Origin of the sequence: Streptomyces incarnatus, from assembly GCF_001027185.1 — a bacterium.
Taxonomy (GTDB): domain Bacteria; phylum Actinomycetota; class Actinomycetes; order Streptomycetales; family Streptomycetaceae; genus Streptomyces; species Streptomyces puniciscabiei.
Genome location: NZ_CP011497.1, coordinates 706962 through 819288, shown reverse-complemented (window position 1 = coordinate 819288; position 112327 = coordinate 706962). Strand labels below are relative to the sequence as shown.

The window sequence follows — 112327 nt, the reverse complement described above, 5'->3', positions numbered from 1 at the left end:
CCCTGCGCGGAGCGGGCTTCGTCCCGCGCACGGAGGGCGAGGACCGGCACTCCCAGGACGCGTCGTGAAACTCTCCACCCGCATCGCGCTCGCGGTCGGCGCGAGTGTGCCCCTGCTGGTCCTCGCCTCCGGCTGGCTCCTGGTGCACCTGGTCACCGGCGACCTGCGCGCACACCAGGACGATCAGCTGCGTGCCCGCGCGACGGTCGTCGCCAAGAACGCCAAGTCCTACCTGGACGTCGCCGGGACCGACCACCCGCTCCTGGAACAGGTCCGGCGGCGGCGACTGGTCAACTCCGCGCGGGACGTGGGCGTCCGGCTGACCATACCGGGGGGCACGATCTCGGCGGGCCCGCAGCCCGACCCGTTCCCCACGCTGCCCCGCAGTGCCCCGGACCCGGTCACCGTGACCTGTGACGGCAGGGACTGGGTGGTCCTGTCGCTGCGCGTCGGCGCCGCGAAGGAGGGCACCACGCCGAATCTGTGGCTGCTGTCACCGGACACCACCGAGGACGAGCTGTCACTGGTCCGCCGACGTGTGCTGACCGGGGCGTTGCTGGCGGCGCCACTGGCCGGGGTCACCGCCTGGGCCATCGCCGCCCGGGCGGTTCTTCCGCTGCGGCGGCTGCAGCGGCGTACCAGCGGTCTCGACCCCCGGACGAACTCCACGCGCCTGGAACACACGCCGTCCCGTGTCGCCGAGGTCGACGACCTGGCGTGGACGGTGCAGACCGTGCTCGCCCGCTACGACGAACAGGTCGCACGCACAGGGGAAGCACTGGCCACCGCTCGCGCGTTCGCCGCGACCGCCTCCCACGAGTTGCGTACCCCCCTGATGAGCATGCGCGCCAACCTCGACATCCTCACCGACCATCCCGATCTCGACCCCGAGGAGCGGGTGGAGGTGCTCGGGGATCTCGGGCGCGAGCACGCCCGGCTGCTCGGGCTGCTGGTGATGCTGAAGGCACTCGCGCAGGGTGATCTGATCGAGGCGGACGCCTTCACGTCGCTGGATCTCGCGGAGCTCGTGGACGCGGCGGTCCGCGACCTGCGGCGTACACACCCCGACGCCGACGTTTCCGTGCATGCCGCCGCGGAGGTGCGCGTGCACGGCTGGGAGCAGGGCCTGCGCTCGGCGGTGGACAACCTGCTTGTCAATGCCTGGACCCACGCCCGTGCCGAAGACGGCGTCGCCCACATCGAAGTGACCCTGCGCTCGTCCAGCGATCCGCACCAGCCGGCCGCGGTGCTCACCGTGGACGACCACGGACCTGGCATCCCTCCCGAACGCCACGAGGAGATCTTCCAGCGATTCCGCCGGGGCCCGGACAGCCCCGGCTCCGGTCTCGGCCTGACCTTGGTCGCCCAGCAGGTCGCCCTGCACCGGGGCCGGATCACCGTGCAGGACCGTCCTGACCGCCGCCCGGGCACACGCTTCGAGGTACGGCTGCCGGCCGCCACCGTCCGGGACGTGGAGCACACCCTGCCACTACTGCACCGGGACTGGCTGACCAGTACTGCCGGCGATCCTCCGGATCCCGTTCGGACGGCCCCTGACAGGGCTTCGCCCGGCATCCCGCGACGATGAGGCCGTTGACATCATCACTGCCACGGACCGCGGAGTTCGGTCTCCTGCCGGCATCTCACCGCGATGGTTCCGAGGGCAGGCCATCAACAGCCGCGGCTGCTCCGAGTACGAGAAGAGGAGGTTCTTCGTCTGCTGGTGGTACACGCCTCACCCGCTTCTGACCTTCGGCAACGGACGAAATCGCCCGCTGCGGAGCCGAATTGGTGCGCACCTGGTCCGGATCTCGGTATGTGGTGCCAGCGGGGGAGCGGCCGAAGGCTGGGAGTGGATGTGGCTTGCGGACCGGTACTCGCCCGCCGGGCCGCGCCTTAGACTGCGACCGCTCCGAAATCTGACGATCTTTTGGAGGGTGTGCAGGATGAACCGAGCTCTCATGACCGCATTGGCGGCAGCAGCGTTGGTCGTGTCCGGGGGGAGCACCACCGCCTCCGCTTCCGATGCCCCACCGCGAACCACGCACGGTCCCTGCCAGTACACCCAGACCCCGGACGAGCCGGCGGCGCGGCCGGTTCCGCTGCCGCCCGACCCGCGGCACACCCCCAGTCACGGCACGGTCGATATGGCTGTCCCGACCAGCCAGGGCCCGCTCCCGCTGCGTCTGGACCGGGCGAAGGCGCCGTGCACGGTCCAGAGCTTCGTGCACCTGGCGCGGCACCGGTTCTACGACCGTACGGTGTGCCATCGGCTGACGGCGTATCCGACGCTGAAGGTCCTGCAGTGTGGCGACCCGACCGGCACCGGCGAGGGCGGGCCGGGGTACGAGTACAAGGACGAGCTGCCGGTGGACCTGCCGCCGGCACCGAGCGATCCGACCGGCGTCCGTCGCCTTTACGGGCGCGGTGTGCTGGCGATGGCCAACGCCGGGCCGAACACGAACGGTTCCCAGTTCTTCGTCGTCTACGGCGACTCCGCGCTGCGACCGAACTACACGGTGTTCGGCACGGTCGGTGCCGCCGGCCTGAGGACCCTCGACAAGATCGCTGCTGGCGGAATCGAGCCAACTTCGCAGGACCCGGCGCCTGTCGACGGCACGCCCGTGCTGCGGACCGAACTGCTCAGCGTCCGCCCGTCCTGCCGGCCCTGATGAACTGCGGTGCGGTCACCATGGGTCCAGCTACGTCCCTGGTCTCACGGTGATCTGACGCCTCAAAGGGGCCTGATGCGTGGTGTTCGACGCGCTCTTGCTGTGCTCGGGCTCGCCGTGCCCGAGGTCTTTGCGTGATGGCGATTGGTCCGGTTCGCCTGTGACATGACGACGTCCGGGCCGGCGGGTCGTACCGGCCTCGTGCGGTCTCGTGGCTCATTGCCGAACCGTTGGCCCCTGCGGGACGTGGTTCGCGCGTCCGGCCCGCCACCAGCCGGGTGCCACATCCTTCTGCGTTCCACCCCGCGAACGGCACTTCGCCAGCCGTTGATCTCGAAGTCGCTCACCAGCCGAGCGCGTCGTCGTCCGCCCGCGCATCCCGGCTTGGCGCGGCCGGGCGCACGACGTGGCAGGTGAAGCCGAGTCGGGTCAGCGCCCGGCGCATCTCGGCCACCGTGAAGTCACGGCGGTTCTGTCTGATGATCACTTCCCCGACCTGCACGCGCATGGCTGCCTTCACGAAGTGGAGGGGAACGCCGGGGACGAGGACCGGGTGACGGCGGTCGGGCGGGGCCGGTACGACGGGCAGGGCGTGAGAGCGAGCGGCACGGGTTGCGGAATGACTGTTCCCATCTCTACAAGTCGCAGGAGTGGAGCAGCGGCAGCGTGATGCCGTCCGGCGCTGGATCGCCGGCCCTGGCTGCGCTGTCGTATCCGTTCTGCATGGGGCCTGCCGGGGGCGGTGCGCTGCGTACGGTCAGCGGGCGATGGAGATCGCGAAGGGTGTGAATCCGGTGGACCGGATGACGTGCGGGACGAAGAGGATCGCGGCCTCGGTGGCGCGGGCGGTCTGGATTCCGCCGAGGTCGGTGATCCAGTCCTTGTGCCAGCCGAGGTCGGTGAGCAGTTCGCGAACGGTCTGCTTGGCCTGCGGGTCGTCGCCGGAGAGGAACGCGGTCGGTGTCCGGGTGAGCGTGGCCGGCGCGGTCATCACCGGGAAGAGCATGGTGTTGAGGGTCTTGACGACGCGGGTTTCGGGGAGGGCGTCCTGGAGTTGCTCGGCAAGGCTTGAGCCGGGGTGGAGCAGGTCGGCGGGCAGTCCGTCCGGTCCGTCGGTGGTGGCGTTGGAGACGTCGACGAGGATCTTGCCGCGCAGTTCCTCCCGTAGGGCGCCGAGCCGGTCCAGGGAGCCGGCTCCCGGGGTGGCGTTGATGACGATCCGGGCTGTGCGGGCAGCGTCGGCGGCGGCGCCCGGCGTACGGTCCGCGACGGTCACCTCGTGCCCTGCCCGGGTGAGGGCTGTGGCCAGGTTGCCGCCGACGCGGCCGTTTCCGAGTACTGCGATCGAGGTCATGGTGATGGGGTCCTTTTCGTGGGTGCGGGTGGTGGTGCGCGGTCAGCGTGAGAGCGTGGCGACGGCCTGGGCGTGGACGCCGGGGGCGGCGGCCAGGAGGCTTTCGCTCTGTGGGGTCCAGGGGCGGCCCTCGGCGTCGGAGATCTGTCCGCCGGCCTCGGTGACGAGCAGTGCCCCGGGCAGCAGGTCCGCGCGTGCGCCGGCGAACTGCCAGAAGGCGTCGATGCGGCCGGCGGCCACGTTCAGCAGGTGCAGCGTCGCGGGCACGACGGTGCGCACGACGAGCGCGTCGAAGAGCATGGCGGTGATCGAGGAGCCGACGCGCCGCACGACCTTCTCGTCCTCGTCCGGCCGGGCCTGGCTGGTGGCCACGATGCTCAGGCCGAGGTCCGTGCTCGGGGAGACGTGCAGCGGCCGGCCGTCGAGGTGGGCGCCCGCGCCGGTGAGCGCGGTGTAGGTCTCGCCGGTCAACGGCAGGTGGACCGCGGTGAGCACGGGCTGGTTGTCGCGCACGAGGGTGGTGGTCACCGCCCACTCCGGCAGGGCGTGCAGGTGGTTGACGTTGCCTTCGGCCGGATCCACGACCCACCATTCGCCGGGCGGCAGCGCCCCGCCGGCGAGCTCGTCCCCCACCCAGCCGGCGTCCGGGCGCAGGCTCGTGAGACGGGGGCGCAGGATGTCGAGGGCCGTGTCGTCGTTGGCGGCGAGGGCGCGCATCAGCTCTTCGCGGGTCTGGTAGCGGACCACCTCGCCGAAGCGCTCGCGCAGCGCCGAACCGGCCGCACGCACGGCGATCGCGGTCTGGGCGAGCAGGTCGGCGTCGGAGGCGGCGTCAGTGGTCTGAAGCGTTTCGGACATGGTGAACTCCCTTGTGAGTAGGAGGAGATGAGGGCGTTCGAGCCGGACTGTGCGCTCGGTTCAGCGCTCTGGTCTCGAAGCTATACAGCCCCTTGATTAACTTCAAATGCATGTAAAGCACGGCTAGGATTACTCGCATGCAATTGGATTTGAACCTGCTGGCCGCGCTCGACGCGCTGCTGGAGGAGGGCAGTGTCGCCGGGGCGGCCGCGCGCATGCATGTCACCGCCCCCGCGATGAGCCGGAGCCTGGGCCGGATCCGTCGCACGACCGGGGATCAGATCCTGGTGCGCACCGGCCGCACGATGACCCCGACGCCGTACGCGATCGCCGTCCGGGAACAGGTGCACGAGCTGCTGCAGCAGGTCCAGGGGGTGCTGGCACCGAGCCGTCAACTCGATCTGGCCACGCTGGAGCGCACCTTCACACTCCGCTGGCACGATTCCCTGGTCGCCTTGGGCGGCCCCGCACTGCTCTCGGCCGTGCGTGAAGAGGCGCCGGGCGTGCGGTTGCGCTTTGTCGCGGAATCGAGCATCGACACCCCCGAGTTGCGGCGTGGAGAGGTCGACCTGGAGGCGAACGCCAACCGGCCGAGCGCACCGGACATTTGTGCCGAGAAGGTGGGCGAGACCCGCCTCGTCATCGTGGTGAGGCAGGGGCACCCGCTCACTCGTGTCAGGACCGTCACCGCGAAGCGGTACGCCGCCGCTGAGCACGTCACCGTCTCGCGACGCGGAAACCTCAGCAATGCCCTCGACGACGCCCTCGCGCGGCTCGGCCTCACCCGCCGCGTGGTGGCGACCACGCCCACGGAAGCTGCCGCGCTGGAGTTCGCGCGCTGCTCCGATCTCCTGATCAGCGTCCCTGAGGCCACCGCGCGGTCCGCGGTCGCCGACCTCGGCCTGGTCGTGCTCCCCCTCCCGCTCGAACTGCCGTCGGCACCGATATACCTGTCATGGCATCAGCGCTACGACACCGACCACGCCCACGCCTGGCTGCGCGGGCTGGCGCGAACCGCGCTGGCCATGGGCGGAGCCTCGTCGTAGCCGGCGCTGTCCGGCTGCTTCACCCATACGTCCAGGCGACCACCTCGATGCCGCACGGTCGGCCGCTGTCCGGACCCGATCACAACCCCCGGCGGTAGGTGTAGACGACCGAGCTGAACGGAACCGCGAAGCCCGAGCTTGCCGAGAAGGCAGGGCGCGACCGCTTGACGGGCTCCTGGCCGCCTGCCCCCTGCTGCGCCGGCCGTTGGGGTAGCCGGAGCGACGCCCGCGGCTCACGATCGCTGACCTGTTTGCCCTGCTCAGTCAGTCGGTCGGAGACAAGCCGCTTCAGGAGGCCGTCGCGGGAACGAGGAGTGTGACGCCGGGAACGTGTTCCCAGGTGTGCGGGGCGGGCAGGACGAACAGGGGCCGGTGGATGAACCGGTGGTCGCTGTTGCGCAGGATGTAGCGCAGGCTCTCGTCCCTGGGGCTGGTCGCCGCGCCTAACAACGAGATGTGACGAGGCGTCCGCCGATCTGTGCAAGCGCTGACGGGTCGTTTCGAAACATCGCGCTGCATCGGGGGTCCGGCGCGCGGAGGCCGGCGTCGGGGTGTGGAGTTCCCCGATGAACCCGCAAGTGGCGCTGCCGGATCGTCAGGGCCGGACCGGGAGGTTGGCCTCCCATCCGGCGAGGAACCGTTCGAGTCCCAGTTCGAACCCGCGATCGGCCCTGTCGGCAGCGTGGGGAAGCTCGGCATCACGAATGACCCGGGCGAGGTGGCTGCAGGCCCTGGAGGAGGAGGGCGATCAGGCGTCGGGGGTCGTAGCGGGGGTCGTCGTCGCGCCTGATGCAGAGGTTGCCGATGCCGCGCATCAGCTCGTACGGCTGCGTACCGGGCCTGATGTCGCCTGCCTCGACCGCAGCGTCGAGCAGTTGGGCGCAGACGGGCAGGAGGCGGTCGAGGAAGTAGGCGTGCAGCGCGGCGAAGCGGTCGTTGTCGGACTGCAGGGCATCGGCTAGTCCGTGCTTGGTGACGAGGAAGTCGACGAAGAGGTCGATCCACTGGCGCAATGCGTCGAGCGGGGAGCCGGCGCTGGCCAGCAGGTTCGGGCCGGCTTCGGCGCACGCCTCGATCTGGTGGCGGTAGACGGCTGTGACGAGGTCCGCCCGGGTCGGGAAGTGGCGGTAGATCGTGGCCATTCCGACGCCCGCTCGGGCCGCGATCTGGCGGATCGGCGCGTCGACGCCGGAGGTGACGAACACCTCGGCGGCGGCAGCGAGCACCGTCTGCCGGTTGCGCTGGGCGTCGGCCCGCTTGCCTCGTGACGGCGACTGCCCTGCGGGGCTGTCGGTGGTCATCGCCTACTCCTCCACACCGATTGACAAAACGGAGCAGCGCTCCGGATACTAAACGGAACAACGTTCCGTTTCAGCTTAGCCGAAGCGGGGCGCCACTGACCGCCTTGTCCGTCGCCGGTTGCTGGAGACCGGCGGGCGGCAGGTGCCACCGAAAGGGAATCCACATCGTGAGTACAGCCCCCACCACCCGTGCCGACGCCTTGGCCGCGCCCGCCCCGGTCCTGTCCTTCAGCCCCGTAGTCCTCCCCGTGCCCGGACGTCCCGTAGACCTCCAGGTGCGCGTCTCAGCGCCCGCGACCGGAACCGGTCTCCCCGTCATCCTCCTCTCCCACGGTCACGGTCCCTCGAACAACCTCTCCTCGCTCAATGGCTATGCGCCGCTCGCCAACTTCTGGGCCGCTCACGGATTCGTCGTCGTCCAGCCCACCCACCTCACCTCCAGGACCCTGAGCCACCTGGTCGCCGACGCACCCGGCGCACCCGACTTCTGGCGATCCCGCGCCGAAGACATGACCCACATCCTCGACCGGCTCGACATCATCGAGCGCACCGTGCCGCAGCTCGCGGGACGGATGGACCGCGCCAAGATCGCTCTCGTCGGACACTCGCTCGGCGGCTTCACCGCCGCCCTCTTGCTGGGCGCCGGGATCAAGGACCCCGACACCGGGAACGTGGTGCACCTGGTCGAGTCCCGGATCAAGGCCGGCGTACTGCTCGCCGCGCCCGGCAGGGGCGGTGACGCCCTCAACGGTCCCATGGCCGAGCAGTGGCCGATCATCGGCGCCGTCGACTTCTCCACCATGACCGCACCGGCGCTGGTCGTCGCCGGCGACAAGGACGACCCCCGGCACTTCACGGACATGGGACCGGACTGGCACGCCGACCCCTACACCCTCGCCCCCGGACCCAAGACCCTGTTCACGATGTTCGACGCGGAGCACGGACTGGGCGGGATCGCCGGATACGACGCCGCGGAGACCACCGACGAGAACCCCGAACGAGTCGCCGCCCTCGCCCGGCTCACCGCGGCCTACCTCCACACCCAGCTTCACCCCGGCGCCCCCACCTGGCAGGCCGCGTGCGAGGCACTGACGACCGGCCTCAACCCCATAGGACGAGTGCAATCCAAGTAACCCCCGCGGTCAGGCAGTTCTCCCTACGTCCAGCGATGCCGGAGTATTGCCGCTGAACCCCGGCCGACCGGGTTCCCTTCTTCAGGAAGCCGGTGTCGTCGATGATGAGCACCGCATGGGGTCAGCATTTCGTCCGGCCGGAGCGGCCTTCAGACGCCCGCACGTGGGAAACGCGGGCGCCCTCGGAGGTGTCCGTGTGGCGGCATCCGATGGCCTGGCCGCCACAGATGCTCTTTGCGGGGCGGGCGGCGAGATCGTCTCCAACCTGCCTGACGAGCAGGCCGGATACTCCCAGGTCAGCGCGCCCTTCCGCGTGGTTTCAACGGCACCGGCGGCAGTTCGGGTGCTGGCAGCGGAGCTCCGTCGTACCCCTTCACCTCGCCGAATCGGGCCCCCTTCATCCAGTCCTCGCGAGCCTGTACGACCTCCTCCTGGGTGCGGGCGACGAAGTTCCACCACATGATCAACTCCTCCGCGAACGGCTCGCCGCCCAGCAGCATGATTCCGGCGTCCGACTCGGCGCGCAGCGGGAGTTCGGAGCGGCCGCAGCCGAGGTAGAGCAGGGAACCGGGCAGCACCGGTACGCCGTCCACACGCACCTCGCCCGACATGGCAAGGACGCCGTACTCGAAGTCGGGATCCAGCGGCAGCCGTACGTCGGCGCCCCGGGTGAGGGCGAGGTCGGCGCCGGTGATCGGGGTGTACGTCGTACCGGGGGAGATGGTGCCGTCGAGGCTGCCCAGGATCACCGTGGCGGTCAGGCCGGGCGCGGTGACCGTGGGCAGGTCCGGGTGGTACTCGAAGTGCGGTGCGGTGTGGCGGTGTTCGTCGGGCAGCGCCACCCACAGCTGCGCGCCGTGCAGGAACCGGGCGTGCGGGCGCGGGCTCTCCTCGGAGTGGCTGATGCCGCGGCCGGAGGTCATCAGGCCCAGCTGCCTGGGCCTGATCGTCCGCAGGCTGCCCGTCGAGTCGCGGTGCAGCACCTCGCCCTCGTGCAGCCAGCTGACCGTCTGCAGCCCGATGTGCGGATGCGGCGGGACCTGCATGCCGGGCTCGTCGGCGATGTCGTCCGGCCCGTAGTGGTCGACGAAGGCCCACGCGCCGATCATGCGACGGCCGAGGTTCGGCAGCAGCCGGCGCACCTCGGTCGACTCGCCCAGCCGGACCTGACGGGGGCTCAGCAGCTCGCGGACGGGCTCGGCCACGACGAATCCGCGGCCGCCGCAGACGCTGGGCACGGGCGCGCGGTCAAGATTGCTCATGGCGCCCAACCTAGCGGGGCGGGCGTCGTACCGGTGAGTGCGGAAACACGCAATTTCCTTGGTCAAGCCAGTCAACTGACTTACGTCCGGGTCCGGACCTCACGGTTGCGGCGCGCTCGGTGACGGCGCGGCCGTGGACCAAGACGGCAGCCACGCGCGACCCCGTCTCCGCGCCCGCGCCCACGCCCGCGCCCGTGCCGGCGACGGCCAGGGCGGCCGTGCTTACGGCCGAAGCCCCCAGGACGGCCCTCGGCCTGCGGGCACGGCCAGGGCGTGATGCACGGTGTGCGGACACGGGTTCCTTCGCTCGTTCGGGGTCGGGCATTTCGTCTGTGTGGAGGGCTCCGCCCCGACAGACGTCCGGCCCCGGCCGAGGTTGCAGGCGACGACCGACCCATTTTCCGCACCCGCCGGCGCCCGGTGGCACACGCGTACCTGGTCATCTCCGGGCGACTGGGTGGGACATCTGGTACGCCAGCCTGCGGTCGGCGCCCTCCCCGAGCGTCGTGAGGGCCTCGTCCAACTCCATGAACCACTGCCAGACCGCCCGCCCGTCGGCGCCGGTCAGTCGTGCCACCACCAGGTCCTCCAGCTCCGGCACGCGTCTGTTCTTCCAGATCTTGTCGGCCAGGCTCACCAGCAGGTCCTCCACGCCGATCCCGGGAGCCGTCCAGGCCGCGTGGGTACCGGCGAACCGGGCGAGCCGGTCCGGTACGCCGTGTGTGAGCAGCAACTGCCGCCCCGTTTCCTCGTGTTCGGCTCCGGGGCCGGACAGCTCGGCCGGGTGCACCGACTTTCCGATGTCGTGCGTCGCGGCACCGAACAGCACCGCCTCCGCGTCGAATTCCAGCTGGGGGCAGTGCCGTTGGACCCATGTCACCAGTTCTGCCGCCACGTCGTGCACCGCCCTCAGGTGCGCCACCAGGCGGGGTGGGGCGGAGACCGCTGCGAGCAGCGCGACGGCGCGGTCGGGAAGCGGCCGCAGGGGCGGGCCGCCGGTGTCGCCCGTCGCGATCAACGCGGTGCCGGTGGCTGTCACGTTGTCAGAGTAGGGGCCGCCGGGGTAGTTGGGGCTTCGGGGGCGAAAGATGCTGTTCGGGCCAGCGGGGCCAGCGGGGGCACTGGGGCAGCCTGCCAAAGGCGCGCTCAGCCGAATGGCAATGCCTGGGCGCCGGGCCGACCATGGAGCCATGGGGTACGGCCGCCGCCGTACTGCCGGCGGTGTCCGAGGCCGCCGGGGGACCGGGGGCCGGCCCCGGCCGTGGTCAGCGGCCGGAAGGGAGGACACCGTCATGCTGGAAGTGAAGACGGTAGAGAAGCCGGACGAGCGGCGCGACTTCCCCCGCGGCCACCTCGAAGCCCTTCACCTGACCGGGCTGGACTTCGCCGTGGCCACCTTCGAACCCGGTTGGCGCTGGACGGAGTCCGTGGGACCGATCGCGGGCACCGAGAGCTGCATGGTCCACCACAACGGCTATGTCCTGCAGGGGCGGATGCACATCCGTATGGACGACGGCGGCGAGGCCGAGGTCGGTCCGGGTGACGTGTTCGTGTGCCCGGCCGGCCATGACGCCTGGGTGGTGGGCGACGAGCAGGTCGTGGTCTTCGACTTCGCCGGGACCATGGCCAAGGAGTACGCGAAGGGCTGACCGGCGGGTACGGCGGTCCGCCCGCCCACAGGACCGGGTCGCACCCCGTGCGGCCCGGTCGGCATATCAGCGGCCGGAGGCCCCACCGGGTCTGTCAGCCCCCGCATCCCGGCCACCGTCCCCCAGCCGTCGCCCGCGGCGTCTCCGTCCCCTGTCGATGAGCCAATCGCCCGTCATGCCTCCGTCCCCTGTCGATGAGCCGATCGCCCGTGGCGTCTCCGTCCTCTGTCGATGAGCCGATGGCCCGTGGCGTCTCCGTCCTCTGTCGATGAGCCGATGGCCCGTGGCGTCTCCGTCCCCTGTCGATGAGCCGATCGCCCGTGGCGTCTCCGTCCCCTGTCGATGAGCCGATCGCCCGTGGCGTCTCCGTCGCCCGTCGATGAGCCGATCGCCCGTCACACCTCCGTCTGCCCGTCGATCAGCCGTCCGGTTCGCACCTCCCGTCGCTCGTCGTCGAGCCGTCGCCGCTCACACCGCGTCCCCCATCGATGAGCTCTCGCCCGTCACCCCCGTCACCCGTCGAACGCCACCGCCCCCTCCTCCGCGAAGGCGACCGTGTCAGGGTGGCCGAACAGGCCCGGCAGGCCGCCGGTGTGGACGAACACCGTCTTCTCGCCCGGCCGGACGTCACCGTCGCGGACGGCCGCCCGGAGCCCGGCCAGGGCCCGGCCCGTGTAGATCGGGTCGAGCACCAGGCCCTCGGTGCGGGCGGCGAGCCGGAAGGCCTGCGCAACCGGCTCGGTCAGCGTCGCGTACCCGCTGCCCACCTGGTCCCGGCGGACCCGCAGCCCCTCGGGCGTGACCTCCGCCGCCGCGAGCGGTGCCGTGAACTCGGCGACCGCCGCGGCCGGGTCGGCCAGCGCGCCCACGTCGACGCCGAGCACCGCACCGGCGCCCAGGGCCGCGACCAGGCCGGCCATGGTGCCGCCCGAGCCGAGCGCGACCACGACCGTGCGCAGCCCAGGCACCTGCTGGGCCAGCTCCTCGCCGCAGCGCACATACCCCCGGGCGCCCAGCGCACTCGATCCTCCGAAAGGGATCAGCGCGGGCCGCGCCCCGCCCGTCCGCAGCCGTGCGCACGCCGCGGCCGCCGCGGCGTCCAGCCCGGCCTGGTCCACTTCGCCCGCCCAGACGAGCCGCGCCCCGAACAGCCCGTCCAGCGCGAGGTTCCCGGACCGGGAAGCGCCCGGTGCGCCGCGCAGGACGAGGACGGCGGACAGGCCCAGCCGGGCGGCCGCGGCGGCGGTCAGCCGGGCGTGGTTGCTCTGCGGGGCGCCCGTGGTCACGAGCGTGTCCGCGCCCTCGGCGAGGGCCGCGCCCACCGTCCACTCCAGTTTGCGGATCTTGTTTCCGCCGCCGCCGAGACCGGTCAGGTCGTCCCGCTTGATCCACAGGTCCCCGGGCCCGAGCCCGAGCGCCGCGGCGAGCCGGGGCGCCGGTTCGACGGGGGTGGGGAAGGTGCCGAGCGGTACGGGGGAGTGGCTCATGGCGTACGCCCTTCGGTGCGGAGCAGCAACTGCGGATCGGTGCCGACCGGGTGCCGATCGCCGTCGTTCGCGACCAGTCGATCACACCGGCAGCAGCCGGGCGATCAGTGCGCTGAGCTGACGGGCCGTACGGCACTCGTGCATCTCGACCAGCTCGGCGTAGGCGAGCGCGGCCGAGTCGCCGGTGCCCCACCGGTCGCGCGGCTCGGGGTTCAGCCAGTACACGCGTCGCGCCCGCCCGGCGACCTCGCGTACGGCGGCCAGGTTCGGGTCGCTCATGTTCGTCCGGGCGTCGCCGAGGACGAACACGGTCGTGCGCGGGCCCACCGCGGCGCCGTACCGCGCGGTGAACTCGCCGAGGGCCACGCCGTAGTCGCTGCTGCCGTGCCAGCCGGTGAGCGTGGCCTCGGCGTGGATGCGGGCGCCGAGGCCGTCGGGGTCGGCGCGGCCGTGGCCGAGCAGTCCGGTCACCTCGTCGAGCCGGTTGACGAAGGCGAACACGCGGACCTTGCTGAACTGGTCGTGCAGCGCCTGCACCAGCAGCATCGTGAAGTCGGAGAAGCCGGACACCGACCCGGACACGTCGCACAGGAGCACCAGTTCGGGGCGGACCGGGCGGCGCCGGCGCAGCACCGGCCGCATCGGCACCCCACCCGTGGACAGCGAGGAGCGCAGGGTGCGGCGCAGGTCGATCGTGCCGCGCGCGGCCCGGCGGCGGCGTGCGGCGAGCCGGGTGGCCAGCTTGCGTGCGAGCGGCTGGACCGCCCGGCGCAGCTCGGCCAGTTGGTCCCGGTTCGCGGACAGGAAGTCCACCCGGTCCGCGGTCGGCACGACACCGCGCCGGGCGATCTCGTCCCGCCCGCGCCGCTCGGCGACCCGGCGCCGCGCCTCCGCCCCGACCATCCGCCGGAACTCCTCGATACGGCGCCGGATCTCGTCGTCCAGCAGGCGGTCCGCGAAGCCGGCCCCGGTCCTGGCGCCGGTCCCCTCCCGGCCCCGTACGTCCGCCCGCACCCGGGCCAACAGGGTCTGCGGCCGCAGCCGGTCCAGCGTCTGGTACGCCGACCAGCCGTCGGAGCCGGGTGAACTGCCGTAGCCGCCCATGCCGTCGACCGCCTCGGCCGCCAACTGAGCCATCAGGGACTGGTCGTTGGTGGCCAGCGCCTCGGTCAGCCGGTCGCGCAGCTCGTCCCGGTCGGCGCCGCCGGGGCGGTGCAGGCCGCCGACCGTGCGCGGGAAGTACAGGTCGAAGACCGGGTCGAACACCGCGCGCTGACCGGGTCCGTGCAGCAGTGTCGCGGCCAGCCCCTCGCGCAGCCGTTCCCGGTCCGTGAGCCCCAGCGCCTCGACCGCGCGGGCCGCGTCCACGGTCTCGCCGGTGCCGATCCGCACGCCGTGCGCGCGCAGCGCCCCGACCAGCCCGGTGATCCGGTCGGCGACCGCGGTCACAGCGCGTCCAGGTCGAGCTTCGCCGCCGCCTTCTGGATGTCGTCCTGATGCTTGAGGATCACCCCGAGGCTGTCCCTTACGACCGTCTCGTCCAGGGTGTCGGCGCCCAGCGCCAGCAGGGTGCGCGCCCAGTCGATGGTCTCCGCGACGGACGGCACCTTGCGCAGGTCCATCGCGCGCAGCGCCCCGACCACCCGGACCACCGACTCGGTGAGCGCCGCGGTCAGGCCCGGCACCTTCAGCCGTACGATCCGCCGTTCCAGCTCCTCCTCGGGGAAGCCGATGTGCAGGAACAGGCAGCGGCGGCGCAGGGCCTCGGACAGCTCCCGGCCGGCGTTGGAGGTGAGGACGACGAACGGGCGGCGGGTCGCGGTGACCGTGCCGAGCTCCGGGACCGTGATCTGGAAGTCGCTGAGCACCTCCAGCAGCAGCCCCTCCATCTCGACGTCGGCCTTGTCCGTCTCGTCGATCAGCAGCACCGTCGGCTCCGCACCGCGGATGGCGGTGAGCAGCGGGCGGGGAAGCAGGAACTCCTCGCTGAAGATGTCGGTGCGGGTCTCGTCCCAGCTCTCGTCGCGGCCGGCGCTGATCCGCAGCAGCTGCTTGGCGTGGTTCCACTCGTACAGCGCCCGTGACTCGTCCACGCCCTCGTAGCACTGCAGCCGGACCAGCCGGGCCCCGGCCACCTGGGCGACCGCCTTGGCCAGCTCGGTCTTGCCGACCCCTGCCGGGCCCTCCACCAGCAGCGGCTTGCCCAGCCGGTCGGCGAGGAACACGGTCGTGGCGACGGCGGGCGAGGCGAGGTAGCCGGTCTCGGCGAGGCGGGCGGAGACGTCGTCGACGGACGTGAACAACGGGGCCTCCGGCGGGTCGGTAGCAGGGTCCGGCCTCCTATCTAAGCGCTTGTTCAGTCCTCCTGTCACGTGGATCGGGCCGGTACGGCCGTCCCGCCGAGCGATATACACCGATCGGTTTCCATTCGTCCGCGCCTGACGCTAACCTCGCTGCATGACCTCCCCGGACAAGGTGTCCCCGCGCGACCGGCTGCTCGACGCGGCCGCCCGGCTCTCCTACCGCGAGGGCGTCTCCGTCGGCATCGAGGCGCTGTGCCGCGAGGCGGGCGTCTCCAAGCGTTCGATGTACCAGCTCTTCGACAGCAAGGACGCGATGCTGGCGGCGAGCCTGGAGCGGCGCATCCCCTGGTACGACACCCAGCTCACCCACCCCGATCCGGAGGCCGCCACCCCGCGCGAGCGCATCCTGTACGTCTTCGAACGCCTTGAGCAGGCCTCCGTGGCCGCCGACTACCACGGCTGCCCCTATCTGGCCGTCCTGGTGGAGCTGAAGAACCCCGAGCACCCGGCGGCCGAGGTCGCCCGGCGTGTCAAGGAGCGGCTGGCCGGGACCTTCCGCGCCGAGGCGGAGCGCGGCGGCGCCCGTGACCCCGAACTGCTCGCCCGCCAGCTCCTCCTGGTCTTCGACGGCGCCAGCGCGCGGGCCGGTGCCGGAGTGGAACGCCTGGACGACGGACTGACGACGGCCACGGTGACCACGCTGCTGGACGCGGCGGGGGTGCACTAGGCGGGATTCGCCGGATCAGCTCAGCAGGATCACTTCCAGCGTGCGCGGACCGTGCACGCCCTCCACCCGGTCCAGCTCGATGTCGCTGGTGGCCGACGGGCCGGAGATCCAGGTCAACGGGCGGGCGGGGTCCAGGCGTTCGAAGGCCTGCGGGACCGAGGAGACCACCTGGTCCGGCACCCGGACGACACAGATGTGGTGGTCGGGGATGAGCGAGATACGGCGCCGGCCCTGGTCGGGGGAGCCGTCCAGGACGATCGTGCCGGTCTCGGCGATCGCCACGGCACAGCCCGTCACCACACTGCCCACCCGGTCCAGCCGCTGCGCTGTGCTCGCCGCCCGGTCGTGGATCCGTACCGGGTCGGCGGCGGCCAGCCACGCCGGTGGCAGCCCCGGCGGCACCAGCACCTCCTCCGACCCCCGTCGGGCCAGCAGCCGCATGACGAGATACGGCATCTCCTCGTCGGTGGCGCGGTGCACGACCGCCCGGTAGTCCGCCAGGTTCTCCGCCAGCAGCTCCACCGTCTGTTCGGTCGTACGGCCGCCGTGCTCACGCAGATAGTCCCGGCCCACGGCCTCCTCGTACGGCCGCTCGTCCGGCGTCACCTCGGCGAGCGCGCGCCGCACCCGGCCCAGGATCCGTTCCCTGCTGCTCACTTGGCGTCCTTTCCACCACGGGTGCGCTGCCACCAGTCCCGGAACGGTTCCGCCGGTACGGCGGGCAGGTCCCGGGTGCCGCTCCACGCCCTGCCCGGGCCCGGCAGGGTACGGGGGTGCAGCCGGCGGGTGCGGGAGGCCAGGCGCTGGCCGGTGCGCAGGGCGCCCGGGTGGGTGAACGCCCAGCGTGCCGCGCGCATGGCCGCTCGCTCGGCGGCATGCCCTTTGGCCGGTTTCAGCACCACCTTGTCGCCCTGCCGGACCGCCGGACCGCCCTCCACCACCCGCTCCCGCAGATGCACCAGCACCTCGGGGATGTCGATGGCCACCGGGCAGACCTCGTAGCAGGCGCCGCACAGCGACGAGGCGTACGGCAGGGAGGCGTCGATCTCGCTCGCGGTGCCCCGGAGCTGGGGGCTGAGGATCGCGCCGATCGGACCCGGATAGACCGAGCCGTAGGCGTGTCCGCCCGCCCGCTCGTACACCGGGCACACATTCAGGCAGGCGGAGCAGCGGATGCAGCGCAGGGCCTGGCGGCCGACTTTGTCGGCGAGGGTGTCGGTGCGGCCGTTGTCGAGCAGGACGAGGTGGAAGGTGCTCGGTCCGTCGCCGTCCGTGGTGCCGGTCCACATCGACGTGTAGGGGTTCATGCGCTCGGCGGTGGAGGAGCGGGGCAGGGTCTGCAGGAAGACCTCCAGGTCCCGCCAGGTGGGGACGACTTTCTCGATGCCGACGACCGAGATGAGTGTCTCCGGCAGGGTCAGGCACATCCGGCCGTTGCCCTCGGACTCCACGACGACGAGCGTGCCGGTCTCGGCGACCATGAAGTTGGCGCCGGAGATGCCGACCTTGGCGCGCAGGAACTTCTCCCGCAGGTGCAGCCGCGCGGCCTCGGCGAGCTCGGCCGGAGCGTCGGTCAGGTCCTCGGGGGCCGGGCGGCCCCACGCGGCCATCTCGGAGCGGAAGATGTCCCGGATCTCACCCCGGTTGCGGTGGATGGCCGGCACCAGGATGTGCGAGGGCCGGTCCTTGCCCAGCTGCACGATCAGCTCGGCGAGGTCGGTCTCGTAGGCGCGGATGCCCTCCTTCTCCAGGGCTTCGTTGAGCCCGATCTCCTGCGTCGCCATCGACTTGACCTTGACGACCTCCGACTCGCCGGTCTCCTTGACGAGTTCGGCGACGATCCGGTTGGCCTCCTCGGCGTCGGCGGCCCAGTGGACCGTACCGCCGGCCGCCGTGACCGACTCCTCCAACCGCACCAGGTATCGGTCGAGGTGGCGCAGGGTGTGGTCCTTGATCCGGCGGCCCGCCTCGCGCAGTGCCGCCCAGTCCTCCAACTCGGCCACCGCGCGGGCCCGTTTGGCGCGGATGGTGTGGGTCGCGTGCCGCAGATTGCCCCGCAGGGTCGCGTTGCCCAGGGCGTCGTGAGCCGCCCGGGGAAAGGCCGGCATGCCGACGAACGTTCCGCTCATGCCGCCGGTTCCTCCTCCGTGCTCGCCAGGATCTCCGCGATGTGCACCGGCCGCATGCCCACCTGCAGGCGGCTCATGGTGCCGCCGATGTGCATCAGACACGAGTTGTCCGCCGCGCACAGCACCTGTGCCCCGGTCGACTCGGCGTTGCGCACCTTGTCCGTGCCCATCGCCGCCGACACCCCGGCGTTCTTCACCGCGAACGTGCCACCGAAGCCGCAGCACTCCTCGGCACCCGGCAGCTCCACCAGCTCCAGGCCCTTGACGGCCTGCAGCAGTCGGTGCGGCCGGTCGCCGAGCCCGAGGCCGCGCAGGCCGTGGCAGGTCGGGTGATAGGTGACCTTGTGCGGGTAGTAGGCGCCGACGTCCGTCACCCCCAGCACGTCCACCAGGAACTCGGTCAGCTCGTACGTCTTCGGCACCACCGGCGCCAGCGTCCGCGCCAGCGAGTCCCCGCGGCCCTCGGCACGCGCCCGCTCGCCCATCCGCGGATACAGCTCCCGCACCATCGCCCCGCAGGACCCGGAGGGAGTGACGATCGCGTCGTACTCGCGGAAGACATCGGAGAAGTGCCGGGCCAGCGGCTCTGCCTCGTGTCGGTAACCGGTGTTGTAGTGCGCCTGCCCGCAACATGTCTGGCCCATCGGGAAGTCGACGTCGACACCCAGTCTGGTCAGCAGCTTCACCACGGCACGGCCGGTGTCCGGATAGAGCGTGTCGTTGACACAGGTCAGGAACAGGGCGACACGCATCGCGGCTCCTCGCGGTCGGTCATCGGACGAGTGCAGGGTAGTCGGCGAATATCGCCGAAGGGAGACCGCCGCTCACCGTGCGGCGAGCCGTGCCTCGGCCTCCCGCCAGCGGGCGCCGTCGCCGCGGGGCGTGTACCGGGTCAGCGGCTGGGTGCGGGTGAGCAGCCGGCGCATCGCGGCCAGGTCGCCGACGAGCCCGTGGGCACGGGCCTGGACCAGGACGTTGCCGAGGGCCGCCGCCTCCGTCGCGCCGGCCACCACCGGCAGCCCGCAGGCGTCGGCGGTCAGCTGGCACAGCAGCGCGTTGCGGGTGCCGCCCCCGACGACGTACACCACGTCCACCGGATGGTCGGCCAGCCGCTGTGCGTCCTCGACGGCCCGTCGGTGGGCGAGGGCCAGCGAGTCCAGGATGCACCGGGTGACCTCGGCCCGCGTCCCCGGCACCGGCTGCCCGGACGCCCGGCAGGCCTCGGCGATCCGCTCCGGCATCCGCCCTGGCGCCAGGAACCTCCCGTCCCCGGCGTCCACCACCGAGCGCAGTGCGGGCACACCACCGGCCTCGCGCAACAGCGCACCCAAGTCCGAATCGCCCCAGGCCCGTTGGCACTCCTGGAGCAGCCACAGTCCCATGATGTTGCGCAGATACCGGACCGTGCCGTCGAGCCCCAGCTCGTTGGTGAAGTTCGCGGTCCGGCTCTCCTCGGTGAGCACCGGAGCGGTCAGTTCCAGTCCCGCCAGCGACCAGGTACCGGTGCAGATGTAGGCGAAGGACTCACCGGCCGCCGGGACGGCGGCCACCGCGGAGGCGGTGTCGTGCGAGCCGACGGCCGTCACCGGCACGGGACCGGTCAGCCCGGTCTCCTCCAGCACCTCAGGCCCCAGCAGCCCGGCCGGATCGCCGGGCTGCCGCAGCGGCGCGAACAGGCCGAGGTCGATACCGAGCCGCTCGGCGACGCCGTACGCCCACGTCCGCGTCCGCGGATCGACGAGCTGGGTGGTGGACGCGTTGGTCAGCTCGGTGCCCTGCTCGCCGGTCAGCCAGTACGACACCAGGTCCGGGACGAGCAACAACCGCTCGGCGCGGCTGAGTTGCCGCTGCTCGCGGGCCGCCGTCAGCTGGTACAGGGTGTTGAAGGGCGCGTACTGGATGCCCGTCGCCGCGTACAGCTCGGCGGCCGGCACGGTCGCCCACACCTGCTCCGGCACGCCCTCGGTGCGGGCGTCGCGATAGTGCACCGGGTTGCCCAGCAGGGCGCCGTCTCCGTCGAGCAGGCCGTAGTCAACGGCCCAGCCGTCGATGCCGACGGAATCCACCCGGCCCGCCGCCCGCAGCCCGTCCAGGACCCCGCCGTACAGCGCGAGGATGTCCCAGCGCAGCCCCTCCGCGAGGCGCACCGGCCGGTTGCGGAACCGGTGCGCCTCACTCAGCTCCAGCGCGTCCGGGCCGACCCGGCCGACCATCACCCGCCCGCTGGAGGCGCCGAGGTCGACCGCGGCGTACGCCTTCACGCGCCCGCTCACCGCAGGAACGCGGCCGCGACACCCGCGTCCACGGGGATGTGCAGGCCGGTGGTGTGGGTGAGATCGCCGCCGGTCAGCGCGAAGACGGCGTTCGCGACGTGCTCCGGCAGCACCTCCCGCTTGAGGAGGGTCCGCTGGGCGTAGAACTCGCCCAGCTTCTCCTCCGGCACCCCGTACACCGCGGCCCGCCGCGCGCCCCAACCGCCCGCGAAGATCCCGGAACCGCGCACCACACCGTCCGGGTTGACCCCGTTGACGCGGATGCCGTGCTCGCCCAACTCGGCGGCCAGCAGCCGTACTTGATGGGCCTGGTCGGCCTTGGTCGCGGAGTAGGCGATGTTGTTCGGCCCGGCGAAGACGGCGTTCTTGGACGCGATGTACACGATGTCACCGCCCAGCCCCTGCGCGATCATCACCCGCGCCGCCTCCCGCGAGACGAGGAAGGAACCGCGGGCCATGATGTCGTGCTGCAGGTCCCAGTCGCGCGCCGACGTCTCCAGCAGCGGCTTGGAGATGGAGATCCCGGCGTTGTTGACGACCAGGTCGACGCCGCCGAAGGCGAGCACGGCCGCCCTGAAGGCAGCGGCGATCTGCTCCTCGTCCGTCACGTCCACCGTGACGGCGACGGCTTTGTCGGACCCGCCCAGCTCCTCGGCGACCGTGGCGGCGTTGCCCCCGTCGAGATCCGCGACGACGACGCACGCCCCTTCGGCCGCCAGCCGGTGCGCGATCGCGCGTCCGATCCCGCTGCCCGCTCCGGTGACCAGGGCGACTCGGGTGGCCAGCGGCTTCGGCTGCGGCATCCGCCGGAGCTTGGCCTCCTCCAGCGCCCAGTACTCGATGCGGAACTTCTCCGACTCCTCGATCGGCGCGTACGCCGACACCGCCTCCGCGCCGCGCATCACCTGGATGGCGTTGACGTAGAACTCGCCGGCCACACGAGCGGTCTGCTTGTCCTTGCCGAAGCTGAACATGCCCACACCGGGGACGAGCACGATGGCCGGGTCGGCGCCGCGCATGGCGGGGGAACCGGCCGTCGCGTGCCGCTGGTAGTAGGCGGCGTACTCCTCCCGGTAGGCGGCGTGCAGCTCCCTGAGCCGGGCGACGGCCTCCTCCAGCGGCGCGGTCGGCGGCAGGTCCAGCACCAGCGGCCGTACCTTCGTGCGCAGGAAGTGGTCGGGGCAGGAGGTGCCGAGCGCGGCCAGCCGGGGGTGCTCGGCGCGGGCCAGGAAGTCCAGCACGGCGTCGGAGTCGTCGAAGTGCCCGACCTGCGCCTTGTCCTGCGAGGCGAGCGCCCGCACGTACGGCGCGAGCGCCGCGGCCCGCGCCCGGCGCTCGGCCTCGGGAAGCGCCTCGTACCCCTCGATCACGGGCCCGAAGGGCTCGGCCTTCCCCCGCTGGGCCAGGAAGGCCTCGGCGGTGCGGATGATGTGCAGCGAGTTGCGCTCGCACTCCTCGGAACTGTCGCCCCAGGCGGTGATGCCGTGCCCGCCCAGGACGCAGCCGATGGCCCGCGGGTTGGCGGCCTTGACGGCCGCGATGTCCAGCCCGAGCTGGAACCCGGGCCGCCGCCACGGCACCCACACCACCGTGTCCCCGAAGCACTCGGCGGTCAGCTTCTCCCCGTCGGCCGCGCAGGCGAGCGCGATCCCGGAGTCCGGGTGCAGGTGGTCGACGTGGGGGGCGTCGACCAGCCCGTGCATCGCGGTGTCGATGGACGGCGCGGCCCCGCCCTTGCCGTGCAGGCAGTAGTCGAAGGCGGCGACCATCTCGTCCTCGCGCTCGATCCCGGGATAGACGTCCCGCAGCGCCCGCAACCGGTCCAGCCGCAACACGGCGAGCCCCGATTCGGTCAGCGTTCCGAGATCCCCGCCCGATCCCTTGACCCACATCAGCTCGACGTCCCCGCCGGTCACTGGATCGGTGTCGGTGCCCTTGGCGGACGCGTTGCCGCCGGCGTAGTTGGTGTTGCGGGGATCGGAGCCGAGCCGGTGGGAGCGGGCGAGGAGGGCGGCGGCTTCGGGGTGGGTGGACATGAACTTCGGGTCCTATCTGAAAGAGGGTGAGGAGATTCCCTTAGGGGCGCGGGGCTGTATCGATGTGCGGCTCCGCCGCGTGGGCGCGAGCAACCACGACGGACCCGCACTCCGCGACGAAACAGATCAGGGCAGACGCTCACGCCCCCCAACCGGCCTGCTGTCCCCCAACCCGCTCAGCAGCGATCTTCTCGGCCCACCCGGACCGGGCGTACGCAGCGACGGGGTCAGGGTCCAACCCCATCTCCTCACGAACCTCACCGAGCAGCGGCCGCACATCCGTGTTGTACGCGTCCATCAGCACCGCATGGGCGCCCAGCACATCCCCCGCAGCCTGAGCCGCGGCCAACGCCGGCCGGTCGACGAGCAGCGCCTTTGCCGTGGCCTCCTGCACGTTCATCACCGACCGGATGATCGCCGGAATCTTCGCCTCGATGTTGTGGCACTGGTCGAGCATGAACGCCACGTCCGGCCCGAACCCGCCCCCGCGCACGACCTCGTACATGATCCGGAACAGCTGGAAGGGATCGGCCGCCCCCACCATCAGGTCGTCGTCGGCGTAGAAGCGGGAGTTGAAGTCGAACCCGCCGAGCCTCCCCTCCCGCAGCAGTGTCGCCACGATGAACTCGATGTTGGTCCCCGGCGCGTGATGCCCGGTGTCGACCACGACCTGCGCCTTCGGGCCCAGCTTCAGGCAGTGCGCGTAGGCCGTCCCCCAGTCCGGGACATCGGTCGTGTAGAAGGCCGGCTCGAAGAACTTGTACTCCAGCAGCATCCGCTGCCCGTCACCGAGCCGCTCGTAGACCTCGGCCAGCCCTTCCGCCAGCCGGTCCTGCCGCGCCCGCACATCGTCCTGCCCGGGGTAGTTCGTCCCGTCCGCGAACCACAGCTTCAGGTCCCTCGACCCCGTCGCGTCCATGATGTCGACGCACTCCAGCAGGTGATCGAGGGCCTTGCGCCGCACCGCCGCATCGGGATGGCAGATGCTGCCCAGCTTGTAGTCGTCGTCCTGGAAGGTGTTGGAGTTGATCGCGCCGAGCCGCAGCCCCCGGTCCTCGGCGAACTTGGCGAGTGCGCCGTAGTCCTCGACCGCGTCCCACGGAATGTGGAGCGCGACGGTCGGCGCGACGCCGGTGAACTCGTGCACCCTGGCCGCGTCCTCGAGCTTCTCCCGCGGCGTCCGGGGCACCCCGGCCTGCGCGAACACCTTGAAGCGCGTCCCCGAGTTCCCGTACGCCCACGACGGCGTCTCGACGGCCTGGGTCTTGAGCGCGGCCTTCACCGCGGCGAGGTCGGTCACTTCGGGCTCCTGTGGCATCGGGCTTGACAGGCCTTGCTGGAAAGGCCTGCTGGAAAGGGCTTGCTAAAGGCCTTGCTTGAACGGCTCTGTGAAACGATTCAACACGGGAAGCTATGAGCCCTCCAAAGGCGTGTCAAGCCCTGCGGCCGGGCTCGTTTTCCGTGACCTGGGTGTGACCTTCGGCTATCGAAATTTTTTCGAGCGAGAGCCATTGACGTGACATGTCTGCCATGCCTAACGTCCCGGCCATCCAGTTGAAACCTTTCACGACGCTGCGACGGCCCTACCCGCCGACGTCGTCGAGGAGCCACCCATGACCCACCCGTCCGACACGGGACCGGCCCCGGTGCTGGCGCTGAGGGACGTCGCCAAGTCCTTCGGTGCCGTACGCGCCCTGCGGGGCGTCTCCCTCGAGCTGTTCGCCGGTGAGGTCCACGCCCTCGCCGGTGAGAACGGCGCGGGCAAGTCGACCCTGATCAAGACGCTTGCCGGGGTGCACCGTCCGGATGCCGGCCAGGTGCTGCTCGACGGCGAGCCCGTCCAGTTCCACGGGCCCGGAGACGCCCGCGACGCCGGGATCGCCGTGATCTACCAGGAGCCCACGCTCTTTCCCGATCTGTCGATCGCCGAGAACATCTTCATGGGCCGCCGGCCCCGGCGCGCGCTCGGCCGTATCGACCACAAGGCCACCCGCGAGGCCACCGCCGCCCTGATGAAGCGGCTCGGTGTCGGCCTCGACCCCGACCGCCCGGCACGCGGTCTGTCCATCGCCGACCAGCAGATCGTCGAGATCGCCAAGGCGCTGTCCTTCGACGCCCGGGTCCTGATCATGGACGAGCCCACCGCGGCCCTCACCGGCGGCGAGGTCGCCCGGCTCTTCGGTGTCGTGCGCACCCTGCGCGAACAGGGCGCGGCGGTGCTGTTCATCTCCCACCGGCTGGAAGAGATCTTCGAGATCTGCCAGAAGGTGACCACCCTGCGCGACGGCGCCTGGATCGCCTGCGAGCCGCTGGCCGGGATGACCGAGGACGACCTGGTCCGCCGGATGATCGGCCGTGACCTCGACGAGCTCTACCCGAAGCAGGAGGTGCAGCCGGGCGAGGTGGCCCTGAGGGTGCGCCGGCTGACCCGCGAGGGCGTCTTCACCGACGTCTCCTTCGAGGTGCGCCGCGGTGAGATCGTCGGGCTCGCCGGGCTGGTCGGCGCCGGCCGTACCGAGGTCGCCCGCGCGGTGTTCGGCGTCGACCGCTGGGACGCCGGGGAGGTCGAGGTCGACGGCCGGAAGCTGACCAACGGCGCGCCGTCCACCGCGATGGCCGCCGGGCTCGCCCTCGTCCCCGAGGACCGGCGCGCCCAGGGCCTGGTGATGGGCATGTCCATCGAGCGGAACATCGGCCTGACCGGGCTGCGGACGACCGTGCGGGCGGGGCTGGTGGACCGGGGTGCCGAGCGCAGCCGGTCGCTGGACTGGGCGGTGAGGCTCCAGGTGAAGTACGCCCGGATCGCCGACGTCGTCTCCACGCTCTCCGGCGGCAACCAGCAGAAGGTCGTCCTCGCCAAGTGGCTGGCCACCGACCCCAAGGTGCTGATCGTCGACGAACCCACCCGGGGCATCGACGTCGGCACCAAGGCCGAGGTGCACCGGCTGCTGTCCCAGCTCGCCGCCGACGGGGTGGCGGTGCTGATGATCTCCTCCGACCTGCCGGAGATCCTCGGCATGGCCGACCGGGTGCTGGTGATGCACGAGGGCCGGCTCACCGCCGAGATCCCCCGCTCCGACGCCACCGAGGAAACCGTGATGGCCGCAGCCACCGGGAGGGCCGCATGAGCGACGCACGCACCGAAACGGCCCGCGCGCGGCGCGGTCGCCCGGGTGCCGGGACAGGGCACGGGCGGGCCGCCGGGCCGCAGACGACGGCGATGGCCGCAGCCGCCGGGAGGGCCGCCGCATGACGGTCACCAGCCCGCACGAGACCCCCGTGGCCGAGACGCCACCCTCCAGCGGCACCCGGCTGGTCGACCGTGTCTTCAGGATGCGGGAACTCGCCATCCTGGTCGTCTTCCTGGTGATGATCGCGGTCACGCAGGCGGGCAACAGCGAGTTCCTGTCCGAGCAGGGCATCAAGGACCTGCTGCTGAACGCGACCATCCTGGTCCTGGTCGCCACCGGCCAGTCGCTGGTGGTCATCACCCGCAACGTCGACCTCTCCGTCGGCTCCACCCTCGGCATCAGCGCCTTCGCCACCGGCACCTATCTGCACGGCGGCGGCGACCCGGCCGTAGCGATCGTCCTCGCGGTGCTGCTCGGCATCGGCTTCGGCCTGGTGAACGGCCTGCTGGTGAGCCTCGGTCAGGTGCCCGCCCTGGTGGTCACCCTGGGCACGCTGTACATCGTCCGCGGCATCGACTCCATCTGGGTCGGCTCCCGCCAGATCACCGCGGCCGACCTCCCCGGGGGCTTCGTCGACTTCGGCTCCGGCGGCGTCCGGGCCGTGCCGTACCTGGCGCTCATCGCCCTCGCCGTGCTGGTCGCCACCGCCTACTACCTCAAGCACTTCGGCAGCGGCCGCGAACTGTACGCCCTCGGCTCCAACCCGGAGGCCGCCCGCCTCGCCGGCATCCCCGTCCGGCGCCGCATCCTCCTCGCCTACACCTTCTGCGGCGCCCTCGCCGGCCTCGCCGGGGCCATGTACCTGGCCCGGTTCGGCAACGTCGACTCCGGCACCGGAAGCGGCTACGAACTCACCGTCGTCAGCGCGGTCGTCGTCGGCGGGGTCGTCTTCACCGGCGGCTCCGGCAGCGTGTACGGCGCGGCCCTCGGCGCCCTGCTGCTGACCTCCATCAACAGCGTGCTGCCGGCGCTCGGGGTCAGCTCGGTCTGGGTGCTCGCCATCAACGGCGTCCTGCTGCTCCTCGCCATCGCCGTCGACCGGATCGTGGCCCTGCGGGTGGCGGCCGCCCTGAAGAAGAAGCCGGCTTCCGCGACGTCCGCCGTACAGAAGGGGGAGGCTCGTGCCTGAGTCCCTGACCCGTGCCGTCCGCTGGGACACGGTCGTCGGCGCCCTGCTGATCGTCCTGCTCCTGCTCTCCTTCTCCTTCGTCGACGGCTTCGGCAACGCCCTGAACCTGTCGTTCCTGATCGGGAACACCCTGCCCATCGCGCTGATCGCGCTGCCGATGACCCTGCTGGTCGTCTCCGGCGAGATCGACCTGTCGGTGGCCTCCACGGCCGGGCTGTCCGGCGCGGTGATGGGCAAGCTGTGGAACGACGGCATGGCCATCGAGACGATCATCCCGCTGTGCCTGCTGCTCGGTGTGGTGTGCGGGCTGGTCAACGGGCTGCTGGTGACCCGGCTCGGACTGCCGTCCCTCGCCGTCACCATCGGCACCCTCGCCGCCTACCGGGGCATCGCCCAGATCGTCCTCGGCTCCGACGCGGTCACCGACTTCCCGACCCAGTACCTCGACTTCGCCGCCGGACGGCTCGGGAACTCCTTCCTCCCCCAGGCCTTCCTGCCCTTCCTGGTGCTGCTCGCCATCGCCGTCGTCGTCCTGCACGCCACCCCGTTCGGGCGGTCGCTGTTCGCGATCGGCGCCGGCGAGGAGGCCGCCCGGTTCGCCGGCATCCGGGTCAAGCGGGCCAGGCTCTGGCTGTTCGCCGCCACCGGGTTCATGGCCTCCCTGACCGGCGTCTTCTGGGCCCTGCACTACGCCAGCGCCCGCTACGACAACGCGACGGGACTCGAACTGTCCGTGGTGGCCGCGGTGTTGCTCGGCGGCATCGACTTCGACGGCGGCAAAGGGACGCTGGGCGGGGCCGTCGCCGGGGTGTTCCTGCTCGGCGCGCTGCAGAACGTGATGAGTCTGCTGAACGTCTCCGCCCAGTCGCAGATCGTCGTCACCGGCGTCCTGCTCGTCGTCTCGGTGCTCGGCCCCCGGGTCGCCCGTCAGATCTCCGTCGCGAGGGCGGGCCGCAGAGCCGCCGCCTCGGCCACGACGTCGTCAGTCCGCTCACCCTCGTAAAGGACCTTCACCATGCGCAAGTCATCCCTCCGCCGTGCCTGCGCCGCCCTCGCCGCCGGTACCTCCCTCGCGCTCGCCCTCACCGCCTGTGGCGGCACCACCAAGAACGACGTCAAGAGCGACAGCGGCTCGGGCGCGGCGGCCGGCAAGGCCGATCCCAACGCGGCCACCAAGAAGGGCCTGACCGTCGGCTTCCTGCCCAAGCAGGTCAACAACCCCTACTTCACCTCGGCCGACAAGGGCGGCGAGAAGGCGCTCACCGAACTGGGCTCGACGTACAAGGAGGTCGGCCCGTCCAGCGCGACCGACACCGCCGGCCAGGTCTCCTACGTCAACACGCTCACCCAGCAGCAGGTGAACGCGATGGCCGTCTCCGCGCAGGACCCCGGCGCCCTGTGCACCGCGCTGAAGCAGGCCATGAAGAACGGCGTCAAGGTCGTCACCTACGACTCCGACACCACCGCCGACTGCCGCAACGCCTTCGTCTCGCAGGCGAGCGCCGAGGACCTGGGCCGTACCGAGGTGCAGCTGCTGGCCCGGCAGATCAACTACTCGGGCCGGATCGCGATCCTGTCGGCCGCCCAGACCGCGACCAACCAGAACACCTGGATCGACTACATGAAGAAGGAGCTGGCGGACCCGAAGTACAAGAACGTCAAGCTGGTCAAGGTCGCCTACGGCAACGACGACGCCCAGCAGTCCTTCCAGCAGACCCAGGGCCTGCTCCAGCAGTACCCGGACCTGAAGGGGATCATCTCCCCGACCACCGTCGGCATCAAGGCGGCCGCCCAGTACCTGTCCGGCTCCAAGTACAAGGGCAAGGTCAAGCTGACCGGCCTCGGCACCCCGAACGACATGCGCACGTACGTCAAGAACGGCACGGTCGACGCCTTCGAGCTGTGGGACCCCGCGAAGCTCGGCGACCTGGCCGCCCGCACCGCCGTCGCGCTGGCCTCCGGGCAGATCACCGGCAAGGAGGGCGAGACCTTCAAGGCCGGCGGCACGACGTACACCATCGGCAAGGACGGCGTGATCAACCTCGGCAAGCCGACCGTCTTCGACGCCAAGAACATCGACGACTTCGACTTCTGACCCGGGAGCGGTACTTCATGCAGCGCGTGTGTTTCCTGCTCAAGGTCCGTGCGGACCGGATCGCCGAGTACCGCGAACGTCACGCCGCCGTGTGGCCGGAGATGCTCCGGGCGCTCTCCGCCACCGGCTGGCACAACTACTCCCTCTTCCTGCGCGACGACGGCCTGCTCGTCGGCTACCTGGAGACCGAGGACTTCGACGCCGCCCGGGCCGGCATGGAGGCCACCGAGGTCAACGCCCGCTGGCAGGCGGAGATGGCTCCCTTCTTCGAGTCCCTCGACGCGTCCCGCCCCGACGAGGCGATGAAGCCGCTCACCGAGGTCTTCCACCTCGCCTGACGTCCCCTGCCCGACGTTCCCGGACCTCCTGGAGCCGCTCATGAAACGACCTACCGTGCTCGCGTCGGCCGCACTGGCCGCCGTGGCGACGCCGGGCCTCGCACGGGCCGCCGGTCCCGGCCCCTCCGTCACCAGGAAGGACACGACCACACTCGACCCCCGGGCCGTCTACTTCGTCTCCTACGACGGCCTGGTCAACACCAACTCGTTCCAGAAGAACGGCCTGCTGACGTACAACGGCCACCAGTACGCCGCCTGGTACACCGCCACCGGCCACGCGGTCGTCGCCCGCCGCGTGGCCGGAGCCGGCAGCTGGTCGGCGGTCACCCTCCCGCACGTCCTGAAGACCAGCGACTCCCACAACGTCATCTCCATGGGCGTCTCGAAGGTGGACGGCCGCCTTCACCTCACCATGGACTCCCACAGCGACGGCTTCTTCTACGTGAAGTCCGTCGCCGGACTCCTCGACAACCCTTCCGCCCCGTCCTGGAGTTCATCCGTCTTCGGCACCGTCCAGACCTCCCTCGACGGCCTCGCGCTCACCTCGCAGTTCACCTACCCGCAGTTCGTCTCCACGCCGGAGGGCAGGCTGCAGCTCAGCTATCGGGCCGGTATCTCCGGCAACGGCCGCAACGCCCTTGCCGAGTACGACGGTTCGGCCTGGAAGGCGCTGGGGGAGTGGTCCGGCTCCACGGGGACGTACACCAGCTCGCACGGCTCCAGCACCGCCCGCAACATGTACCTGCACGGCATCGACTACGACGTGAACGGCCGGCTGCACACCTTCTTCACCTGGCGCGAGCAGAACGCCGACGTGATGTGCAGCGGCGGCGGCATCACCAACCACGACACCGGCTACGTCTACTCCACCGACCGCGGCCGCACCTGGCGCAACGACGCGGGCGCACCGGTCGCCACGACCGGCACCGCCGACACGGTGGCCGTCACCGACGCCGGCCTGGTCGTCGACCCCCTGGGCCCCGACCACTCCCTGATGAACCAGGAGAGCCAGTGGACCGACTCCACCGGCCTCCCGCACGCGATCATCAGCTATGTCCCCGGCCGCTTCGGCCAGTGCACCACCGACCACGTCGCCGACCGCACCGCCGGCGGCCGCGCGTTCCACCTCCGCAAGAACTCCTCCGGCACCTGGACCAAGACCGAGATCCCGGTCCCCCTGAACTCCAGCCGGCGCACCAAGCTGATCCTGGACACGTACGACAACGCGTACGCGGTCCTCCCCTACGGCCGCATCGCCGGCGCCTCCAGGTCCTCCGGCCACACCGACTGGACACTGCTCTTCGACGGCAGCGGTCTGGACGCCTTCGGCGAGGTCGTGATCGACGAGACGCGGGTGCGGTCCGACAACGTCCTGTCGTTCATGTACCAGGAGAAGTCCAGCGGTACGACGCCCTCGGCGCTGCACGTCGTGGAGTTCTCCCTGCCCGCCTGAGCGGGCCGTCATCGGCGGCGGTGACGGTAATGTGAGGATCCGCCCGCCGCCCCTCGTCATCCCTGGAGGTCTGAAAGCCGATGGCCCAGTCGGTGGGTATCAAGGACGTCGCCCGCGCCGCCGGCGTCTCCGTGGGCACCGTGTCGAACGTGATCAACCGCCCGGACACGGTCGCCTCCGAGACCCGCGCCCGGGTGCAGTCCGCCATCGAGCGGCTCGGCTACGTCCGCAGCGAGTCCGCCCGTCAGCTGCGCGCGGGCCGCAGCCGGATCATGGGCCTGCTCGTGCTCGACATGGGCAACCCGTTCTTCGTGGACGTGGCGCGGGGCGCCGAGCGGGCGGCCCGCGAGGCGGGGCTCGGCGTGATGGTGTGCAACAGCGCCCAGAACGCCGCCGAGGAGGCCGACTACCTGGCGCTGTTCGCCGAGCAGCGGGTGCGGGGCGTGCTGCTGACCCCGGCCGACGCCACCGGCCGGAACATCGCGGCCTTCCGCCGGCACGGCATCCCGTTCGTGCTGGTCGACCGGGTCGCCGAGGGCACCACCGAGTGCTCGGTCTCGGTGGACGACGTCGCGGGCGGGGCGCTCGCGGTCCGGCACCTGGTGGACGCCGGGCACCGCTCCATCGCCTACGTCAGCGGACCGCCCGGGCTCAACCAGGTCCGCGACCGCCGCACCGGCGCCCTGAACGCGCTCGCGGAGGCCGGGCTCGGCCCCGAGGCACTGCGCGAGCTGCCCACCGAACGCCTCGACGTGGCCGCCGGCCGCGACGCGGGCGCCCGCCTGCTGGGCCTCGCCGAGCGCCCCACCGCCGTGTTCTGCGCCAACGACCTGCTGGCCCTCGGCGTCCTGCAGGCCATGTACGCGGCCGGGGTCACCGTCCCGGAGGACCTCGCGATCGTCGGCTACGACGACATCGAGTTCGCGGCGGCGGCCGCCGTACCGCTGACCTCCGTACGGCAGCCCGCCGTCACCATGGGCGCCCTCGCCGCCGAGCTGCTGCTGGAGGAGACGGAGGAGGGCGAGGGCGGCCGGACCCACGAGCACCGCCGGGTGGTGCTCCAGCCGGAGCTGGTGGTGCGCCGTTCCAGCCTGAGGGCCCGCTGACCGGGGCTGACCGGAGGTTCAGTGACAATCCATGATCCACGGGCTCGGCGCGGGCCCGGTCATGTGCTGAACTGGGACCCGTCCGTACCGTCCGTCCCGGGAGACCCGTTGAGCCTCAGCTACCGCCAGCCCGGCGTCATCCTCACCGACCGCCGCTTCACCGTGCCCCTCGACCACGCCGCCCCGGACGGCGAGACGATCGAGCTGTACGCCCGTGAGGTGGTCGCGAGCGACAAGGCCGGGCAGGAGCTGCCGTGGCTGCTGTACCTCCAGGGCGGTCCCGGCTTCGGGGCGAATCGTTTCGTCGGGCGTCAGGCCTGGCTCGACCGGGCGCTGAAGGACTACCGCGTCCTGCTGCTCGACCAGCGCGGCACCGGCAGCTCCACCCCGGCCTCCCGGCAGACGCTCCCGCTCCGCGGCGGCCCCGCCGAGCAGGCCGACTACCTCACCCGTTTCCGGGCCGACTCCATCGTCCGGGACTGCGAGGCCATCCGCCCCGAGGTCACCGGCGGCGCCCCCTGGACCGTGCTCGGCCAGAGCTTCGGCGGCTTCTGCGCGGTGTCGTACCTCTCCCTCGCGCCCGAGGGGCTGGACACCGCCGTCATCACCGGCGGCCTGCCCTCCCTCGACGCCCACGCCGACGACGTCTACCGCGCGGCCTACCCGCGCATCGAACGCAAGGTCACCGCGCACTACGCCCGCTACCCGCAGGACGTCGAGCGGGCCCGCCGTATCGCCGACCACCTCCTCACCCACGACGTGACCCTGCCGAACGGCTACCGGTTCACGGCCGAGGCCTTCCAGTCCCTCGGCCTGATGCTCGGCACGAGCGACGGCAGCCACCGGCTGCACCACCTCCTGGCGGACGCCTTCGTCCGCACACCCGGGGGCCTCGACCTCTCGGACGCCTTCCAGGAACAGGCCCAGTCCCTGCTGTCTCACGCGGCCCACCCCCTCTACGCCCTCGTCCACGAGTCGATCTACGGCCAGGACGCCCGCCCCACTGCCTGGGCCGCCGAACGGATCCGCGCCGAGTTCCCCCAGTTCGACGCGGCCAAGGCGCTGGTCGGCGACACCCCGGTGCTGTTCACCGGCGAGACGATCCACCCCTGGATGTTCGAGGCGGACCCGGCCCTGCGCCCGCTGCGCGAGACCGCCGACCTGCTCGCCGCCCGCACCGACTGGCAGCCCCTCTACGACCCCGCCCGCCTCGCCGCCAACGAGGTCCCGGTCGTGGCCGCCGTCTACCACGACGACATGTACGTCGACACCGCACACTCCCTGCGCACCGCCCGCACGATCCGCGGCCTGCGCACCTGGGTCACCGACGAGTTCGAACACGACGGCCTGCGCACGGGCGCGCCGCGGGTACTGGACCGGTTGCTGGCGATGGCACGGGGCGAGGTCTGAAAGCGCCGAGCAAGGGCAGCGCCCCAAGGGGCGCGGGGCTGTTGTCGACATGCGGCTACCGCCGCGCGGGCCCGCGCGGGCGCGACCAGCCACAACGGCGCCGCAGCCGCCAGACGACAGACGACGGCAGACGACAAGGCGACCCGGCACCGCGCGGAGCCCTGGTCTGCGGCCCGCTGCGCGAGCGCCAGCAGCGGGCGAGCGCGGCCGTCGTCGGCGTCGGCACCGTGGAGTTCCTCGGCCACCGGGACGGGGTGGTCAAGTACGGGCTCGCGCTGCGCCGGGACATCGCCGCCGCGATCCGCCGGCACCGCCCGGAGCTGGTCATCACCCTGAACCACCGGGACACCTGGGGCGGTGTCGCCTGGAACACCCCCGACCACGTCGCCGGGGGCCGGGCCACCCTGGACGCGGCCGCCGACGCCGGGAACCGCTGGATCTTCCCGGAACTCACCGAAGGGGGACTCGAACCCTGGAACGGCGTGCGCTGGGTCGCCGTCGCCGTCGCCGGTTCCGGGCCGGTGCCTCCCGCACCGCCCGCGGCCGCTTCCTCACTCCGGTGAGCTGACCGGGCAGGTCTCCGGCGCGCTCGTCGCGTGGGCCGGGCAGGTCTCCGGCGCGCCCGGTCCGTGTGCCGCCGGACCGGTCCCGGCCGGTGCCGGGGCTTCCGCCCGTGCCGCCCGCCGTGCCAGTCCCAGCCGCAGCCCCTCCGGCATCACCGTCAGCCGTTCGGTCACGGCCAGCCGGTAGGCCGGGTCGGCCAGCAGCTCGTAGCGGCGCAGCAGGAGACCGAGGACCAGGGTCGCCTCGTGCAGGGCGAACTGGCGGCCGATGCAGGCCCGCGCGCCGGTGCCGAAGGGTTTGAAGGTGTGCGGGGGACGGGACCGTACGGCCGCCGGCTCGAAGCGGTCCGGGTCGAAGCGCTCGGCGTCCTCGCCCCAGACCTCGGGGTCGCGGTGCAGCATCGGGGTCAGTACCAGCGCCCACGCGCCCCGGAGCATCGGGTGGTCGCCGGCGAGCACGGTGTCCTGGCGGGCCTCGCGAGCGAAGGCCGGGGCCGTCGGCCACAGGCGTAGGGACTCGTCCAGCACCCGGCGGACGTATCGCAGCTTGGCCACCTGGTCGTAGCCGGGCCGCTCGGTGTCGCCCCACACGCTGTCCACCTCGGCGCGGGCCCGGGCGGCGATCCCGGGGTGCCGGGCGAGGTAGTACAGGGCGAAGGAGAGCGCGCCCGAGGTGGTCTCGTGGCCCGCGACCAGGAAGGTGATGACCTGCTTGCGGACGTTCTCCGCCGACAGCTTCTCGCCGGTTTCGGGGTGCCCCGTCTCCAGCATCCGGTCCAGCAGGTCGCCGTCCCCGCGGCCCGACCGGCGCCGCTGTGCGACCAGCTCGTCGACCGTCCGGTTCAGGTGGGCCATGTCGGCCGCGTTGCGCCGGGCGGCGGCGCGCAGCAGCAGCGGGGCCAGCGGCGCGGGCACGCTGTTGAGGCGCTGGGCGTAGGTGAGCGTGCCGACCATCGCGGTGACGAAGGGGTGCGGGCGGCCCCGCTCGAAGGAGCCGAAGTCGTGCCCGAACCCGGTCCGCGCGATGGTCTCCAGGGTCAGCTTGGTCATGTCCCCGGGCACGTCCACCGTGCGCCCGGCCGCCGCCTCACGGTCCCAGTGAGCCGTCAGGCGCTCCGCGACCGCCAGCATCATCTGGTGGTAGCCCTCCATGGCCTCCCGGCTGAAGCCGGGCGCCAGGACGTCGTGCGCCAGCTGCCAGTTGGGCTCGTGGTTGTAGGCGGTGAACAGGCCGTCCCCGGCGACGGGCCGCAGATTGGCCACGCCGAGACCGACGTGCTTGGCGAACCGGGACTCGTCGGCCAGGTCGGCGGCGAGCCGCGCGCCCCACACGAACACGAACTCCTTGCCGAACGCCCGCCGCCGGAAGACCGGCCCCAGATCGCGTGCGAACCGCATGGAGTCCTGCACCGGCTTGCGCCGGTCGACGCCGAGCACATCGCCGAGCAGCGGCACCCGGCGCGGCGGGTGCGGGATGCGGTGCAGCTCGGGCCAGCCCAGTTCGGCGCTCCGGAACCCCGTCGGCAGCCCCGTGCCCCTCGTCTCCGTCGTCCCCGTCGACTCCGCCATGACGCCGATCTCCCTTGATCCAGCTGCGACGCGCGTGTTGTACGTGGGTTCAATAACCGCTTTCAGTCTGGGCCGCTTGTTGAACCCGCGTCAAGTAAAGTGACGCCATGCCCGCGAACCAGGGGGAGCGCGCCAGGCGCAGGCTCAGCACCGAGGAACGCCGTGAGCAGTTGCTGGCGGTCGGCGCGAAGCTGTTCTCGGAGAGCCCCTACGACGACGTGTGGATCGAGCAGGTCGCCGAGATCGCCGGGGTCTCCCGCGGGCTGCTGTACCACTACTTCCCGACCAAGCGGGACTTCTTCGCGGCGGTCGTGGAGCGCGAGAGCGAGCGGATGCTGCGCATGACGGCGGCCGTGCCGGGGGTGCCGGTGCGCGAGCAGCTCACCGCCGGCCTCGACACCTACCTGGGGTACGTCCAGGCCCACGCCCACGGCTTCCGTGCCTTCCACCGCGCCGACGCGGCCGGTGACCAGGCCGTACGCCGGGTCTACCAGCGGGCCCTGGCCGCCCAGGAGCAGCAGATACTGGCCGCGCTCGCCGCCGACCCCGAGTTCGGGCCCGTCTTCGAGAGCGCCCCGCAGGTCCGTCTGGCCGTGCGCGGCTGGCTCGCCTTCACCACCGCTGTGTGCCTGGAGTGGCTGCGCGACGGCGAGTTGACCCGCGAGCAGGTGCGCGACCTGTGCGCGCGGGCGCTGTTGGGCGTCATCGCCTGACCCCTGCCCGCCCCCCGTCCGATCCTCTCCGCCGGTGGGGTGCGGTTGGCGTGCGCCCCGATCTTCGATAGATTAGGCAAGCCTTACCTAAGGAGGTCTCGGATGGGTGACACGCAGGACTGGACGGCCGCACCCGGCGCGGCGGAGCGGGCGCGGTCGGTGCTGGCCGCCGCCTGGTCGTGCGCGGTGACCGCGGACGGCGCCCGGGAGGAGTACGTCGGCGCCCACACCGTCACCGACGACGGCGCCGTACGGCTGACGGTGCCCGACGACAGCGCCCTGCTCACCGCGGCCATCTGCGCCCCACGCCAGGAGCCCTCCGCCGTGCTGGAGTTCGCCGACGTGGCCCCCGTACCGATGCGGGGCCGGATCCGGGCCCGGCTCCATCTCGCCGGCTGGTTCGCACCCGACCGCGGCACCCTGCTGTTCCGGCCCACGCGCGTGGTGCTGCGGCGGTCCTCCGGGGCCGTGGTGGTCGACCTCGGCGAGTACGCCGCCGCCCGGCCCGACCCGCTCGCCGGGGCCGAGGCCCGGCTCCTGACCCATCTCGCCGACGCCCACCCGGACGCCGTCGAGCGGCTGACCCGTCTGGTGCGCCCGGAGAGCCTGCACGCCGCGACCCGCGTGCTGCCGCTCGCCGTCGACCGGCACGGACTGACCCTGCGCATCGAGCGCACCCGCGCCCACGGCGACGTACGGCTGCCCTTCCACACGCCCGCCGACGACGTCGCCCAGCTCACCGAGCGCATGCACGCCCTGCTGGCCCAGGCCACCGCCGCCGCCTGCCCCCGCGCCCTACAGGGGCAGCGCGCAGACGGCGACCGGTGAGACGAACGGCTCGCCCGCCGACCGGAGTTCACCGCTGTCCGCGTCGACGTGGAAGACGGTGACCGTGCCCGAGCGCTGGTTCGCCGCGAACAGCAGCCCGCCGTCCGGCGACAGGGCGATCTGCCGCGGGAAGTCCCCGCCCACCGGCACCGTGCCCAGCAGCCGCAGCCGGGCGCCGTCGGCCTCGACCGCGTACCGCGCGAGGCTGTTGTGCCCCCGGTTGGCCAGGAACGCGTACCCGCCGTTCGCCGTCACCACGAACTGCGCCGGGTAGTTGGTGCCGCCGTCCGAGCCGGTGGACTGCGGCTCGCCGATCGTCAGCCGGCCGGAGTCGGGCTCGTAGCCGCAGACGGTGACCGTGTCGTCCACCTCGTTGGCCAGATAGGCGTACCGGCCGCCCGGATGGAAGGTCAGATGGCGCGGCCCGGCACCGGGCCGGGTGTGCGCCTGCGCCACCTCCGTCAGCGTGCCCCTCGCCCGGTCGAGGCGGTAGCTGTAGACGGTGTCGGTGCCGAGGTCGACCGCGAGGACGTGGCCGCCGTCGGGGCTGGTGATGAACTGGTGTGCGTGCGGCCCCTGTTGACCCGGGCCCGGCGGTGGGGTGGTGTGCGTGACCAGGTCGGTGCGCTCGCCCAGGGCGCCCGAGGCGTCGATGGGATGCACGGCGACACTGCCCGAACCGTAGTCGGCGCTCAGCAGCCAGCGTCCGGAGGGATGCACCGAGAGATGACACGGGCCCGCCCCGCCCGTGCCGCGGGTGTCGAGGACCCGCCGGTCGGCGAGGCGTACGGCCGTCACGCCGCCGTCCTGGCGTTCGTCCACCGCGTACAGCGTGCGGCCGTCCGGGTGCACGGCGAGGTACGACGGGTCGGGCACGCCGGTGAGCGTGCCGGAGCCGGTGATACGGCCGGTCGCCGGGTCGTAGGTGGCCAGTGCGATGCCGGTGCCGCCGCCGTCGACCGAGGTGTAGGTGCCCACGTACAGCGGACGCGGCGCGGACGGCCCGCGAGGCGGTGCGGCGGCCCCGGGCTCGACCGCCGCGGCCGGGGTGCCGGCCGGCGGGGCCGCCGGGGACGGCACCGCGACCACGGCCGCCGTGCCCGCCACGGCGCCGACGAACCGGCGCCTGGTCCAGCGCCCGCTCCCCGGCCCTTCCTCCGTGTCCATGCCGCACCTCAGGTCGTCGGTCGCCCCGGTCGTGACAGCCACCTTGGCCTGCACCCGTCAGCAAGCGCAAGTGCGGCAACGGGCGTTGCGTCACGTGCAACCGTCGGCCCCGACTGTTCCCGGTGGGGTCACACCGGGAGCGGTCCGGCTACCACTCCCCGTCCTCGACCGGCTTGCCCGGCGCGTCCTTCAGCGGGGTCACCTGACCGGCGGACGGCGCCTGCCACGGGTCCAGGTCGTCCCCGAGCCACTCGCCGACCGGCTTGACCGCCTCCAGGGTGTCCGTGGGGGCCAGATCCTGGGCATCGGCGTCGTAGTAGTCGTACCAGGGCAGGCCCGCGCGCGTGTACGCCGCCCGGTCCACCGGCGACGGCGGCGGCGCCTCGCCGGTGATGCGGCGCCACTCCGGCGGCGTGACCAGGTGCACGAACACCCGGCCGGCCGGTTCCTCGGACCAGTCGGTGAGCGGGCGGTCGTCCCGGTAGACCTCCTGGCGCATCGAGCCGCCGACGCCGAGCCCCATGGCGGCGCCCCGGGGAGCCCCACCCGGGGCCGGGGGAGGCGGCATCGCCCCGGGCGCGGACGCCGTCATCGGCATCGGCGCGCCGTACCCGCCCGTCGGACCGGCGGCCAGGGCCCTGCGCCGCGCCTCCTCCCGCTCGCGCTCACGGCGGCGCCACTCGGACAGGAGCGGCTCCCGCAGCGGGAACGACTGCAGCTGCACGCCGCCCCACACCTCCTCGCCGGTGACCTGTCCCTCCACCGTCGCGCCGAGGCCGAGCGGCACGGCCACGAACTGGCGGACCGTCCCCTTGCCGGAGTTGATGCCGTCCAGCCACGGTTGCCGGGGCAATACCAGGTAGTTCTGCGGCTCCCGGGCGAGACGGCCGCTCCAGGGCCGGCCGGACACCGCGCACACCTTGCCGGCCCCGACCTGCAGCGCCGCCGGCTCCCGGGTGCCGGAGAAGCTCAGCCACATCGCCTCGCGCAGATACACCGGCAGCATCACGCCACCGCGCGCCCGCCACGCGGCCGGGACCGTGTCCGGGTGGTCCGCGACCCGCCGGACCGGGAACTCGCCCAGCCCGGGCGGCAGCGGATGCGTGCCCGTCTCCGGCAGCCGCAGCGTGCGGATGAACCGCACCGCCACCCCGCCCGGCAACCGCAGCGTGTTCCCGTCGATCCGCACCCCGGAACCGGCCATCCGGTCGCCCCCTCGCACTCCGTGCCGGCCGCCCGGCACCCTTCGCGCCGAGCCCTGCCCGGCCCCTCCTCACCAAGAACGCTCGCCGAACCCCGCACGGTTCCGCCACAGCTCCTCCTGCACCCCGAGCCGTTCGCGCAGCCGGGTCATCCGGGGCAGCTTCGCCCGCTGCCGGCGCGAGACCCGGTCCAGCTCCTCGAACAGGCGGCGGGTGCGGTGCTCGGTGTTGAGCTCGTCGATGATCCGGGTCGTCTCGGTCAGCACGGCCCCGAACAGCTGCCAGTTCGCCCACTCCTCGTCCTGGCCGATCTCCTCGCGGAGCAGCTCGGCCAGCCGGTCCCGGGTGCCGGCCGCCGTGTGCAGCTCGGCGGACAGCCGGGCCTCCGCCGACTCGGCGTTCTCGCTCAGATGCGTGGTGACCAGCACCGCGAAGCTGACCACCGCGTCGGCGATCTCCGACAGCAGCTGTTCCACGGTCGCCCCGACGCGGGGCGGGAACAGCTCCTCGGCCCCCCGCGCCTTGGCCAGGTCGGTGAAGGTACGCGCCAGCACCCGCAGCACCACCGTGCAGATCTCCAGCGTGTCCAGACCGGTGCGCAGCACCACCCGGTGGAGCAGCCCCTCCTTGACCCGCGGATTGAGCCGCAGGCTGTCCTCGGCCTGCCTGAGCGACGCGTCCACCTGACTGATGTGCTGGTCCAGCTGCCGGGCCTCGTGCAACCGCTCGGCCGCCCGCTCCCAGGAGATCCGGCCGGCGGCCTCCTCGCCCATCCGCAGCATCAACTGCCGCACCCGCCGTGCCTGGTCCTCGATCGAGCGGCCCGCCTCGTCCACCCACACCGGGGGCGGGAGCAGCAGATTGCAGGCCGTGCCGACGACCGCGCCGATCAGCGTCTCCACGATGCGCGCCCAGGCGGTGAACCCGACGGTGGTGACCCCGAGGACCAGCATCGCGCTGATCGCCACCTCGGCCACGTACTCGTCGACCCGCACCAGGTGCCCGACGGTCAGCGAGGCCACGATCAGCAGCGCGAGGCTCCACCAGGTCAGCCCCACGAGCCCGCTGAAGGCGATCGCGACCAGGACGCCGGCCACCACCGAGTTCACCCGGCGGATGCCGTTGGTGAGGGTGGCGTAGAAGGTCACCTGGACGACCAGCAGCGCCGTCAGCGGCGCGGTCAGCGGGGCCGGCTCGGGGCTCAGCCGGAGGGCGATGACGTAGGCGATCGTCGCGGCCGTGGCCGACCGCAGCGTCTGGACGACCACCGGCTCCCGGCGGCGCGCCACCAGGCTCCGCAGTCCCGTGGTCCACTTCCGTACGTCGTGCATCCCTTGGCCTGTTCCCATTCCTCGGGCCGATCGAACGTGCCGCGATCACGGACCACACCTGTCCTCATGGGGAGCACCTCGGTTCACCCGGCCGACGCCCTGCACGGGGATCCGGCGAGCGGGCCGGAGCAGGTCCTCGGCGCCGTGGCCGACGCCTACGCGCGGCCCGCCGACGCCGCCGGGACCGGCTGCCCCTGCCGCCGTGCACGCCTGAGCCATCGCCGTCGCCACCGGTCAGAACCGGCCACTCGCACCGGCGCCGGCGGCGGGCCGGCAGTCCGGGGACGTGACAGGTGCGATACGACATGGGATCACCCTCATGGCCCTGCTCACCGGGCGACTGCCCGAGACCCGGCCCACTACCCGGGCGGCGACACCGGCTGGTCCGGGCCCGGCGTGGGCTCACCCGCCCGCGGCCACGACGTGCTGAACCACCTTCACCGGGTGTCGGCCGCGCGGTTGCGCGACCGGTAGCCGGCGACCTTCGCGAGATTGCCGCAGCGCTCCATGGAGCACCAACGGCGCCGCCGGGCCTGCGAGTCGTCGAGGAACAGCAGCGAGCAGTCCGGGTTGCCGCACTCCTTGACCCGCTCCAGCAGCGGACCGCCGACCAGCAGGACGGCGTCCCGGGCAACGGTCGCCAGCGCGGCACGGGCCGGGTGCCGGGCCGTCCAGCGCGGCGCGCCCAGTTGGGGCGCGAGGTCGGGCCGGGCGGCGACCTCGTTGACCAGCGCCACGTCGGCCTCGTCCGGCTCCCGCCCGGCCATCGCCGCCCGCAGCACCCGGTACACCGCCTCCCGCAGGGCGCGCGCCTCGGCCAGATCCCGTACGGCGACCGGGACCGGGCCGTCCTCGGCCGCCAGGCCCGCCTCCGTGATCCAGCGGGCCAGGGCGGCGGGGTCGGGGATCCGCTCGACGGGCGTGGCGTGCCGCTTGCCGAGCGTGGCGACGAAGTCCAGGCAGGGACGGCCGCCGAGGAACGGGAAGGCGAGTGCGGGGTCCGTCGGCGTGCTCATGCGGACAGCCTACCGTGCCGCCCGCCGTGCGACACCGTTTCATGGGGTGTCTTGACACTGGTTGAACAGGTGTCGCATGGTGACACCACTTCAACCGGTGTTCAGGGTGTGCGGAGCTCCTGGGCCGGGCGTCTTCCGAGCAGGATGGGTGTGTCATGCGTGCGGTGCGGATCGAGAAGTTCGGCGGGCCCGAGGTGCTGATCCCGGTAGAGGTGCCGGACCCGGTGCCCGGTCCCGGGCAGGTGCTGGTGCGGGTCGCGGCGGCGGGGGTGAACCGGGCGGACGCGCTGCTGCGCGCCGGCGCCTACCACCGGGCGGGCCGGCCCCCGCTGATCCCGGGCGCGGAGGCGGCCGGCACCGTCGCGGCGGTGGGGGAGGGGGTGAGCGGACTGCGGGCAGGGCAGCGGGTGATGGCCCTGGACGGCGGGGAATCGCCCGGCTACTACGCCGAGTTGGCCGCGGTGAACGCCCGGCAGGTGGTCGCGCTCCCCGACGGGGTCGGCCTGACCGAGGCCGCGACCCTGCCCGTCGCCTGGCTCTCCGCCTGGTACTGCCTGCGCCGCCTGGCCCGGGTCGCCGAGGGGGAGACGGTCGTGGTCAAGGCGGCGGCGAGCGGAGTCGGCACCGCGGCCGTCCAGATCGCCGCCCGGGCCGGCGCCCGGGTCATCGCCCTCGCCGGGTCGGCCGGGAAGGCCGCCTGGGCCGGGGAGTTCGGTGCCTCCGAGGTCGTCGACACCTCGCGGTACGCCGGCGACGGGGAAGGCGAGGGCGAGGTGGAGGAGGTGCTGCGGCTGACCGGCGGGCGCGGCGCCGACATCGTTCTCGACACCGTGGGCGGCCCGGCCCTTGGACGGAGCCTGCGCGAGACGGCGCACGGCGGCAGGGTCGTCTCGCTCGCCAACGTGGCGCTGGAGCCGAGCACGCTCGACACCCGCGACTTCTACCCGAAGAACATCGCGATCCTCGGTTTCCAGCTCACCAACCGGCAGATCCACGGCTACGACCCGCGACCCGACCTGCGGGAACTCGCCGGGCGCGTGGCCGCCGGCGACTACCGGGTGCCGGTCGAGACCGTGCTGCCGCTCGAGCGGGCGCGCGCCGCGCACGAGCGGCTGGAGAGCCGGGACAACCGGGGCAAGATCGTGCTGAGCGTGGGCTGAACCGGGCCGCCGCGCTCACACCTGGTCGCCGTACTCAGGCGTACAGCTTGTCGATGAACGCGGACAGATTGCCCGTCGTGCGGGCGATCTGCTCCTCCACCGTCAGGCTCTCCTCGAACCGGGTGCCGGACTCCGGCACCTTCCTGCCGCGCACATAGAGTGAACACGCCAGGTCGGTGCACATGTACAGGCCCACCGTGTTGCCCTCGCGGCCCGCCGCCCCCGCCTTGCGTGCCGCCATCAGCGTCACCCCTCCGCCGGGATGTGTGGTCAGACACACCGAGCACATGCTGCGGTGCAGAAACCCGCGCCGCGAGGCCTGGAAACGCAGGGCGACACCGACGAGCCGGCCCTCCCGTTCGGTGACCAGATAGCTGCGGTCGGGTGCCCCCGGATCCCGCCAGCCGAGGAAGTCCAGGTCGTCCCACGGGCGTTCACCGAGGTCCCGCGGCACCGCCAGCCGCTTGGCCTCCCCCTTGGAGCAGTTGACAAAGGAGTTGCGGATGTCCTGCTCGGTGAGCGATCTCATGGGGGGAGTCCTTATCGGATTCGTCGTCATCGGGTTGGTCGTGAACCTGGCGGCCCAGGAACCTAATGGGTCTAGGTTCATGGCTAGCCTAGGTAGCCAAGGGGAGGGTCGGCCAATGGATTTCCGGCAGGGGTTGCCGCCGCGTGCCCGAAGGGCGCTCGACCATGTCGCCGCCGGGGTGAACGGCCCCCCGCTCGACCCCGGTCCGCGCATCACGCTCAACTTCCATCCCGACCGGGTCTCCGGCGGACTGCCCATCCTCGCGGCGCTGGCCCGGGACGGCGCGTACCACTCGCAGTACGTCACCGGGACCAGCAACGGCGGCCTCACCGCGCACCCGGGCGGCGACCGCTACCGCTGGGAGAGCCGGATCTTCGGCGGCGTGTACGACGACGCCGCCCCGGCCGAGCGCCCGCTGTACGGCGCCCTGAACTTCCGCCACCAGGTCGTGGGCGCGGCCCCGCGCTTCGGCTCCTCGCACCTCAGGCTCACCGCGTCGGTCCTGCACCGGGCCACCTTCTGCTACCCGGACAGCGCGGCCGAGCCCACCGACTTCGGCGTGGCCTCGGCGATGCCGCTGATCGCGCTCGCGGAGGCGGACGAGCGGGACCCCCTCAACGACTACATCGAGAGCCATGTGCACGCCGGTGTGCTGCTCGCCCGGGACGTGGAGGCGCTCGTGCTCGACGCGGACTACCGCGGCACACCGGTGGAGGCGGCGGCCCGGCGCCTTCCCTTCCCGTCGGAGTGGCACCCCGGCTACCGGCTCACCGTCACCGAACTGCGCCGTCACTCCGGCTACCGGGGGCCGGAGTACGCCGACCTCGGCGCGCGGATCGCCGAGCGCGGCCTGCTGACCCCGCGCGTGATCGGCGACGCGGCCCGCACCGGCCGGTACGCGCTGCAGGACCTGAAGATGGTCTGGCACACCCTCGCCCGCTTCGGCGCCCCGGAGGGCGCGGGCACGGCCTACGAGGCGGTGGCCGCCTCCCGCGGTACCGGCCGCGGTACGGCCCCTCCCGGCCCGGACATCTCCGGTACGCCCGTTCGGCCCTACCCCTCCTCCGCCGGCCTCGCCTGCGGTGGCCACACCCCCGGCGTCAGCACGCCCAACGCGTAGGCGCGGGCGACCAGTTCGGTTCGGTTGGCCGCGTTCCAGCGGGCCGACAGGCGTCGCAGGTGATAGGTGACGCCGTCCTTGCTCAGGCCCAGCTCGCGGGCCGCGCCGGCCGTCGTGGCGCCGCCCGCGAGCAGGGCCAGCACCCGGCCCTCCACCGGGGTGACCCGCGCCGGCTCCGGCTCGGGCGGGGCGCACTCGCCCCGCACCCGCAGCATCACCAGCAGGGCCGGTGTCTCGTCCACGCTGTCGCTGACCGGGTCCGCCGTCAGCTCCCCGAACCGCTCGGCACCGCCCGGGGCCCGCCAGCGCACCGACACCTGGTAGCGCGAGCGGTGCCGCAGCCGGAGCGCCTGCGCGATCCGCTCCACCTGGGTGGCCTCCTGCGGCCGGAACAGCTCCAGCACGCCCCGGCCGCGCAGCCGCCCCGGCGTCGTACCGCACTCCGCCGCCATCGCGGGATTGGCCAGTACCACCAGGCCGTACACATCGCACACGGCGGCCGGCACCGACACCCGGTCGAAGAGCATCAGGGCCCGGTTGCGCCACCTGACCCCCTCGGCCCGCTCCGCGTCCACGCCCACCTCCCGAAGTACCGGCCCTGCGCTCTCATCCAAGACGAAGATCCAGGTCAGCGGCAAACCGCCGGACCGCGGGACGCGTCCGCGAGTCCCCGTCCCGCGGCGGGCGCAAGGCCCGCGGCCGAGTTTTGACTGCACGATCGTGTAGTGCCGTGGCCCGGACCCGCCGCACAGGTCGCTCACCCTGGAACGCGGTACCCCGTTACCGCGAGTACTCCGTTTCCGCGAAAGGCAGTTGTCGCGCCATGCCCCCCACCGCACCGCACCCCGACCCGGCCGCCACCCTGCCCGGCGTCCCCGTCGTCGACATCACCGCCACCGGTCCCGGCCGCACCCCCCTGCAGCAGGTCATGGACCTGATGCGCACCCACGGCCCCGTGCTCGTGCGCCGGCTGCACGGCCGGGACGCGCTGTTCGTCGCCGACGCCGAGCTGGTCGCGGACCTCGCCGACGAGGAGCGGTTCGCCAAGCACATCGGGCCCGCGCTGGAGAACGTGCGCGCCTTCGCCGCCGACGGCCTGTTCACGGCGTACGACGACGAGCCCAACTGGGCCAAGGCGCACGACATCCTGATGCCCGCCTTCGCGCTCGGCTCGATGCGCACCTACCACCCGGTGATGCTCGAGGTGGCCCGCCGGCTCATCGACTCCTGGGACCGCGCGGCCCGGGACGGGCGCGCCGTGAACGTGCCGGACGACATGACCCGGATGACCCTCGACACCATCGGCCTGGCCGGGTTCGGCTACGACTTCGGCTCCTTCGAACGCGATGAGCCGCACCCCTTCGTGGAGTCGATGGTCCGCTGCCTGGAGTGGAGCATGACCAGCCTGGCCCGCGTCCCCAGCCAGGACCACTCGGCGGCCGACGCGGCCTTCCGGGCGGACGCCGGCTACCTGGCGAAGGTCGTGGACGACGTCATCGCCGCCCGCACCGGCACCGACCAGAGCGGCGCGGAGGACCTGCTCGGGCTGATGCTCAGCGCGCCGCACCCGGCCGACGGCACCACCCTGGACACCGCCAACATCCGCAACCAGGTCATCACCTTCCTCATCGCCGGCCATGAGACGACCTCCGGCGCGATGTCGTTCGCCCTGTACTACCTCGCCAAGCACCCCGCCGTGCTGCGGCTGGTGCAGCGCGAGGCCGACGAGCTGTGGGGTGACACGGCCGGTCCCGAGCCGTCGTACGAGGACATCGGCCGGCTCACCTACACCCGGCAGGTCCTCAATGAGGCGCTTCGGCTGTGGCCGACTGCCGCCGCGTTCAGCCGGCACGCCCGTGCGGACACCCTGCTCGGCGGCCGGATCCCGCTCGCGGCCGGGCAGGCCGTCACCGTGCTCACCCCGATGCTGCACCGGCAGCCCGTCTGGGGCGACAACCCGGAGCTGTTCGACCCCGAGCGGTTCACCGCCGAGGCGGAGGCGGCCCGCCCGGTGCACGCCTTCAAGCCCTTCGGTACCGGCGAACGCGCCTGCATCGGGCGGCAGTTCGCGCTGCACGAGGCGACCATGCTGCTCGCCATGCTGGTCCACCGCTACCGGCTGCACGACCACGCCGGCTACCGGCTCACCGTGAAGGAGACCCTCACCCTCAAGCCCGAGGGCTTCACCCTCACGCTCACCCCGCGCACCCCGGCCGACCGCGTGCACGCCCCGCTGCCGGGCGGAATCCCCGCGCGGACCGGCGAAGGCCAGGCTCCGGACACCCTGCCCGCCCGGGTCCGCCCCGGCACCGGCGTCCTCTTCCTGCACGGCAGCAACTACGGCACCTGCCGGGCCTTCGCCGCCCAGCTCGCCGACGAGGCCGCCGCCGTCGGCTGTACCACCGAGGTCGCCGCCCTGGACGCGTACGCGGGGAAACTGCCCACCGACCGGACCGTCGTCATCACCGCCGCCTCCTACAACGGCCACCCCACCGACGACGCCACGGCCTTCACCGCATGGCTCGGCGGCACCCCCGACCTGACCGGCGTGACCTACGCCGTCCTCGGCGTCGGCGACCGCAACTGGGCCGCCACCTACCAGCAGGTCCCCACCCGCGTCGACGCCCGCCTCGCCGAACTCGGCGCCACCCGCCTGACCGCCCGGGCCGCCGCCGACGCCTCCGGCGACCTGAGCGGCACCGTACGGGAGTTCACGGCCCGGCTGCGCACCGCGCTGCTGACGGAGTACGGCGATCCCGGCGCCGGCGCCCCGACGGAGGAACCCGCGAGCGCGTACGAGGTCCGCACGCTGACCGGCGGCCCGCTGGACGCCCTCGCGGCCCGGCACGAGCTGGTCCCGATGACCGTGACCGAGGCCTACGACCTCACCGCACCCGGGTACCCGCGCACCAAGCGGTTCCTGCGCATCGCGCTGCCCGAGGGCGTCACCTACCGCACCGCCGACCATCTGACCGTGCTACCGGCCAACGCCCCGGACCTGGTGGACCGCGCCGTCGCCGCGTTCGGCCTCGACCCCGACGCCGTGCTGGACATCCGGTCGACCCGGCCGCGCCGCGACGGGCTCGCCGTGGACCGGCCACTGGCCGTACGGCAACTCCTCACCCACCACGTCGAGTTGCAGGAGCGTCCCACGGTCCGGCAGGTGGCCCTGCTGGCCGCCGCCAACCCCTGCCCGCCCGAGCGTGCCGCCCTCGCCGCCCTGACCGGTGACGATCCGCGCACCCTGCTCGAACTCGCCGAGGACCACCCCGCCCTGCGCGGCGCCCTCGACTGGCCGCGCCTGCTCGACCTGCTGACCCCGCTCAGGCCCCGCCCCTACTCGGTGAGCTCCTCGCCGGCCGTCGACCCGGACCATGTGGACCTCATGGTCTCCGTCCTGGACGCCCCGGCCCGCTCCGGGAGGGGCCGCTACCGCGGGACCGGCTCCGGCCACCTCGCCTCGCTCCGGCCCGGCGACACGGTGTACGCCCGTGTCCAGCCCTGCCGCGAGGCCTTCCGGATCGACGGCTCGGCACCGGTCGTGATGGTCGCCGCCGGCACCGGGCTCGCCCCGTTCCGCGGCGCCGTCGCCGACCGGGTCGCGGCCCGCGCCGCGGGTGCCGGACTCCCGCCCGCGCTGCTGTACTTCGGCTGCGACGCCCCCGAGGCCGATTTCCTGCACGCCGGGGAGCTGGGGGCCGCCGAGGAGGCCGGCGCGGTCTCACTGCGCCCGGCCTTCAGCGCGGCTCCCGAGAACGGCGCGGTGTTCGTCCAGCACCGCATCGCCGCCGAGGCCGACGAGGTGTGGGAACTGCTGGACGCCGGCGCCCGCGTGTACGTCTGCGGCGACGGTGCGAGGATGGCACCCGGCGTGCGGGAGGCGTTCCGCGGGCTGTACCGGGAACGGACACCGGGCAGCGACGCTGCGGCGGCCGAGCGGTGGCTCGACGCGCTGGTGGCTGAGGGGCGCTATGTGGAGGACGTGTACGCGGCGGGGTGACGCGCCGCGCCCCTGGAGCGCCACCGCTTAGCTCAGATCGTGAACTAAGGGTTGGGGGAATCTCGCCTTCCGCCCGTCCGAAGGGGTATGTTGCAGGTCGGGCAGGGTTCGTGAAGGGAGCGGCATGGCGGGGCGTAACGGGCGCACGGTGCGCGACCTCAGGCGGGGCAACCGTACGGCGGTGCTGCAGAAGCTGTACTTCGACGGCCCCCTCAGCCGTTTCGAGCTGGGCCCGGCCACCGGCCTGAGCTCCGGCTCGGTCAGCAACGTGGTCGCCGACCTGATCGCGGACGGCCTGGTCGAGGAGGCCGGCAGCGTCGACTCCGACGGCGGCAGGCCCCGTACCCTGCTGCGCGTCGCCCCCGACAGCGGACAGATGATCGGCGTCGACGTCGGCGAAACCCGTGTCCGCGTCGAGCTGTTCGACCTGGCCCTGACCGAACTCGCCCGCACCGAACGCCGGCTGGCCCCGCAGGGTTACGACGCCGAGGTGATCGCCGGCCACATCCGCGACGGCATCGCCGAGGTCCTGCGCGCCGAACAGGCCGTACCCGAGCGGCTGCTCGGCGTCGGGATCGGCGTCCCCGGCATCGTCGAGCACACCGCCGGGCAGGGCGCCGTCGTCCATGGGCAGACCATCGGCTGGGACGCCGTCCCGCTGGAGCGGCTGCTCCGCTCCGCCTCCCAACTCCCGGACAGCATCCCGTACTTCATCGACAACGGTGCCAAGACGCTGGGCCAGGCCGAGATGTGGTTCGGCGCGGGACGCGGCGCCGGCAACGCCGTGGTCGTGCTCTTCGGCTCCGGCGTCGGCGCCTGTGTGGTCACACCCGAGGTGGAGCACGGGCGGGCGGTCGAGTGGGGCCACCTGACCGTACGGGTGCGCGGGCGCCGCTGCCGCTGTGGCGCACCCGGCTGCCTGGAGGCCTACGCGGGCGCCGAGTCCCTGCTGGACCGCTGGCGCGAGGAGGGCGGACGGCCGCCCGAGGACACGGACGAGGAGACCGCGCTCACCGCGATGCTGGCCGCCGCGTATCCGGCCGAGGGTGCCGAGCCCGACCCGGTCGCGCTGGCCGTGCTGGAGGAGACCGCCGAGTACCTGGGCGCCGGCCTGGCCGACCTGATCAACCTCTTCCAGCCCGAGCGGATCCTCATCGGCGGCTGGGCCGGACTCCAGCTGGGCGCCCGCTTCCTGCCGGCCGTACGACGGCACGCGGCGACCTACGCGCTGCGCCATCCGGCCGACAAGGTCACCATCGACCTCGGCCGGCTCGGCCCCGACGCGGTCACCGTAGGCGCGGCGATCCTGCCCCTGGCCGACTTCTTCACGAGCGGCGGCCACCGCCCGGAACCGGCCACCGAGGACCGCCTGCCGACGTGGCGAGAGGCGCTGCGGCAGCGGGCACCGCGCTGAACGGCCGTTGCCCGGGCCGACGGCGGCGTAGCAGGTGTGAAGCCCCCTCGGTCGGACGGTGCCACTGCCACGGCGCCTCGACGGCTGACGGCACCGCGGCTCCCCAGGGGCGCGGGGCTGTGTCGACATGCGGCTACCGCCGCGTGAGCGCGACCAGCCACGACGGCGCCGCACACGATCCACGGCCTGCCGCGGCACGGCGCTCGCACGCCACGACGGCGCCGCACGCGACCGAACTCCCCCATGGCACGGCGCGGCCCGCCCGCTCAGCCGGACGGCTCTTCCGCGTCCGGAGCGTCGTCCGCCGGGGTCGGCTCCCGCTTGCGCGGCTTGTCCGGTGCGACCTCCCACGGGTCCTCGCCGGCGCCCGCCTGCTGGTCGGGCATGTCCCTCGGCACCGGATCCGCGTCACGGCCCGTGTCGCGGCCCGGCTCCGGCTCTCGTTGTGCGGCCATGGCGTTCTCCCCTCGGCCCGGACGGGCACGGCGTGTCAGCCGACCTTGCGTCCGCGCATCGGCTCGGTGTCCATTCCTGCGCCCTTCTGCAGGCCGTCGAGGAACTCCTGCAGCACCTCGGTCGCCGTACGCCGTGGCCGCCAGCCCAGCTCGGTGTGCGCCCGCCCGCAGTCCATCAGCGGCAGCCGCAGCACGGCGTCGAACAGGTGCGGGGAGGCCGGCAGCAGATGCAGCCCCCAGGCCGCGGCGATCGCCGACCGGGCCGCCGTACGCGGCAGCCGTACCGGGCGGCTGCCCAGCAGCTCGCCGAGCACGGCGGCATCCAGCGGCGGGTCCGCCGCGAGGTTGAAGGCGCCCCGCGCGCCGTCCGTGTGCAGGGCGAGCCGGTAGGCCTCGGCGGCGTCGTCCGTGTGCAGGGCCTGCACCCGGAGCCCCGGGATGTCCGGCAGGAACGGCAGCAGCTCCGGCCGGGCCAGCGGACCGGGCAGGAACCGCCCGCCGAAGATCCGCCGCTGCTCGCTCGCGGACTGCCACTTGAAGAGGAACGCCGGGCGCATCCGCACCACCCGCACCTCGGGGTGGTCCCGCTCGAACACGTCGAGCGTGCGCTCCAGATAGGCCTTCTCCCGGCAGTAGGCGGCGTCCGGCCAGCCGTGCGTCGGCCAGGACTCGTCCACCGCGTGGTCCTTCGGCCCGGGCGAGTACGCGCCCACGGACGAGGCGTGCACCAGCACCGGCACCCGCGCCGCGGCGACCGCCTCGAACACCCGGATGCCGCCGAGCACATTGGTGCGCCAGGTGACCGCCGGATCGTGCGTCGGCTGGAACGCCCAGGCCAGATGGACCACCGCGTCGGCGCCCTCGAACCGCTCGGCGAGGTTGTCGTGTTCGGCGGCGAGATCGACCGCGGCCCACTCGGTCTTCGGCGGCGACCAGGCCGGCGTACGCCGGGCCAGTCCGCGTACCGACTTGATCTCCGGGTCCTCCGAGAGCGACCGCACCACACTCGTGCCGACGTTGCCGGTGGCGCCCGTGACGACGACCCTGCTGCCCGCTGCGCTGCTCACCTTCGGCTCCTCTCGGCCCACGCTCCGGTGGACCCGCCGGGTACCCGGGCCCCGGCGCGGGCACACCCGGGCATGACGTGAGAGGTAATCGACCCGGGTGCCGCTCACCGGGAACATCGGGGGTGTCAGCGCGACGGACGCGCGACGGACCCGGTCCGGACAGCCCGAGGAGGCACCCGATGCCGTACTACGAGAGCCCCGTCGACGGAACCCGCCTGTACTACGTCGACCACGGCCCGGCCACCGGTCCCGTCGCCGTCTTCGTCGCCAGCGCCTATATCGGCCACGAGATGTGGGAGTACCAGATGCTGCCGCTCGCGGAGGCCGGGTACCGGTGCGTGGCACTGGACCGGCGGGGCCACGGCCGCTCCGACGCCCCGTGGTCGGGCTACGACCTCGACACCCTCGCCGACGACGTGCACGGCCTGCTCGACCACCTCGACGTGCGCGAGGCCACCCTGATCGGGCACTCCATCGGCACCGGGGAGGTGGTGCGCTGCCTGACCCGGCACGGCACCGCCCGCGTGGCCCGTCTCGCACTCGTCGCCGGTGTCAGCCCGGGCGTGGTCCGCTCACCGGGCACCCCCGACGGCGTCGACCCGGCCGTGGTGCGCGCCGACGACGAGGTCTTCCTGCGCGACCGGGCGGCCTGGTTCGCCGCCGGCGTCGACGCCTTCTTCGCCGCGCACCTGCCGGGCAACGAGGTCTCCCCGGAGTACGTCCGCTATCTGCTCGACCGCTGCATGAGCACCGGACCGCGCGCGGCGATGGGCATACGCGGCGTCGTCGCCGCCCTCGATCTCACCGCCGAACTGCCCTCGGTGGACGTGCCGGTGCTGGTCGTGCACGGCACCGACGACACCTCCGCGCCGCTCGCCGGCACCGGCGAGCGGGTGGCGAAGGTCGTACCGGACGGCACGCTGAAGGTGTACGAGCGCGGCGGCCATGGCCTGTTCGTGACCCATGCGCGGCAGCTCACGGCTGACCTGCGGGAGTTCATCGATGCCGGCCGGACGGGCGCGAGGTGAGGGGTACCGGGAGAAAAGGGCCCCGGCCGTGACGGGGGATTCACGACCGGGGCGGTCAGGCGGTGGGCACGGATGGCGGTCGCCTCTCGGCGAATGGCTCCACAGGGCTTCAGCCGAACGATCGTCCCTGTGGGCGAAGGGTGAGGCCCGGGGACACTGTCCCATCCGTACCCACGGTTGGTTCAACGGGCAACCACCCTCGGGTGTTCCGGCCGGTCATGTGACCTGCCCCACTTCCCATGATGCTCACGCCAGCGGGCTCCCGTCGAGCCCCTGGAGCAGGTCGGCGGGGTCCGCGTAGACGGCCTCCGCCCCGGCCGCCTCCAGGTCGGCCCGGGGGATCCCGCCGCACAGCACCCCCACACAGCGCACCCCGGCCCTGCCGCCCGCCCGCATGTCCCACACGGTGTCCCCGACGAACACCGCCCGCGAGGCCGGAACCCCGGCCAGCTCCAGGGCGTGCTCCACCGGCTCCGGGGCGGGCTTGCCCTGTCGCACGTCCTCCGAGCTCGCCGTGTCCGCGATCGCGTCGTCGGCGTCGATGGCCCGCCGCAGCGCGCCCAGCTCGGCACCGCTCGCCGAGGTGGCGAGGACGACCGTCCAGCCGTCCCGGTGCAGCCGGCGCAACAGCTCCCCGGCCTTCGGCAGAGCCGGCAGCCGGTCGAAGTACTGGCCGTACAGGGCCGTGTGCGCGGCGCTCAGCTCGCCGTCCCGATCGGTGTCGCGGCCGTCGCCGAGCAACCGGGCGATCAGGTCCGTCGACGCAAGACCGACGGCCCGGTGCACCGCGTGCATGGGCACGTCGTGTCCGGCCTGCCGGAACGCCTCCCACCACGTGACGACATGCAGGTGGTTGGTGTCGACGAGGGTTCCGTCGACATCGAAGACGGCGGCGCGCTCCATCAGCGGGTCCCTTCCTGACCGTCCGAGGGCCCTTGTCCGGCCGTCCGGGGCGTCCATGCCCGGCCCTCGGCCCTCGCTGCGGCCCGGGTACCACGCCGGGCAGGTCAGGAACCCGCCGCGCGTGCCGGGACCCGGCCCTCCCGGGTCCAGGCCAGCACCTCGTCGGCGGACCAGGTGGTCACCACCCGCTCGGCGGGCACCCCGCACTCCTCGGCCCGGGCGCAGCCGAGGATCTGCCAGTCGAGCTGGCCGGGCGCGTGCGCGTCGGTGTCGACGGAGAACAGCACCCCCGCGTCCACGGCCCGGCGCAGCAGCCTGCGGGGCGGATCCAGCCGCTCGGGCCGGCTGTTGATCTCCACGGCTGTACCGGACTCGGCGCAGGCGGCGAACACCGCGTCCGCGTCGAACTCCGACTCCGGCCGCCCCCGGCCCGTCACCAGCCGCCCGGTGCAGTGGCCGAGCACATCGGCGTGCGGGTTGCGCACGGCGGCCACCATCCGGCGGGTCATCGACCGGGCGTCCATCCGCAGCTTGGAGTGCACCGACACCACGACGACGTCCAGCCGCGCGAGCAGCTCCGGCTCCTGGTCCAGCGAGCCGTCCTCGAGGATGTCGCACTCGATGCCGGTGAGCAGCCGGAACGGCGCCCAGCGCGCGTTCAGCCCCGCCACCACCGCCAGCTGCTCGCGCAACCGCTCCGGCGGCAGACCGCGGGCCACCGTCAGCCGGGGGGAGTGGTCGGTCAGCGCCGTCCACTCATGGCCCAGCCCGGCCGCGGCCCGGCCCATCTCCTCGATCGGGCTGCCCCCGTCGGACCAGTCCGAGTGCGTGTGGCAGTCCCCCCGGATCATGGCCCGCAGCTCGCCCCCGGCACCCTCCGCCCCGACCGACGCCCCCGCCTCCTCCTCCAGCTTCCGCAGATAACCGGGCACCTCACCGGCCAGCGCCTCCCGCACGACCTGCGCGGTCCTGGGCCCGACCCCTTTGAGCGCCTCCAGGGTCCCGGCGGCGGCCCGCTCGGCGACCTCGCCCTCGGGCAGCGCGGCCAGCGCCCGGGAGGCGGTACGGAAGGCTTTGACGCGGTAGGTGGGCGCAAGAGACCGCTCCAGCAGAAAGGCGATCCGGTCAAGCGCGGCGACAGGATCCATGCAACCCAGAGTGCCTGAGGCGCCCCGAAGGGGCGCGGGGAACTGCGCGACAGGCCACAGACGCACCCGCAGTCCGCAACGGCGCTCAACGAGGCGGAAGAAGCCGGTTTGCCCACCAAACCCCCGGGTACTGCGATGCGCAACCCCAGCTGGGAGGCCGGCCCATGCCACGCGCAGCGATCGTCACCGGCGCCGACTCCGGAATCGGCCGCGCCACCGCCGTACGCCTGGCCGAAGCCGGACTGGACATCGGCATCACCTGGCACACGGACGACCGCGGCGCCGCCGGTACGGCGGAGGAGGTCCGCGGCATGGGCCGCCGCGCCGTCGTCGCCCAGCTGGACCTCACCCGGCTGCCCGAGGCCGCCGACACCGTCGACGAGCTGTGCGCCGACCTGGGCCGCCTCGACGTCCTGGTCAACAACGCCGGTACGGGCGTCATGACCCCCTTCCTCGACCTGACCCTCGCGGACGTGCGCCGGGTCCTCGACGTCGACCTGGTCGGCCCGTTCCTGTGCGGGCAGCGCGCGGCCCGGCACATGATCCGGCAGGGCGACGGCGGCCGGATCGTGAACGTCACCTCCGTCCACGAGCACCAGCCCCGGGTCGGCGCCGCCCCCTACTGCGCGGCGAAGGGCGGGCTCGGCCTGCTCACGCAGGTCATGGCGCTGGAGCTCGCCGAGTACGGCATCACCGTGAACGCGGTCGCGCCGGGCGAGATCGCCACGCCGATGACCGGCCAGGAGGACACCGACGTGCACACCGAGCGGCGGCCCGGCGTGCCGCTCGGGCGGCCCGGTGACGCCCGCGAGGTCGCCGCCGTCATCGCCTTCCTGGCGAGCCCGGACGCCTCGTACGTCACCGGCGCCTCCTGGAGCGTCGACGGCGGCATGCTCCGCATGGGCCCGCAGGCCGGTTCGCACCTGACCGGCGACGAGTGGCGGCACCCCTGAGCCGACGCGCCTGCGGACCAGTTCCCGCAACGACCCGGGCCACCGGCGGGCCCGCTGCGGCCGGGGCTTCCGCCACCTCGCCACCACCGGCCGGCCCCTCACCGAACCCGCACAGCTCGCCCGGATCCGGGCCCTGACCATCCACCCGCCTGGCGTGACGTGTGGATCTGTCCCTGGCCCGACGGCCACCTCCAGGCCGTCGGCACGGACGACGCCGGGCGCCGCCAGTACCTGTACCACGAGCGGTTCCGGGCCGAGCAGGAGCAGGCCAAGCACGAACACGTACGGCCTTCGGCCGCCCGGCCCCCCAGGGAGCCGTCGAGGCGGCGGTCCTCGGTCTGCTGGACGGCTCCCGCGGATGAGCCGTCCGCCCGCATCGCGTTCTACGCTGAGTTTCATGACCGAGCAAGGTGTTCCCCACATCGCCCATCCGCGGGTCCTGGTGCACGGGGTGTGTCCGGGGAGGCCGGGCGAACCACCCTTCAGGATCATGGAGATCGACGGTCAGGTGGTCGGTGAGGCCAGGACGGTCACCGATGTGCTGGAGACCGCCGCCGCCTACGGCATTCCCATCCATGACCTGGACGATCCGGACGCGGTCCGCTGGGTGGGCGGCGGCAAGTACACCTGGACGCTGCACTGAGGCGACGGCTCAGCCGACCGTCCACTTCTGGTTGGCGCCGCCCGTGCACGTCCAGATCTGCAGGCGCGTGCCGTTGGCCGAGTCGTTCCCGGTCACGTCGAGGCACTTGTCCGCCTGCGGGTTGACGATGTCGTGCGCCCCGGTGACGGTCCACTTCTGGTTCGGCCCGCCGGTGCAGTCCCACAGCTGGACGGTCGAGCCGTCCGCGGTGCCGTTGCCCGTGACGTCCAGGCACTTGCCGAGCGCCCGGATGGTGCCGTCCGAGCCGACCGTCCACGCCTGCGCGGCCGTGCCGTTGCAGTCGTAGAGCTGCACCGGTGTGCCGTTCGCCGGGTTCGCGCCGGCCACGTCCACGCACTTGCCGGCCAGACCGCGTATCGGGACTCCGGTGGCGCTGTCGCTCGTCGTGACGGACACCGAGTCCACCACCAGCGTCTGCGGGAACTGGGTGGTGGCGTCCGGGTCACCGGGCCAGTAGCCGCCGACCGCCAGGTTCAGGATCAGGAAGAACGGCTTGTTGTCGAACACCCAGGTCTTTCCGCCCAGGTCGGCGGGGGTGCGGCGTTCGTAGACGTTGCCGTCCACGGACCAGGTGATCGAGCCGGGTGACCAGTCGACGGCGAAGGTGTGGAAGGCGTCCGCGAAGGCCTGACCGCCCGGCAGCGTGTAGGCCGCGCCGATGCCGCCGGAACCGGAGTAGCCGGGGCCGTGGATGGTGCCGTGCACGGTCGAGGGTTCGAACCCGACGTTCTCCATCACGTCGATCTCGCCCGAGTCCGGCCAGTTCACGGGCGTACCCAGCATCCAGAACGCCGGCCACATGCCCTGCCCGCGCGGGATCTTCATGCGCGCCTCGACGTGCCCGTACTGGGCGTTGAACTTCCCGGCCGTGTTCAGCCGGGCGGAGGTGTACTGGCAGCTGCCGTACCAGCACTGGTAGCCGGCCGGGTTCTCCTTGCGGGCCGTGATCACCAGGTGGCCCTGGCCGTCGAGGGCCGCGTTGTGCGTGCCGGACGTGTAGTACTCCCGCTCGTGGTTGTTGACGTTGTCGCCGGTCTCCAGCGTCCACTTCGAGGAGTCGACCGCGGCGCCCGCGGGCCCGTCGAAGGTGTCGGAGAAGGTGCTGACGGTCGCCGCCGCCGGCGCGGCGTCCCGGGCCCGCGCCGGACCGACGGCGGCGGAACCGACGAGGACGGCGGACAGGGTGGCGAGAAGGCATCTGCGGAGCAGGCGCGGGGAGGCCATGGCTCTCCGTTCGGCGTGGGGGGCTGAGGATGCCTCTTGATTTAAGAAGTAAGAAAAGAAGGCGTCAATACCCTGGTACGGACCTGTCGCTGACACGTGGTCACACGGTCGGCGGCGACTTCCGCCCGGCCGGCTCACGCATGCGCCGGTGCACCGCTCGCCCGAGTCGTCGTCCCAGCAGCAGCCAGCCCAGCAGCGCCCCGGCGGTGTTGAGGAGGACGTCGTCGATGTCGAAGGCCCGTCCGGTGATCAGCGCCCCCTGCACCAGCTCCACGGTCAGCATCACCAGCGCCGTGAGCGTCAGCACCCGTAGCACCCCGCGGGCGCGCGGGGCGAGGACCGGCACCAGCACCCCGAAGGGGCCGCCCAGGAGCACGTTGCCGCCGATCTGCCGCACCGCGTCCAGCGTCCGCGCCTGCTCCAGGTAGAGCCGCAGGGACCGGCCCGGGTGCAGGTTGCTGTGCGTCAGATGCGCCGAGGCGGGCGACGGCGCCAGGGTGATCCGGGCCAGGACGACGGCGAACGCCACCATGCACACGAAGGCGGCCAGTATCGCCGGCACCCGCACCAGCAGGGGAAGAGCGTGCCGCGCGGCCGGCCGGCGGTTGTTCCCGGCCGGCGCCCGCTTCCCGGAACCGCTCAGCAATCCGGGCAGGCGTGGGACGGCACGGGCCATGGGGTCCTCCCGAGGTGAACTCGCCCTTGTCATGGGGCGGTTACCCCGAGACGGGACCGGGATGCCGCCACCCGCACGGCTTCGGGGACCGGGTGGCGTTTCCGTTCACGCTCCCGGGGCACTCCGGTTGCGGACCCGCGTGCCGCCGCCCCTCGGGGGCCCGGCGGTGCTTGGATGCCCCGAGCGGCGCATCGGACACATCGCCGCACATGCGTGCAGAGCGGACCGAGGAGGTGGCGGATGACCCGGCGTACGGCTCCCCGCACGGCCCTCCTCGTCGTCGGTGAACTCCTCCTCTGGTGGGGCGCGCTGGCCCTGCTGTGGCTGGTGTTCATCACCTCGGTCGACACCCTGGAACGGGTCGTGGGCGCGAGCGCGGCGGCGGTCGGGGCGCTGCTGGCCCGGGCCGGCCGACGGGCGGTGACCTGGCGGTGAACGGCTGGATCCTCGCGGCGACCGTCGAACTGGGCGGGGGAGGGGCGGCCGCCCTGTGGGGCGTCACCACCGGCCCCCCGGCCCGCCGGGTCGTCGCCCAGAACATGACCACCCCGGCCCTGTGCCCGGCCCTGCTGCTGCTCTCCCAGGGCTACGGCCGCCCGGCCTACGTCGACCTCGCCCTGCTGCTGGCACTGCTCGGCCCGGTCGGCACGCTCGTCTTCGCCCGGCTGCTCTCGGACGACCTCGAAGGCGAACGGCCGAGCGCCTGGGGGCTGACGTGGACCGCCGCCGCACTGAGCGCGGCCGTCGTCGCAGCCGTCTGCGCCGCCACCGGTCCCGGCCGCGCCATGGTGAAGCTCCTCGTCATCGGCGCCCTCCTGATCTCCGGCAACGTGATCGCCTCACGAGCCCTGTCCGGTGGATTCCGGGGGGTGCGCGGTGGCTGACATGCGCCGGGGCGAAGCCAAGGGGGGCACGGCCGCGGGCCGGCCGAGGGGGCGGGCGGTGACAGCTGACCGTGCGGGTGCGGATGCGGGTACGGGCGCGTGGTGGTGGCCGCTGGGTCGCAGGGTGGCGGGTGTGCCCGCGGGCGTGCGGCTGGTCGGCGGGGCGGGGAGCGTGGGCGCGCGGCGGTCGCGGGGTCGGGCGACGGCGGGTGTGGTTGTGCGGCGGTCGCCGGGTCGGGCGATGGCGGGTGTGGTTGTGCGGCGGTCGCCGGGTCGGGCGATGGCGGGTGTGGTTGTGCGGCGGTCGCCGGGTCGGGCGATGGCGGATGGGTATGCGCGGGGATCGGGCGGTCAGGTGATGGCGGGTGCGGGTGCGGGTGCGGGTGCGGGTGCGCGGTGCTCGCAGGGCTCGGGTGTTGAAGGCGTGTTCGTGCTGCGACCGCGCAGGTGCGGGCCGGCGGATGTGGTCGTGGGGCGGCTGCGGGGGTGCGCCGACCGGCATGCGCTCGCGGGTCGGACGCCGGGGTACGCCACGGCAGTCGTGCCCTCGGAGTCGCCGGCGTACCGGCGGACTGACGGGCCTGTGCGGCCCCGCGCGCTCCGCACCGGCGCAGCAGCCACGGCACAGTCCCGCAGCCGAACCGCACACGCGTGGCGCGCGACGCACCCCCGCCGGGATCGCACGCCCGCGTCGGCCGACCCGCGGCCCCGCCTCCGATCCCCGAAAACACCGACCCGCTGGCACACGAGGGCTGACATGCCGTCAGCCGGACAGGGCGGAGGTGTGGCATGGACGACGCGGTGATCGTCGTGGCGCTGCTGCTCATGGCCGCCACCGCCACCGCCGCCGTGGCGCAGCGCGACCCCGCACGCCAGGCACTGGTGCTGTCCGTGCTCGGATCCTTCCTCGCGGTGCTGTTCACGGTGTTCCAGGCCCCGGACGTCGGCCTGTCCCAGCTGGCCGTCGGCTCCGCGCTCACCCCGCTGCTGATCATGCTGAGCGTGCGCAAGGTCAGACGCCGTGGCCGCGCCGAGGACGGCTCGAAGGGCGGTGCGCGGTGAACCGGCTGCGCCTCGCCCTGCTGGCCGTGGGCGGCGCCGGCCTGGCCGCCCTGCTCGTCGCCGCCTGCCTGGACCTGCCCGGCTTCGGCGGCCGGAGCCATCCGTACGGCACCCGGGCCGTACACGCCTCCCTCACCCGGCACACCGCCAACACCATCGCCTCCGTCAACTTCGACCAGCGCGCCCACGACACCCTCGGCGAGATGACCATCCTGTTCGCCGCCGTCCTCGGCTGCGTGGTGCTGCTGCGCCAGGCCCGCGACGAGCACCGGGCGCAGCCGCGACCCGCCGAGGTGGCCCGGCCGGTCCGCCGCTACACCCTGATCGCGCTGCCCGTCGCCCTGGTCACCGGCCTGTACGTCATCGCCCACGGCCAGCTCAGCCCCGGTGGCGGCTTCCAGGGCGGGGTCGTCGCCGCGACCGCGCTGCACCTGCTGTACCTCGGCGCCGACTACCGCGCGCTGGAACGCGTCCGCCCGCTCGCCGTCTTCGAGGCCTCCGACGCGGTCGCGGTCTCCTCCTACCTCGTGCTGGGCATCGCCGGTCTCCTGGCGGGCACTGCCTTCCTGGCCAACACGCTGCTGCCGTACGGCACCTTCAACACCCTGTCCTCCGGCGGCACCGTCCCCCTGCTGAACGCGGCCATCGGCATGGAGGTGGCGAGCGCGGTCGTCGTGCTGCTCGCGAACTTCCTCGACCAGGCCGTCGAGATCGAGGAGGAGCACGGGAGTTGAGCACCGTGATGCACGTCCTTCCCTACCTGGTCGCCGCCTACGTCTTCCTGACCGGCTGCTACGGCCTCGCCACCAGCCGCAACCTCATCCACGCCGTCGGCTGTCTCGCGGTCTGCCAGTCCTCCACCTATGTGCTGCTGCTGGCGGTCGGCTACCGCAGCGGCGCCACCGCACCCGTCTTCTCCGACATCAAGCCCGGCTCCCGGCCGGTGGTCGACCCGATCGTGCAGGCGCTCACCCTCACCGACGTCGTCGTCGGCGCCACCGTCACCGCGCTGCTGCTCGCCCTCGTGCTGCAGATCGCCAAACGGCACGGCACCGTCGATCCCGACGAACTGCGGGAGCTGCGCGGCTGATGCACCACCTCCTTCCGCTGCTCGTCGCGATCCCCCTGCTCGGCGCCGCCCTGCTGGTGGCCACCGGCCGCCGTCTGCCGCGGATCGCCGCCGAGCTCACCGGCTTCGTGATCTCCGGCGGTACGGCCGCCCTCGCGCTGGTGCTGCTCCTGAACTCCTCGCCGCCGATGGTGGAGTGGGTCGGCGGCTGGCTGCCCGCCGGCGGCGAGAGCGTCGGCATCGTCGTGGTCGGCGACGGCCCCTCGCTCGGCATGGCCGCGCTGGTGTCCCTGCTGACGCTGGCCGCGCTCGCCTACTCCTGGCGCTACTTCGACGAACCGCCACGCGGACATCCCGGCGCCTTCACCGCGCTGATGCTGCTGTTCCAGGGCGGCATGTGCGGGTTCGCCATCGCCGGCGACCTGTTCAACGCGTTCGTCTTCTTCGAGCTGATGAGCGTCACCGCCTACGCGCTCACCGGCTACCGCATCGACGACCCGAAGGCCGTACAGGGCGCCCTGACCTTCGGTGTCGTCAACTCCCTCGGCGCGTACGCCATGTTGACGGGCATCGCCCTGCTGTACGCCCGTACCGGCGAGCTGGCCATGGCGAAGATCGGACGCGGTCTGGACGCGGCGGCGGGGCACGGCGGAGCGGACGCGCTGGTCCTCGCCTCCTTCGTCCTCGTGCTGACCGGCCTGCTGGTGAAGGCGGCCGCCGTGCCCTTCCACTTCTGGCTCCCGGACGCCCACGCCGTCGCCCCCACCCCGGTCTGCATGCTGCTGTCCGGGGTGATGGTCGAACTCGGCTCCTACGGCGTCTGGCGGGTGTACGGCACCGTCTTCGCCGGACCCGGCGGCATCCCCGCCACCGATCTGACCCGGGCCCTGGTCACGCTCGGCACGCTCACGGCCGCGACCGGCGCCGTCATGTGCTGGTACCAGCGGCACATCAAGCGGCTCCTGGCGTACTCCACCATCTCGCACACCGGTCTGTTCCTCGTGGGCCTCGGCATCCTCACTCCGCAGGGCGACGACGGGGTCGCCCTCTACATCCTCGGGCACGCCGGAGTGAAGGCCGCGCTGTTCGCCTGCGCGGGCGTCCTGCTCGACCGGTACGGCTGCCTCGACGAGCACACGCTGTACGGCCGGGCCCGCGAACTGCGGGCGACGGCCGTGATGTTCGCCGTGGGCGGCCTCGGTCTCGCGGGACTGCCCCCGTTCGGTACGGGTCTCGGCAAGGCGGTCAGCGAGGAGGCGGTCGGCGGCCCGCTCACCGTGGTGTACGTGGTCGCCTCCGCGATCACCGGCGGCGCCGTGCTGCGGGTCACCGCCCGCGTGTTCCGGGGCCTCGGGCCGCGCCCCGAGGACGCCGACGCCGACCTGGAGACCAGCGGATCGGAGGAGGAGCCCGAGACGACCGGTCCGCTGAGCCGGATCCCGGACACCATGACGACGGTCCCCGCCGTGCTGCTCGCCGCCGCCCTCGCCGTCGGAGCCATCCCCGGATTCGGTGACCTGGTGGCCCGTTCCGTCAACGAGGCCGGATCGGGCGGCGCCCAGGCCCCGGCGCAGTGGACGGCGCACGGTGTCCTGCTGGGTCTGGCCTCCACCGTGCTGGCCGTGGGTCTCGCCGGCCTCGCGGTGACCCGCCCGCACTGGACCGCCGCCCCGGACTGGGCGCGGCCGCTGCGCCGGTTGCAGTCCGGCCACGTCGGCGACTACGTGGCCTGGCTGCTGATGGGCGCCACGGTGCTGGGGGCGCTGGCCCTGCCGGCGGTGCTCGGCGGCTGACGGCCGGCTGTGCGCCAGCTGTCGGATTCCTGTGTATCGCGGAATCCTGTGACGGGTAAGGAACTCTCTTTTCCGATGCAAATTCCATGTCGTGTGATTAAAGAGATGGCCTGGGGGTGGTGAGAGTTTCCTTGAAGGGGGCCGCATCCGCGGTGTCGCGGCGCGCGGTTGACGAACACTGCTGCGCATGGCCACGAACGTCCTCGACGCAACCGCGCCCCCCGGTGCCACCCGCCGCACACCCTGGCGGTCACCGGCGGACGAGCCCGCGTACGCACGCCCTGCGCTGCTTCTCCTCACCGTGCTCGCCGCCGTTCTCTACAGCTGGGGCATCGGCCACAGCCAGTACCACACGTTCTACGCGAGCGCCGCCCGCAGCATGACGGAGAGCTGGAAGGCGTTCTTCTACGGCTCTTTCGACCCCGGGAATTCCATCACGCTCGACAAATTGCCGGGGTTCCTGTGGCCGCAGGCGCTCTCCGCGCGGCTTTTCGGATTCCATCCCTGGGCGCTGGTCCTGCCGCAGGTCCTGGAGGGGGTGGCCAGTCTGCTCGTCCTCCACCGCCTCGTGCGCCGCTGGGCGGGTGTGCAGGCGGCGCTGATCGCCTGTACGGCCTTCCTGGTGACTCCCGTGGCGGTCGGGTTGTTCCGCACCGCGGTCGAGGACCCGGCGTTCACGCTGTGCCTGCTGCTGGCGGCCGAGGCCACCCAGCGCGCCGCCCGCGACGGCCGGCTGCGCCCGCTGCTGGCGGCGGGTGTCTGGGTGGGCCTCGGCTTCCAGGCCAAGATGCTCGAGGCGTGGGCCGTACTGCCCGCGCTCGCCCTGGTATACCTGCTCTCGGCACCGCTCACGCTGCGCCGGCGCGTGCTGCACCTCGGTGTGTCCGCCCTGGTGATGACCGCCGTGTCGGCGTCGTGGATGCTCGCCGTCACCCTCACCCCGGCGGGCGACCGCCCGTACGTGGATGGCACCACCAACAACTCCGCGTTCAGCATGGTGGTCGGCTACAACTTCCTGAACCGCTTCTCCTCGCTCGGCATCAGCGCGGCCTCCACGGGCAGCGTGAGCGCGACCCAGGGCGGCGGAGGCGGCCACGGCGGCACCGGACCCGCGTTCGGCGGGGCGGGCGGCACCGGCACCGGGAGCACCGACCACCGGGGCGCCGGTATGCGCGGCACCGGCGCGTCCGGCGGCACCGGTGCGTTCGGAGCGGCCGGTGCGCGGGGCGCGGCCGGTGTGCGGGGCGCGCAGGGCGGCGGGCTCGTCCGGGGCGGCGCCCGGGGAGCGGCATCCGCCCGGCCCACGGCCGCCGGCGGGTTCGGCGACGGCCAGAACGGCTGGTCGAAGATGTTCGGTACGCCGCTCGCCTCCCAGACCGGCTGGTTCTACCCCATCGCCGCGGTGGCCGCGGTCTGCGGACTGCTGTGGTGCCGGGGACGGCCGCGCACCGACCGGCTGCGCGCCGGATACGTGCTGTGGACCACCTGGCTCGCGCTGTACTTCCTGGTCTTCAGCGCCGGCAGCGTCGGCGGTCACACGTACTACATGGGCGTGATCGCGGTGCCGCTCGCCGCGCTCACCGGCGCCGGCGCCGTGCTGATGTGGCGGGCCCACCGGGCCGGCGGGCGCCGCGCCTGGGCCCTGCCGGGCGCGGTCGCCGCGACGGCCGCCTGGAGCGCGTATCTCGCGAGCCGGTTCCCGGGGTTCCTGCCCTGGCTGGCCCCCGCGGTGGCCCTGCTCGGCATCACGGCCGTGGTGCTGCTCTTCCTCACCCGGCCCGGACGGCCGGGCGCCGCGGGCCGCCTGGCGCTCGCCGCGCCGGCCGCCGCGCTGGCCGCCCTGCTCCTCGCGCCGAGCGCGTGGGCCGTACAGGTCTTCGACCCGGCCTACCGCACCTCCGCCATGGGAGCGGTCGGCCCGCCCGCCATGAACCGCGGTCCCGGGGCGGCGCGTTCGGGACCGGGCCGGTTCGGCTGGGCGGCCCGGACCGGCGGCTGGGCCCTCGGGCAGTCGGCCCGAGGCGGTCCGCGCGGCTTCGGCCGGAGCGGATCCGTCGGCCGGGGCGGTTTCGGCGGCGCCGACGGCAACGGCTCACTGACCGCGGACCAGCGCCGGCTGCTCGACTACACCCGGGCGCACCAGGGCTCCGCCGGCTATGTGTTCGCCGCCGGGAGCTGGAGCACCGCGTCGCCGTACATCCTGGCGACCGGCGCGCACGTCCTGCCGCTCGGCGGCTTCAGCGGCCGGGTGCCGTTTCCCACGCAGGCGCAGTTCCGGCGGCTGGTCGACGCCGGCAAGGTGCGGTACGTGCTGCTGGGCGGCGGTCGCGGCACGGGACCCGGGTCCGCACGCACCGGGAACACGGCCGCCGCGCAGATCACCGTCTGGGTGCGGTCCGCCTGCACCGAGGTGCCGGCCTCGGCCTACGGCGGCACGACCGCGCCCGGCGACGCGCTGACGGCGACCGCCCAGGCCCTCTACCGGTGCGGCCCCGGTCGGTAGCATGATCGGCGGTCCTGCAGTGACCGGGCGAGGAGCGGATCATGCGAGACATCGCCGTCTTCAGCGGCAGTGCCCACCCCGACCTGGCCCGCGAGGTCTGCGCCCACCTCGGCGTGCCCCTCAGCGCCACCCGGGTCAGCCGGTTCGCCAACGACTGTCTGGGGGTGCAGCTCCAGGCCAACTGCCGGGAGCGGGACGTCTTCCTGGTCCAGCCGCTGGTCCGGCCGGTGCAGGAGCACCTGGTGGAGCTGCTGCTGATGTGCGACGCGGCCCGGGGCGCCTCCGCGGCCCGGATCACCGTCGTCATGCCGCACTACTCCTACGCCCGTTCCGACAAGAAGGACGCGCCGCGCATCTCCATCGGCGGCCGGCTGGTCGCCGATCTGCTGGTGGCGGCGGGCGCGAGCCGGGTGCTCGCCATGACCCTGCACTCCCCGCAGGTGCACGGCTTCTTCTCGGTGCCGGTCGACCATCTGAACGCGCTGCGCGAACTCGCCGCGCACTTCAGGCAGTACGACCTGACCCGCACCACCGTCGTCTCGCCGGACCTCGGCAACGCCAAGGAGGCCGCCGCCTTCGCCCGGCTCATCGGGGCCCCGGTGGCGGCCGGCGCCAAACAGCGTTTCGCGGAGGACCGGGTGAGCATCAGTTCCGTCATCGGCGATGTCACCGGCCGGGACGTCATCGTGCTGGACGACGAGATCGCCAAGGGCAGCACGGTGCTGGAACTGCTGTCCCGGCTGCGGGAGCTGGGCGCCCGCACGATCCGGGTGGCGTGCACGCACGGGCTGTTCGCGGCGGGCGCGCTGAAGCGGCTCAGCGAACAGCCGGACGTGCTGGAGATCGTCTGCACCAACACCGTGCCGCTGCCCATGGCGGAGGAGCACGCCGAGCACACCGGCAAGCTGCGGGTGCTCTCCATCGCCCCGGCCCTCGCCGAGGCGGTACGGCGCATCCACAACGGTGAATCGGTCAGCGCCCTGTTCGAGCAGTCGTAGCCAGCGCCGCGTCCACGGTCGGGTGCGGGGGCAGCAGCCGGGACAGGCCCGTGACCCGGAAGACGCGCAGCGTCAGCGGATGCGTGCACACCAGGTGCAGCTGCCCGCCGCCGTCCAGCACCCGGGCGCGGGCCCGGTACAGCAGCCGCAGCCCCGAGCAGTCGAAGAACTCCACCGACCGCAGGTCGATGACGACCCGTGCCCCGGGTCTGCCGGTGACCCGGTCCAGGCACGGGCCGATCTCCGTCGCCGAGACCAGGTCGATCTCGCCCCGCAGCTCCAGCACCGTGTGCGCCCGGTGCTCGTACACACGGAGGTGACGGGTGAGGGGTGCAGGCTCGTCTCGCACGACGGCATCACCTCCCACCCGCGCCCGGACGACGGTCTCCCGATCGTCAAGTTACCCTCGATGGAAGGAATTTGAGCATGTTCGGTTGACATATGTCTTCGGGTTTGAAGCGTGTCGCCCGGTAACTCCGCCCGGCCGGCCGGGTGTTTGCGCTCAGTCGACCAGAAGGACCAGCTTGCCCGTGGTCCGCCCGGTGTCGCCCACCTCGTGCGCCTTCGCGGCCTCGGCCAGCGGGAACGTCCCGGCGATCGTCGCCCTCAGCTTCCCGGACTCCGCCAGCTCCGCGACCTTCTCCATCCCGGTCCGGTCGGCGTCCACCAGCATGCGCACGGCCCGTACGCCGAGCCGCTCGGCCTCGGTGTGGAACTCCGCCGAACCCACCGGCAGGATCGACACCACGACACCGCCCGGCCGCAGCACCTTCAGCGACGCGACGGAGGTGTCCCCGCCGAGCGTGTCCAGGACCACGTCGACGTCCCGGACCGCCTCGGTGACGTCGGTCGTCCGGTAGTCGACCGGCTCGTCCACGCCGATCTCCCGCAGGAAGTCGTGCTTGCCCGCGCTCGCCGTGCCGATCACATACGCGCCGCGCGCCTTGGCGATCTGCACCGCCACATGCCCGACCCCGCCGGCCGCCGCGTGGATCAGCACCCGCTGCCCGGGCCGTACATCGGCGTGCTCGGTCAGCGCCTGCCAGGCGGTCAGGGACACCAGCGGCAGCGCGCCCGCCTGGGTGTGGTCGATCGAGGCGGGCTTGTGCGTCAGGGCGCGGACCGGGGCGATCACATACTCGGCGTGCGAGCCGTGGCCGTAGGGATAGGGCAGCATGCCGAAGACCTCGTCGCCGGGCCGGAACGCGGCCGCACCGACCCCGGTCTCCACGACCTCCCCGGACACGTCCCAGCCGAGGACGAACGGCGGCTTGCCGAGGAAGCCCCCGGTGGCCCGGTGCTTCCAGTCGGTGGGGTTGACCCCGGCCGCCCGCACCCGGACCAGCACCTGGTTGGGGCCGGGCTGCGGCCGCTCCACCCGTACTTCCCGCAGCACCTCGGGACCGCCGAGGACGTCCTGGTTGATGGCTCGCATCGTGTTCTCATCGCTCATGGTCACCCAGCCTGCCGGGAGCCGCCCCACCCGGGAAATGGCATGATTGCCAAGCTTCGATAGGATCGTGCCATGGCCGACATGCAGCTGCTCAACCGACGCCCGGAGCGGGTGGTCGTCCTGGCCCTCGACGGCGCCTACCCCTTCGAGCTGGGCATCCCCAGCCGCATCCTCGGCGCCGCCGACGGTCACTACGAGGTGCTGACCTGCACGGTCGACGGCCGCCCGGTGCGCACCAGCGCCGACTTCACGGTCGGCGTCGCCCACGGTCCGGAGGTCCTCGAAACGGCGGACACGGTGGTGGTGACCTCGATGCCGCCCGAATACATCCCCGTCGGGCTGCCGGACGAGGTCTCCGCGGCCCTCGCCCGCATCCGCCCGGACGCCCGGATCGTCTCGATCTGCACGGCCGCGTTCGTGCTCGCCGAGGCGGGCCTGCTCGACGGCCGCCGCGCCACCACCCACTGGCAGGTGGCCGACCACTTCCGCCGCCGCTTCCCGCAGGTCGACCTCGACCCGGACGTCCTGTTCGTCGACGACGGCCGCGTCCTCACCTCCGCCGGAGCCGCCTCCGGCGTGGACATCTGCCTGCACATCGTCCGCACCGACCACGGCAGCGAGCTGGCCAACTCCGTCGCCCGCCGCTGTGTCGTCCCGCCGTTCCGGGACGGGGGCCAGGCCCAGTACATCGAGCAGCCCGTCCCCGTCAGCGGCGCGGCGAGCACGGCCGCGACCCGTACCTGGGCCCTGGAGCGCCTGGACGAGCCGCTCACCCTGTCCGACCTCGCCGGCCACGCCCGGATGAGCCTGCGCACCTTCGCCCGCCGCTTCAACGACGAGGTCGGTCTCAGCCCCGGCCGCTGGCTGATCCAGCAGCGCGTCGCCCGCGCCCGGCACCTGCTGGAGTCCAGCGACCTGCCGGTGGACCGGATCGCCGCCGAGGTGGGCTTCGCCACCGGTGCCTCGCTGCGCCAGCACCTGCACGCGGCGATCGGCGTGTCCCCGCAGGCCTACCGGCGGACGTTCCAGCAGGCGGCCCGCTGAACGCGCCGGATCACTCCGCGCCGTACACCCGCTCACCCCCCACGTAGGTGAGCGCCACGCCCGTCTCCGCGATCGCCTCCGGCGGCCCGGCGAAGGGATCGCGGTCCAGCACCACCAGATCCGCGAGCGCGCCGACGGCCACCCGGCCGGTGCCGTCCAGATGGTTCACGTACGCGGACCCGGCCGTGTACGCCGTCAGCGCGTCCGCGAGGCCGAGCCGCTCCTCGGGCAGGAACACCGGGCCGCTGCCGCCCGGCTCGACCCGGTTGACCGCGACATGGACGCCCTGGAGCGGATCGGGACTGCTCACCGGCCAGTCGCTGCCCGCCGCGAGCCGGGCCCCCGAGCGCAGCAGCGCGCCGAACGGGTACTGCCGGGCGGCCCGTTCGGGCCCGAGGAAGGGGATCGTCAGCTCGTCCATCTGCGGCTCGTGCGCGGCCCACAGCGGCTGGATGTTCGCGGTGGCGCCGAGCCGGGCGAACCGGGGCACGTCGTCCGGGTGCACGACCTGGAGGTGTGCCAGATGCGGCCGGGTGTCGCTCGGCCCGTTCGCGGCGCGGGCCGCCTCGACCGCGTCCAGCGCGTCGCGTACGGCCCGGTCGCCCAGCGCGTGGAAGTGGCACTGGAAACCGAGGGCGTCCAACTCCGTGACGTACTTGGGTAGTTGCCCCGGATCGATGAAGCTCTTGCCGCGGTTGGCGGTCGCGCACCCGCAGCGGTCCAGATAGGGATCCAGCAACGCGGCCGTACCGTTCTCGGCGACCCCGTCCAGCATCAGCTTCACCGTACCGGCACGGAACCGTCCGTGGCTCAACTCGGCGCGCTTCTCCACCAGTTCGGGGATCTGCTCGGCGCCGCGTTCCCGGTCCCACCACAGCGCGCCCCGCACCCGGGCGGTGAGCGAGCCGTCCCGCGCCGCCGTACGGTACGCCTCGGCCGGGTCGTCCATGCCGAGGAAGTCGCCGACCAGCGCGTCCTGCCAGGCGGTGATGCCGAGCGCGTGCAGATGCCGCTGGGCGTGCAGCAGCGCGGCCAGCCGGTCGGCCGGTGTGGCGGGCGGGGTGAGCCGGCCCACCAGCTGCATCGCGCCCTCCTGCAGCGTGCCGCTCGGCTCCCCGGCGGCGTCCCGCTCGATCCGCCCGTCGGCCGGGTCGGGCGTGTCCCGGCCGATGCCCGCCAGCTCGAGCGCCCGGCTGTTGACCCAGGCCCCGTGGTGGTCGCGGTTGGGCAGGTACACCGGCCGGTCCGGTACCACCGCGTCCAGCAGTTCCTTCGTCGGCGTACCACCGGCGAACGCCTCCATCGACCAGCCCCCGCCGAGGATCCACTCCCGCTCCGGGTGGGCCTCGGAGTACGCCCGTACGGCGGCCAGGGTCTCCTCGGCCGTCGCCCGGCCCGACAGATCGCACTGGGCCAGCTCCAGGCCCGCCGGTACCGGATGGACATGGGCGTCCTGGAAGCCGGGCAGCAGCAGCCGTCCCGCGAGGTCGACCACCTCCGTGCGCGGCCCGGCGAGTTCCCGCAGCTCGTCGTGTCCGACGGCGGTGATCCGGTCCCCGGTGACGGCCACGGCGGTGGCCGTACGGCCGTCCGGGGTGAGGACGGGGCCGCCGGTGAAGAGGAGATCAGCGTGCATGATGCTCTTCCTGTCAGGTCAGTTGGAGGTGGTCAGCAGCGCGGGCGAGTCGGCGTCGGTGCCCGCCCCGGTGCGGAAGTACGGCGACCTGCGCACCCATCTGGCCCAGGCGGCCACCGCGAACCCGGACACGATCATCGCGACCGGCATCAGCAGCAGGAACCAGCCGTTGTCCGCGCGGAGTTCGAGATGGTCGGCGGAGGTGTAGAAGGACCAGCCGAGATAGCCGCCGAGGCCCAGCAGGACCAGCGCGCTGAGCGCGGGCAGCAGCACCGCCCGCACGCCCTGCCGCCAGTCCTCCCGCAGCAGCGAACGGAAGCGCACGGCGGCCGCCAGCGCGGTGAGCGCGTAGGACAGGGCGACCACGATGCCGACCGCGTTCACGATCGCGTCGATCATGTCGGCGAGCCGCGGGATCACCAGCGCACCCGCCGCCACCACCACGGCCAGTGCCCCGATCAGCAGCGTCCCGGCCGCCGGAGTCCCGTACCGGGCACTCACCCTGGACCACACCGGCCCGAGGGTACGGTCCCGGCTCATCGCGAACATCCCGCGCGCCGTCGGGATGACCCCGGCCTGCAGCGAGGCCACCGCCGAGAACATCAGGGCGACGAGCGGCAGCGCGGCCAGTGGCTGATCCGCCAGCCGGTCGCCGTAGTACGCGAGCCCCTGCGCGCCATGACCGGCCAACTCGCCCTGCGACAGCACCCGTTGGAAGGCGACCGAGCCGAGCAGGAACAGTCCGAGCATCGTCACCAGGGTGATGGTCCCGGCCCGGGAGGCGTCCTGGGGGTCCCGCACCTCCTCGTTGACGGTGAACGCCGCCTCGAACCCCCAGTAGCAGAACACCGACAGCAGCAGGCCCTGCGCCAGCGCGGTCGCCGAGGGGATCGCGAACGGGTCGAACCAGGAGAGGCTGAAGGAGTGCGGTCCGGTCACGATGCCGTAGCCGCAGAAGCCGAGCAGGACCACGTACTCGAAGACCAGCAGCCCGGACTGCAGCCGGGCCGCGGTGCGGACACCGGTCACGGCGGTCAGGGTGACGGCGGCCAGGACGACGATCCCGACCGCCGTGGTCTGCGCGGTCGAGCCCGGGTCGAGACCGAGCGAGCCGATCCGGTGCAGCCCGGCCTCACCGGCGAGCTGCAGCAGCGCCGAACCGGTCACCGCCGTCGTGTAGGCGAGGAACGCCACGCTCGCCACGACGTTCACCCAGCCCACCATGAAACCGAGCCAGGGGCTGAGCGAACGGCCCACCCACACATAGCCGTTGCCCGCGTTCGGCTCCACCCGGTTCAGCCGCGAGTAGGCCCCGGCGATCCCCAGGACGGGCAGGAACGCCAGCAGCATGATGGCCGGCAGATGCGGGCCGACCACGCCCGCGGTCACGCCGAGCCCGATGCCGATGCTGGTCGTGGCGGCCGTACTGGAGGCGGCGACGGCCACGCCGTCCACCACGCTCAGGGACCTGCGCAGTTCATGCCGCGCAGGGGGATCGACGCCGAGAGGTCTGTCGCTCATGGCCGGTTCTCCGCTCGCACCGCGGGGCCCCGGACGGCCCCGGTGACCGGAAATGAAACTGCCGGGGCACTTAACAGGTCAACGGTGTTGTCATAAGGTGCCGGGCACACGGGCACACCCCAGGGAGGCCTCCATGACCGACCGTGTCGTCCCGCCCGCCGCCCGGCAGCGCCGCCGCCCCACCAAACAGGGCGTGGTGCTGTCCGAGGAACGGATCGTGGAGACCGCCCTCCGGCTGATCGAGGAGCACGGCGCCGACGCGCTGTCGGTACGCCGCCTCGGCCGGGCCCTCGGCGCCGACCCCAGCTCCCTCTACCGGTACTTCCGGCACACCGACGACCTGATGCTGGCCATCGCCGACGAGCTGATCGGCCGTACCCTGCGGACCTGGCGGCCGAGCGGCGACTGGGTGGCCGACCTGCGCGATCTGGGCCTGCGCATGCACGCCGGGGCGCTCGCGCACCCCCGTGCGGCGATGCTCAGCGCCCACCGGGTCACCGGGCGCGCCCATGAGATCCAGGCCGTGGAGAGCGTCCTCGGCGTGCTGCGCGAGGCCGGATTCCCGGACCCGGAGGCCGTGGGGATCTACCACGCGTTCGTCGACCAGGCCCTCGCCTTCGGCGCCCTGGACTCCGCGGGCACCGCGCTGCCCCGGGCCGCGCGCGAGGCAGAGGCGGACGTGTGGCGGAGCATCTACGGCCGGCTGCCCGCCGAGACCCACCCGCACATCGCGGCCACCGTCCCCCATCTCGTCGTCAGCATGCGCTCCAGCTCCTACCCGGCCGCCCTGGACCTGCTGCTGACGGCCGCCCGGACACGCCTTGATCACATTCGTGCGGGGAGCGGGGGCCGGCGGCCACACTGGACGGGATCCGGATCCCGAGGAGGCCGTACGCCATGACCCCACCGCCCGCCCGCACCGCCGCAGAGCGCAAGAAGGACACCCTCCACCGGCTGGAGAACGACGTCGACGTGTGGGTCGCCACCGCCGGACCCGACGGCGCCGCCCCCTACCTCGTGCCGCTGTCCTTCGTGTGGGACGGCGCCACCCTGCTGATCGCCACCCCGGCCGACAGCCCCACCGGCCGCAACCTCGTCGCCACCGGCCGGACCCGCCTCGGCCTCGGCCCGACCCGGGACGTCGTCGTGATCGAGGGCACCGTCCAGTCGGTGACCCCGGAGGACCTCCCCGAGGAGGACGCCGAGGTCTTCGCCGGCAAGACCGGCTTCGACCCCCGCCAACTCGCCACCCGCTACCTGTACTTCAGGGTCCTTCCCCAGCGCGTCCAGGCATGGCGCGAGGAGAACGAACTGAGGGGGAGGGAGCTGATGCGCGAGGGGGAGTGGCTCGTGGACGACTGAAGCGTCCCGTACGGGCGCGGGGCTGGGCCGGTGTGCGGCTCAATCCCCCTCCCCCTCCTCGGAGGCCACCGGCCACACCCCCGTGGACCGGGCGATCGCCTTCGCCCCCGCACGGTCCACCGCGCTCTTCACCACCGCGAAGATCGCCCCCTGCACGGCCGAGGCCAGCAGAATCTCCCCCCACCCCCGGTCCTGGTCCAGCGCGTCCGGGGCCTCCTCCTCGTGCCGCAGCGCCATCCACGCCTTCCGGAAGGCGACACCGGCCAGTGCGCCGCCCGTCCAGCTGAGCAGGAAACCGATGGGCTGGTAGACGAAGGGAAGCTTCTTCTTCTTTGTCTTGGCCATGTGTCACTTCTTCCTCGCCGGCCGGCCCTCATGCGGGCCGGTTCCCGGGGGCCACCCGTTCGCACCGCGTTCCCCGTTTTCCGCCGTGCGCACGGTGTGATCCGCCCGCGCCCGGGCAGTCGGCGTTACGTGAGCGGGACATCCTCCCCACAGAGTCGCGGGACGCCGGGCAGGGGCTCCGGGGCCGACCGGCACACCAGGGTCACCGTGCTGGTGGCGCTCGCCGCCAACCTGGTGATCGCCGTGGCCAAGGCCGTCGGCGGTGTCCTGGCCGGTTCGCCCGCGCTGCTGTCCGAGGCCGCGCACTCCGTCGCCGACAGCTTCAACGAGGTGTTCCTGCTGGCCGCGCTGCGCCGCAGCCGCCGCCCCGCGGACGCACGGCACCCCTTCGGCTACGGCAAGGAACGCTTCTTCTGGTCGCTCCTCGCCGCCGTCGGCATCTTCGTCATGGGCGGCTGCTTCTCCTTCTTCCAGGGCGCCGAGGCACTGCGCCAGGGCACCACGGAGACGTTCAGCGGCTATGTCGCGGGCCTGAGCGTGCTGGGCGTGGCCCTTCTCGCCGAGGGCGTCTCGCTGCTGCGGGCCCTGCACCAGGCGCGCCGGCAGGGCGGTCTCGGCTCACTGGGCGACCCGGCGCTGCGCACGGTGATCGCCGAGGACGGCACGGCGGTGCTCGGCGTGACGCTCGCCCTCGCCGGGATGGCCCTGCACCTGGTGACCGGGCAGGTCGCCTGGGAGGCGTCCGCCTCGCTGGCGATCGGCGTCCTGCTGGTGTACGTGGCCTACCGGCTCGGCCGTGACGCCCGCGACCTGCTCATCGGCGAGGCCGCCGATCCGGAGCTGAGCGGCAGGATCCGCTCGCTGCTGCGGGCACAGCCGGAGATCGACAGCGTGGAGGCGCTGTTCACGATGAAGATGGGCCTCGACGCCACCCTGGTGGCCGCCCGTATCGACCTGGTGCCGGGTCTGGAGAGCGAGCGGGTGGAGGAGGTCGCCGTACGCATCAAACGGTCGCTGGCCCGGACGTTCCCCGAGGCCGACCAGATCTTCCTGGACGTGACCGACCGGCCGGCGGGCGAGGCACGGGAGAGCCCCGCCGCGACGGGGGAACGCGGCGGGGCCTGACGCACGGGTGCCCGCCGCCGGGCGGGTTCACACCTGGCCGGCGCGGATTTTTCTGAATCCCGCCGTTACCCGGCGCGAAGGGCTCCCCTCAGTCCTCGTCGAGGGGTTCCAGCACGAAGACCGGGATCTCCCGCGAGGTCTTCTTCTGGTAGTCGGCGTACGGCGGGTACGCGGCGACGGCGCGCTCCCACCACCGTGCCTTCTCCTCGCCGGTGACCTCACGGGCCCTCATGTCCCGCTTGACCGGCCCGTCCTGCAGCTCGACATGCGGGTCGGAGGTGATGTTGAAGTACCACACCGGGTGCTTGGGCGCGCCGCCCTGGGAGGCGACCACCGCGTACGTCCCCTCGTGCTCCACCCGCATCAGCGGCGTCTTGCGGATCTTTCCGCTCCTCGCGCCCCGGCTGGTCAGCACGACGACCGGCATACCGGTGTCCAGCAGCGTGGTGCCCTTCGTCCCGCCGGAGCTCTCGTAGAGCTCGACCTGCTCGCGCACCCACTGCGTCGGGCTGGGCTCGTACTCGCCCTCAAGAGGCATGGGATCCGTCCCCTTCGTCGGTCCAACGGCTGTCTGCCACCGGCATTCAACACCGGCGACCCCACGAATCATCCGTACTGCGGTCCGCTTGTGCCGGCGGGGTGATGACCTCTGGGCCAATCGCGCTGCGGCCGTGCGGGTGGTTCCGCGATCCCGTCCCGACCGCGGCCCGTACGGGAAGTTGCCCCACCATGACGACCGGCCACGCCCAGTCCACCCGCGCCGCCGCCCACTACCGGGAGCCGACCGCGCACCACGTGCCGGAGCGGGTGGACACGAGCGTCGACAGGATCCTGGTCGACGTGAGGACGCGGTCGTGCTCGGCGTCATCCGGCGGACGGCGGCACCGACCCGCCGCGCCTGCACCGACCCGCCGCGCCTGCACCGCGCGCTTCGCCCCGCACCTGACCGTGCGGGGCGGTCCGGTCGTGCGCGACCATGTGTACGAGGACGGTCTCGCCGCCGCGCGGGCCTGCGCCCCGTCCGGCGAGAGCGTCCGGCCGCCGTGACCGGCGGACCCGTGCCGCACCGCGGCCGGAATCCGCCCCCGCGACCGCTCGGCTTCGGCCAGATCCCCGGCGTCACCGAACTGGCCGAACTTGCCGTCGCCTCATAGGTGCCCGAGGCATCTAATGAAGATCGGCACGACGCACTCCTTCGTCTGCGAGGTCTTCCATGACGGAACTGACGGACAGCACCGGACCGGCGAACCCGGCCGATCCCGTCGCCTTCCCGCAGGACCGCTCCTGCCCCTACCATCCGCCCACCGGATACGAGCCGCTGCGCGACGGGCGATCCCTGTCCCGCGTCACGCTGTTCGACGGCCGCGAGGTCTGGGCGGTCACCGCCCACGCCACCGCCCGCGCCCTGCTCGCCGACCCCCGCCTGTCCAGCGACCGCCGCCGCCCCGGCTTCCCCATCCCCGCGGAGCGGTTCGCCGGCGTCCGCGACCGCCGGGTGGCCCTGCTCGGCGTGGACGATCCCGAACACCAGCGCCAGCGGCGGATGATGATCCCGTCGTTCACCGTCAGACGCGCGACCGAGCTGCGGCCGTGGATCCAGCGGACCGTGGACGGGCTGCTGGACGCGATGATCGCCCAGGGACCGCCCGCCGACCTGGTCTCCGCCTTCGCCCTGCCCGTGCCGTCGATGGTGATCTGCGGGCTGCTCGGAGTGCCGTACCGCGACCACGAGTTCTTCGAGGAGCAGTCCCGCAGGCTGCTGCGCGGACCGCGGGCGGCCGACTCCGTGCAGGCCCGTGCCCGGCTGGAGGAGTACCTCGGCGGGCTCATCGACGCCAAGGCGAAGCAGGCCGAGGCCGGCGACGGCGTTCTCGACGACCTCGTCCACCACCGGCTGCGGGACGGCACGGTGGACCGCGCCGAACTCGTGGCGCTGGCCCTCATCCTGCTGGTCGCGGGCCACGAGACGACGGCCAACATGATCTCCCTGGGCACCTTCACCCTGCTCCGGCACCCCGACCGGCTGGCCGAGCTGCGCGCAGACCCGGCGCTGCTGCCCGCCGCCGTGGAGGAGCTGATGCGGATGCTGTCCATCGCGGAGGGGCTGGCGCGGGTGGCGCTGGAGGACATCGAGATCGCCGGCACCACCATCCGGGCCGGCGAGGGCGTGCTCTTCTCGACCTCGGTGATCAACCGCGATCCGGTCCTCTACGACGACCCCGACACCCTGGACTTCCACCGGCCCACCCGCCACCACGTGGCGTTCGGCTTCGGCATTCACCAGTGCCTGGGACAGAACCTGGCCCGCGCGGAGCTGGAGATCGCCCTGGGCGGCCTGCTGGCCCGGCTGCCGGGGCTGCGCCTCGCGGTCCCGGCCGAGGAGGTCCCCTTCAAGCGCGGCGACACGATCCAGGGGATGCTGGAACTCCCCGTGACCTGGTAAGAGGCTCTGCTCATGCACATCGACATCGACAAGGACGTCTGTATCGGGGCCGGCCAGTGCGCGCTGGCGGCACCGGGCGTCTTCACCCAGGACGACGACGGCTACAGCACCCTGCTGCCCGGGCGGGAGGACGGCGCGGGCGACCCGATGGTCCGGGAGGCGGCCCGCGCCTGCCCGGTGAGCGCGATCAGGCTGTCCTAGGACGGCCGGCCCCGCCCGGACCGGCGGCCGCCAGCAGGGTCCGCGCCGCCTCGCGGGCCTCGGCCGCCGGCCGGGTGGTCCCCGTGATGCCGGCCGTCACCATCGCCCCCTCGGCGAGCAGGAAGAGGGGGCCGGTGAGCGCGGCGGGCAGGCCGGCGTCCGCCACGAGCGAGGCGAGGTAGTCCCGGAACGCCTCCTTGTGGGCGCGCACCTGCTCGGCGACCAGGGCGGAGGTGGCGCCCAGCTCGCCGTAGGCGTTGATCCAGGCGCAGCCACGGAAGCCGCCCTCGCCGAACCACCCCTCCAGCCAGTCGAACACGGCCGGGATCCGCTCCCGCGGGTCCCGCTGCCGCTCCACGTGCTCCGCGAGGCGCCCGCGCCAGCGCGCGTCCCGCCGTGCCAGGTAGGCCGCGACCAGCTGCTCCTTGGCGGGGAAGAGCTGGTAGAGGCGCTTGAGCGAGACTCCTGAGGCGCCGCGCAGTTCGTCCATGCCCACGGACTGCACGCCCCGGGCGTAGAACAGCTCCTCGGCGGCGTCGAGCGCCCTGTCCCGGGCGGCCGCGCTGTCCATCGGCGACACCATGCCTCCCCATGCCTCCTCGACGAGGTCGTCGACCTGCTCCTGGCGCGCCCTTTGACGGAGAACGAGCGTTCTCCTACCGTAGCAGCGCACCCGGAGAACGCTCGTTCTCCGGGCTGCCGAACCAAGGAGGAGACCATGGCCGACCGTCCGCCCCTGCCGCCGTTCACCCGCGAGAGCGCCGCGCAGAAGGTCCAGGCCGCCGAGGACGCCTGGAACACCCGCGACCCGCACAAGGTGGCGCTCGCCTACTCCGAGGACTCCGTCTGGCGCAACCGCGACACCTTCGTCACCGGCCGCGCCGAGATCGTCGCGTTCCTCACCGCCAAGTGGCGGCGCGAGCTGGACTACGCGCTGCGCAAGGACCTGTGGGCCTTCGACGGCAACCGCATCGCCGTCCGCTTCCAGTACGAGTGCCACGACGCCGACGGGCAGTGGTGGCGCTCCTACGGCAACGAACTGTGGGAGTTCGACGAGCACGGCCTGATGACCCGGCGGGAGGCCGGCATCAACGACGTACCCATCGAGCAGCGGCAGCGCCGCATCCACGGCCCGCGCCCCGAGGCCGAGCGAGGGCGGTCCTTCCCGGTCCGGTAGCGATTTCGTTCAGTAGGGTTCCCGGATGACCGAACAGGCCGAGAAGCCCTTCCTCTACGTCGTCGTCTGCGCGGCCGGGACCGCCGCGGGTGTCAGCAAACTGATCGGTGCCGCCCAGGAACGGAACTGGGAGGTCGGCGTCATCGCCACTCCGGTCGCCATGAGCGGCTTCTTCGACAGCGAGGCCGTGCGGGCACAGACGGGCCGGCCCGTCAGATCGGCCTGGCGCACACCGGCGGAACCCCGCCCCTTCCCGCCGCCGGATGCCGTCGTGGTGGCCCCCGCCACCTTCAACACCGTCAACAAATGGGCGGCCGGCATCGCCGACACCCTCGCGCTCGGCACCCTGTGCGAGGCGGCGGGCCTGGGCATACCGGTCGCCGTCCTGCCCTGCGTCGCCGACGCGCTGGCCGCCCATCCCGCCTACCGGGACAGCCTGGAACGGCTGCGCGGGATGGGCGTCCGCTTCGGCGACCGGTACACCGGTGAGGTCCTGCCCGACGGCGGCCGTCCCGACCTCGCCTGGGAACAGGCACTGGACCTGATCTAGCGGCAGGTCAGCGTCGGCCCCGCCAGCATGTTCCCGGTGAACATGTCCTGGCCCTTGGGCACCCAGTAGCCGAGCTTCGACACCACCGTGGAGCACTTCGCCCCGACCGTGAAGCGGACCTTCAGCGTCTCCGGGTGGCCGGGCTGCAGCTCCGTGACCGTGCAGTCCAGGGAGTGCGCCAGCCGGGTCTTCGACGGGTACCGCCCCACCAGCGGGTTGACGCAGCGCTTGTCGGCCGTGCTGATCCGCAGACCGGTGCCCGCCTGGCCGATCATCCCCAGCCGCGCGTTGCCGTCACCCTCGGCGCTGTCCCGGCGGATCGTGTAGGTCACGGTGGTCGTGGCGTTGCGGCGCAGCACGGCGTTGTCGACGGTGACGGAGTGCGTCGCCTTCGCCTTGGGCGCGGTCAGCGCCACGGTGGCCTGCAGCGTGCCCTTCAGGTCGACACCGGCGGGCGTGGACCGCACCCGGACGGTGGCGCTGATGTCGTAGGTGCCCGGACCCGGGTACAGGCCCGAACCGGGCAGCGTTCCGGTGCCCAGCGTCTTGCCCGACCGGGTGACCTTCCAGGTGCCTTCGGTGCGGCAGGCGTAGCGGACCCGGGTGCGGCCGACCCGGCAGGTGGCCGGGGCCGTGATGTTGAACCTCGGCGAGCCGGTGTCCGCGCACAGGTTCACGTCGGCCTGCTCGCCGTGCGCACCGCGCAGCGTGCCGGCGAGCGCGCAGAGCGTGGCCGGGGTCTCCTGCGCCGGTGCGGCGGCGGGTTCTCCCCGGGCGGGGGTGACGAGCGCCAGCGGCAGCAGCGCTGCTCCGGCAAGTGTCCTCAGGGTGGTGGAACGAGTCGGCACCGCGTTTCCTCCGGGGCGGCCGAGACCGGCCGGATGCCGGTCGTCTGCACCGAGGATGAGCCGACAGTACGACGATCATCCGTTTCCCGCGCCGGACGGTCACCTGGGGGCACCAACGCAACGCCCTGAAAGGACGCGTCCAAAGGGGCGCGGGACACCCATGGGACGCGTCCGCCGCATCCCGCGCACACCGGGCGGCGAGCGGCACGTGGCAGGATCGCATCGCCCGCGCGTTCCGGCCGTCCAGCCGCTGCCGGGCCACGCCTTACGCTCGTGGGGACCATCGTCCCGAAGGCAGGAGCAGCAACGATGCAGTACGTGAAGCTCGGTTCGACGGGCCTGGACGTGTCGCGGATCTGTCTGGGCTGCATGACCTACGGCCTGCCCGACCGCGGCGTCCACGAGTGGACCCTCGACGAGGAGGCGTCCCGCCCGCTCATCCGGCAGGCGCTGGAGGCGGGCGTCAACTTCTTCGACACCGCGAACGTCTACTCGGACGGCACCAGCGAGGAGATCGTCGGCAAGGCCCTGCGCGACTTCGCGCACCGCGACGAGATCGTGCTGGCCACCAAGGTGAACGGCCGGATGCGGCCGGGCCCCAACGGCGCCGGACTGTCCCGCAAGGCCGTCATGGCGGAGATCGACCACAGCCTGCGCCGCCTCGGCACCGACTACGTCGACCTCTACCAGATCCACCGCTACGACCACGCGACCCCGGTCGAGGAGACGATGGAGGCGCTGCACGACCTGGTCAAGGCGGGCAAGGTCCGCTACATCGGGGCGAGTTCCATGTACGCCTGGGAGTTCTCCAAGCTGCAGTACACGGCGGAGCGGCACGGCTGGACGAAGTTCGTGTCCATGCAGAACCACTACAACCTGCTCTACCGCGAGGAGGAGCGGGAGATGCTGCCGCTCTGCGCGGACCAGGGCGTCGGCGTGCTGCCGTGGAGCCCGCTCGCCCGGGGCCGGCTCACCCGGGACTGGGGCACGGTCACCGAGCGCAGCGCGAACGACAACTTCGGCAGCCGCCTGTACCTGGAGAGCGACCGCTCGATCGTCGAGGCCGTCACCCGGATCGCGGACGACCGCGGCGTGCCCCGCGCCCAGGTGGCCCTCGCCTGGCTGCTCCACCAGGACACGGTGGCGGCCCCCGTCGTCGGCGCCGCCAAGCCGCACCACATCGAGGACGCGGTGGCCGCCGTCGAACTGGAGCTGACCGAGAAGGAGATCGAGGAGCTGGAGCAGCCGTACACGCCACGGGCCATCAGCGGTCACTGACCGTCTGCCGGCTCAGTGCGGTCCGCGTGGCGCGAACTCTGTGCCGCACGGCCCCGCCCCCTCGCTCTCCGGCAACCGCACCCGCTCACCCGACATCGTGAGGGTCCGGTAGTACCGCCCGATCCGCTGGGTCGACCGGCCGGCATAGTGCCCGATGAACGAGCGCCGGAACCGGTCGGCCGAGCGGTTGGGCCCGGAGCCGTGCACCAGGCTGCCGTTGAAGAACAGCACGTCCCCCGGTGCCAGATCCACCGGAACCGGGGTCAGCCCGGCCGGAGGCGGCACGTACTCGCGGGCGAACGACAGCTCCTCGTCGGAGTTCGGGGCAGAACAGATCCATCCGGTGGGTGCCGGGGACGACCTGGAGGCCGCCGTTGTCCCGGTCGATCGGCTCGCAGGCCACCCAGGCCGCCACACACGTCCCCGGCTCGACCCGCAGAGAGAAGTTGTCCTGGTGCAGGGCCTGCCCGCGCGCACGCGGCGGCTTGAAGTAGAACATGCTCTGCGCGGCCAGCACCTCCTCGCCGAACAGCACCTCCAGCACCGCCCGCAGCCGGGCGTCCAGCAGAAACTCCCGTGCCTCCGCGCTGACTTCGTGCGGCTGCATCACCGGGTACCGGCGCAGCGGGTCGGGGTCCGCCGGGCGGGGTCGAAGTGGCCCGGCACCGGGCCGGCCGCGTGCAGCGCGGCGAACGCGGCGCACAGCCGCGCGATCTCCTCCCGGCCGAACAGCCGCCGTACGACGACGAATCCGTCCTCCTCGAACCGCTGCCGGACCGCCTCGGGCAGGATGGCGCCATTGTCCGTGACTGTCATGTGTCCGCTCCCAGGAGTCCGGTGGTCAGGTGGTCACTGATCCGTCGCGCTAGGCCGCCGCACCCGACGGGAGGATGCCCGTGCCTGCTGAGGACCTGCCCGTGACGGCTGCCGCCGCCGACCCGTCCCCGCCGCCCGGACCGGTGGTGACCGGCCGCTACGACCAGCCGCCGGGCTACGGCGTCAACCGGCCCCGCGGCTCGGACAGCTGGCAGTTCACCTTCACCCTGGGCGGCAGCGGACTGCTGAGCCAGGGCGCCGCCCGGGCCCGCGCGGGCGCCGGCGATCTGGTGGTGCTGGCTCCGGGCACCGCCCACCGCTACACCGTCGCGCCCGGCGCCGGGAGCCGGCGGTTCTGGTGGACGCACTGCCGGGCCCGCCCGGCCTGGACGGCGTGGCTCGCCCCGTACGCCGTGTCCGACGGCCTGTACGCCGTGCCGTCCGTACCCGGTGTCCTGCACGGCCGGATCGACGCGGCGTTCTTCCGGATGCTCGCCGACGCCCGCGGACCGGCCGAGGACACCCCGCGCGAGGACACCCCGCGCGAGCCGGACCCGGTGGCGGTGGCCCACGGCAGCCCGGCGCGGGAACTGGCCCTGTGCGCGCTGGAGGAGGTGGTGCTGCTCGCCGCCGGCGGTCCCCGGACGCCGGTGCCCGCACCGGACGCCGACGCCCGGGTGCGCCGGGCCGAGGAGCTGATCGCCGCCGACCCCGGCGCCCCGCACACCGTCCGCTCGCTCGCCGAGAGCGTCGTGCTGTCCCCGTCCCGTTTCGCCCACCTGTTCACCCTGCGTACCGGGCGGTCCCCGATGCGGGCGCTGCGCGAGGCCCGGCTGCGGCACGCGGCCCGGCTGCTGGAGGCCACCGACCTCACGGTGGAACGGGTGGCGGCGGCCTCCGGATTCAGCAGTCCCTGCCACTTCAGCCGGGTTTTCCGGGAACACCACGGAGTGCCGCCCGGCGCCTACCGGGCGGGCGAAGGGCGGTAACGGGAAGAAAAGGATTTCCTTGAATCCGTGTCAATGACGAACAGCACCACGGCCGGTGTCGAGAATTGAAAGATCCCTTGTTCCGGCGTGTGCTGCTGTGCGAAAGTGTGCGCTGTCGGCGCGCAGGCTCATCGCATTTCCTCTGTATGCGCCAGGCCGCTCCCCGTACACCCCCCACGCTTCAAAAGAGCCGCCTCAGGTGGACGTTCGAGCAGCCCCACCACCTTCCCATACTGCTTGGTATGGACTAATTTCCGTATCACGTGTGGAGGAATGCAGTCGTGAATGAGGCAGGCCGGTCGGACGAGGAACTCAGTGCCGAGCTGAAGAAGTGGACCGGCGGGACGCCCGCGCTCCATCCCGTGGGCGAACTCCTCGACCGGCACTGGGAAGCGGCCTTCGCCTACGCGCGGTTGTGCACGGACGGGCCGCGGGCCGCGGGCATGCTCACCACCGCCGCCTTCACCCGGCTGTTCGGGGAATCGCTCCGCCAGTCCGGGCCGACCGCCGCCTGGCGGCCCCATGTGCTGGTCGCCGTCCGGCGGATCGCGGCCGAGTGGGACGCCGACGGCCGCCAGGAACTCCTCCACCCGGCGCTGCGGTCCGGCGCGACCGGTGAGCGTGCCGCCGCCCGCCTGCTGCCGCCGCCGGGCCGGCGACTGCTGTCCCGGGCGTTCCAGCGGGTGCCGCAGACCTCCCGTGCCGTGCTGTGGCACACGGAGGTCGAGGCCGAACCGCTCGCCGTACCGGCGGCGCTGCTCGGCCTGGACGAGGAGGACGCCCGCGTCGAGCTCCGCCGGGCCCGGGAGCGGCTGCGCGAGGAGTGCCTCCAGGTCCACCGCGAACTCGCCCCCGAGAACGAGTGCCGGCGCTATCAGCGCATGCTCGACGTGACGTTCCGGCGCGGCGGCGTCGACATCGACCCGGATCTGCGCGAGCACCTGGGCCGGTGCGGCCACTGCAGCCGTACGGCCGACCAACTCGCCACGTTCAACACCGGACTTGGCCTCGCCCTCGCCGAAGCGGTCCTCGGCTGGGGCGCCCAGGCCTACGTCGACTCCCGGGCGAACCGCGCCGAGGAACCGGCCGGACCCGCCCCGCGGCCCGAGACCGTCGCACCCCCGTCCGGCGAGCCCTTCCTGCCCACCGAGCCACCGCACCGGACCGGTTCCGCCGACTCCGCCCAGGGGGGTGGTGCGACCGGGGGCAAGCGCTGGGCCGGCTCCGCCGGGCGCAGGCGCCGCGGGCGCTCCGCCGAGTCCGCGCGTCCGGAGGACTCCGCAGAGTTCACGCCCCGGAACGACGCCGCGGAGACCGCGGGGCGGGACGGCTCCGCCGGGACCACGCCTCAGGGTGCTTCCATTTCCGCCGGGGACAGCCGCGGTGGTTCCACCGGGGGCAAGCGTCCGGGCGGCGTCCCGGGGGCGACGGGCGGAGGCGCCACCGCCGGAGCCCCGCACCGCCGCGCCCTCGCTGCCGACGCCGACACAGCGACGTCCGCCGCGTCCGGTTCCGCTGCTGCCGCCGCCCGGTCCGCCTCCGCCGCCTCCCGTCCCGCTCCCGCCGCCCCGATCGCCTCCCATCCCGCTCCTGCCACCCCGATCGCCTCCGGTCCCGGCCCGTCCGCCTCGGCCGACTTCGCCGGTCCTGGCTCCGCCTTCGCGTCAGCCGACGCCGCCGACCCCGCCGGCCCCCGCGTCGCCGCGTTCGCTGCCGGCTCCGGCTTCGGCTCCCGCTCTGCCCGGCGCTCCGGCGTCGCCGGTGGGTCGGGGGGTGGGGGCGGGGACACCGCCGACTCCGGCCGGTCGGCGCGTCGTGCGGCCCGTACGCGCCGGGCCAAGCGGCGCAATCTGGTCGTGGCCGTCGGGACCGTGAGCGGGCTGGTCGTGCTCCCGCTGGTGTTGTGGTCGGTGCTCGGGTCCGGCGACGGACCGGGTCCGGCCGGAAAGGACGCGTCGTCGCCGGCGCCCGGCAAGGACGCCCCGAGCCCCGGTGCCTCCTGGGCCGGTGCGCACGGGGCGGGGCAGGGCACCCTGCACGGCCGGCTGCACAACCTCGCCTCGGGGCTGTGTGTCGGCGTCGTCGGCAAGAAGGCCGTCGAGGGCGCCGAGACCGGACTCGTCCCCTGCTCCGCGACCCCGAGCCAGGAGTGGACGTACGAGACCGACGGGCTGCTGCGCGACTCCGCCGCGCCCGGCCTGTGCCTGGACTCCCACCTCGGTTACTCGGTCGTCCTCGCCCCCTGCTCGGCCACCGGGAAGGCCGCCAGGAACATCCGCTACGACTTCACCCTCCAGGGCGCCCTGATCCCCCGCTTCGACCAGGACCTGGCCCTCACCCCGGCCGCCACCGACGGCTCCGGCGCGCTCGTCCTCAAGAACCGCGCCCCCGGCGCCGCCCAGCGGTGGAGCCTCGACACCGCCGAACCCGATCTGCAGATGCAGAACGTCAACTGGGACAGCCGCAACTCCCCGTCGCCGAACACCACCCCGAGACCGACGAGCCCCGCGCCCGCCCCGACCAGGAGCACCGAGTCGCCCACCCCGGCGCCCACGGCCTCGAGGTCCGGTCCGGCACCCACGCCGTCCGCCACGTCCGACCCCTGCTCGGCGTACCCGTACTACTGCGGGTGGGGCGGCGGCGGATACGGCAGCGGCGGCGGATACGGAGGCTACGGCGACGGCCGGCACCGCCGCTGACTCAGGGGTGGTGCGGTGGGGGCGGCGGGATCGTGCCCAGCCCCGGCGCCGGTTCCGGCCACACCAGCAGCACCGGGCAGGGCGCGTGGTCGACGGCGAACCGGACCGCCGGGCCGAGGCTCTTCGGCCCGAGCCGGGACCGGTCGCCGTCCCGGGCCAGGACCAGCAGATCGGCGCCCTCGGCGGCGGCCACCACCTCCCGCTCGACCCGCCCCGACCGCTCCTCGCGCGCACAGGGCCGGCCCAGCCGCTCGGCGGCCGCGTCCAGCAGTTCGGCCCCCGAACTCCCGCCAAGTGCCTCCACCCGGTCGCCGGGATCCCTCTCCGGATGCCCCCGGCCGAGCAGCCCCGCGAACGCGCCGTGCGCAAGCCCCGGCACCTCGGGCCCGCTGACGTGCAGCAGCACCACCTCGGCGGTGTCCGGCGCATGCTCGCGGACCGCGTCCACGCAGCCGGGCCAGGTGCCCTCGACGAGCCAGGCGATCACACGCATCCGGTCGGCCTCCCTCGGCGCCCGTACGACCTCAGAGAACCTGCAGCGACCCCCACAGTGCCACCACCGCCACGGCGAGGGAGGACGGCACGGCGAGCAGGCCCAGCCGGGTGAACTCCCCGAGGTCCACCTCGTGCTCGTGCTGGTGCACGATCCGCCGCCAGAGCAGCGTGGCCAGCGAGCCCGCGTAGGTCAGGTTCGGGCCGATGTTCACCCCGAGCAGCACCGCCAGCACCGGGCCCGGCCCGGCCGGTGCGGCCGGCGGCAGCAGGACCAGCACCGCGGGCAGGTTGTTGATCAGGTTGGCCAGGACGGCGGCCGACGCGGCGATCCCGAGCAGCGCCGGCAGCCCGGTACCGCCCGGCAGGACATGTCCCAGCACGTCGGCGAGCCCGTTGTCGACGACCGCGCGCACCACGATGCCCAGCGCGAGGACGAACGCGAGGAAGGCCGGGGCCGCCGCGCGTACGACGGTCAGCGGGGTCGCCCTCCGCCGGGCCACCGCCCGCCCGGCCAGCACCAGCGCGCCCGCCGCCGCGACCCAGGCCGGCTCCACCCCGAACGCCGACGCCACCACGAATCCCGCCAGGGTGCAGGCCACCGTCACCAGGGCGAACAGGGGCAGCCGCGGCGGCGCACCGGTGTCCCCGCCCGTCGGTGCCGCCGTCGCGAGGTCCCGGGCGAAGAACCGCCGGAACACCAGGTACTCGGCGCCGATCGCCACCAGCCACGGCAGTGCCATCAGCGCCGCGAACCGGGTGAAGCTCAGCCCGCTCGCCGCGAACGCCAGCAGGTTCGTCAGATTGGACACCGGCAGCAGCAGCGACGCGGTGTTCGACAGGTGGGTGCAGGCGTAGACATGCGGTTTCGGCCGTACGCCGGTGCGCGCGGCCGTGGCGAAGACCACCGGGGTGAGCAGCACGATCGTGGCGTCCAGGCTGAGGACGGCGGTGATGGCGGACGCCAGCGCGAAGACCGCCGTCAGCAGCCGCACCGGCCGGCCCGCCGCCCACCGGGCCATCCACGCCCCGCAGGCCTGGAACAGCCCGTCCACATCACAGAAGTGAGCGAGCACCAGCACCGCCGCCAGGAACCCGACCACCGGCCCGAGCCGCTCCGCCTCGGCCCCGGCCTGGGCCGGCGAGATCGCCCCGGTCACGACCGCGAAGCCGGCGGCGGGCACCGCCATGACGGCCTCCGGCCACCCGAAGGGCCGTACCACCGCCCAGGCCAGCACGGCGACGAGCAGCACGGCGGACAGCGCTTCGGCGAGCGGGGCGTTCAGGGCGGGTCCTTCCGCAAAGGGTCAGAGAATGCCCGCCCATGAAAGCAGACCGATGCCGAACTGCTTACGACGTGCGGCTGCCCGCCGCGCCCAGGAACTCCTCCCAGCCGCCCGCCGGCGCCTGACCCGGCACCAGCGTGCGCAGCTTGCGCAGCACCGCCGGGTCCTGCGCCTCCAGCCAGGCCACCAGCTGCTTGAACGACACGAACCGCACGTCGTCGCCGTACGCGGCCATCTTCCCGATCGCCTCCTCGACGGCGTCCATGTAGATGCCGCCGTTCCAGCGCTCGAAGTGGTTGCCGATGAAGAAGGGGGCGCGGTTGGTGGTGTACGCCCGCTGGAAACCGGCGACATAGGCGTCGCGGGCCTGGGTGCGCCAGGCGTCGTACTGGGTGCGGTCGCCGTTCGGGTTGCCGGCGGACTGGTTGAACATCATGTTGTAGTCCATCGACAGCACCTGGAAGCCGTGCCCGGGGAACGGTATGGACTGCAGGGGGAAGTCCCAGATCTTCCCGCCCTGCACCTTGCCCGGCCAGATCTGCAGGCCGCCGGGGGAGCTGGCGTCGTACTTCCAGCCCAGCGCGGCCGCCGTGGGCAGCAGATTGGACTGGCCCTCCAGGCAGGGGGTACGGCCGCCGGTCAGCTCCTTGCGGTAGTCGAAGGGGAGCGGCTCGAGGTCGGTGAAGCCGGTGTTGGTCTTCCACTTGGTCACGAAGTCGACCGCCTGGTCTATCTCGCTGCGCCACTCCGCCGGGGACCAGTTGCGCACGCCGGTCGCGCCGCAGAAGTGCCCGTTGAAGTGGGTGCCGATCTCGTGGCCCTCCAGCCAGGCCGCGCGGACCTGCTGCAGGGTGGCGTGGATGTGCCGGTCGGCGAGGTAGCCGATGTCGGAGGCGCCGACCGGGTGCTGCGGCGGACGGTACAGGTGCTTCTTGGACTCGGGCAGCGTGTAGATGCCGCTGAGGAAGAACGTCATCTTGGCGCCGTGGTCGGCGGCGACCTTGCGGAACCGGGAGAACAGCTGGTTGCTCAGCTCGCCCGCGCCGTCCCAGGAGAACACCACGAACTGCGGGGGCTTCTGGCCCGGCTTCAGGCGCTCGGGCTTCGGCTGGTGCGGCTGGGGCCCGGTGTCGGCGGTGGAGCCGTCGCCGATCGGCTTCACCGGACGGGCCTGCGCGGTGCCCTTGCCGTCCGCCGGGCCGTCGACCCTCAGGCCGGTGCCGGAGGAGCACGCGGCCAGCGTGCCCAGGGCGCCCGCCGCCGCGCCCGCCGTCAGCACCCGCCTGCGCGATATCCCGCTCATCTTGTCCCCGATTTCCTTGTCACGGCCCCCGCAGGGCCTGCTCGCCGGTGTGGGTCGACGGGTTCGATGACGGGAGTCGTGGGAAAGATCGGGGCCTTCGGTGCCTGTTGCCGTCCTGTGACAGTTGTGGCGCGGACATGACGAACCCCGCTGCCCGGGCGCTGCGGCAGCGGGGTTCTCGGGGGTGTCCGGTCAGGTCAGGGAGCGGTGCCGGGGCTGAACACCGACAGGAAGACGGACGAGGAGTTCCCGGAGACGGGCACCGCTCCGCCCGTCCACACGACCTTCAGCGCGTCGCGCTCGTCCGGTGGTGTCACCAGCAGCGCGGCCGGGGTGGCCGTCTTGGCGCCGCTGATGCCGGGGTTGGAGAAGGTCAGCCCGGCCCACGCGCTCTGCCCGGGCCGCAGGGTGATGGTCGTCGGCGAGCCCGACTCACGCTTGGGGTCCGGGCCGAGCGGGCTGCCGGAGGCGCTGACGAACGCCGCGCCCGGATAGCCGTGCACGGTGCAGGTCCGGCCGGAGGTGTTGGTGAGGACGACGGGGAAGTTCTCCTGGCCGGCGCCCGGGTCGTTGCGGCCCACCGAGGCGCGCAGCTGGGAGGTGTGGCAGCGGGTGGTCGCCGCGGCCGTGGCCGTACCGCCGCCGCTCGCGGAGGGGGCCGCCTTGGAGGGGGCGGCCGGGACCGCACCGGTGGCCGTGGCGGCCGGGGCGGACGTGCCCGCCTCCGGGCTCTTCGTGGTGCCCGTCGCCGGCGCCGCCGTACCGGAGGCCGTGATCGGTGGGTTGGTGTGGACGTCCTTGCCGTTGCCACACGCGGTCAGGAGGCCCAGCACGGCGAACGTGCCCACGAGCAGGGCCCCGTGCCGCGCGGACCGGGATGTGTACACCATCTCGCTCAACACTCCTGGAGGTTCACGGCACGCACCGGAACGCGTGCCTCAGGGCGCGGGTGCGCCGTCCTCACACTCCGATGCGCGCAGGCCCGGAAAAGTTCGGCACACGCAGGATTCTCTTCCCCGCCGTGACCCTTCGCAGGCGCCCGTCAGGTCACGCTCAGCGAACGGAGTATGCCCTCGGTCGCGTCCCCGGCGCCCCGCTGGCGCACCTGCACGTACACCTGGGGCTGCCGGGTGCCGTCCGCCGGGACGAGCCCGGACTCCGTGACCGAGCCGCCGTCCGGGCAGCCGCTCCAGGCCCGCACCAGGCCGTGCCACCGGGCGTCGGCGAAGCCGCGGCTGCCGGAGTAGCGGCAGCCCGTGTGGGTGAGGGCCTTCACCCTGGCGGTGACGTCGCCGTGCTCGCTCATCCCGACGAACACGCCGTCCACCGGCGTGCTCAGATCGGGCCACCGGGTCAGGTCGTCGGCCACCACCAGCCCCGGTTCGTGGCCCTTGCCGAGCCCCAGCGCGCCCGGGTCCCAGCCGGAGTCGCGCAGCTCGCGGCCGAAGACCGCCGGCACCTCGACGGCGACCCGCCGGGTCGAGTCCGCGACCCGCACCTGGTCCGAGGAGCCGCCGTGGTGGATCACCAGGGTCACCGCGGTCGCGGCCGCTGCCGCGGCGAGGAGCGCGGCCACGGTCAGCGTCACCGTGTTCAGCCGGCCGCGCACGCCGTCCAGCCGCCGGGCGGGCCGCTGTGCGCGCGGTCCCGCCGCCAGCCGGTCCAGCTCGTCGGCGAACGCCTGCGCGCCGGGCCAGCGGCGCGCCCGGTCCGGCTCCAGCGCGCGCAGCAGCGCCCGCTCCACGTCCTGGCCGAGGTCCGGACGCAGCCGCCGGGGCAGTACGACCCGTCCCGGCGGGCCGGGGACACTCCCGGTGACCAGCTCATAGCCGACCGCGCCCAGGCTGTAGACGTCGGCGCGCTCGTCGATGCCCTCGCCGGGCTCCGCCTGCTCGGGCGGCTGATAGCCCGCCGAGCCCGCGGCCAGCGTGAGCACCGAGGCCTGCGCGAGGCTCTTGGCGAGCCCCAGATCGGCCAGCAGCACCCGCCGGGTGCCGTCCGGGGCGGTGTGCAGCAGCACGTTGGTCGGCTTGATGTCCCGGTGCACGATGCCCGCCTCGTGCAGCGCGGCGGCGGCCCGTGCGGCCTCGGCCGTCAGCGCGAGGGCGTGCCCCACCGGCAGCGGGCCGTGCACCAGCAGGTCGGCGAGGGTGCCGCCGTCGGCGTACTCCATCACGAAGTACGGCCTGCCGTCGGGCAGTTCGCCGATGTCGTAGACCTGCACCACGCGGCTGGACCCGGCCCGGCGCAGCAGCCGGGCCTCGGACAGGAAGCGGTCCCTGATGTCGAGCCGGTGCGCCCAGTTGTCGGCGAGGACCTTCAGTGCGACCGGGGCCTGGAGCTCGTCGTCGTGGGCGAGCCAGACCGTGGCGAAGGCGCCGGTGCCCAGCGGCCGTTCGAGGCGGTAGCGGCCGATCCGCCCTTGGGATTGCATACGACTATCATGCCTGCCCTGAGATCGACTCGAAGGGGGACCCCGGTGCAGGACCAGGCGCCGATGGAAGACCTCGCCCGGCGGGCCGCCGCCGGCGACAGCGCGGCCCTGGACCGGCTGCTCACCGAGATCCGGCCGGAGGTGCTGCGCCGCTGCGGGCGCTTCCTGCCGTGCCGGGAGGACGCGGAGGAGGCGGCCCAGGACGTGCTGCTCCAGGTGGCCCGGCACATCTCCCGCTTCGAGGGGCGCAGCCGCTTCGGGACCTGGCTGTACACGGTGGTCGCCAACTGCTGCCGGCAGAAGTACCGCGAGCTGAAGCGGCGGGCCGCCGAGCAGCCGGCCGCCATCGAGCCCTCGTACGCCGTCGACCCGCGCACCACCAGCGTCATCGCCGGCTCCCGGGTGGACCTGCTGGAGGCGCTGGACCGGCTCGAGCGGACCCATCCGCACCTGGTCGCGCCGCTGGTCTACCGGGACATCTGCCAGCTGGACTACGCCGAGGTCGCCGAACGCGTCGGCATCCCCCTCGGCACCCTCAAGTCCCGCCTGCACGAGGCCCGCAAACAGGTACGACCGTGGCTGACGGGCGGCTGAACCCTTCACCGGGGTGACGGCGGGCGTCGTGCCCGTGGGCCGACGGGCCGAAGGGGGCCGACGGGCCGGACGGGGTCGGACCTGAAGGGCCGGCGAGCCGAATGGGGGGACCTGAAGGGCTGGTGAGGCGGATGGGCGCTGTCGGGCAGAAGCGGACACGTGCGCAGGGCGGCCCCCAGAGCCTGAAGGGGCGCCCCGCCGGCACAGGCTGCCGTGTCTGGAAGGGACGCCGAGCAGAAGCGGACCGTCGTGCGTCGGCGGACGGTCGGGTCGGAGGGGCTGCCGTGCCGAAGGCGGGCCCCGTGCCCTGAGGCCGGCCGTTCTGCTGGAAGGTCCTGCGGGTCTCCGATCGGATGGCTGCTTCGGCTCCGGTACCCCTACGGCTCGCCTCTCCTCAGGCGGTGGGTTCCGTGGCCGGTGTGGTGCCTTCGGGCTGGCTGGTCGGAGGGGCTGCCGAGTCGAAGCGGGTCGGCGCGCCGGAGGCGGCCGTGGTGGTATCCGAGCGGCCCAGAGCCGGAGGCGGGCGGTCGGGCCGGAAGTGTGCCGCGTGGTCGGCGGCCCCTCGGGCGGTGCGGTCCTGGCGGCTGCCCCGGCTCAGCGGGCCTCTTCGAGGGACTACCGGTCCTCCTCGAACAGTGGCAGTTCCGCCCAGATCGTCTTGCCCTCCGGGGTGTGCCGGCTGCCCCAGCGCTGGGTGAGCTGGGCGACCAGGAGCAGGCCGCGGCCGCCCTCGTCGAAGATCTTGGCCCGGCGCAGGTGCGGGGCGGTGGGGCTGGTGTCGGACACCTCGCAGATCAGCGTGGCCGCGTCGTGGATCAGGCGGAGCCGGATCGGGTGGGAGCCGTAGCGGATGGCGTTGGTGACCAGCTCGCTGACCACCAGCTCCGCGGTGAACGCGGCCTCGCTCAGCCCCCAGGTGTCCAGCTGCTCCACGACCTGTTTGCGGATCGGCCCGACCAGTGCCGGGTCGGCCGGGATGTCCCAGGTCGCCACCTGCGAGGCGGGCAGGCCCTGGGTGCGGGCGAGCAGCAGCGCCACGTCGTCCGCGGAGCCCCCGCCCGGCAGCAGGCTGTGCAGGACGTGGTCACACGTTCCGTCCAGGGAATCGGCGTACGTGCCGAGCGCGTCGTACAGCATCGCGCGGCTCGTCTCCGGATCCCGGTCCCGGGACCACACCAGACCGTCCGTGTACAGCGCGAGCACCGTGCCCTCGGGCAGTTCCACCTCGGTGGCCTCGAAGGGCAGCCCGCCGAGGCCCAGCGGCGGACCGGCGGGCATGTCCAGCGCCTGGGGCGCACCGCCCGGCCGCAGCACCACGGGCGGCGGATGCCCGGCGCGGGCCAGGGTGCAGCGCCGGGACACCGGGTCGTAGACGGCGTACAGGCAGGTCGCGCCGACCTCTCCGGGACTGCCGGCCTCGCCCGGGCTGGTGGCGCTGCCGGACTCCTCCGACAGCCGGACCACCAGGTCGTCCAGGTGGGTGAGCAGCTCGTCCGGGGCGAGGTCGATGTCGGCGAGGGTGCGCACGGCCGTCCGCAGCCGCCCCATGGTGGCCGAGGCCTCGACACCGTGCCCGACGACGTCCCCGACGACCATCGCGACCCGCATCCCGGACAGCGGGATGACGTCGAACCAGTCGCCGCCCACCCCGGCCCGCGCGGCCGGCAGATAGCGGGAGGAGGCCTCCAGCGCGGCCGTGCGCGGCAGGGTGCGGGGCAGCAGGCTGCGCTGGAGCGCGAGCGCGGTCTCCCGCTCGCGGGAGTAACGGCGGGCGTTGTCGATGCAGACGGCGGCCCGGGTGGTGATCTCCTCGGCGAGCAGCCGGTCGTCCCCGGCGAACGGGTCCGGCCGCCGGTGCCGGGCGAACACCGCGACACCGAGGGTGAGCCCGCGGGCCCGGATCGGCACCGACATCGAGGAGTGGACGCCGAATCCGCGCACCCGTTCGCCCCGCTCGGCGCTCCGGGCGAGCCACGACCGCATCTCGCCCGCCGCCACCGAGGCGATGATCGTGCGGCTCGAGGTCAGCGCGTCCGCCTGGGGCGAGCCGGCCGGGTACTCCTCGGTTTGCCCGGGCTTCAGCACCGCCTCCGGCACGCCGTCCAGGACCGACTGGTGGGCGGCCCGGCACAGGGTGAGCGGTGCCGAGAGGCGGGCCGGGGGCTCGCCGCCGTAGTCCTGCGGATCCAGCAGGTCGATGGTGACGAAGTCGGCGAGCGCGGGCACGCACACGTCCGCCAGCTCCTGTGCCGTACGGGTCACGTCGAGCGTGGTGCCGACGCGCTCGCTCGCCGCGTTCACCAGCTGCAGCCGCTGGCGGGCCCGGTAGTTGTCGGTGACGTCGTGCGTGGCCAGACTCACCCCGTGCACCCGGCCCTGGGCGTCCCTGACCGGGGCCATCCGGGCGAGCCAGGCGTGGGCGCGGTCCTCGGCGCCGACGCGGGCGTAGGTCTGCACGTCGAGCGGGCTGCCGGTGGTCAGCACCTGGAGCATGCCCTGCTCCAGGTCCTCGCTCTGCGGCTTGCCGCCGATCTCCGCGAGCCGCAGCCCGCGCAGGCGCTCCTCGGGCAGACCGATGACGTCGGCCATCGCCTCGTTCATCCGGCGCAGCCGCAGCTCGGTGTCGTACACGGCGACGGCGCACGGCGACTGGAGCAGTCCCGCCGCGGCGAGCGGGTCGTCCTCGGCGGGTGGTTCCGTGCCGGGCAACGGGGTCACCACGAGCCAGCTGCCGCCGTGTCCGTCCTGCGCCGGCCGGCGGTGGGCGAGCAGCCACACCGGGACGGTACGGCCGTCGCGGTGGCGCAGTCCGACCGTTCCCTCCCAGCGCGGGCCCGTGGGCGGGTCCGGGATGTCCGCCGCGGCCAGGAGCCGGGCGGCCGGACGGCCCACGACGGCGTCCGCCGGGTGGCCGAGCAGGCGCCTGGCGCCGTCGTTCCACTCGACCAGCGTTCCGTCCTCGTCGATGACAGCCCGGGCCGTCGCCGCGTCGTCGAACGGGTAGACCCGGCTCATCGTCGCCGCTCCCAGCGCACACTCACAGTGAACAGGTGGCACCTCTCGTGTTCCAGCGTAGTGCTTCGGGGACTCCCGCGACCCCGCGACCGCCGCCCTCTCCGGCCGGTCGGTCGAACACGGTCAAGGGGGAAATCCGGCCGATGTGCCGGTGGGAGCGGTCTCCGGGCTCCTGACCCTTGACGATCGTGTGTGGCAGGCCGTCAGAATCTGTTTGTTCACGATCAGTTGTGAGTACTTCTGGGCCCTGATGAGGGAGAGCCGCCATGACGGTCACTCGCCGATCGGTTCTGGTCGCCGCCACCGCGACACCCGCGGCCGGAGCGCTGCTGAGCATCCCCGCCGCCCCGGCCGCGGCCGCCGCCGAGGCGTCCGCGGGCACCGGCGGACGCCACACCGTGCCCCTGCGGGACGGCTGGCGCTTCGCCCTGGTCGACCCGGGCGGCATCACGGATCCCACCGGCGCCTACGCACAGGCCGCCGATCCCGGCTACGACGACTCGGCCTGGCGCGAGGTCGCCGTCCCGCACGACTGGAGCATCGAGCAGACCCCCACCACCGACCACGGCACCACCAGCGGCACCGGCTTCCTCCCGGGCGGCCTCGGCTGGTACCGGCTCGCCTTCACCCTGCCGCCGGCCTACGCGGGCAAGCGGATCTCGGTGGAGTTCGACGGCGTCTACATGGACTCGTACGTCTACTGCAACGGCACGGAAGCCGGCCGCCATCCCTACGGCTACACCGGCTTCGCCCTCGACCTCACCGGCCTCGTGCACACCGACGGCAGCACGCCCAACGTGCTCGCGGTGCAGGTGCGGAACCAGCTGCCGAGCAGCCGCTGGTACTCCGGCAGCGGCATCTACCGCGAGGCCCGGCTCGTGATCACCGAACCGGTGCACGTGGCGCGCTGTGGCACCTACATCACGACCCTCGAGGTCTCGGCCGGCAGCGCCGTCGTCCGGGTCGCGACGACCGTGCTGAACGAGTCCGGCGCCGGCACGGACGTACGGATCCTGTCCCGGATCACCGGACCCGACGGCCGCACGGTGGCCCGCGCGTCCAGCACGGCCGCCGTCTCCGACCGGGCCACGGAGACCCATGAACTCACCGTCGGCAAGCCCCTGTTGTGGGACTTCGCCACCCCGGAGCACCGCTACACCCTGCACACCGAGCTGCGCGTCGCGGGCCGCACCACCGACAACTGCAGCACACCCTTCGGTATCCGCACCTACCGCTTCGACCCCGAGGAGGGCTTCTCCCTCAACGGCGCGTACACCAAGATCAAGGGTGTCGACCTGCACCACGACCAGGGCGCGCTCGGCGCCGCGATCAGCATCGACGCGGTGCGCAGACAGATGCGGATCATGAAGTCGATGGGGGTCAACGCCTTCCGCACCTCCCACAACCCGCCCTCGCCGCAGATGATCCAGGTCTGCGAGGAACTCGGCATCGTGATGATGGTGGAGGCCTTCGACTGCTGGCGCACCGGCAAGACGAAGTACGACTACGGCCGCTTCTTCGACGAGTGGTGCGAGAAGGACGCCACCGAGATGGTCCTGGCCGCCCGGAACTCACCGGCCGTCGTCCTGTGGTCCATCGGCAACGAGATACCCGACTCCACCTCCACGGCCGGGCTCGCGATGGCCGACCGGATCATCGGCGCGATCAAGGCCGCCGACGACACCCGGCCGGTGGTGATCGGCTCGAACAAGTACCACGGCGTGCCCGCTGCCGGCTCCCCGGCCGACCTCATGCTCGCCAAGCTCGACGGCCTGGGCCTCAACTACAACACGGCCAAGTCGGTCGACGCGCTGCACGCCCGGTACCCCCACCTGTTCCTCTTCGAGTCCGAGTCCTCCTCGGAGACCTCCACCCGGGGCGCGTACCAGGAGCCCGAACACCTCAACACCGGGGAGAACCACACGCCGGGCAAGCGGGAGACCTCCTCCTACGACAACAACCTCGCCTCCTGGACGATGAGCGGCGAGTACGGGCACAAGAAGGACCGAGACCGCAAGTGGTTCGCGGGGCAGTTCCTGTGGTCCGGCATCGACTACATCGGCGAGCCGACCCCGTACGACGTCTTCCCGGTCAAGACGTCCTTCTTCGGCGCGGTCGACACGGCCGGCTTCCCCAAGGACATGTACCACCTCTTCAGGAGCCAGTGGACGAGCGAGCCGATGGTCCATCTGCTGCCGATGACCTGGAACCACCAGGAGGGCGACACGGTCGAGGTCTGGGCGTACGCCAACGTGCCGTCGGTCGAGCTGTTCCTCAACGGTAAGTCCCTCGGCGTACGGCGGTTCGACGTCAAGCGGACCACCGACGGCCGCGGCTACCTGGAGACCACAGAGGCCACGGGCGACGACAAGACCTTCACCGACGGCCCCTACCCGGGCAGTTACACCAGCCCCACCGGCAGCGCCGGCAAGCTGCACCTGACCTGGAAAGTGCCGTACCAGCCGGGCGAGTTGAAGGCGGTGGCCCGGCGGGACGGCAAGGTGGTCGCCACCGACGTCCTCCGCACGGCCGGCGCAGCGCACGCCGTACGCCTCACGGCGGACCGGAAGTCGCTCGCCGCCGACGGCCGCTCGCTGGTCTTCGTCACCGCCGAGATCGTCGACGCGCACGGCGTGGTGGTGCCCGACGCCGGGCACCTGATCACCTTCGACGTCGGCGGCGGCTCCCTGGCCGGGGTCGACAACGGCCGCGAGGAGAGCGCCGAGCGCTACCAGGCGAGCACCCGCACCGCGTTCCACGGCAAGGCCCTCGCCATCGTCCGCTCCGGCACGGAGCCGGGCCCCCTGACGGTCACCGCACGGGCGGACGGCCTGCGCACCGGTACGGCGAGCGTGTCCACGACCCCGGCGCGCGAGACGGCCCGCACCCCGGCGCCCATCTTCCGGCCCGAGCACCCGTCGCCCCCGCACCACCCCATCGCGGACGCCAGTTACTCCGGCCGTTCGGACACCCTGCCCGCCGCGATGCTCGACGGCGACCCCGCCACCGGCTGGTCCAACGCCTTCGCCAAGTCGCCCACCGCGCTGCTGCCCGCGTTCGACGGCGCACGCGCCGAGGACTGGGTCTCGGTGGACTTCGGGCGCGCCCGGACCTTCGACCGGGTGGCGGTCTCCTTCACCGTGGACTCCACCCATGCCCTGCCGGCGAAGGCCGAGGTGGCCGTGTGGGACGGGCGTACCCACGTCCCGGTCACGGGCGCCGAGGTGGAGTGGGCCACCGCCTCGGACAGCCCGACGGTGATCACCTTCGACGCGGTACGGGGCTCCCGGCTGCGGCTGACCCTCACGAGCGCCGCTCCGGGGCAGGCGAAGGGAGCGGTGCGGATCAGCCGGCTGGAGGTGTGACACCCGGAGCGGCTCCTTGCCGCAGGGGCATGACCGCCGCCTTCACCCCAGGGCCGGCTGCAGCGCACCCTCGTGCGTGAGCAGCCACAGCTTGCGCTCGGCTCCGGCCGCGTACCCGCGCATCGAGCCGTCCGCCCCGATCACCCGGTGGCAGGGGCGGACGAGCAGAACGGGGTTGGCGCCGAGCGCCCGGCCCACCGCGCGCAGATCGGCGCGCGGCACGCCCAGCCGGGCGGCCAGCTCGCCGTACGTGGTCGTCGTGCCGTAGGGGATCTCCTCCAGGGCCTGCCACACCGCCCGCTGGAACGGGGTGCCGGTGGCGGCGAGCGGCAGCTCGAAACGGGTGCGGCGGCCCGCGAAGTAGGCGTCCAGCTGCCGGTGCGCCTCGGCGAACGGTCCGTCGTCGCGGTCCTCGGCGCGGACGGCGGGCGCGCCGCGCTGCCCCGGCATGGCGAGTGAGCCGAGCGTCAGGCCGCCCGCCGGCGAGACCGTGCCGGTCAGCAACAGGTCGCCCAGCGGGCTCGGATGGACGGTGTGGACGGTGCGTGTGCTCATCGGGGTGCTCCTCGTGTCTCATCGTCGGCTGCGTCCGTCGCGTCGCCGGCCACGTCCGTGCTGCCGAGTCTGCTGCGCCGGGCGCCCGGTGACCGGCGGAAATCGGACAAGGCTCTCGGGCCGCCCCGGTACCACGGAAAAGAGTGCTTGACCTGGCGATATTTACGGGTAAGTACCCGCGCGGTACGGTGAGGGGCATGCCAGCTCTCAACGTGGAGTTCAGCGAACGGGAACTCGAGGACCTGCGGCAGATCGCCAAGGAGCGCGGTACGTCCATGAAGGCCCTCGTGCGCGAGGCCGCCGCCGCCGACATAGCCCGGCACCGGGCCCTGCAGGAGGGCGCCGCGGCCTTCCGGCAGTTCTTCGCCGCGCACGCCGAGGAGTTCGCCGCGGCCTTCCCCGACGACGAGCCCCCAGCGAAGGACGAGGCCGCCTGACGCATGCCCTCCGTCATCCACATCGACGTCCCCTGGCTGCTCCAGCGCCATGAGGAGGTCCTGCCCGACCAGCCCGCGGTCGACGACTTCTCCGCGCTGGTCGCCGCCGTCGCCCGGCACCGCGTGGATCCGCCCCGGCTCGGCGTGGACTCCGACCCCGCCTGGCGGGCCGCGGCCCTGCTGCACACCCTCGCCCTGCTCAAGCCGCTGCCCGCGGCCAACGCCCGCTTCGCCTGCGCGACCGCCGTGGCCTACATGTTCGTCAGCGGCGTCGGCATCGACCCGCCCTACGGCGCCCTCGTCGACCTCGCCCGCGATCTGATCTCCGGCAAGACCGACGTGTACGGCGCCGCCGACCGGCTGCGGTCCTGGCAGATCTGAGCGAGCCCCCGCCAGGACCCGTCCCGCCCCGGCCGGCGGGGGAAGCCGCCGGGGGCCGCCGGCCGGGGCAGGGTGGGCGGGGCCGCCGGCCGAGGGCGGGAGGAACGGGGCCGGCGGCCGGTGTCGCACGGGACAGCCGCCCCCGGCTCTCGGCTGCGCTCGAGCCGGGGGACCCCCACCCCGTGCGGGGCCTTCCGAGGGGCCGGTCCCAGTCCACTACCGGCCCGCCCACCCCGGAAGCGTGCGCGGCCCCGCCGCTCTGTGCGCGTACTTCACACGGGGCGCACGAAATTCCGAGAACCGGTCCACGGGTACAGACAGAGGACAGCCGCAGGGCCGCGTTCTGACTTTCTTTCAAAACGGTCGAGATTGTGCGGACGCCCTGTTGTTCGTGTGGAAGTTGTGCAAGGGTTGACACGACCGTGCGGGGGGTAAAATCCGGAGTTCCTCCGGCAGTTGCAGAACTTCACCGGCCGAGCGCCGGCCCATTCCTTCCCGCGCGGCGCAGAGGTACGCATCAACGCACGTCGCACCAAAGGAACCCGCTCAGTGCCCACCCCCCACCCCCCTCGTCCCCCCTATCCGCCGGGCGGCGACCCCGGGGAATCCGACGAGTCGCTCGCCGGTCCACTGCGGGCCGGATCCGACGCGGAGGCCTCCCGGTCCGCCGCCCTGCTGATGGCCCGGCACTGGCAGCCGGCGCACGACTACGCGGTCGTCTGCCTGGCCCTGACCGGGCCGCTCGCCCACATGGTCACCGCCACCGCCTTCCACCAGGTCCTCGGCCGGCTCGCGCTCGGCGAAGGCGCGGAGGCGCTGCGGCCCCGGCTGCTCGTGGCGGTCCGGGACACGGTCGTCAACTGGTCCGGCACCGACCGGGTCACCGCCGTGCTGCCCGGACTCGGAAAACCCGCCGGAGGCCGCGGTATGCGCGCCGCGAAGACCCTGATACCGGAAAACCGCGCCCTCTCCGACCATTCATTCCACGCGCTTCCCCGGCTGGAGCAGGCGGTGCTCTGGCACATCGAGGTGGAGGCCGAACCGATAACCGTTCCCGCCGGACTGCTCGGCATGGACGTCGAGAGCGCGACGGCCGCACTGGAACAGGCGCGCGAGAAATTCCGGGAAGGCCTGGTACGCGCCCACCGGGAACTCGCTCCCGGCAAGGAATGCCGCTACTACAACCGTCTCCTCGACGTTCCGATCCGGCGCGGCGGCGCCCTCCTGCCCGACGTCCAGGAACACCTGTCCGCCTGTTCCTACTGCCGGCACGCAGCCGAGCAACTGGGCCACGCCGACGCCGCGTTGGGCGTGCTGCTCGCCGAGGCCGTGCTCGGCTGGGGCGCCCGCCGCTATCTCGACTCGCGCCCCGGCCGCCGCCCCGGTACCGCCCGTGGCCGCGGTGGCTCCCGGCGCTCCGGCGGACGCCGGCGCGGCGGTGACCGGCCCGGCCTGCTCGCCCGCGCCGCCCTGCCCGGCACCCGGCGGCGCGCCGACGGCGAACCCCGGACCGGGATCCCGGTGTCCCGTGGCCGGCGGCGCGGCGGCGAGCCCGGACCGCTCGCCCGAGTCCCCGGCACCGCCTGGTCGTCCAGGACCCTGCTCACCGGCGTCGGCGTGGCCTCGGCGGGGTTGCTCGCGACCGTCCTCGCGATCAGCGTGTGGCCGGACGGCGGCGACGGCACCGACCCGGTCGCCTCCACCAGCGCGGTCCCCGGCGGCGCCGCCGGCCAGTCCCCGCCCGCCTCCGCCACCGCGCCCGGCACCGTGGGGCTGCCCGCCGCCGGCCGCCCCACCCGGCTGCGCAACGCCGCCGCCGGCCTGTGCCTGGACATCAAGGGCACGCCCGAGGCCGGTGCGGGCGCGGTCCTCGCCGTCTGCTCCTCGGCACCGACCCAGCGGTGGACGTACGAGGCCGACGGACGCCTGCGCAGCGCGGCCGCCGTGGGGCTGTGCCTGGACTCGCACGCCGACGCGGGGGTGGTGATCCTCGGCACCTGCGCGGACGCCGGCGCGCGGCGGGGCGACGACGTGCGGTACGACCTCACCGCGCAGGGCGAGTTGCTGCCCCGCTGGGACGGGACGCTGGCCCTCGCCACCTCCGCCGACACCGTGGGCGCCGACCTCGTGGTCAAGGTCCGCGACGGCTCGTCCGGCCAGCGCTGGGCAACCGACACGCCCTCACCGAGCCCCGGCTCCCTCTCCATCGAAGCGCCCCGTAGGGGCGCGGGGAACTGCGCGACAAGCCAAGACGGTGCGGCAGACGCCTGACGACGTGCCGCGGCACCCGGCGGGGCGTACTCGGCGAGTTCCCTCTCCATCGCCGGCACGCAAGCGCCCCGAAGGGGCGCGGGGAACTGCGCGACAAGCCGAGACGGCGCGGCAGACGCCTGACGACGTGCCGCGGCACCCGGCGGGGCGTACTCGGCGAGCTCCGTCTCCATCGCCGGCACGCAAGCGCCCCGAAGGGGCGCGGGGAACTGCGCGACAAGCCGAGACGGCGCAGCAGACGCCCAACGACCTGCCGCGGCACCCCGCGGAGCGCTTCGCGGCACCCCCGCGGAGCGCTCCGCGGACACCGTCAGTTCGGCTCCTCGACCAGGTCCGTCCGCGTCACCGTGCCCGGGCCGGTGTGCCCCGACAGGGCGAGCGTCAGGTCGAACTCCGCCAGCACGCACCGGATGACATGTTCCACGCCCGCCTGCCCGTCCAGCCCGAGCCCGTAGACGTACGGCCGTCCGAGGAGCACGGCGCGCGCGCCGAGGGCCAGCGCCTTGAACACGTCGTCGCCGGTGCGCACCCCGCTGTCGAACAGCACCGTCAGCCGGTCGCCGACCGCGTCCGCGACCCGGGGCAGCGCGTCGGCCGCGGCGACCGAGCCGGCCACCTGCCGGCCGCCGTGGTTGGAGACCACCACGCCGTCCACTCCGGCGTCGGCGGCGAGCCGGGCGTCGTCCGGGTGCAGGATGCCCTTGAGCACGATCGGGCCGTCCCAGTGCTCCCGCAGGAACGCCAGGTCCGGCCAGGTGTGGCCGGCGTCCCCGAACAGGCCGAGGAAGTGCATGACCGCCGCGTTCGGGTCCTCGTGCACGGGCCGCGCGAGCCCCGCCTCGAACGCCGGGTCGGTGAAGTAGTTCGCGGTGCCCACCCCGTGCAGGAACGGCAGATACGCCTGGTCCAGGTCGCGCGGCCGCCACGCCAGCAGCGGGGTGTCCAGGGTCACCACGAGCACCGAGAACCCGGCGGCCTTCGCCCGGCTGAGGAAACTCCGCGTCACCTCACGGTCCTTGCCCCAGTACAGCTGGAACCACCGCTCGGCGTCCCCCATCGCCTCGGCGACCTGCTCCATCGGGGTGTTCGACGCCGAGGAGAGGATGTACGGCACGCCCTGCGCGGCGGCGGCGCGGGCGGCGGCGGACTCGGCGTCCGGATGCATGATCGACAGCACGCCGACGGGCGCCAGCGCCAGCGGCGCCGGCAGGGCCCTGCCCAGCACCTCGACCGAGAGATCGCGCTCGGCCACGTCGCGCAGCATGCGCGGCACGATCCGGCGCCGGGCGAGCGCGGCCCGGTTCGCGCGGGCCGTGCTGCCGTCGCCCGCGCTTCCCGCCACGTAGCCCACCGGGCCCGGACCGAGCCGGTGTTCGGCCAGTTCCTCCAGCCGGGTCGGGTCGGTGGGGAGCCGGGGCACGGCACCCGTCATCCCGTTCAGATAGATCTCGTACTGGAAGTCCGCCCAGTGCTTCGCCATCCGGCCGTCCCGCCTCTCGTCGCTGAGTACGCGTGCAGCCCGACGATACTGGCGGGTAGCCGGGATCTGAGGCGGCGGGTGGCCGCCCGGCTCGGAGTCCGGACCGCCGGCCGTTGGCGCGGACGCGGTCGGTCCGCTCGCCGGTGCAGGGAACGTCGGGTCCGGCGGCGCGCGGTCCGGGCTAGGGCACGGAGCTGTCAACGGCCTCTTCGCGATCCGTCGTCGACGCCCCGGGCCCGGTGATCGCGGGCACCGGGACCTCGGCCGTGGGCACCAGCCGGGCGCCCTCGGGCCCGTACGCCGCCCGGGGCTCGGGGAACAGCCGCAGCAGCGTCAGGAACAGGACCGCGGCCACCGCGAGCGACAGCGGCAGGCTGATGTCGACCCCGTTCGCCAGGTTCCCCAGCGGGCCGACGAACTGACCCGGGATGTTCGTGAACAGCACGCCGAGCACCGCCGCCACCCACCAGGCGGTCATACCGCGCCAGTTCCAGCCGTGCGCGAACCAGTAACGGCCGCCGCGCTGACGGCGGTTGAAGACCTGCAGCGCGTCGGGGTCGTACCAGCCGCGGCGGGTGAAGAAGCCGAGCATCATCACGACCATCCACGGCGTGGTGCAGGTGATGATCATCGTGGCGAAGGTCGAGATCGACCGCACGAGGTCCAGGCCGAACCGGCCGACGAAGATGAACGCGATGGACACCACGCCGACCAGCAGCGTCGCCCGCACACGGGACAGCCTCGGGAACACCGAGGAGAAGTCCAGGCCGGTGCCGTACAGGGAGGTGGTGCCGGTCGACAAGCCGCCGATCAGGGCGAGCAGACACACCGGCAGGAAGAACCAGCCCGGCGAGATCGCCAGCAGCCCGCCCACGAAGTCGGGCGCGGCCGGGTCGACGTACGCCGGCGCCTTCGTCGCGATGATGCTCGCGGTCGCCAGGCCGAAGACGAACGGCAGCAGGGTCGCGATCTGGGACAGGAACGCGGCGCCGACCACCCTGCGGCGCGGGGTCCCGGCCGGGATGTAGCGCGACCAGTCGCCGAGGAACGCGCCGAAGGACACCGGGTTGGACAGCACGATCAGGGCCGCGCCGATGAACGAGGGCCAGAACGCCGACCCGGGGGCCTTCGCCGCCGCGTCCGCCGAGGCGGTGAACGCACCGGCGTACGACGGGTCGAAGTCACCGGCGAAGGCGATCGCGCCCAGCAGGAACAGCGCGGTCGCCGAAGTCACCGCGATCTTGTTGACGAACAGCATGAACCGGAAGCCGTAGACGCACACCGCGAGCACCAGCCCGGCGAACAGGGCGTACGCGACGACGTACGACGCGGTGCCGCGCTGCAGGCCGAACAGCCGGTGCGCGCCGCCGACCAGGGCGTCGCCCGAGCTCCACACCGAGATGGAGAAGAACGCGACGGCCGTCAGCAGTGACAGGAACGAGCCCACCACCCGGCCGTGCACGCCCAGGTGCGCGGAGGACGAGACCGCGTTGTTGGTCCCGTTGACCGGCCCGAACACGGCCATCGGGCACAGGATCAGGGCGCCCGCCACGACACCGAGGACGGTGGCCGCGAGTCCCTGCCAGAAGGAGAGCCCGAACAGGATCGGGAACGCGCCGAGCACGCAGGTGGAGAAGGTGTTGGCGCCGCCGAAGGCGACCCGGAACAGGTCCAGCGGGGTCGCGGTGCGGTCCGCGTCGGGGATGCGCTCGACGCCGTAGGGCTCGACCTCGGTGAGGGACGGCGGCGGCGCGGTCGGCGAGTCGGGGGACTGAGGGGGCACGGAGGGCTCCAGCGAGGTCGCGGCGATGGAGCGCTGGGTGGCGCGGCGGTGGCGGACGGCCCTTGTGCCGCAGGGGTGTTGCGGCATGGCAAGGGCCGCCCGGAGCGGTCTGCCGACGGTACGGCTGCGGCGCGGACCCCTGCCAGAGGATGATTCATCCATCTTCGCCGTCGTCGGTGGAGGAATCGGCCACCTCCTCCGCGTCGGGTCCCTGCGCCCGTACCCGCTGGACGTGTTCCAGCGACTCGCGCAGCTCGGTCAGCCAGTCCTCGGTGTGCCGCTGGACCAGGCGCACGCACCACGCGAGGGCGTCACTGCGGCTGCGGGCGACGCCGGAGGCGATGAGGGTGTCCAGCACCTGGCGCTCCGGCTGGCGCAGCCGGGTCATGACCGGCGCGGCCACATGGGTGAACAGGGCGCGCTCCGGGCCGCACACCACCCCCCACGAGACCTTGCGGCGGAACAGGTGCTCGGCCTCGCGGGCCACCTCCATCCGGTCCTCACGGGTCCGCTCCCGGAACTCCTGGATCCGGGCGCGCAGGGCGGTCTCCCGCTCGGCGTCCGAGGCGCCCTCGGCGAGCCGGGGCTCGCGGATGCGGCCGATCACCGTGATCTCCTCGCGGTCGGCGGTGATCTCGGCCGGTTCCTCGAAGAGACCGTCCGGCAGGCGGCCGGCGAACCAGCCCCGCAGCTTCTCTTTCTGCTCCGGTGTAATCATGTAATCAGCATTACTCCGCCGTGTTCATGAACGCAAGGAGTCGTGAAGGCATCGTGAAAGCTTTCACTCGCAGTGAACCCGGAATGTTTCAGGCCGATTAACGAGCCGGTGATTTTCGGCCATGTGACCGCTTGCTGCGATCAAGACCCGCTCAGTTGCGCGGTCAGGCTCTTTCATTTCCGTAACTTCACGCCACTGTTTCAACACGCAAGGTTACTGAAAGCGGTGGGTTCGATGTGTGTTTCGGCGGCGGACTCGGCAGAGTGGCGCTCGCCGCTCCGGCACCGACCGAGCCGGAGCCGGCACTCGTCTATCCGAGCGGAAGGATGCACACAATGCGGAACACCGCGCGCTGGGCAGCGGCCCTCGGCCTCACGGCCGCCGCCGTTTGCGGACCCCTGACCGGGGCCGCCGTCGCTGCACCGGGCGCCGCCCCGTCGTCGCTCTACGCCCCCTCGGCGCTGGTCCTCACCACCGGCCACGGCAGCGACGCGGCCATGGCCACCCCGGAGCGCGCCGTCACCCTGACCTGCGCGCCCACGGCCTCCGGAACCCATCCGGCAGCGGCGGCGGCCTGCGCCGAACTGCGCGGCACCGGCGGCGACTTCGACGCCCTGAAGCCCGCCGGCGACGTGTGGTGCAACAAGCTGTACGACCCGGTCGTCGTCACCGTCCAGGGCGTCTGGCAGGGCAAGCGCGTCTCCTACGAGCGCACCTTCGGCAACACGTGCGTGCGGGACTCCGTGGGCGGCGGCGTCTTCGCCTTCTAGGACCGGGATCGCAGCCGGGCCCCGTATACGCCGGAAAAGGTCCGCAACCGGGGAGTGCGGCCCCTGGAGCGGGGAACCTGCGATCTCGTACCGGAGCCGACGGGCGGAGTGGGGCCGCCCGCCGGTTTCCGGGCACACAGCCGCTCCCCGGGAGGCCTGTGGGGGGCTTTCCCGGGGAGCGGCGAAAAACAGCCCGTTTCAGCCGGTGTCCCTGGCCTTGCGACGATGACTCGTGTCGCACCAGGGATAGCGGCGACTGCGCCCGCAGGTGCACAGGGCGACACGGAAACGGTCCGAGCGCACCGTGGTGCCGTCCTCCAACTCGACCTCCACCGGCCCCTCCACGAGCAGCGGCCCCTGCCGCCGCACCGTGATCCGGCGGGCCCGGTCAGCGCGCTCGTTCGGCACGGACGACCACCAGCTCCTCCTCGTGCGCGGACGGCGCGAGCAGACCGCGCCGGCGCAGCCAGTCCTCCCGTGCGCGCAGCACCGGACCGAAGGGGATCCAGCGGCGCCGGACCACCGCAGCCTTCAGCCGGGCGGCGCGCAGCAGTCGCACGGTGCGGTCGGGATCGCTGAGCGCGGAGTGCACGATCAGCAGCACGCCTCCGGGACGCAGCAGTACGGGCGCGTCCCGGCAGATCCGGTCCAGCAGCAGCCGGCCGTCCTGGCCCGCGTCCCAGGCCCGGGCCCGGCCGCGCGGCCCGCGTCCGGCACCGGGTGCGGGAACGTACGGCGGGTTCGCGAGGATGAGGTCGTACGTGCGGCCCCGCACCGGCCCGAAGAGGTTGCCGCGCCGGATCCGCACCGGCAGCCCGGTCAGCCAGGCGTTCATCCGGGCCGTCCACACCGCGAGCCGGGACACGTCCACCGCGGTCACCTCGGCACCGCGCCGGGCCGCCTCCAGGGCCAGCGCACCGCTGCCGGTGCCCACGTCGAGCACCCGGGCGCCGGGCGGCGGGGCCTCCTCGCGGAGGGACTCGGCCAGCAACTCGGTGTCGTCCTGCGGGGCGTACACGCCCGGAAGAACCAGTGCGATCACATCGCGCGAGTACCCCGGCGTTCAGGATGTATGGGATATTTCCGGCGCCAGGGGAGTGTGCAGGGACGAGCGTCCCGCGCGCCAGTCGGCGAGCAGCCGCCGCGCCAGCCGGTCCTCCAGATACTCGGTCGCGTCGATCCCGAAGGCCACGTCCGCCGCGAGTTCCGGCTCCTCGGCGAGCAGCCCGCCGATCACCTCGTGGCGTACGACCTGTTCGTGGACCGCGTCCGCCTCGACGTGCTCGTCGTAGAAGAACTCCGCCGCGGGACCGGCACCGGTGCGGCGCATGGCCTCGGCGAGCCGGCGGGAACCCGGCGAGGAGGTGATCTCCACGTCGGCGAAGTGGCCCACCAGCGCGCCGCGCAGCTCGCGGTGCAGGCCGAAGAGGGACATCAGGTTGACGACGGCGATCATCTCCGCGCGGGCGGCGTCCAGGTAGCGGCCGTAGGTGCTGTCCAGGCCCAGGTCCGTCATCAGCTCGGCGAACAGGCGCGCGTGGACCCGGTCGGCCCGGCCGCCGCCGAACTCGTCGAACTCCACCGCCGCCATCCCCGCCTTCGCCCGGCCCCACAGCCGCGGCAGCACCCAGGCGTGCGGGTCGGCCTCCTTCAGGTGGTAGAGGGAGCGCTGGGCGGCGTACTCGCGCAGCTGCCACAACTCGCCCTCGGCGCGGAGGAAGTGGGTGATCCCGCTGCCCTCGACCGGTTCGACCAGCAGCGCGGCGAGCGCGTCGTCGAGGCTGTCGTGGCCCGGTGCGTCGGCGCGCAGCGCGGACAGGAAACGCCGCTCCAGCGCGGCGCGGACCCGCAGCAGCTCAGGATCCCATTCGGCCTCCGGGCCGGCGCCCGCGAAGCCCCGGTAGTGCAGCTCGTAGCAGAGGTACAGGGCCAGTTGCGGGTCGTCGCCGTAGGGGTCCGCCTCCCCGGCCTCGGCGGGGCGGGGGAGGGGCCCCGCGCCGCGCAGCCAGGCGGCGACCGCCGCGGAGAGCGTCCCTCGGGGCGGGGGCAGCTCCGGCCCGCGCTCGTGGCTGTTCATGAGCCCCGGGTACCCCGGTCCGCGGAGGGCACGGCCGGCCGTACCGCCCCGGGAGGGCCACCGGTGGTCGCTCGGCGTGCGGAGGGTCCGCGGTGGCCGTTCGCCGGAGCAAGGCCGCCGGTTGGCGCTCGCACTCGGTCACGCCGCCGGTGGTCGCTCCGCCCCTGGGGCGCGCGGGTGGTCGCCGCGCGTGGCGCGTGCGGGTGGTTGCTGGGCCCGGGTAGGCGCGGTTGCCGGCCGGCCCGTCGGAACGCATCAGTGGTCGCCCCTCGCCGGGGTCGGGGCAGGCGGTCGCCGCGCCCGGGAACGTGCGGCTGGTCCCGTGTGCGGTTTCCTCGGGCCTCTTCAGTCCTCTCCCGCCTGCTCCTGCGCCTCGGTGTTCGGCGTGATGGCGTCCCCGGCCTCGCCGCCTCCCGACTTGTCCTCGTCGCGCTTCTCGGCCTCCTCGACCTCCCGGAGTACTTCCTCCAGGGCGGTGTCGAACTGTTCCTTGCGGTCCTTCGCGTCTTCCTCGCCCGACATGGCCTCTCCTTCCGCCGCCGTGCCCCTGATCAGCTGAGTTACCCGATGACGGCCGTCTCAAGCGCGCCGCCCGGCAGGGCGCCGGGGACACCACGCCGGCACCGCCCGCCGGTAGTCCTCGTACTCGGCACCGAACCGCCGCGCCAGTCCCGGCTCCTCGTACCACCGGACGAACGCCCAGGTCAGCACCCAGGCGCCGGCGGCATAACCGAAGAGCACAGGCCGGGCGAGCAGCAGGCCCTGCCCGATGAGCACGGCGGCCACCGCGACGTAGACCGGATTGCGCACGTACCGGTACGGACCGCTCACCACCAGCCGCGCGGGCGGCGCGACCGGCGCCGGCGTGCCGAGCCCCTCCAGGGCGAACCGGGTGAAGGCCTCCAGGATGACGCCGGCACCGGCCGCCAGGGGCAGCAGACCCAGCAGCCGCAGCGGCAGCCACCAGTGACCGGCCCGCCAGCCACCGGTCAGCCACCACGGCACCAGCACGGCCGCGCTGCCCGAGACGAGGACGAGGAACAGGGCGCTGCCGAGCGCCGCCGACGCCTTGCGCACACCCCCACCATGACAGGGCGAGGGGCCGCCGTCTCCCTGCTGACGGCGGCCCCTCGGGCTCGGTGGTGCTCGGTCGTCATATGCGTCACATGTGGACGACCGGTGCGGCCCCCGCGTCCTGCTGCGGCACCCCGCGCCGGTAGAGCAGGAAGGCGAGCAGCGCGCCGGCGGCGAAGAAGCCCGCGGACCACCAGAAGGCGGTCGTGTAGCTCTCGATCGTCGCCTGCGCCCGCACCAGCCTGCTGGTGGCGTCGCGGCCGGAGAGGTAGTCGGTGGCCGCGCTCGCGGCGAGGGTGTTCAGCAGTGCCGTGCCGATCGAACCGCCCACCTGCTGCATGGCGTTGACGGTGGCGGAGGCCGCGCCCGCGTCCTCGGCCGCGACCCCGCCGGTGGCCAGCTGCATGGCCGGCGGCATGACCAGGCCGAGGCCCACGCCGATCACGATCAGCTGGGGCAGCACCGCGCTCAGGTAGTGCGAGCCGAGGCCGATGCCGGTCAGCCAGGCCATGCCGGCCGTGGCGACCGCGAAGCCCAGCGGGATGACCGCCTTGGGGCCGAAGCGGGGGACCAGGAGCGTGGTGCCGGCCTGCGCGGTCACCATCAGCGCGCCGACCATCGGCAGGAACGCCACACCGGTCTTCGTGGGGCTGAAGCCGAGGTTGAGCTGGAGGTAGTAGGTCAGGAAGAGGAACACGCCGAACATGCCCGCGCCGGTGATCAGCACCGCGACGAAGGAGGCCGCGCGGTCGCGGTCGAGCAGGATCCGCAGCGGCAGCAGCGGGTGCGCGGCCCGGGTCTGCCACCCGGCGAAGGCCGCGAGCAGCACCCCGCCCGCGATCAGGAAGCCCCAGGTCAGCGGCGAGCCCCAGTCGTGGGTCTCGGCGTTGGAGAAGCCGTAGACCAGGGAGAACAGACCGGCGGCGACCAGGACCGTGCCCGGCACGTCCAGCCTGGCGTTCGCCGCGTCGCGGTGGTTGCCCAGCAGGATCCAGCCGCCCGCGAAGGCGACGACCGCGATGGCGACGTTCACGTACAGGGTCCAGCGCCAGTCGAGCGCGTCGGTCAGCACACCGCCGAGGAGCAGGCCCACCGCACCGCCGGCGCCGGCGATCGCGCCGTACACGCTGAAGGCGCGGGCCCGCTCCCGGGCGTCGGTGAACGTGGTGTTGAGCAGCGACAGCGCGGCGGGTGCGAGGAGTGCGCCGAAGGCACCCTGCAGGGCCCGGGCGACGACCAGCATGGTGAAGCCGTTCGCGGCGCCGCCGAGCGCGGAGGCCGCGGCGAAGCCGACGACGCCGACGAGGAAGGCGGGCTTGCGGCCGAACAGGTCGGCGATCCGGCCGCCGAGCAGCAGCAGGGAGGCGAAGGCGAGGGCGTACGCCGTCACGATCCACTGCCGGTTGCCGTCGGAGAAACCGAGGTCGGTCTGGGCGGACGGCAGGGCGATGTTCACGATCGTGGCGTCGAGAACGACCATCAGCTGGGCGACGGCGATGACCGCGAGGATCCACCACCGCCTCGGCGAGGTCACTCCGGCGTGCTCGATCGCGGCGGCTCCGGCGCGGGAGCCGTCGGCCAGGGTCTTCTGGGGCATCGGAACCACTCCAGGGCAAGTCGTCCGGGTACGGGAAGGCGAACAGCTCGTAAACGAAACTGTTTCGTACACATGGAGCCTACGATACGACTAGCGAAACGGCAACGTTTCTTTCGGGGTCCGGTGGGTGCGTCGCCCTCGCGCAGATATGCCTTGACGGGCATATAACTGTCCCGGCATATTGAGTCTCATGACCGACGCAGCGCTCTGGTCCGCCCTCGCCGACCCGCACCGGCGGGCCATCGTCGCACTCCTGCTCGAGCGGCCCCGGCCCGTCGGCGAGATCGTCGAGGCGTGCGGACTGAGCCAGCCGAGCACCTCCAAGCACCTGAAGGTGCTCAGGGAGGCGGGTCTGGTCCGGGTCCGGCAGGCCGCGCAGCGCCGCGTCTACGCCCTCGACCCGGCACCGATCGCCGCCCTCGACGCCTGGCTCGCGCCCTACCGCCGGCTGTGGAACGCCGGCCTGGACGCCCTGGGCCGACGGCTCGACGAGACGTCGGACGACACCTGACACCCCCACAGCGAAGGACCGAAGCACCATGCCCGTCGACCTCACCGGCACCTATCTGACCCTGGACGACGGCCGCCCCGCCGTCCGGTTCAGCCGCACCTACGACCATCCGGTGGACCGCGTCTGGCACTTCGTCACCGACCCCGACGAACTCCAGCAGTGGTTCCCCTCGCGCGCCGAGATGGAGCTGCGCCCCGGCGGCACCGTCCGCTTCACCGGCGACCCGAACATGCCCGAATCCACCGGCCGGGTGCTCGCCGTCGACCCGCCCCGGCACCTCGCCTTCGCCTGGGGCGGCGACGAGCTCCGCTTCGACCTGGAGGCCGTCGGCGACCGGCGCACCCGGTTCACGCTCACCAACGTCCTCGGCGAGGCGGACACCGCCGCCCGCAACGGCGCCGGCTGGGAGGTGTGCCTCGCCGCCCTCGACGCCAAGGCGCGCGGGGAGCGCTTCCAGGGCGCGCACGCCGGGATGAGCGCGCCCTGGAAGGAGTTCTACGACGCCTACCTCGGCGCCGGTGTGCCCTCCGGCGCCCCGGTACCGGGCATGGACTGACCTACTGCGTCGATCGGCTCCCTGGAGCACCGGAGCACCGGAGCACCGGAGCACCGGAGCACCGGAGCACCGGAGCACGGGCAGCCACGGAGCACCGGGGCGGGCCGGTCCCCGGCCGGCGGGCTCGGGGGGCGTCATGCCCTTCTTCTT

General features: G+C 73.0%; 103 protein-coding genes and 6 pseudogenes (1 of these 109 running past the window's edge). 54 read left to right on the top strand and 55 right to left on the bottom strand.

From position 1 onward, the window contains the following. The 3 genes from ABB07_RS03590 to ABB07_RS03580 form a co-directional block, all read left to right on the top strand. Positions 1-68 carry the 3' end of a response regulator gene (locus ABB07_RS03590; RefSeq protein WP_208897192.1) on the top strand. 445 nt of this gene lie to the left of the window's left edge, so 68 of the gene's 513 nt are visible here — the last part of the coding sequence; the start codon falls outside the window, past its left edge; the stop codon is at positions 66-68. Continuing rightward, positions 65-1588 (top strand): sensor histidine kinase, encoded by a 1524-nt coding sequence (locus ABB07_RS03585; protein ID WP_208897191.1) that lies wholly within the window; start codon positions 65-67, stop codon positions 1586-1588. The genes ABB07_RS03590 and ABB07_RS03585 overlap by 4 nt, the downstream gene beginning before the upstream one ends. 559 nt (positions 1589-2147) lie before the next feature. Continuing rightward, the gene (locus ABB07_RS03580) at positions 2148-2672 is read left to right on the top strand and encodes a peptidylprolyl isomerase (RefSeq protein WP_244189203.1); all 525 of its coding nucleotides are present in this window, start codon (positions 2148-2150) and stop codon (positions 2670-2672) included. A 343-nt stretch (positions 2673-3015) separates the two neighbouring features. On the opposite strand, the pseudogene ABB07_RS03575 reads toward ABB07_RS03580, so the two are convergent. The 3 genes and pseudogenes from ABB07_RS03575 to ABB07_RS03565 form a co-directional block, all read right to left on the bottom strand. Continuing rightward, positions 3016-3171, bottom strand: a pseudogene (locus tag ABB07_RS03575) (SCO5918 family protein); the annotation flags it as partial. A 258-nt stretch (positions 3172-3429) separates the two neighbouring features. Beyond that, complete coding sequence (locus ABB07_RS03570) at positions 3430-4026, bottom strand: NADPH-dependent F420 reductase (protein ID WP_208897189.1); 597 nt, start codon at positions 4024-4026, stop codon at positions 3430-3432. Between the two features lie 42 nt (positions 4027-4068). Next, complete coding sequence (locus ABB07_RS03565; RefSeq protein WP_208897188.1) at positions 4069-4884, bottom strand: inositol monophosphatase family protein; 816 nt, start codon at positions 4882-4884, stop codon at positions 4069-4071. Between the two features lie 137 nt (positions 4885-5021). Between ABB07_RS03565 and ABB07_RS03560 the strand changes: the two genes are divergently transcribed. Continuing rightward, complete coding sequence (locus ABB07_RS03560) at positions 5022-5930, top strand: LysR family transcriptional regulator (protein WP_208897187.1); 909 nt, start codon at positions 5022-5024, stop codon at positions 5928-5930. Positions 5931-6218: 288 nt separating this feature from the next. Here ABB07_RS03560 and ABB07_RS03555 read toward each other — a convergent pair whose 3' ends face one another. Then, positions 6219-6380 carry a hypothetical protein gene (locus tag ABB07_RS03555; protein ID WP_208897186.1) on the bottom strand — a complete coding sequence of 54 codons (162 nt, stop codon included), beginning with the start codon at positions 6378-6380 and terminating at the stop codon, positions 6219-6221. Positions 6381-6628: 248 nt separating this feature from the next. Continuing rightward, positions 6629-7231: a TetR/AcrR family transcriptional regulator gene (locus ABB07_RS03550; RefSeq protein WP_208897185.1), complete on the bottom strand. Its 603-nt coding sequence runs from the start codon at positions 7229-7231 to the stop codon at positions 6629-6631. Between the two features lie 167 nt (positions 7232-7398). On the opposite strand from ABB07_RS03550, the gene ABB07_RS03545 reads away from it, so the two are divergent. Beyond that, complete coding sequence (locus ABB07_RS03545) at positions 7399-8364, top strand: alpha/beta hydrolase family protein (protein ID WP_208897184.1); 966 nt, start codon at positions 7399-7401, stop codon at positions 8362-8364. Between the two features lie 13 nt (positions 8365-8377). Here the strand turns inward: ABB07_RS03545 and ABB07_RS03540 are convergent. The 3 genes and pseudogenes from ABB07_RS03540 to ABB07_RS03530 form a co-directional block, all read right to left on the bottom strand. After that, a pseudogene (locus tag ABB07_RS03540) lies at positions 8378-8485 on the bottom strand (transposase); the annotation flags it as partial. Positions 8486-8660: 175 nt separating this feature from the next. After that, on the bottom strand, positions 8661-9626 hold the full coding sequence (locus ABB07_RS03535; protein WP_208897183.1) for a pirin family protein: 966 nt from the start codon (positions 9624-9626) through the stop codon (positions 8661-8663). 439 nt (positions 9627-10065) lie between these two features. Next, positions 10066-10665 carry an HDIG domain-containing metalloprotein gene (locus ABB07_RS03530; protein ID WP_244189202.1) on the bottom strand — a complete coding sequence of 200 codons (600 nt, stop codon included), beginning with the start codon at positions 10663-10665 and terminating at the stop codon, positions 10066-10068. A gap of 253 nt (positions 10666-10918) precedes the next feature. Between ABB07_RS03530 and ABB07_RS03525 the strand changes: the two genes are divergently transcribed. Continuing rightward, complete coding sequence (locus ABB07_RS03525; protein ID WP_208897181.1) at positions 10919-11275, top strand: cupin domain-containing protein; 357 nt, start codon at positions 10919-10921, stop codon at positions 11273-11275. 512 nt (positions 11276-11787) lie between these two features. Here the strand turns inward: ABB07_RS03525 and ABB07_RS03520 are convergent. From ABB07_RS03520 to ABB07_RS03510, 3 genes are all read right to left on the bottom strand, one after another. Beyond that, the gene (locus ABB07_RS03520; RefSeq protein ID WP_208897180.1) at positions 11788-12762 is read right to left on the bottom strand and encodes a pyridoxal-phosphate dependent enzyme; all 975 of its coding nucleotides are present in this window, start codon (positions 12760-12762) and stop codon (positions 11788-11790) included. A gap of 81 nt (positions 12763-12843) precedes the next feature. Then, entirely contained in the window at positions 12844-14211 is a 1368-nt protein-coding gene (locus ABB07_RS03515) for a vWA domain-containing protein (RefSeq protein ID WP_208897179.1), read from the bottom strand. Then, positions 14208-15065, bottom strand: a complete 858-nt coding sequence (locus ABB07_RS03510; RefSeq protein ID WP_208897178.1) for an AAA family ATPase — start codon at positions 15063-15065, stop codon at positions 14208-14210. The genes ABB07_RS03515 and ABB07_RS03510 overlap by 4 nt, the downstream gene beginning before the upstream one ends. 154 nt (positions 15066-15219) lie before the next feature. On the opposite strand from ABB07_RS03510, the gene ABB07_RS03505 reads away from it, so the two are divergent. Next, positions 15220-15792 carry a TetR/AcrR family transcriptional regulator gene (locus ABB07_RS03505; RefSeq protein WP_208897177.1) on the top strand — a complete coding sequence of 191 codons (573 nt, stop codon included), beginning with the start codon at positions 15220-15222 and terminating at the stop codon, positions 15790-15792. A 15-nt stretch (positions 15793-15807) separates the two neighbouring features. Here the strand turns inward: ABB07_RS03505 and ABB07_RS03500 are convergent, their stop codons facing one another. The 6 genes from ABB07_RS03500 to rhaI form a co-directional block, all read right to left on the bottom strand. After that, positions 15808-16449, bottom strand: coding sequence for a LutC/YkgG family protein (locus tag ABB07_RS03500; RefSeq protein ID WP_208897176.1), 642 nt, complete (start codon positions 16447-16449; stop codon positions 15808-15810). After that, entirely contained in the window at positions 16446-17921 is a 1476-nt protein-coding gene (locus ABB07_RS03495; RefSeq protein ID WP_208897175.1) for a LutB/LldF family L-lactate oxidation iron-sulfur protein, read from the bottom strand. Before ABB07_RS03495 ends, ABB07_RS03500 begins: the two co-directional genes overlap by 4 nt. Continuing rightward, positions 17918-18673 (bottom strand): (Fe-S)-binding protein, encoded by a 756-nt coding sequence (locus tag ABB07_RS03490; RefSeq protein ID WP_208897174.1) that lies wholly within the window; start codon positions 18671-18673, stop codon positions 17918-17920. The genes ABB07_RS03495 and ABB07_RS03490 overlap by 4 nt, the downstream gene beginning before the upstream one ends. Before the next feature lie 72 nt (positions 18674-18745). Next, on the bottom strand, positions 18746-20182 hold the full coding sequence (locus ABB07_RS03485; protein WP_208903259.1) for a rhamnulokinase: 1437 nt from the start codon (positions 20180-20182) through the stop codon (positions 18746-18748). Positions 20183-20190: 8 nt separating this feature from the next. Then, complete coding sequence (locus tag ABB07_RS03480) at positions 20191-22230, bottom strand: bifunctional aldolase/short-chain dehydrogenase (RefSeq protein ID WP_208897173.1); 2040 nt, start codon at positions 22228-22230, stop codon at positions 20191-20193. A 139-nt stretch (positions 22231-22369) separates the two neighbouring features. Beyond that, the gene (gene rhaI / locus ABB07_RS03475; protein ID WP_208897172.1) at positions 22370-23530 is read right to left on the bottom strand and encodes an L-rhamnose isomerase; all 1161 of its coding nucleotides are present in this window, start codon (positions 23528-23530) and stop codon (positions 22370-22372) included. Positions 23531-23843: 313 nt separating this feature from the next. Here rhaI and ABB07_RS03470 point away from each other — a divergent pair, with 313 nt between their 5' ends. The 9 genes and pseudogenes from ABB07_RS03470 to ABB07_RS03430 all read left to right on the top strand — a co-directional run. Then, a complete protein-coding gene (locus ABB07_RS03470; protein WP_208897171.1) occupies positions 23844-25358 on the top strand; it encodes a sugar ABC transporter ATP-binding protein in 1515 nt (504 codons plus the stop codon). A 121-nt stretch (positions 25359-25479) separates the two neighbouring features. Next, entirely contained in the window at positions 25480-26550 is a 1071-nt protein-coding gene (locus tag ABB07_RS03465) for an ABC transporter permease (protein WP_208897170.1), read from the top strand. Further along, positions 26543-27553, top strand: a complete 1011-nt coding sequence (locus tag ABB07_RS03460) for an ABC transporter permease (RefSeq protein WP_208897169.1) — start codon at positions 26543-26545, stop codon at positions 27551-27553. Before ABB07_RS03465 ends, ABB07_RS03460 begins: the two co-directional genes overlap by 8 nt. A gap of 12 nt (positions 27554-27565) precedes the next feature. After that, positions 27566-28645 (top strand): rhamnose ABC transporter substrate-binding protein, encoded by a 1080-nt coding sequence (gene rhaS, locus ABB07_RS03455; protein ID WP_208897168.1) that lies wholly within the window; start codon positions 27566-27568, stop codon positions 28643-28645. A gap of 17 nt (positions 28646-28662) precedes the next feature. Further along, positions 28663-28983 (top strand): L-rhamnose mutarotase, encoded by a 321-nt coding sequence (locus ABB07_RS03450; RefSeq protein WP_208897167.1) that lies wholly within the window; start codon positions 28663-28665, stop codon positions 28981-28983. A 40-nt stretch (positions 28984-29023) separates the two neighbouring features. Continuing rightward, positions 29024-30436: a BNR repeat-containing protein gene (locus ABB07_RS03445; protein ID WP_208897166.1), complete on the top strand. Its 1413-nt coding sequence runs from the start codon at positions 29024-29026 to the stop codon at positions 30434-30436. Between the two features lie 80 nt (positions 30437-30516). Beyond that, positions 30517-31542: a LacI family DNA-binding transcriptional regulator gene (locus tag ABB07_RS03440; protein WP_208897165.1), complete on the top strand. Its 1026-nt coding sequence runs from the start codon at positions 30517-30519 to the stop codon at positions 31540-31542. Between the two features lie 108 nt (positions 31543-31650). Next, positions 31651-32952: an alpha/beta fold hydrolase gene (locus ABB07_RS03435; RefSeq protein ID WP_208897164.1), complete on the top strand. Its 1302-nt coding sequence runs from the start codon at positions 31651-31653 to the stop codon at positions 32950-32952. A gap of 167 nt (positions 32953-33119) precedes the next feature. Continuing rightward, positions 33120-33467, top strand: a pseudogene (locus tag ABB07_RS03430) (PIG-L deacetylase family protein); the annotation flags it as partial. A gap of 36 nt (positions 33468-33503) precedes the next feature. Here the strand turns inward: ABB07_RS03430 and ABB07_RS03425 are convergent. Further along, positions 33504-35084: a cytochrome P450 gene (locus tag ABB07_RS03425; RefSeq protein WP_208897163.1), complete on the bottom strand. Its 1581-nt coding sequence runs from the start codon at positions 35082-35084 to the stop codon at positions 33504-33506. A gap of 107 nt (positions 35085-35191) precedes the next feature. Between ABB07_RS03425 and ABB07_RS03420 the strand changes: the two genes are divergently transcribed. Both ABB07_RS03420 and ABB07_RS03415 read left to right on the top strand, forming a co-directional pair. Next, positions 35192-35797: a TetR/AcrR family transcriptional regulator gene (locus ABB07_RS03420; RefSeq protein WP_208897162.1), complete on the top strand. Its 606-nt coding sequence runs from the start codon at positions 35192-35194 to the stop codon at positions 35795-35797. Positions 35798-35899: 102 nt separating this feature from the next. Next, positions 35900-36625: a DUF2470 domain-containing protein gene (locus tag ABB07_RS03415; RefSeq protein ID WP_208897161.1), complete on the top strand. Its 726-nt coding sequence runs from the start codon at positions 35900-35902 to the stop codon at positions 36623-36625. Here the strand turns inward: ABB07_RS03415 and ABB07_RS03410 are convergent. The 4 genes from ABB07_RS03410 to ABB07_RS03395 all read right to left on the bottom strand — a co-directional run bounded on the left by ABB07_RS03410 (position 36593) and on the right by ABB07_RS03395 (position 41341). Then, positions 36593-37792, bottom strand: coding sequence for a lactonase family protein (locus tag ABB07_RS03410; protein ID WP_208897160.1), 1200 nt, complete (start codon positions 37790-37792; stop codon positions 36593-36595). The two genes, ABB07_RS03415 and ABB07_RS03410, sit on opposite strands and share 33 nt — an antisense overlap. A gap of 148 nt (positions 37793-37940) precedes the next feature. Then, positions 37941-38996: a hypothetical protein gene (locus ABB07_RS03405; protein ID WP_208897159.1), complete on the bottom strand. Its 1056-nt coding sequence runs from the start codon at positions 38994-38996 to the stop codon at positions 37941-37943. Positions 38997-39065: 69 nt separating this feature from the next. Further along, positions 39066-40325, bottom strand: a complete 1260-nt coding sequence (locus tag ABB07_RS03400; protein ID WP_199832885.1) for an FUSC family protein — start codon at positions 40323-40325, stop codon at positions 39066-39068. 437 nt (positions 40326-40762) lie between these two features. Further along, positions 40763-41341 carry a CGNR zinc finger domain-containing protein gene (locus ABB07_RS03395; protein ID WP_208897158.1) on the bottom strand — a complete coding sequence of 193 codons (579 nt, stop codon included), beginning with the start codon at positions 41339-41341 and terminating at the stop codon, positions 40763-40765. A gap of 155 nt (positions 41342-41496) precedes the next feature. Here ABB07_RS03395 and ABB07_RS03390 point away from each other — a divergent pair, with 155 nt between their 5' ends. Further along, positions 41497-42501: a quinone oxidoreductase family protein gene (locus ABB07_RS03390; RefSeq protein WP_208897157.1), complete on the top strand. Its 1005-nt coding sequence runs from the start codon at positions 41497-41499 to the stop codon at positions 42499-42501. Positions 42502-42535: 34 nt separating this feature from the next. On the opposite strand, the gene ABB07_RS03385 is transcribed toward ABB07_RS03390, so the two are convergent. After that, positions 42536-43030, bottom strand: a complete 495-nt coding sequence (locus tag ABB07_RS03385) for an FBP domain-containing protein (RefSeq protein WP_208897156.1) — start codon at positions 43028-43030, stop codon at positions 42536-42538. 115 nt (positions 43031-43145) lie between these two features. Here ABB07_RS03385 and ABB07_RS03380 point away from each other — a divergent pair, with 115 nt between their 5' ends. Beyond that, a complete protein-coding gene (locus tag ABB07_RS03380) occupies positions 43146-44150 on the top strand; it encodes a DUF3626 domain-containing protein (RefSeq protein WP_208897155.1) in 1005 nt (334 codons plus the stop codon). Here the strand turns inward: ABB07_RS03380 and ABB07_RS03375 are convergent. Continuing rightward, positions 44084-44725, bottom strand: coding sequence for a PAS domain S-box protein (locus tag ABB07_RS03375; protein ID WP_208897154.1), 642 nt, complete (start codon positions 44723-44725; stop codon positions 44084-44086). The two genes, ABB07_RS03380 and ABB07_RS03375, sit on opposite strands and share 67 nt — an antisense overlap. A gap of 248 nt (positions 44726-44973) precedes the next feature. On the opposite strand from ABB07_RS03375, the gene ABB07_RS03370 reads away from it, so the two are divergent. Together ABB07_RS03370 and ABB07_RS03365 are read left to right on the top strand one after the other, a co-directional pair. After that, positions 44974-48150: a bifunctional cytochrome P450/NADPH--P450 reductase gene (locus ABB07_RS03370; protein WP_208897153.1), complete on the top strand. Its 3177-nt coding sequence runs from the start codon at positions 44974-44976 to the stop codon at positions 48148-48150. 124 nt (positions 48151-48274) lie between these two features. Next, a complete protein-coding gene (locus ABB07_RS03365) occupies positions 48275-49564 on the top strand; it encodes an ROK family transcriptional regulator (protein ID WP_208897152.1) in 1290 nt (429 codons plus the stop codon). A gap of 266 nt (positions 49565-49830) precedes the next feature. Here the strand turns inward: ABB07_RS03365 and ABB07_RS03360 are convergent, their stop codons facing one another. Together ABB07_RS03360 and ABB07_RS03355 are read right to left on the bottom strand one after the other, a co-directional pair. After that, entirely contained in the window at positions 49831-50019 is a 189-nt protein-coding gene (locus ABB07_RS03360; protein ID WP_208897151.1) for a hypothetical protein, read from the bottom strand. Between the two features lie 35 nt (positions 50020-50054). Beyond that, positions 50055-51086, bottom strand: a complete 1032-nt coding sequence (locus ABB07_RS03355; RefSeq protein ID WP_208897150.1) for an SDR family oxidoreductase — start codon at positions 51084-51086, stop codon at positions 50055-50057. A gap of 179 nt (positions 51087-51265) precedes the next feature. On the opposite strand from ABB07_RS03355, the gene ABB07_RS03350 reads away from it, so the two are divergent. Then, positions 51266-52114 carry an alpha/beta fold hydrolase gene (locus ABB07_RS03350; protein WP_208897149.1) on the top strand — a complete coding sequence of 283 codons (849 nt, stop codon included), beginning with the start codon at positions 51266-51268 and terminating at the stop codon, positions 52112-52114. A gap of 246 nt (positions 52115-52360) precedes the next feature. On the opposite strand, the gene ABB07_RS03345 is transcribed toward ABB07_RS03350, so the two are convergent. Both ABB07_RS03345 and ABB07_RS03340 read right to left on the bottom strand, forming a co-directional pair. Then, positions 52361-53017 (bottom strand): HAD family hydrolase, encoded by a 657-nt coding sequence (locus ABB07_RS03345; protein ID WP_208897148.1) that lies wholly within the window; start codon positions 53015-53017, stop codon positions 52361-52363. 104 nt (positions 53018-53121) lie between these two features. Beyond that, positions 53122-54165, bottom strand: coding sequence for a PHP domain-containing protein (locus ABB07_RS03340; RefSeq protein ID WP_208897147.1), 1044 nt, complete (start codon positions 54163-54165; stop codon positions 53122-53124). A 164-nt stretch (positions 54166-54329) separates the two neighbouring features. Here ABB07_RS03340 and ABB07_RS03335 point away from each other — a divergent pair, with 164 nt between their 5' ends. The 3 genes and pseudogenes from ABB07_RS03335 (at position 54330) to ABB07_RS03330 (ending at position 55761) form a co-directional block, all read left to right on the top strand. Next, complete coding sequence (locus ABB07_RS03335; protein ID WP_208897146.1) at positions 54330-55118, top strand: SDR family oxidoreductase; 789 nt, start codon at positions 54330-54332, stop codon at positions 55116-55118. Between the two features lie 10 nt (positions 55119-55128). Continuing rightward, positions 55129-55427: pseudogene (locus ABB07_RS40505) on the top strand (DNA topoisomerase IB); the annotation flags it as partial. Positions 55428-55515: 88 nt separating this feature from the next. After that, the gene (locus ABB07_RS03330) at positions 55516-55761 is read left to right on the top strand and encodes a hypothetical protein (protein ID WP_055710228.1); all 246 of its coding nucleotides are present in this window, start codon (positions 55516-55518) and stop codon (positions 55759-55761) included. A gap of 9 nt (positions 55762-55770) precedes the next feature. Here the strand turns inward: ABB07_RS03330 and ABB07_RS03325 are convergent, their stop codons facing one another. Together ABB07_RS03325 and ABB07_RS03320 are read right to left on the bottom strand one after the other, a co-directional pair. Continuing rightward, on the bottom strand, positions 55771-57006 hold the full coding sequence (locus tag ABB07_RS03325; RefSeq protein WP_208897145.1) for an RICIN domain-containing protein: 1236 nt from the start codon (positions 57004-57006) through the stop codon (positions 55771-55773). 100 nt (positions 57007-57106) lie between these two features. Further along, positions 57107-57682 carry a VanZ family protein gene (locus ABB07_RS03320; protein WP_208897144.1) on the bottom strand — a complete coding sequence of 192 codons (576 nt, stop codon included), beginning with the start codon at positions 57680-57682 and terminating at the stop codon, positions 57107-57109. Between the two features lie 240 nt (positions 57683-57922). Here ABB07_RS03320 and ABB07_RS03315 point away from each other — a divergent pair, with 240 nt between their 5' ends. The 8 genes from ABB07_RS03315 to ABB07_RS03280 all read left to right on the top strand — a co-directional run bounded on the left by ABB07_RS03315 (position 57923) and on the right by ABB07_RS03280 (position 65991). Then, complete coding sequence (locus ABB07_RS03315; protein WP_208897143.1) at positions 57923-58117, top strand: hypothetical protein; 195 nt, start codon at positions 57923-57925, stop codon at positions 58115-58117. Continuing rightward, positions 58114-58566, top strand: coding sequence for a monovalent cation/H+ antiporter complex subunit F (locus ABB07_RS03310; protein WP_208897142.1), 453 nt, complete (start codon positions 58114-58116; stop codon positions 58564-58566). The genes ABB07_RS03315 and ABB07_RS03310 overlap by 4 nt, the downstream gene beginning before the upstream one ends. 789 nt (positions 58567-59355) lie before the next feature. Next, on the top strand, positions 59356-59628 hold the full coding sequence (locus tag ABB07_RS03305) for a Na(+)/H(+) antiporter subunit B (protein WP_208897141.1): 273 nt from the start codon (positions 59356-59358) through the stop codon (positions 59626-59628). Then, positions 59625-60362, top strand: coding sequence for an MnhB domain-containing protein (locus ABB07_RS03300; RefSeq protein WP_208897140.1), 738 nt, complete (start codon positions 59625-59627; stop codon positions 60360-60362). Before ABB07_RS03305 ends, ABB07_RS03300 begins: the two co-directional genes overlap by 4 nt. Before the next feature lie 8 nt (positions 60363-60370). Then, positions 60371-60718 carry a sodium:proton antiporter gene (locus tag ABB07_RS03295; RefSeq protein WP_208903258.1) on the top strand — a complete coding sequence of 116 codons (348 nt, stop codon included), beginning with the start codon at positions 60371-60373 and terminating at the stop codon, positions 60716-60718. Then, entirely contained in the window at positions 60718-62490 is a 1773-nt protein-coding gene (locus ABB07_RS03290) for a complex I subunit 5 family protein (protein WP_208897139.1), read from the top strand. Before ABB07_RS03295 ends, ABB07_RS03290 begins: the two co-directional genes overlap by 1 nt. A gap of 187 nt (positions 62491-62677) precedes the next feature. After that, a complete protein-coding gene (locus tag ABB07_RS03285; RefSeq protein ID WP_208897138.1) occupies positions 62678-64993 on the top strand; it encodes an ArnT family glycosyltransferase in 2316 nt (771 codons plus the stop codon). A 41-nt stretch (positions 64994-65034) separates the two neighbouring features. Next, entirely contained in the window at positions 65035-65991 is a 957-nt protein-coding gene (locus ABB07_RS03280; protein ID WP_208897137.1) for a ribose-phosphate diphosphokinase, read from the top strand. Here ABB07_RS03280 and ABB07_RS03275 read toward each other — a convergent pair. Then, positions 65966-66340, bottom strand: a complete 375-nt coding sequence (locus tag ABB07_RS03275) for an anti-sigma factor antagonist (protein ID WP_208897136.1) — start codon at positions 66338-66340, stop codon at positions 65966-65968. The two genes, ABB07_RS03280 and ABB07_RS03275, sit on opposite strands and share 26 nt — an antisense overlap. Before the next feature lie 153 nt (positions 66341-66493). After that, positions 66494-67444, bottom strand: coding sequence for an NADP-dependent oxidoreductase (locus tag ABB07_RS03270; RefSeq protein ID WP_208897135.1), 951 nt, complete (start codon positions 67442-67444; stop codon positions 66494-66496). 72 nt (positions 67445-67516) lie between these two features. Here ABB07_RS03270 and ABB07_RS03265 point away from each other — a divergent pair, with 72 nt between their 5' ends. Continuing rightward, entirely contained in the window at positions 67517-68488 is a 972-nt protein-coding gene (locus ABB07_RS03265) for a GlxA family transcriptional regulator (protein WP_425264676.1), read from the top strand. 10 nt (positions 68489-68498) lie between these two features. Here the strand turns inward: ABB07_RS03265 and ABB07_RS03260 are convergent, their stop codons facing one another. Together ABB07_RS03260 and ABB07_RS03255 are read right to left on the bottom strand one after the other, a co-directional pair. Beyond that, positions 68499-70124 (bottom strand): amidohydrolase, encoded by a 1626-nt coding sequence (locus tag ABB07_RS03260; protein ID WP_208897134.1) that lies wholly within the window; start codon positions 70122-70124, stop codon positions 68499-68501. An 18-nt stretch (positions 70125-70142) separates the two neighbouring features. After that, on the bottom strand, positions 70143-71645 hold the full coding sequence (locus ABB07_RS03255) for an APC family permease (RefSeq protein WP_208897133.1): 1503 nt from the start codon (positions 71643-71645) through the stop codon (positions 70143-70145). Between the two features lie 133 nt (positions 71646-71778). Here ABB07_RS03255 and ABB07_RS03250 point away from each other — a divergent pair, with 133 nt between their 5' ends. Together ABB07_RS03250 and ABB07_RS03245 are read left to right on the top strand one after the other, a co-directional pair. Next, the gene (locus ABB07_RS03250) at positions 71779-72546 is read left to right on the top strand and encodes a TetR/AcrR family transcriptional regulator (RefSeq protein ID WP_208897132.1); all 768 of its coding nucleotides are present in this window, start codon (positions 71779-71781) and stop codon (positions 72544-72546) included. Next, a complete protein-coding gene (locus ABB07_RS03245) occupies positions 72543-73007 on the top strand; it encodes a pyridoxamine 5'-phosphate oxidase family protein (RefSeq protein WP_208897131.1) in 465 nt (154 codons plus the stop codon). The genes ABB07_RS03250 and ABB07_RS03245 overlap by 4 nt, the downstream gene beginning before the upstream one ends. 39 nt (positions 73008-73046) lie before the next feature. Here ABB07_RS03245 and ABB07_RS03240 read toward each other — a convergent pair whose 3' ends face one another. Then, positions 73047-73352, bottom strand: coding sequence for a DUF4235 domain-containing protein (locus ABB07_RS03240; protein ID WP_208897130.1), 306 nt, complete (start codon positions 73350-73352; stop codon positions 73047-73049). A gap of 96 nt (positions 73353-73448) precedes the next feature. On the opposite strand from ABB07_RS03240, the gene ABB07_RS03235 reads away from it, so the two are divergent. Further along, entirely contained in the window at positions 73449-74477 is a 1029-nt protein-coding gene (locus tag ABB07_RS03235) for a cation diffusion facilitator family transporter (protein ID WP_208897129.1), read from the top strand. A gap of 88 nt (positions 74478-74565) precedes the next feature. Here ABB07_RS03235 and ABB07_RS03230 read toward each other — a convergent pair whose 3' ends face one another. Continuing rightward, positions 74566-75015 carry a nitroreductase family deazaflavin-dependent oxidoreductase gene (locus tag ABB07_RS03230; protein ID WP_208897128.1) on the bottom strand — a complete coding sequence of 150 codons (450 nt, stop codon included), beginning with the start codon at positions 75013-75015 and terminating at the stop codon, positions 74566-74568. A 191-nt stretch (positions 75016-75206) separates the two neighbouring features. Between ABB07_RS03230 and ABB07_RS03225 the strand changes: the two genes are divergently transcribed. The 3 genes from ABB07_RS03225 (at position 75207) to ABB07_RS03215 (ending at position 77121) form a co-directional block, all read left to right on the top strand. Continuing rightward, entirely contained in the window at positions 75207-75524 is a 318-nt protein-coding gene (locus tag ABB07_RS03225) for a hypothetical protein (protein WP_208897127.1), read from the top strand. Between the two features lie 166 nt (positions 75525-75690). Continuing rightward, entirely contained in the window at positions 75691-76920 is a 1230-nt protein-coding gene (locus ABB07_RS03220; protein ID WP_208897126.1) for a cytochrome P450, read from the top strand. 12 nt (positions 76921-76932) lie between these two features. Beyond that, positions 76933-77121, top strand: a complete 189-nt coding sequence (locus tag ABB07_RS03215; protein WP_055706699.1) for a ferredoxin — start codon at positions 76933-76935, stop codon at positions 77119-77121. On the opposite strand, the gene ABB07_RS03210 is transcribed toward ABB07_RS03215, so the two are convergent. Continuing rightward, positions 77108-77692 carry a TetR/AcrR family transcriptional regulator gene (locus tag ABB07_RS03210; RefSeq protein ID WP_208903256.1) on the bottom strand — a complete coding sequence of 195 codons (585 nt, stop codon included), beginning with the start codon at positions 77690-77692 and terminating at the stop codon, positions 77108-77110. The genes ABB07_RS03215 and ABB07_RS03210 overlap by 14 nt on opposite strands. A 147-nt stretch (positions 77693-77839) precedes the next feature. On the opposite strand from ABB07_RS03210, the gene ABB07_RS03205 reads away from it, so the two are divergent. Both ABB07_RS03205 and ABB07_RS03200 read left to right on the top strand, forming a co-directional pair. Then, positions 77840-78298, top strand: coding sequence for a nuclear transport factor 2 family protein (locus ABB07_RS03205; RefSeq protein WP_208897125.1), 459 nt, complete (start codon positions 77840-77842; stop codon positions 78296-78298). Positions 78299-78323: 25 nt separating this feature from the next. After that, positions 78324-78848: a flavoprotein gene (locus ABB07_RS03200; RefSeq protein WP_208897124.1), complete on the top strand. Its 525-nt coding sequence runs from the start codon at positions 78324-78326 to the stop codon at positions 78846-78848. Here the strand turns inward: ABB07_RS03200 and ABB07_RS03195 are convergent. Continuing rightward, positions 78845-79696, bottom strand: coding sequence for a hypothetical protein (locus ABB07_RS03195; protein ID WP_244189200.1), 852 nt, complete (start codon positions 79694-79696; stop codon positions 78845-78847). The genes ABB07_RS03200 and ABB07_RS03195 overlap by 4 nt on opposite strands. A gap of 309 nt (positions 79697-80005) precedes the next feature. Between ABB07_RS03195 and ABB07_RS03190 the strand changes: the two genes are divergently transcribed. Continuing rightward, positions 80006-80974, top strand: coding sequence for an aldo/keto reductase (locus ABB07_RS03190; protein WP_208897123.1), 969 nt, complete (start codon positions 80006-80008; stop codon positions 80972-80974). A 12-nt stretch (positions 80975-80986) separates the two neighbouring features. Here ABB07_RS03190 and ABB07_RS03185 read toward each other — a convergent pair. Further along, positions 80987-81790 (bottom strand): annotated as a pseudogene (locus tag ABB07_RS03185) (phytanoyl-CoA dioxygenase family protein). A 74-nt stretch (positions 81791-81864) separates the two neighbouring features. Between ABB07_RS03185 and ABB07_RS03180 the strand changes: the two are divergent. After that, positions 81865-82779, top strand: a complete 915-nt coding sequence (locus ABB07_RS03180; RefSeq protein WP_208897122.1) for an AraC family transcriptional regulator — start codon at positions 81865-81867, stop codon at positions 82777-82779. 281 nt (positions 82780-83060) lie between these two features. Further along, positions 83061-85259: pseudogene (locus tag ABB07_RS03175) on the top strand (RICIN domain-containing protein); the annotation flags it as partial. Between the two features lie 220 nt (positions 85260-85479). Here ABB07_RS03175 and ABB07_RS03170 read toward each other — a convergent pair. The 5 genes from ABB07_RS03170 to ABB07_RS03150 all read right to left on the bottom strand — a co-directional run bounded on the left by ABB07_RS03170 (position 85480) and on the right by ABB07_RS03150 (position 90993). Continuing rightward, complete coding sequence (locus ABB07_RS03170; protein ID WP_208897121.1) at positions 85480-85971, bottom strand: universal stress protein; 492 nt, start codon at positions 85969-85971, stop codon at positions 85480-85482. Between the two features lie 31 nt (positions 85972-86002). Beyond that, positions 86003-87256, bottom strand: coding sequence for an arsenic transporter (locus tag ABB07_RS03165; protein ID WP_208903254.1), 1254 nt, complete (start codon positions 87254-87256; stop codon positions 86003-86005). A gap of 64 nt (positions 87257-87320) precedes the next feature. Beyond that, positions 87321-88559 (bottom strand): polysaccharide deacetylase family protein, encoded by a 1239-nt coding sequence (locus ABB07_RS03160; protein WP_208897120.1) that lies wholly within the window; start codon positions 88557-88559, stop codon positions 87321-87323. Positions 88560-88756: 197 nt separating this feature from the next. Beyond that, on the bottom strand, positions 88757-89449 hold the full coding sequence (locus ABB07_RS03155; RefSeq protein ID WP_208897119.1) for a DUF4232 domain-containing protein: 693 nt from the start codon (positions 89447-89449) through the stop codon (positions 88757-88759). Between the two features lie 152 nt (positions 89450-89601). Then, complete coding sequence (locus ABB07_RS03150) at positions 89602-90993, bottom strand: serine/threonine-protein kinase (protein ID WP_208897118.1); 1392 nt, start codon at positions 90991-90993, stop codon at positions 89602-89604. Positions 90994-91038: 45 nt separating this feature from the next. Here ABB07_RS03150 and ABB07_RS03145 point away from each other — a divergent pair, with 45 nt between their 5' ends. Beyond that, positions 91039-91587 (top strand): RNA polymerase sigma factor, encoded by a 549-nt coding sequence (locus ABB07_RS03145; protein ID WP_208897117.1) that lies wholly within the window; start codon positions 91039-91041, stop codon positions 91585-91587. Between the two features lie 615 nt (positions 91588-92202). On the opposite strand, the gene ABB07_RS03140 is transcribed toward ABB07_RS03145, so the two are convergent. After that, entirely contained in the window at positions 92203-94602 is a 2400-nt protein-coding gene (locus ABB07_RS03140; RefSeq protein WP_208897116.1) for a SpoIIE family protein phosphatase, read from the bottom strand. 266 nt (positions 94603-94868) lie between these two features. Between ABB07_RS03140 and ABB07_RS03135 the strand changes: the two genes are divergently transcribed. Beyond that, on the top strand, positions 94869-97967 hold the full coding sequence (locus ABB07_RS03135; protein WP_208897115.1) for a glycoside hydrolase family 2 TIM barrel-domain containing protein: 3099 nt from the start codon (positions 94869-94871) through the stop codon (positions 97965-97967). Between the two features lie 42 nt (positions 97968-98009). On the opposite strand, the gene ABB07_RS03130 is transcribed toward ABB07_RS03135, so the two are convergent. After that, positions 98010-98522, bottom strand: coding sequence for a methylated-DNA--[protein]-cysteine S-methyltransferase (locus ABB07_RS03130; RefSeq protein WP_208897114.1), 513 nt, complete (start codon positions 98520-98522; stop codon positions 98010-98012). A 197-nt stretch (positions 98523-98719) separates the two neighbouring features. Between ABB07_RS03130 and ABB07_RS03125 the strand changes: the two genes are divergently transcribed. The 3 genes from ABB07_RS03125 to ABB07_RS03115 all read left to right on the top strand — a co-directional run bounded on the left by ABB07_RS03125 (position 98720) and on the right by ABB07_RS03115 (position 101611). Continuing rightward, positions 98720-98959 (top strand): hypothetical protein, encoded by a 240-nt coding sequence (locus ABB07_RS03125; RefSeq protein ID WP_208897113.1) that lies wholly within the window; start codon positions 98720-98722, stop codon positions 98957-98959. A 3-nt stretch (positions 98960-98962) separates the two neighbouring features. Continuing rightward, entirely contained in the window at positions 98963-99340 is a 378-nt protein-coding gene (locus tag ABB07_RS03120; RefSeq protein ID WP_142219268.1) for a toxin Doc, read from the top strand. A gap of 549 nt (positions 99341-99889) precedes the next feature. Then, positions 99890-101611, top strand: a complete 1722-nt coding sequence (locus tag ABB07_RS03115) for an RICIN domain-containing protein (RefSeq protein ID WP_208897112.1) — start codon at positions 99890-99892, stop codon at positions 101609-101611. 310 nt (positions 101612-101921) lie between these two features. Here ABB07_RS03115 and ABB07_RS03110 read toward each other — a convergent pair whose 3' ends face one another. From ABB07_RS03110 to ABB07_RS03100, 3 genes are all read right to left on the bottom strand, one after another. Next, positions 101922-103091 (bottom strand): lactate 2-monooxygenase, encoded by a 1170-nt coding sequence (locus ABB07_RS03110; RefSeq protein WP_208897111.1) that lies wholly within the window; start codon positions 103089-103091, stop codon positions 101922-101924. Between the two features lie 181 nt (positions 103092-103272). Further along, positions 103273-104874 carry a purine-cytosine permease family protein gene (locus ABB07_RS03105; protein ID WP_208897110.1) on the bottom strand — a complete coding sequence of 534 codons (1602 nt, stop codon included), beginning with the start codon at positions 104872-104874 and terminating at the stop codon, positions 103273-103275. 154 nt (positions 104875-105028) lie between these two features. Next, positions 105029-105592, bottom strand: coding sequence for a hypothetical protein (locus ABB07_RS03100; RefSeq protein WP_208897109.1), 564 nt, complete (start codon positions 105590-105592; stop codon positions 105029-105031). A gap of 335 nt (positions 105593-105927) precedes the next feature. Between ABB07_RS03100 and ABB07_RS03095 the strand changes: the two genes are divergently transcribed. Further along, the gene (locus ABB07_RS03095; protein WP_208897108.1) at positions 105928-106362 is read left to right on the top strand and encodes a protease inhibitor; all 435 of its coding nucleotides are present in this window, start codon (positions 105928-105930) and stop codon (positions 106360-106362) included. 198 nt (positions 106363-106560) lie between these two features. Here the strand turns inward: ABB07_RS03095 and ABB07_RS03090 are convergent, their stop codons facing one another. The 6 genes from ABB07_RS03090 to ABB07_RS03065 form a co-directional block, all read right to left on the bottom strand. Continuing rightward, positions 106561-106770 (bottom strand): CDGSH iron-sulfur domain-containing protein, encoded by a 210-nt coding sequence (locus ABB07_RS03090; RefSeq protein WP_208897107.1) that lies wholly within the window; start codon positions 106768-106770, stop codon positions 106561-106563. Beyond that, positions 106751-107404 carry a HemK2/MTQ2 family protein methyltransferase gene (locus tag ABB07_RS03085; RefSeq protein ID WP_244189199.1) on the bottom strand — a complete coding sequence of 218 codons (654 nt, stop codon included), beginning with the start codon at positions 107402-107404 and terminating at the stop codon, positions 106751-106753. Before ABB07_RS03085 ends, ABB07_RS03090 begins: the two co-directional genes overlap by 20 nt. A gap of 21 nt (positions 107405-107425) precedes the next feature. Beyond that, the gene (locus ABB07_RS03080; protein WP_208897106.1) at positions 107426-108439 is read right to left on the bottom strand and encodes an iron-containing redox enzyme family protein; all 1014 of its coding nucleotides are present in this window, start codon (positions 108437-108439) and stop codon (positions 107426-107428) included. 345 nt (positions 108440-108784) lie between these two features. Then, positions 108785-108961, bottom strand: a complete 177-nt coding sequence (locus ABB07_RS03075) for a hypothetical protein (protein ID WP_208897105.1) — start codon at positions 108959-108961, stop codon at positions 108785-108787. Positions 108962-109018: 57 nt separating this feature from the next. Next, complete coding sequence (locus ABB07_RS03070) at positions 109019-109516, bottom strand: methyltransferase family protein (protein WP_208897104.1); 498 nt, start codon at positions 109514-109516, stop codon at positions 109019-109021. 85 nt (positions 109517-109601) lie between these two features. After that, complete coding sequence (locus ABB07_RS03065; RefSeq protein WP_208897103.1) at positions 109602-111110, bottom strand: DHA2 family efflux MFS transporter permease subunit; 1509 nt, start codon at positions 111108-111110, stop codon at positions 109602-109604. Positions 111111-111300: 190 nt separating this feature from the next. Between ABB07_RS03065 and ABB07_RS03060 the strand changes: the two genes are divergently transcribed. Both ABB07_RS03060 and ABB07_RS03055 read left to right on the top strand, forming a co-directional pair. Then, a complete protein-coding gene (locus tag ABB07_RS03060) occupies positions 111301-111621 on the top strand; it encodes an ArsR/SmtB family transcription factor (protein WP_208897102.1) in 321 nt (106 codons plus the stop codon). Positions 111622-111649: 28 nt separating this feature from the next. Beyond that, on the top strand, positions 111650-112177 hold the full coding sequence (locus ABB07_RS03055; RefSeq protein WP_208897101.1) for an SRPBCC family protein: 528 nt from the start codon (positions 111650-111652) through the stop codon (positions 112175-112177). The last annotated feature ends 150 nt before the right edge of the window (positions 112178-112327 follow it).

Coding starts and splice junctions, on each gene's coding strand:
- ABB07_RS03580 (WP_244189203.1), top strand. CDS start 2,148: ATGGCTGTCCCGACCAGCCAGGGCCCGCTCCCGCTGCGTCTGGACCGG.
- ABB07_RS03570 (WP_208897189.1), bottom strand. CDS start 4,026: ATGACCTCGATCGCAGTACTCGGAAACGGCCGCGTCGGCGGCAACCTG.
- ABB07_RS03565 (WP_208897188.1), bottom strand. CDS start 4,884: ATGTCCGAAACGCTTCAGACCACTGACGCCGCCTCCGACGCCGACCTG.
- ABB07_RS03560 (WP_208897187.1), top strand. CDS start 5,022: ATGCAATTGGATTTGAACCTGCTGGCCGCGCTCGACGCGCTGCTGGAG.
- ABB07_RS03550 (WP_208897185.1), bottom strand. CDS start 7,231: ATGACCACCGACAGCCCCGCAGGGCAGTCGCCGTCACGAGGCAAGCGG.
- ABB07_RS03535 (WP_208897183.1), bottom strand. CDS start 9,626: ATGAGCAATCTTGACCGCGCGCCCGTGCCCAGCGTCTGCGGCGGCCGC.
- ABB07_RS03525 (WP_208897181.1), top strand. CDS start 10,919: ATGCTGGAAGTGAAGACGGTAGAGAAGCCGGACGAGCGGCGCGACTTC.
- ABB07_RS03520 (WP_208897180.1), bottom strand. CDS start 12,762: ATGAGCCACTCCCCCGTACCGCTCGGCACCTTCCCCACCCCCGTCGAA.
- ABB07_RS03505 (WP_208897177.1), top strand. CDS start 15,220: ATGACCTCCCCGGACAAGGTGTCCCCGCGCGACCGGCTGCTCGACGCG.
- ABB07_RS03495 (WP_208897175.1), bottom strand. CDS start 17,921: ATGAGCGGAACGTTCGTCGGCATGCCGGCCTTTCCCCGGGCGGCTCAC.
- ABB07_RS03490 (WP_208897174.1), bottom strand. CDS start 18,673: ATGCGTGTCGCCCTGTTCCTGACCTGTGTCAACGACACGCTCTATCCG.
- ABB07_RS03480 (WP_208897173.1), bottom strand. CDS start 22,230: ATGTCCACCCACCCCGAAGCCGCCGCCCTCCTCGCCCGCTCCCACCGG.
- ABB07_RS03470 (WP_208897171.1), top strand. CDS start 23,844: ATGACCCACCCGTCCGACACGGGACCGGCCCCGGTGCTGGCGCTGAGG.
- ABB07_RS03465 (WP_208897170.1), top strand. CDS start 25,480: ATGACGGTCACCAGCCCGCACGAGACCCCCGTGGCCGAGACGCCACCC.
- rhaS (WP_208897168.1), top strand. CDS start 27,566: ATGCGCAAGTCATCCCTCCGCCGTGCCTGCGCCGCCCTCGCCGCCGGT.
- ABB07_RS03450 (WP_208897167.1), top strand. CDS start 28,663: ATGCAGCGCGTGTGTTTCCTGCTCAAGGTCCGTGCGGACCGGATCGCC.
- ABB07_RS03445 (WP_208897166.1), top strand. CDS start 29,024: ATGAAACGACCTACCGTGCTCGCGTCGGCCGCACTGGCCGCCGTGGCG.
- ABB07_RS03440 (WP_208897165.1), top strand. CDS start 30,517: ATGGCCCAGTCGGTGGGTATCAAGGACGTCGCCCGCGCCGCCGGCGTC.
- ABB07_RS03425 (WP_208897163.1), bottom strand. CDS start 35,084: ATGGCGGAGTCGACGGGGACGACGGAGACGAGGGGCACGGGGCTGCCG.
- ABB07_RS03420 (WP_208897162.1), top strand. CDS start 35,192: ATGCCCGCGAACCAGGGGGAGCGCGCCAGGCGCAGGCTCAGCACCGAG.
- ABB07_RS03415 (WP_208897161.1), top strand. CDS start 35,900: ATGGGTGACACGCAGGACTGGACGGCCGCACCCGGCGCGGCGGAGCGG.
- ABB07_RS03410 (WP_208897160.1), bottom strand. CDS start 37,792: ATGGACACGGAGGAAGGGCCGGGGAGCGGGCGCTGGACCAGGCGCCGG.
- ABB07_RS03405 (WP_208897159.1), bottom strand. CDS start 38,996: ATGGCCGGTTCCGGGGTGCGGATCGACGGGAACACGCTGCGGTTGCCG.
- ABB07_RS03400 (WP_199832885.1), bottom strand. CDS start 40,325: ATGCACGACGTACGGAAGTGGACCACGGGACTGCGGAGCCTGGTGGCG.
- ABB07_RS03395 (WP_208897158.1), bottom strand. CDS start 41,341: ATGAGCACGCCGACGGACCCCGCACTCGCCTTCCCGTTCCTCGGCGGC.
- ABB07_RS03390 (WP_208897157.1), top strand. CDS start 41,497: ATGCGTGCGGTGCGGATCGAGAAGTTCGGCGGGCCCGAGGTGCTGATC.
- ABB07_RS03385 (WP_208897156.1), bottom strand. CDS start 43,030: ATGAGATCGCTCACCGAGCAGGACATCCGCAACTCCTTTGTCAACTGC.
- ABB07_RS03380 (WP_208897155.1), top strand. CDS start 43,146: ATGGATTTCCGGCAGGGGTTGCCGCCGCGTGCCCGAAGGGCGCTCGAC.
- ABB07_RS03370 (WP_208897153.1), top strand. CDS start 44,974: ATGCCCCCCACCGCACCGCACCCCGACCCGGCCGCCACCCTGCCCGGC.
- ABB07_RS03365 (WP_208897152.1), top strand. CDS start 48,275: ATGGCGGGGCGTAACGGGCGCACGGTGCGCGACCTCAGGCGGGGCAAC.
- ABB07_RS03360 (WP_208897151.1), bottom strand. CDS start 50,019: ATGGCCGCACAACGAGAGCCGGAGCCGGGCCGCGACACGGGCCGTGAC.
- ABB07_RS03350 (WP_208897149.1), top strand. CDS start 51,266: ATGCCGTACTACGAGAGCCCCGTCGACGGAACCCGCCTGTACTACGTC.
- ABB07_RS03345 (WP_208897148.1), bottom strand. CDS start 53,017: ATGGAGCGCGCCGCCGTCTTCGATGTCGACGGAACCCTCGTCGACACC.
- ABB07_RS03340 (WP_208897147.1), bottom strand. CDS start 54,165: ATGGATCCTGTCGCCGCGCTTGACCGGATCGCCTTTCTGCTGGAGCGG.
- ABB07_RS03335 (WP_208897146.1), top strand. CDS start 54,330: ATGCCACGCGCAGCGATCGTCACCGGCGCCGACTCCGGAATCGGCCGC.
- ABB07_RS03330 (WP_055710228.1), top strand. CDS start 55,516: ATGACCGAGCAAGGTGTTCCCCACATCGCCCATCCGCGGGTCCTGGTG.
- ABB07_RS03325 (WP_208897145.1), bottom strand. CDS start 57,006: ATGGCCTCCCCGCGCCTGCTCCGCAGATGCCTTCTCGCCACCCTGTCC.
- ABB07_RS03320 (WP_208897144.1), bottom strand. CDS start 57,682: ATGGCCCGTGCCGTCCCACGCCTGCCCGGATTGCTGAGCGGTTCCGGG.
- ABB07_RS03315 (WP_208897143.1), top strand. CDS start 57,923: ATGACCCGGCGTACGGCTCCCCGCACGGCCCTCCTCGTCGTCGGTGAA.
- ABB07_RS03305 (WP_208897141.1), top strand. CDS start 59,356: ATGGACGACGCGGTGATCGTCGTGGCGCTGCTGCTCATGGCCGCCACC.
- ABB07_RS03295 (WP_208903258.1), top strand. CDS start 60,371: ATGCACGTCCTTCCCTACCTGGTCGCCGCCTACGTCTTCCTGACCGGC.
- ABB07_RS03290 (WP_208897139.1), top strand. CDS start 60,718: ATGCACCACCTCCTTCCGCTGCTCGTCGCGATCCCCCTGCTCGGCGCC.
- ABB07_RS03285 (WP_208897138.1), top strand. CDS start 62,678: ATGGCCACGAACGTCCTCGACGCAACCGCGCCCCCCGGTGCCACCCGC.
- ABB07_RS03280 (WP_208897137.1), top strand. CDS start 65,035: ATGCGAGACATCGCCGTCTTCAGCGGCAGTGCCCACCCCGACCTGGCC.
- ABB07_RS03270 (WP_208897135.1), bottom strand. CDS start 67,444: ATGAGCGATGAGAACACGATGCGAGCCATCAACCAGGACGTCCTCGGC.
- ABB07_RS03265 (WP_425264676.1), top strand. CDS start 67,517: ATGGCCGACATGCAGCTGCTCAACCGACGCCCGGAGCGGGTGGTCGTC.
- ABB07_RS03260 (WP_208897134.1), bottom strand. CDS start 70,124: ATGCACGCTGATCTCCTCTTCACCGGCGGCCCCGTCCTCACCCCGGAC.
- ABB07_RS03255 (WP_208897133.1), bottom strand. CDS start 71,645: ATGAGCGACAGACCTCTCGGCGTCGATCCCCCTGCGCGGCATGAACTG.
- ABB07_RS03250 (WP_208897132.1), top strand. CDS start 71,779: ATGACCGACCGTGTCGTCCCGCCCGCCGCCCGGCAGCGCCGCCGCCCC.
- ABB07_RS03245 (WP_208897131.1), top strand. CDS start 72,543: ATGACCCCACCGCCCGCCCGCACCGCCGCAGAGCGCAAGAAGGACACC.
- ABB07_RS03240 (WP_208897130.1), bottom strand. CDS start 73,352: ATGGCCAAGACAAAGAAGAAGAAGCTTCCCTTCGTCTACCAGCCCATC.
- ABB07_RS03230 (WP_208897128.1), bottom strand. CDS start 75,015: ATGCCTCTTGAGGGCGAGTACGAGCCCAGCCCGACGCAGTGGGTGCGC.
- ABB07_RS03225 (WP_208897127.1), top strand. CDS start 75,207: ATGACGACCGGCCACGCCCAGTCCACCCGCGCCGCCGCCCACTACCGG.
- ABB07_RS03220 (WP_208897126.1), top strand. CDS start 75,691: ATGACGGAACTGACGGACAGCACCGGACCGGCGAACCCGGCCGATCCC.
- ABB07_RS03215 (WP_055706699.1), top strand. CDS start 76,933: ATGCACATCGACATCGACAAGGACGTCTGTATCGGGGCCGGCCAGTGC.
- ABB07_RS03210 (WP_208903256.1), bottom strand. CDS start 77,692: ATGGACAGCGCGGCCGCCCGGGACAGGGCGCTCGACGCCGCCGAGGAG.
- ABB07_RS03205 (WP_208897125.1), top strand. CDS start 77,840: ATGGCCGACCGTCCGCCCCTGCCGCCGTTCACCCGCGAGAGCGCCGCG.
- ABB07_RS03200 (WP_208897124.1), top strand. CDS start 78,324: ATGACCGAACAGGCCGAGAAGCCCTTCCTCTACGTCGTCGTCTGCGCG.
- ABB07_RS03190 (WP_208897123.1), top strand. CDS start 80,006: ATGCAGTACGTGAAGCTCGGTTCGACGGGCCTGGACGTGTCGCGGATC.
- ABB07_RS03180 (WP_208897122.1), top strand. CDS start 81,865: ATGCCCGTGCCTGCTGAGGACCTGCCCGTGACGGCTGCCGCCGCCGAC.
- ABB07_RS03170 (WP_208897121.1), bottom strand. CDS start 85,971: ATGCGTGTGATCGCCTGGCTCGTCGAGGGCACCTGGCCCGGCTGCGTG.
- ABB07_RS03160 (WP_208897120.1), bottom strand. CDS start 88,559: ATGAGCGGGATATCGCGCAGGCGGGTGCTGACGGCGGGCGCGGCGGCG.
- ABB07_RS03155 (WP_208897119.1), bottom strand. CDS start 89,449: ATGGTGTACACATCCCGGTCCGCGCGGCACGGGGCCCTGCTCGTGGGC.
- ABB07_RS03150 (WP_208897118.1), bottom strand. CDS start 90,993: ATGCAATCCCAAGGGCGGATCGGCCGCTACCGCCTCGAACGGCCGCTG.
- ABB07_RS03140 (WP_208897116.1), bottom strand. CDS start 94,602: ATGAGCCGGGTCTACCCGTTCGACGACGCGGCGACGGCCCGGGCTGTC.
- ABB07_RS03135 (WP_208897115.1), top strand. CDS start 94,869: ATGACGGTCACTCGCCGATCGGTTCTGGTCGCCGCCACCGCGACACCC.
- ABB07_RS03130 (WP_208897114.1), bottom strand. CDS start 98,522: ATGAGCACACGCACCGTCCACACCGTCCATCCGAGCCCGCTGGGCGAC.
- ABB07_RS03125 (WP_208897113.1), top strand. CDS start 98,720: ATGCCAGCTCTCAACGTGGAGTTCAGCGAACGGGAACTCGAGGACCTG.
- ABB07_RS03120 (WP_142219268.1), top strand. CDS start 98,963: ATGCCCTCCGTCATCCACATCGACGTCCCCTGGCTGCTCCAGCGCCAT.
- ABB07_RS03110 (WP_208897111.1), bottom strand. CDS start 103,091: ATGGCGAAGCACTGGGCGGACTTCCAGTACGAGATCTATCTGAACGGG.
- ABB07_RS03100 (WP_208897109.1), bottom strand. CDS start 105,592: ATGATTACACCGGAGCAGAAAGAGAAGCTGCGGGGCTGGTTCGCCGGC.
- ABB07_RS03095 (WP_208897108.1), top strand. CDS start 105,928: ATGCGGAACACCGCGCGCTGGGCAGCGGCCCTCGGCCTCACGGCCGCC.
- ABB07_RS03080 (WP_208897106.1), bottom strand. CDS start 108,439: ATGAACAGCCACGAGCGCGGGCCGGAGCTGCCCCCGCCCCGAGGGACG.
- ABB07_RS03075 (WP_208897105.1), bottom strand. CDS start 108,961: ATGTCGGGCGAGGAAGACGCGAAGGACCGCAAGGAACAGTTCGACACC.
- ABB07_RS03065 (WP_208897103.1), bottom strand. CDS start 111,110: ATGCCCCAGAAGACCCTGGCCGACGGCTCCCGCGCCGGAGCCGCCGCG.
- ABB07_RS03060 (WP_208897102.1), top strand. CDS start 111,301: ATGACCGACGCAGCGCTCTGGTCCGCCCTCGCCGACCCGCACCGGCGG.
- ABB07_RS03055 (WP_208897101.1), top strand. CDS start 111,650: ATGCCCGTCGACCTCACCGGCACCTATCTGACCCTGGACGACGGCCGC.